Below are 90593 nucleotides of genomic sequence, written 5' to 3'. Positions count from 1 at the left end.
AGATCATAGACACCCGTTGCCTCGAAGACGACCAGCACGTCGCATCGCCAACGCGCCACGATCTGTGTGATGGCCTGCGGCGCGTTGGCGATGCGCTCCGGCACGCCCAAGCCCTCATCGAAGATATCGAGATGTTGTTTGGAGACGTCGATTCCGACGTAACGAAGGGGTATGATCACGGTGCCTGTCCCTGTGATGCGAGGTCTGTTGCTGCAGCCTCGTGCAACTGTTCAGGTTGATAGATGGAACGGGCGGGAGACCGGGCCGGATCACGGCGTCAAGCGCCAAGGACCCAACGGCTTCCCGCCCACTCCATCATGACAGGCTTCCAAGACACAGGGACCCATAACCACAGGGAGTAGTTTGGCGAAGACTCGGTGTGGGAACTGTGCCCCGCACTACTCCCTGGGGTTATGGGTCCCCGCCCCCGTGCGCAATTGCGCACTAGGCGGGGACGACACCGAGGATGTGGCGCCGCTTTCAGCTCAACCATAACATCGGCGCGGACGCGTCACCCGCCCGCGCCGATCTTCGTCCTCACGTAATCGCGATCGGACATCCGTTGCTTCCCGTCGCGCCCTTGATGGGCGCCGGGGTGAAGGAATAGACGAACTGATACTTCTTCTCGGCGATCAGATCGTCGAAGATCAGATTCTCGTGGTTGTGGATGCCGTGCTTGGTCTGCAGCTCGGCGTGGACCACGAAAGCGAGCGACTTGTCGGGATTGGGCACCACCTCGACCGCCCAGGTGTCGGCGCCGGTCAGCGCAAGATCCTTTTCGACCACCCACTTCGCAGCATCGAGGCCGATGCCCGGCTCGCCGCTGTTGAAGCGATCATTGTTCTTCATCCACAGCGAGCCCCAGCCGGTGTGGAACATGATCGCGTCGCCAGGCTTGATGTCGCTCTCGGGGATGTTCTGCTTCGCCAGCGCCGCCTTGATGTCAGCCGAGGTGATCTCCTGCCCTGCATCCATCATGCCGCCCTTGAGCGCGACCATGTCGAGCAGATGCGCGCGGGTGAAGATCGGCTTAAGCTTCTCGATGCCAAGCTTCTTGAGCCCGTATGCGTCGCTAATTTCTGCAGCTGTGAAGCCATTGTAGAATCGCATCTCGCTCTTGTCGCCGTCCTTGCCGAGCTGGACTCCAATATGGCCGAGGCCGTCGAACTGCGTACCGGTCTGGCCGATCTCGGTGGCCAGGAATTCGTCGTGATAGACCATCTTATTGTCACCGAACGGGCCGCCGGTCGGGCTGCCGGGAATGCGCAGTGCGAATATACGCGCACCAAACAGCGGCATGGCGGCTTCGTAGACGCGGCCGATCTTGTAGATCTTGCCGTCCTTGATCCATTTCGCCGCGTCGAGGACCTTCGCCGGGGTGATGTGGTTGGATGCGCCGGACTCGTCATCCTTACCCCATTTCGATGGCCACCAGGGCTTGTCGGTGCCCTTGGGCATGGAGGTTGCAGTCTGCGCCTGGGCCTCACTGATCGGTGCAAGCGCGAACTTGCCGTGCATCGAGCCGGCGAGCGCGGCTCCAGCAACGCCGGCGATGCCCGCGGTGCGGAGCAGGGTCCGGCGATCCGTCGTGGAGCCGCCGCCGTCTTGATCTACGTTATTGATCTCGTTAGACATTCCACCCTCCCAGGTTGTGGTCAGAACAATGTCTGACTCTAAAATTGTTTCCGCTAGCCTCCTCCTCCGCTACGCTGTTGTCCAGCGACAAAAATAAGACGGCCGACGCGAGAGCTTCCCATGGGCCTGTTCGAAAGCGATAAATCCGCGCAGCGACTTCCGGTCTCGCTGATCACCGGCTTTCTCGGCAGCGGCAAGACCACGCTGCTCAATCGCTTGCTGCGCCACGACGGCATGAAGGACAGCGCCGTCATCATCAACGAGTACGGCGAAGTCAGCCTCGACCATCTCCTGGTCGAACGCGTCGACGGCGAAGTCGCCGTGCTTGCGAGCGGATGCATCTGCTGCACCATCCGCAGCGACCTGGAGCAGACGCTGCGAGACCTTCTGGTGAAGCGGGACCGCGGCGAGATTCCGCCGTTCCGCCGTATCCTGGTCGAGACCACCGGGCTCGCCGACCCCGCGCCGATCGTGCAGCTTCTGCTCAACAATCCGCTCGTCTCGCACTTCCTGCGGCTCGACACGGTCGTGACCACGGTCGATGCGGTCAACGCGCCGCATCAGCTGGATCGGCAGTATGAGGCGGTGAAACAGGTGGCGTTGGCCGACCGGCTGTTGATAACCAAGAGCGACCTGGTCGAGGACATCGCCGCGCTTGAGCTGCGCCTGCGGCGGCTCAATCCCGGCGCCAGAATCGAAAACGTCAGTCACGGCGAGATCGATCCCGCGCAGCTATTCGGCGCCGGCCTGATCGATCCCGAGCTGAAAAGGATAGACGTTGAGCGCTGGCTCAACGAGCGGGCCTTCGCGGAACCAGATGCGCACGCCGGCCATGCGCATCACGATCATCACGCGCACCATGATCATGACCATCATGATCACGATGCGTCGATCGCGAGCTTCATGCTGGCGTTCGACGAGCCGCTCGACTGGATGGCCGTGACGCACTGGCTTGCGCATTTACGCAACGCGCGCGGCCAGGACCTGCTGCGGGTGAAGGGGATCCTCAATCTCCGTGACGAACCGGCGCCGATCGTGATCCATGGCGTGCATCACGTCTTCCATCCGCCGGTCGCGCTTGGTGGCTGGCCCGACAGCGATCGCCGCTCGCGCATCGTGTTCATCACACGCGGCATCGCGCGTGCGGACGTGTTGGATCTCTGGCAGGCGGTTCGCGCGGCAGCGTGAGGCGCGTCGAAATGAGCGACGCTGCTCTTACCCTCCCCTGGAGGGGGAGGGTCGATCGCGCGAAGCGCGAGCGGGGTGGGGTGATCTCTCCGCGCAGGCACTGTTCGTCGCGGAAGGACCGTCACCCCACCCCGCTACGCATTCCGCTTCGCTTCATGCGTAGCGACCCTCCCCCTCCAGGGGAGGGTGGCCGATACCGTGAGACTTCAGCTCAACCAGAACTTCGGCGTCGCCGGCTCCAGCCGGCCGCCGACGCGCACCGGTGCAATCTTTAGCGCAAGGCCCGTGGCATCATCCGTCTCGACCGCAACGCCGCTGAGCGTTGCAACACCAGCCGCCGGCTCGAACCGGCCTGACGGAATCCCCGACGTGAAGCGCCGCAGCGGTTCTTCCTTCTGCATGCCGATGATGGAATCGTAATCGCCGGTCATGCCGGCGTCGGTCATGTAGGCGGTGCCGCCTGACAGAATCTGGTGGTCGGCGGTCGGCACATGGGTGTGGGTGCCGACGACGAGGCTGGCACGGCCGTCACAGAAGAAGCCGATGCCCTGCTTCTCGCTGGTCGCCTCGCAATGGAAGTCGACGACGATGGCGTCGGCGGCAACGCCGAGCGGGCAGGCGCCAAGCTCGCGCTCGAGCGCGGCGAAGGGATCGTCGAACGGCGTCATGAAGACACGGCCGAGCGCGTTGACGACGAGCGCATGCTTGCCGTTCTTGGTCTCCACCAGCGCGGCGCCGCGGCCGGGCGTGCCGCGCGGGTAGTTCGTCGGCCGCACCAGGCGCTCGGCGCGCTCGATGAACACCAGGGCTTCACGCTGGTCCCAGGAGTGATTGCCGAGCGTCACCGCGTCGGCCCCGGCATCGAGAAACTCCTGATAGATCGCTTCCGTGATGCCGAAGCCACCGGCGGAATTCTCGCCGTTGACGACGACGAAATCGAGCGACCAGTCCTTGACCATGCCGGGCAGATATTCGGCGATGGCGTTGCGGCCGCTACGGCCGACGACATCACCCACGAAGAGAATGCGCAACTTCAGAACTCCGGAAATCGAACACGTCCGATTCCGTTAGCACATAATCCAGCGCGACGTCGTGCGATAGTGCCGGAACCGCCTTGATCTCCTGGGCAGCAAAAGCAAGCCCGATGCCGACGATCTGCTTGGTCTTGCGCAGATGCGCGAAGGTGTGGTCGTAGTGCCCCGCGCCATAGCCGATGCGATGGCCGAGACGGTCGAAGGCCGCGAGCGGCGTCAGCATGATGTCGGGGATGACTTCGGCCGCGGCCGGCGACGGCTCGGGAATGCCGAGCGGGCCGAGCATCAGGCGGTCGTTCGGATGGAAGATGCGGAAGATCAGCGACTGGCCGCGGGCGCTGACGCAGGGCAGCGCGAGCTTTGCGCCTGCCTCGGCGAGTGCCTTCATCAGCGGCAGCGGATCGATCTCGCTGCGGATCGGGGAATAGCCGGACACGATGCTGCCGGGCAAAAGCGGGAACGGCAGCCCGCGCTTGGCGAGCTTTGCGGCGGCGGCGGTGCGCTTCTTCTCGCTCAGCGCATCGCGCGCCGCGAGGGCTTTGGCACGGAGTTCGGCTTTCGAATTGGACATGCGCTTTGGTCCCCCACGTCATCACCCACCTTGTGCGCCCTTGCGCACCGGGACGGGTGATCCAGCATTCCAGAGGCGGTGGTGATTCACACAGAGGCCGCGGCGTACTGAATGCCCCGGGCGAGCCGGAGCATGACATCTACCGAACTGGCCGCAGTTGTTTCGACAAGCACAAACCAAGCAAACAAAAGTGCGAAGCCGCGAACGCCGTTGAAGCACTCGATCCCGGAGTTCCCTACGAAAGTAGGTGGGCACCATATGTCCGAGCCCACGGGCCCGGCCAGGGACAGTTCCCTAAAGGATCGATAAGGCCCCGGGGATATATGGCTCCTGACGCACGTCGCAGCCTCGCCCGCGCAATGTAACAACGATACTGACGAACCGCCAGCCCAACGGGCGGTCCGCCCAAAATCAGCCGATCGCGATCCCGTTGCCCACCGTCCGGTTCAGGACCTGGGTCGACTTCTCGATGCGCTCGGCGGCGGCGTTGAGCGCATTCACCACGGCGGTCTGGGTCATCCGGGCGCGCTCGACGGCGGCGTTGCGGAAATCCCTGAGCTCAGTCAGCTCCTGCTCCATGGTGCGGACGCGGTTGCCAACGTCGACTAGTTCGTCGCAGACGGTCAGCGCCGCCATCACGGTGAGCCTGGCATCACCGATCTCGCCGAATTTTCCGCGCAGCGACTGAATCCGCGTCTCCAAGCTTTCGGCGAGCTTGAGCAGCCGCACCTCCTGGCCCTCCTCGCAGGCCATACGGTATTGCCGGCCGTTGATGGTGACGTTGATGTGGCTCATCCGTCCTCTCCGGTATCGAGCACCGAGCGTATCGTGACGATTGCGGAATCCAGTCGATCGGAGATTTCGCGATTGGTGCGCTCGAGCTTGCGCGCCTTCACCAGCGCGCCGTCGAGCTCATCGGCAAGCCGCGAGCGATCCGCGCCCAGTGCCTGGATTCGCGCCGCGAGCTCGTTCTCGTCGCGATCGGCATCGCGCCGCCGCTCCACCGCGCTTTCGAGCGCGTCGAGCGCCGCCATGAGTCTGCGGGTCGCGATCTCGATCTCGACGGCCGAGGACTCCGTCATGGCAGAGCTGTTTGAAACGCGATCGTTCATGCAGTCAGCGGCGGAACCTGTGGCCTTGCCCGTGGGGCTTGCCGTCCGGCAAAAGACTCGGTTCGGCAAACGGTTAGAAGCAGAAATTTACGTGGCAAGCTAGCGGAGCGCAACGCCGCCGCGAAACTATGCACTGCTAAGCAACTTTTACGGCCAAACCGACGTTTGATTGCCTTGGACTCCCGGAACCGAGGTGCTATCCCAGCCCAACCTTCCGTGGCCGCCAGGCTTCCCCCACGCGGCCCGCACCACTGCCAAGCGCCTCATTTCAGACGGATTTCAGACATGACGCAAGTCGACCACAACCGCATGGCCAACGCGATCCGTGGCCTCTCGATGGACGCTGTCGAGAAGGCGAAATCGGGCCATCCCGGCCTGCCGATGGGCGCCGCCGACGTCGCCACGGTGCTGTTCACGCAATTCCTGAAATTCGACGCCACTGCCACCGACTGGCCCGACCGCGACCGCTTCGTGCTCTCGGCCGGCCACGGTTCGATGCTGCTCTATTCGCTGCTGTATCTGACCGGCAATGCCGACATGACGCTGGATCAGCTCAAGCAGTTCCGCCAGCTCGGCGGCTTGACCCCGGGGCATCCCGAGAACTTCCACACCAAGGGCATCGAGACCACCACCGGTCCGCTCGGCCAGGGCATCTCGACCGCGGTCGGCATGGCGCTCGCCGAGAAGATGCTGGCCGCCGAGTTCGGCAAGAAGATCGTTGACCACCACACCTACKTGCTCGCCTCCGACGGCGACCTGATGGAAGGCGTGTCGCAGGAAGCGATCGCGATGGCCGGACACTGGAAGCTCAACAAGCTGATCGTGCTCTACGACGACAACGGCATCTCGATCGACGGGCCGACCTCGATCTCCGATTCCGTCGACCAGGTGAAGCGCTTCAAGTCCGCGGGCTGGGCCGCCGAAAAGATCGACGGCCATGACCAGGCCGCTATCGCCGCAGCGATCACCCGCGCGCAAAAATCCAACAAGCCGACGCTGATCGCCTGCCGCACCACCATCGGCTTCGGCGCGCCGCACAAGGCCGGCACCGCGAAGGCGCATGGCGAGGCGCTCGGCGCCGACGAGCTCAAGGCCGCCAAGGAAAATCTCGGCATCTCGCTCGAGCCGTTCTCGGTGCCGGATGACGTGCTGAAGGCCTGGCGCGCAGCCGGCAGCCGCGGCGCGGCGGCACGGCAGGAATGGGAAGGACGGCTCGGTGAGCTCGGCAGCCGCAAGCGCGCCGAGTTCGAGCGCCGTCTGCGTCATGAGCGTCCGGCCTCACTCGCGAAGGCCGTGCGCGCGTACAAGAAGGAGCTGCTGGAAAAGCCGATGACCGCGGCGACCCGCAAATCCTCGGAAGCGGTGATCGAAGTCATTGCCGGCGCGATGCCGATGGAATTCCTCGCAGGCTCCGCCGACCTCACCGGCTCCAACAACAACAAGGCGAAGTCGGCCACCGCCTTCTCGGCCAAGACGCCGAAGGGCCGCTTCATTCACTACGGCATCCGCGAGCACGGCATGGCGGCTGCGATGAACGGCATCTTCCTGCATGGCGGCTTCGCGCCGAACGGTGCGACCTTCCTGGTGTTCACCGACTACGCGCGTCCCGCGATGCGCCTTGCCGCGTTGATGGGCGCCGGCGTCGTCTACGTGATGACGCACGATTCCATCGGCCTTGGCGAAGACGGCCCGACCCACCAGCCGGTCGAGCATCTCGCCGCACTTCGCGCTATTCCGAACATGCGCGTGTTCCGCCCCGCTGACTCCATCGAGGTCGCCGAGTGCTGGGAGCTTGCGCTCAATCGTATCGACGGCCCGACCGTGCTGGCGCTGACGCGGCAGAACCTGCCGCAGCTCCGCACCAATGCGCCGAACGACATTCCCTGCGCGGCCGGCGCCTACGAGCTGGTCGCCGCCCAGGGCGAAGCCAAGGCAACGCTGTTCGCTTCCGGCTCCGAGGTCGAGATCGCGGTCGCCGCCCAGAAGCAGCTCGCCGAGCGCGGCATCGCGTCACGGGTGGTCTCGGTGCCCTCGCTCGAGCTTTTGTTAGCGCAACCAGAAGCCAAGCGTGCCGAGATCATCGGCACCGCGCCGGTGAAGGTCGCGATCGAGGCCGCAGTGCGCTGGGGCTGGGATGCCGTGATCGGCCAGGATGGCGAATTTATCGGCATGCATTCGTTCGGCGCGAGCGCGCCGGCGAAGGATCTTTACAAGCATTTCGGCATTACCGCCGAGGCTGCGGTTAACGCTGTGCTGAAGCGCGTTAGCTGAGAGTTGAGCTTGCCAAAAAAAAGGACTACGTAGTCTCTCATATGATCAAGCATCGCCCGGCCGAACCGGGCGTCCGCCCTAAAAAACCCTCGCAGGCGCGCTAAGCGCGTTGTGCGGGATGATCGGGGTTATCGAACACGTCATTGAACGGTCATAAGGAGATGAAACATGGCAGTCCGCGTCGGAATTAACGGTTTTGGCCGCATCGGCCGCAACATCCTGCGGGCTATTGCCGAGTCCGGCCGCAAGGACATCGAGGTCGTCGGCATCAACGACCTCGGCCCGGTCGAGACCAACGCCCATCTCCTTCGCTTCGACAGCGTCCATGGCCGCTTCCCCGGCACCGTCACCGTCGATGGCGACTCCATCAACCTCGGCGGCGGCAAGATCAAGGTTACCGCCGAGCGCGATCCCTCGAAACTGCCCTGGAAGGATCTCGGCGTCGACATCGCGATGGAATGCACCGGCATCTTCACCGCGAAGGACAAGGCGTCCGCGCATCTCACCGCCGGCGCCAAGCGCGTTCTCGTTTCCGCGCCCGCCGACGGCGCCGACGCCACCATCGTCTACGGCGTCAACCACGACACGCTGACCAAGGATCACCTGGTCGTCTCCAACGGCTCCTGCACCACCAACTGCCTCGCGCCGGTCGCCAAGGTGCTGAACGACCTGGTCGGCATCGAGACCGGCTTCATGACCACGATCCACGCCTACACCGGCGACCAGCCGACGCTGGACACGCTACACAAGGATCTCTACCGCGGCCGTGCGGCGGCGATGTCGATGATCCCGACCTCGACCGGCGCGGCGAAGGCAATCGGCCTCGTGCTCCCGGAACTCAAGGGCAAGCTCGACGGCGTCTCGATCCGCGTGCCGTCCCCGAACGTCTCGGTCATCGACCTCAAGATCGTCGCCAAGCGCGCCACCGACGCCAAGGAAATCAACGCGGCGATGAAGCGTGCCTCCGAGCAGCAGCTCAAGGGCATTCTCGGCTATACCAATCAGCCGAACGTCTCGATCGACTTCAACCACGATCCGCACTCCTCGACCTTCCACGAGGACCAGACCAAGGTGCAGAACGGCACGCTGGTGCGCGTGATGTCCTGGTACGACAACGAGTGGGGCTTCTCGAACCGCATGGCGGACACCGCCGTCGCGTTCGCGAAGGTGATCTAACTCCGCTCTCGTGTCCCGGACGCGATGCAGCGTAAAACGCTGCGTCGCAGATCCGGGACCCATGTCCCTCCAGCGCAGGTCCCGGTTCTGCATAGCGGCACTCCGCGCCGCTATGCGCCCGGGACAAGAGAGTGTCCGATGACCAACAAATTCCGCACCCTCGATGACGTCGATGTGAAGGGCAAGCGCGTGCTGCTGCGCGTCGATCTCAACGTGCCCATGGACAACGGGCGCGTCAGCGACGCGACCCGGCTCGAGCGCGTCGCGCCGACCATCACCGAAATTTCGGACAAGGGCGGCAAGGTCATCCTGCTCGCGCATTTCGGCCGGCCGAAGGGACGCGACCCCAAGGAGTCGCTCAAGCCGGTTGCTGAGGCGCTGTCGAAGGTCGTGAACAGGCCCGTCGCCTTCGCCGACGACTGTGTCGGCGAGCCCGCGGCCACGGCCGTGGCGGCGCTGAAAGATGGCGACATCCTGTGCCTGGAAAATACCCGCTTCCACAAGGAAGAGGAAAAGAACGATCCCGCCTTCGTCGCGGAGTTGGCGAAACTCGGCGACATCTGGGTCAATGACGCCTTCTCGGCCGCGCACCGCGCCCATGCCACGACCGAAGGCCTCGGCCACAAGCTGCCGGCCTATGCCGGCCGCACCATGCAGGCCGAGCTCGTCGCGCTGGAGAAGGCGCTGGGCTCGCCGACCAAGCCCGTCATCGCGATCATCGGCGGCGCCAAGGTCTCGACCAAGATCGACCTGCTCGAAAACCTCGTCACCAAGGTCGACGCGCTCGTGATCGGCGGCGGCATGGCCAACACCTTCCTGCACGCCCAGGGCGTCGGGATCGGCAAGTCGCTGGCCGAGAAGGATCTCGCCGCGACGGCGATCCGCATCATGGAGAAGGCGGAAGCCGCCAATTGCGCGATCATCCTGCCGGTCGACGCCACCGTCGCCTATCACTTCGCGGCGAACGCGCCCTCGCATGCCTACGGGCTCGATGCGATCCCGGCCGACGGCATGATCCTCGACGTCGGCCCGCAATCGATCGCGCGCGTCCATGCCGCCATCGATGACGCGGCCACGCTGGTCTGGAACGGACCGCTGGGCGCCTTCGAGATGCAGCCGTTCGACCGCGGAACCGTGGCGGCGGCCAAGCATGCCGCCGAGCGCACCAAGGCGAAGAAGCTGATCTCGATCGCGGGCGGCGGCGACACGGTCGCGGCGCTCAACCAGGCCCATGTGGCCGGTCAATTCACTTATGTCTCGACCGCCGGTGGCGCATTTCTTGAATGGATGGAAGGCAAGCCCCTTCCCGGCGTCGAAGTTCTGCGCACCAAGTAATCAGTCGGCCTTTTAAGTCGGCCTTGCAGGCCCAAACCGGAGAAAAAGACAGATGGCTCGGATCACGTTACGTCAATTGCTCGACCATGCAGCGGAGAACGATTACGGCGTACCGGCCTTCAACATCAACAACATGGAGCAGGCGCTGGCGATCATGGACGCGGCCAACACGGTCGACGCGCCCCTCATCATCCAGGCCTCGCGCGGCGCGCGCTCCTACGCCAACGACATCATGCTCAAGCACATGATGGACGCAGTGACCGAGATCTATCCGCACATTCCGGTCTGCGTGCATCTCGACCACGGCAACGAGGCCGCGACCTGCATGACCGCGATCCAGGCCGGCTTCACCTCGGTGATGATGGACGGCTCGCTCAAGGCCGACGGCAAGAGCCCGGCCGACTGGACCTACAATGTCGGCGTCACCAAGACCGTGACCGACATGGCCCATCTCGGCGGCATCTCGGTCGAGGGTGAGCTCGGCGTGCTCGGCTCGCTCGAAACAGGCATGGGCGACAAGGAAGACGGCCACGGCGCCGAAGGCAAGCTGAGCCACGACCAGCTCCTGRCCAATCCGGACGAGGCCGTGAAGTTCGTCCAGGAGACCAAGGTGGACGCGCTCGCGATCGCGATGGGCACCTCGCATGGCGCCTACAAATTCACCCGCAAGCCCGACGGCGACATCCTGGCCATGAAGGTGATCGAGGAGATCCACCGCAAGCTGCCGAACACGCATCTGGTGATGCACGGCTCCTCGTCGGTGCCGCAGGACCTCCAGGACATCATCAACGAGTTCGGCGRCAAGATGAAGCCGACCTGGGGCGTGCCGGTCGCCGAGATCCAGCGCGGCATCAAGAACGGCGTGCGCAAGATCAACATCGATACCGACAACCGCATGGCCATGACCGGCCAGATCCGCAAGGTGTTCAAGGAGCACCCGGAAGAGTTCGACCCGCGCAAGTACCTGAAGCCCGCCATGGAAGCGATGACCAAGCTGTGTAAGCAGCGGCTCCAGGAGTTCAATACCGCAGGCCAGGCCTCCAAGTTCAAGAAGGTCCTGACCCCCGCCGAGATGGCCAAGCGCTACGCCAAGGGCGAGCTGGATCCGAAGGTGGCGTAAGGCCTTCAGCCACATCCTCCCGTCATTCCGGGACACGCGAAGCGTGGGCCCGGAATCCATAACCACAGCCTGGGGTTATGGATTCCGGGCCTGCGCCTTTCGGCGTATCCCGGAATGACAGAGGGCCCCCTTTACCCTGCGACGAACGTTAACTCGGCAATTGCCCGAGAACGGTCTATTTTCACAGGCAAGGGCAGAATCGTTTTGGGAGGACCTCTCGATGAATCTGACTGAGCTCAACAGGATCGCGACCGCCATGGTCGCGCCCGGCAAGGGCATCCTTGCCGCCGACGAATCCTCCGGCACCATCAAGAAGCGTTTCGACGCGATCGGGGTGGAATCGACGGAAGCCAACCGCCGCGATTATCGCGAGATGCTGTTCCGCTCCAGGGAGGCCATGAGCCAGTGCATCTCCGGCGTGATCCTCTATGACGAGACGATCTGGCAGGATGCGAAGGACGGCACGCCACTGGTCAAGCTGATCGAGCAGAGCGGCGCCATCCCCGGCATCAAGGTCGACGAGGGCACGCAAGCCCTGCCGATGTGCCCGGGCGAGCTCGTCACCGYCGGGCTCGACAAGCTCGCCGAGCGCCTGAAGAAATATTACGAGCGCGGCGCCCGCTTCGCCAAATGGCGCGCGGTCATCGATATCGGCAGCGGCATTCCCTCCATGACCGCGATCGGCGTCAACGCCCATGCGCTGGCCCGCTACGCAGCGCTGTGCCAGGCCGCGCAGATCGTGCCGATCGTCGAGCCTGAGGTGCTGATGGACGGCGATCACGACATCGACCGCTGCTATGAAGTGACGACCCGCGTGCTCAACAAGACCTTCCAGGAATTGCGCGTGCAGCGCGTCGCGCTCGAAGGCATGGTGCTGAAGCCGAACATGGCGATCTCTGGCAAGAAGTGCGCGAAGCAGGCTCCCGTCGAGGAAGTTGCGGAGAAGACAATTCGGCTGCTGAAGGCCTGCGTGCCCGCGGCCGTGCCCGGCATCGCCTTCCTCTCCGGCGGCCAGTCGGACGAAGAGGCGACGGCGCATCTCAACGCCATGCACAAGCTCGGCCCGCTGCCCTGGGGCCTGACCTTCTCCTACGGCCGCGCGCTGCAGGCCGCGCCGCAGAAGGCCTGGTCCGGCAAGGCCGAGAATGTCGCAGCCGGCCAAAGTGCATTCAGCCATCGCGCCCGGATGAATGGTCTGGCGTCCAAGGGCGAATGGCAAAGCAGCCTGGAAAAGAAAGCAGCCTAGATCTTGTCGAACAAATCGCCTCCGCCGCGCCCGGCGCCGCGTCTCTATCTCGCGACGCCGGCCATCGATGATCCCGCTGCGTTCGTCGCCGAGCTGCCGGGCCTGCTCGCTGCCGCCGACGTCGCGGCCGTGCTGCTGCGGCTGAAGGAGACCGACCAGCGCACCATGATCACACGCATCAAGGCGCTGGCCCCGCCGGTCCAGAAGGCGGGCGCCGCGCTGCTCGTTGAAGGTCATGCCGAACTGGTCGCACGTGGCGGTGCCGACGGCGCGCACCTCCCCGGCATCGCCGCGCTGAAAGAGGCGCTGCCATCGCTCAAGCCCGATCGCATCGCCGGCGTCGGCGGGCTGACGACGCGGCACCATTCCATGGATGCGGGCGAGATAGGCGCGGACTACGTGCTGTTCGGCGAACCTGATGCAAAGGGCCAACGCCCGTCGTCCCAGGCGATCGCCGAGCGGCTGGACTGGTGGGCCGAGCTGTTCGAGCCGCCCTGCGTCGGCTTTGCCACCTCGCTCGAAGAGGCGCACGACTTCGCCGCCAGCGGCGCCGATTTCGTGCTGGTCGGCGATTTCGTCTGGTCCGATCCGCGCGGTCCCAAGGCCGCGCTGATCGAGGTCGACGCTGAGATCAAGAAGGCCCATGCGGCTGCGCTTGCGGGTCAGGAGCACGGCTAGCGCCCGACATGAAGCTCCCGCGCATCACCATCCTGGCCACGCTGCTGCTGACGGCGCCCGCGGCCGCGCAGCTCCAGATCACGCCGCCGGTGGCCGCGCCGAGCGCTGTGCCTGAGAAACAGAAGCCCAAGCCGCCTCCGGCCGCCAAGAAGAAGGAGGCCGCGCCGGCGCCAAAACCTTCGGCCTCGCCCAAGCCGGCCGCCTCGCCCAAGCCGGCGCTGCCCGCAACCGTGATCCCCGCACCGGCAACCGACAATCCCAATGTCGATCTGGTGTTCGGCGCCTATCAGCGCGGCCAGTACAAGACGGCGTTCGATCTCGCCACCGCCCGCGCACAAGCGGGCGATCCCAAGGCGATGACCATGCTCGGCGAGCTCTATTCCAACGCCATGGGCATCCGCCGCGACTACGCCAAGGCGCTGGAATGGTACAAGCGCGCCTCCGATGCCGGCGACCGCGAGGCGATGTTCGCGCTCGCCATGCTGCGAATTTCCGGCCGCGGCGGCTCGGTCGACAAGAGCGAGGCGGTGAAGCTGATGGCTTCCGCCGCCAAGCTCGGCGAGCCCAAGGCGGCCTATAACCTCGCTTTGCTCTATCTCGACGGCCAGACCCTGCCGCAGGACGTCAAGCGGTCCGCCGAGCTGCTGCGTCAGGCCGCCGACGCCGGCCTGCCCGAGGCGCAATACGCGCTGGCGACCTTCTACAAGGAAGGCACCGGCGTGCCGAAGGACCCGGAACGCGCGGTGCGGCTGCTCCAGGCGGCTTCACTGGCGGACAATGTCGATGCCGAGGTCGAATATGCCATCGCCATGTTCAACGGCACCGGCACGGTGAAGAACCAGCCGGCCGCCGTCGCGTTGCTCCGCAAGGCCTCCCGCCAGGGCAGCGCGATCGCGCAGAACCGCCTGGCCTGGGTGCTGATCAACGGCATGGGCACGTCCGTGGACAAGGTCGAGGGCTTTAAATGGCACCTGGTGGCGAAAACCTCCGGCAAGGGCGATCCGGAGCTCGACAAGCAATTGTCCGACCTGCCGGCCGAGGACCGGGGCAAGGCCGAGGCCGCCGCCAGAAAATGGCTCGGGACCAAATGACTTGACGCAAAGGCCCTCGCAGGGCACCCCATCCTTCAAACAGGCGCGGTTTCGCGCCATTTCCCCCGATCAAGACCAGGGCACATGCTGTATTCCGCCACTATCAACGTCATGGTCAAGGCCGCGCGCCGCGCCGGCCGCAGCCTCAAGCGCGACCTCGGCGAGATCGAGCATCTCCAGGTCTCGCTGAAGGGGCCGGCCAATTTCGTCTCGCTGGCCGACAAGCGCGCCGAGGAGATCCTCTACCAGGACCTCGCCAAGGCCCGCCCCGGCTACGGCTTCATCGGCGAGGAAGGCGGCACCCGCGAGGGCAGCGACAAGAGCCACACCTGGATCGTCGATCCGCTCGACGGCACCACCAACTTCCTGCACGGCATCCCGCAATTCGCGATCTCGATCGGCCTCGTGCGCGAGGGCACGATCATTGCGGGCGTAATCTACAACCCCGCCAATGACGAGCTCTACATCGCCGAGCGCGGCAAGGGCGCCTTCCTCAACGACCAGCGCCTGCGCGTGGCCGGCCGCCGCCAGCTCAACGAATGCGTGGTGGCCTGCGGCCTGCCCCATATCGGCCGCGGCGACCACGAGGAATTCCGCCGCGAGATGACCGCGATCCAGGACAGGGTCGCAGGCCTCCGCCGTTTCGGCGCCGCCTCCCTCGACCTCGCCTTCGTCGCCGCTGGCCGCCTCGACGGCTACTGGGAGCGCAACCTGCAATCCTGGGACATCGCTGCCGGCATGATCATGGTGCGCGAGGCAGGCGGCACGGTGAGCGACATCGCAACGCCGGGTGATGCGCTGGTGACCGGGCATGTCGTGTGCGGCAATGAGTTCGTGCACGGGGAGCTGGTGAAGATTTTGCGGAAGTAGGCTTAGGGCGAACCCTACGCTTCACACTCCGCCGTCATCACCCGCCTTGTGCGCACTTGCGCACTGGAGCGGGTGATCCAGTATTCCAGAGACGTTTGTTGGATACGGAAGGGCCGCGGCGTACTGGATGCCTCGCCTGCGCGGGCATGACAAGCTCGCCTTATGGCTTGACCGGCGCCGGCGGCCCATACGCCTCGCCATCCTTCGCGGCCTTCGGCTCCCGATCCCCCGCCAGCACGCGCTGCACCGAGACGAAGAACACCGGCACCATCAGCAGCGCCAGGATCACCACCGCGATCATGCCGCCCATCACGATGCTGCCGAGCGCTTGCTGGCTGGCGCCGCCGGCGCCGTGCGCAATCGCCATCGGCAGCACGCCGCAGATGAAGGCAAGGCCGGTCATCAGGATCGGGCGGAAGCGCAGGCGACAGGCCTCGATGGTGGCTTCTACTAGCGGCTTGCCTTCCTTGCGCAGGTCCTTGGCGAACTCGATGATCAGGATCGCGTCCTTTGCCGCGAGGCCGATGATGGTGATCAGGCCGACGGTGAAATAGACGTCGTTGGGCAGGCCGCGCAGCATCGCCGCGGCCACCGCGCCGACGATGCCGAGCGGCACCGTGAGCAGCACCGCGAGCGGAATGGTCCAGCTCTCGTAGAGCGCGGCAAGACACAGGAACACCACGAACACCGACAGCGCCAGCAGGAACGGCGCCTGCGAACCCGACAGTTTTTCCTGGAGCGACTGTCCGGTCCATTCATAGCCGAAGCCGCGCGGCAATTTGCCGGCAAGCCGCTCCATCTCGGCGATCGCATCGCCCGAGGTGAAGCCGGGTTTCGCCTCGCCGGAGATGCGCACAGCGGGATAATAATTGAAGCCCGCGATCTGCGTCGGGCCGCGTGCCCATTCGACCGTGGCGAAAGAGGAGAACGGCACGAGCTGGCCACGGCTGTTCTTGACGTTGTAGTTGAGGATGTCCTCGGTCCGCATGCGGTCGCGCGCATCGGCCTGCACCACGACGCGCTGCATGCGGCCGCGGTTCGGGAAGTCGTTGATGTAGTTCGAGCCGAGATTGGTCGAGATCGTGTTGTTGATGTCCTCGAAGGTGACGCCGAAGGCGCCGGCCTTCTCGCGGTCGATCACGAGATTGACCACGCCGGCCTCGGGAAGGCCCTCGATATAGACCTTCTGAAGCACCGGGCTCGCATTGGCCTCCGCGATCAGCTGGTCGGCGGCGCGCATCAATGCCGGATAGCCTTTCTGGCCGCGGTCCTGGAGGCGGAACGAGAAGCCCGAGGAGTTGCCGAGATTGTCGATCGGCGGCGGCTGGAGCGCAGAGATCTTTGCATCGCGGATCGACGCCCCCAGATCGCGGTTGATGTCGTTGACGATCGCGGCGGCGGAGTCCTTCGGCCCGCGCTCCGACCAGTCCTTCAGCGTGATGAAGGCCTGCGCGGTGTTCATGCCCTGGCCGGAGAAGCTGAAGCCGGTGAGGAAGGTGACATCCTTCACACCCGGCCGCTCGGCGAGATATTTCTCGACCTTCTCGATGACGGCCTCGGTGCGGGGATACGACGAGTCCGACGGTGTCTGCACGTCGGTGGTGACGAAGCCCTGGTCATCGATCGGCAGGAAGCCGCCGGGCAGGCTGACGAAGGCCCAGGAGAGACCAACCAGCAGCGCGACATAGACCAGCATCAGGCGGCCGGTCCGCTTCAGCGAGAAGCCGACGGTGCGGGAATAGCCCTCCTTGCCGCCCTCGAGCACGCGGTTGAACCAGCCGAACACGCCCCGCTTCGCATGGCCGTGGCCGGCCGCGACGGGCTTCAGAATCGTCGCGCACAGCGCCGGCGTCAGCGACAGCGCGAGGAAGGCGGAGAAGCCGATCGCGGCGACCATGGTCACCGAGAACTGGCGGTAGATGATGCCGACCGAGCCGGGGAAGAACGCCATCGGCACGAATACCGCCATCAGCACCAGCGTGATGCCGATGATGGCGCCCGAGATCTGCGCCATCGCCTTCCGCGTCGCTTCCTTCGGCGGCAGACCTTCCTCGGACATGATGCGTTCGACGTTCTCGACAACGACGATGGCGTCGTCGACGAGGATGCCGACCGCGAGCACCATGCCGAACATCGAGAGCATGTTGATGGAATAGCCGGCGAGCAGCAGCGTGGTGCAGGCGCCCAAGAGCGCCACGGGCACCACGATGGTCGGGATGATGGTGTAGCGGATGTTCTGCAGGAACAGGAACATCACCACGAACACCAGCACCACGGCTTCGACCAGCGTCGTCAGCACCTTCTTGATCGAGGCCTCGACCACGGGCGTGATGTTGTAGGGGATCTCGTAGGAGATGTTGGCCGGGAAGAAGCGCGACAGCTCCTTCATCTTCTCCTCGACCGCGCTCGCGGTCGCCAGCGCGTTGCCGGTCGGCGACATCAGCACGGAGAGGCCCGCGGTCGGCTTGCCGTTCAGGCGCGTGTTGAATTGGTAGCTGAGGCCGCCGACCTCGATGCGCGCGACGTCGCGCAACCGCACGGTCGAACCGTCGGCATTGGCGCGCAGGATGATGGAACCGAATTCGTCCGGGGACGAGAGCTGGCCCTTGACCAGCACCAGCGAGGAGGTGCGCTGGCTCGAGGTCGACGGCTCGGCGCCGATGCTGCCCGAAGCGACCTGTGCGTTCTGCGCGGCGATCGCCTTGTTGACGTCGTCGGCGGTCAGCCCGTAGCCGACCAGCTTTGCCGGATCGACCCAGACGCGCAAGCTGCGTTCGGTCGAGTAGAGCGTGGCGCGACCGACGCCGGGGATGCGGCGGATCTCACCGAGCACGTTGCGGATCATGAAGTCGCCGAGGCCAACTTCGTCGAGGCTGCCGTCGGTCGAATTCAGCGTGATGATCTGGAGCACGGCGCTCGAGGCTTCCTCGATCAGGATGCCCTGCTGGATCACCGCGCGCGGCAGCCGCGCTTCGACGCGCTTGATGCGGTTCTGCACCTCGACGGAGGCGGCGCTGGTATCGGTGCCCGGCTGGAAATTGGCGATGATCTCGACCTGGCCGAGCGAGTCGCTGGTCGATTCGAAATTGAGGATGCCGGAGGCGCCGTTGAGCTCCTCCTCGATCAGCCGGGTGACGCTGTTGTAGAGGTTTTCGGGCGAGGCGCCGGGATAGCTGGTCGAGATCGAGATCGAGGGCGGCGCGATGATCGGATATTGCGCGATCGGCAGCAGCGGGACCGCGATCGCGCCGATCAAGCAGATGAACAGCGCGACCACCCAGGCGAAGATCGGCCTGTCGATGAAGAAACTCGCCATGGCGCGTTACCGCGTCAGCTTCTGGGCGTGCCGATTGTCCGCGGTGGCGTCCGCTTCCGACCAGGATTGCGGCTTCACCTTGTCGCCGGCCGCGAACTTCTGGAAGCCTTCGACCACGACCTTGTCGCCGGCCTTCAGGCCCTCGGTCACGAACCAGAGTCCGTCCTGCACCGACCCCGTGCGGACCGGCTGCACGGCGATGTGGTTGTCGTCCTTGACGACGAACACCTCGCTGCCGCCGCCGCCATTGCGCTGGATCGCCTGCTGCGGCACCGCGATCGCGTCGCTGTCGAGTCCCTGGTCGATGCGGACGCGGACATACATGCCCGGCAGCAGCTCGCGCTTGGGATTACGGAATTCGCCGCGCAAGGTCACCTGGCCGGTATGGGCGTCGACCTTGGCGTCCGAGAACAGCAGCTTGCCGTCGAGCGAATAAAGGGTGTTGTCGTCGAGCACGAGGCGCACCTTGGCGGCATCGGCCGCGATGCGCTCGAGGTCGCCGCTCTCGAAGGCGCGGCGGAGCTGGTTGAGCTCGGTCACCGACTGGGTGAAGTCGGCATAGATCGGATCGAGCTGCTGGATGCTGGCGAGGTTGGTCTCGTTCTGCACCGCGAGCGCACCCTCACTGACCAGCGCCGCACCGACGACGCCGTCGATCGGCGCGCGCACGGTGGCATAGTCGAGATTGAGTTTGGCGCGTGCGAGTTCCGCCTTGCGGCCTTCGACCTCGGCATGGGCCTGACGCTCGGCCGCGATCGCCTTCTCGTTCTCGGCTTCCGGGGCGGCGCGATCCTTGGTGAGGGTGGCGATGCGGTGCGCCTGCTGCCTGGCCTGCATCAACCCGGCCTCGGCCTTGGCGACGGCCGCCTCGGTGGCCATCACCTCGACCTCGAACGGACGCGGATCGATGCGATAGAGCGCATCGCCGGCCTTCACCTCGCTGCCCTGGCGGAACAGGCGCTCGACCACGATGCCGGAGATGCGCGGCCGCACGTCGGAGACGCGCGTCGGCGCGATGCGGCCCGGTAGCTCGCGCACCACGGCGCGCGGCTGCGGCTTGACGATGACGATGCTGACGTCAGGGTCGGCGGGCTGGGCAGCGGACACCGCAGAGACGGATTCGTCGCAGCCCGCGAGCAGCGGCGTAAAGGCCGCGAGCATCATTGCAACGCATGCCGATCGCGCGCGAAGTCCTGACATGAAGTTAAACGCCCCGATGTTGTTGAAACTGAAATCACGCTCCGCGCGAGCCCGTTCTGGGCGATTCCATGCGGCTGATGCCGTCAAAATAGAACGTACTTGCTGCGACGCAACGCATTGCGCGGGCGGCTCAATGCCACATGACCTATCATGCTGAGTTCAGGGCGCTTTTCGGGACTCACCGGATTGTGAGTCGAGTTCCATCACCGCGAGCTGCGACAGAAGATCGCAACGAAACGTTACGAACCTGAAAGACGACCGTCTTTCGGCCCGGCATAGCGCCGGTGCAAAGCGCTGGATTCACCACGTGAGGCGGAAGCCGCCGGTGCCCTTGTAGTTGCGGTTGTCCGAGCTGTTGTTGAGGCTCGCATTGTAGGAGACCTCGCCGAAGACGGCGTACCGGCCGTTGGCCCAGCTGTAGGTGCCACCGCCGCCGATGCTGCCCCACAGCAGATCCTGCGCACTGGCAAAACCGATGCCTGCGACATCGACATTGGTGCCGTTGAGGAACTCGTAACGCAGATTGGCAATGCCGTAGACATCGGATCGCACGATGCCCGTGGCATCGTTCCAGGTCCTCTGGTGGTTGAGGGCAAGGCCGGTGCGGCCGAGCAGGCTGTCACCATCGCGCAACGCTACTTGCGCGCCGAACCGATCGGCAAAGCTGTCGAAGGCGACCTTCGAATAGGAGAGCTGCGCCTGCGGCGTCAGTGACCAACCATTGCCTATGCCGATCCGCTTGCCGGTTTCGGCGCTGAAGGCATAGCCGAACCCTTCATTGCCGTGGGTCAGGCTGTCAGCCAGCACGGACGACAGATCGCTGCGGTAGAACATCGACTGCGCCTGACCGTCGACATAGAAGCCGTTGTCGCCATACCAGGTCAGCGTGCTGCCGACGCCCGTCCCTTCAACACGGATACGGCCATTGCCGAAGAACGACGCGACATTGGCGGTCGTCAGGCCATATTGCGCGGTGAGGCCGACGATCAGCCGGCCCCGATCGTTCTCCAGCACAAGGCCATCGAGTCCTGTCTGCACTTTCAAATGGTCGGCCTTGTAGGTCGAGCCGGTGGTGTTGGAGGGCTGCAAGTCGGAATGGCCACCTTCGATGCGGCCCCAGAACGCCGTGGGCGCAGACGCAGCCACGGCCGTCGCCGGCGCGGCACCGACGCGCGCCATGGCGTCGCTGCCGCCCCAATAGCGGTTGCCGACGCGCTGCTGCAGCGTCGGCAGATCGTTCATGCCGAGCAGCAGCTGCGCGTAGTTCTCGTACAGCGGAACGCCCGGCTGATAGAGCGGACCGGGAGGTCCCGAGACCGGCGGATTGATCAGGCTCGAGCGCAGATACCAATCGCCGTCGCCGGGAGTGGCGATGCCGTTCTTCTGCAACGTATAGGCATAGGCGCCACCGACCACCGCCTGCTCGCCGTGAAGGACATAGCTGCCCAGAAGCGAAAAACTGCCGTTGGACGCGCCGGCCACGTCGATCACCTTGATGCCTTCGGTGGTCTGCGCGCCGGCGCCGCCGACATTGGTGATGCGCAGCGACGACGAGCCCGACGTGCTGCCCTGCACCCGCAACAGATCAGTCGGCGAGTTGTCGCCGCCGAGCCGGGAGTTGAGCTGCACCGTGCCGCCATTGCCCACGTAATTGCCGGCCACGGTCAGCGTGGTTCCCGGCGCGCCGCCGAGGGTGACCGTGCCGGCATTGCCGAGCGAGGTGAGCGTTTGATTGAAGCCGGCGAGGTCGAGTGTGCCGCCGGCAGCCACGTTGAAGGCCGACGCTGCGCTGAATGTGTTCGCGGCTCCCGCGCGCAACGTACCGCCGGTCACGTTTGTCGCCCCGTTGTAGGTATTGGCGCCGATCAGCGTCTGCGCACCGCCAGTGATCGTCAGGCCGCCCGTGCCACCGATCACGCCGGCGAACGTGTCGTTCGCGTTGGTGATCGTCAGGTTCTTCGCGCCGAGGCTGACGCCGCCGCTGCCGGCGAGGCTCTGAATGCTGGTGCCGCCGGCGGTGATGCCGGAAATATCGAACGTCCCGTTGGCGACGACGCGGCTCGAATTGCTGATGGCGCCCGCACCGGTGAGCGCGAGGATACCGGTCTGGATCACGGTCTGGCCGGCATAAGGGCTGCTGGCGGCAAGGTTCAGGGTGCCGTTGCCGATCTTGGTCAGTCCGCCGGCACCCGTGAAGGCAGCGGTGGCATCGGTGCCGACCGTGAACGCGCCGGTGTCGATCGTCAGCCCGCCCGCGAGGATGTTGAGCTTGGTGCCCGAAAATCCGTTGATGAAGGTCGCGTTGCTGGCAGTCGCCCGCAGGATGCCATTGTCGAAATTGGCCTGGCTCGCGCCGGGGCCGCCCCGCAACGATTGAGTTTGCAGCATGCCGCCGCCACTGATGTTGAGCGTGCCGGAAGAGGAGGCGTTGCCACCCAGGATCGTGCCGACTCCTGTGGCGACTGCTCCGCCATTTTGAATGTTGAGCGTGCCGACGCCTAGAAAGCCGACATAAAAGGTTCCGGCGGGTACGTTCCATCGCGATCCCGGTCCGGTGACAGTCACGATTCCGGTGCTTCCGGCCGAAATTCCGATCCGCGATGAGCCGGTACTCGTCAGCGTGCTGCCGTTCTGGATCGTCAGATTGCCGGCCGTTGCACCGCTGTTGCCAATGGACATCGTCCCCACCGAAACGCTGAACGGGCCGCCGACGCCGAGGATCGTCTCCCGTTGCGGCGGCGCGCCCAGGATTCCGATGTTGACGGTTTGACCCGGGATGGGAGGGGCCGCGGTCGTCCAGTTGCCGCCGGCCATCCAATCGTTGCTGGTCAAGCCGGTCCAATTGGCCTGGGCCGAGGCTGATCGTGCGAACAGCGCCGACAGCGCCACAACCAACAGGCTCGCCAGCAGCAAGCGAAGCATGCGAGTCCGGGACGTGCCGGGGGAACAATGCCGAGTCCGGTTCGGACTCCTGCGAAGCAGGTCATCTGATTGTCGTCGGATCGTCGCAGCAGCCCCGATGCATTCGCGCATGCGCTATTCCAATTGCGTCCACACCGTTCGAGGATGCGGATTTTCTTGTCGTGTGGTCCACGAAATACAACCACAACGCTAGGCGAGCAGAAACGATCAGACAACAATCGAAACGTGCTGCTCCGAAGATACACACGGCGTGTGCCGTTTGCGCAACGAAAGACGCTTAACAAGTTCTTTCGGGAATGCGCGCCCTAACCCGCCTTCATCCGGTAGTGGCTGACACCCCATTCGCTGCCATCGGCGTAGCCGAACAGCCCTGATGTCGCGAGGAAAAACCAGCGCCAGCGCCGCATCCACAAAGCGGTCTCCTCGCCATGGACGCTGCGCAGGGACGCTTCGATCGTGTCGCGATGCGCATCGAAATTGGCGAGCCAGTCGTTCGCGGTGCGCTGATAGTGTGTACCGCTCCAGCACCATTCCTTCTCGATCCTGAAGACGTCGCCGAATTGCCTGACGAGGTGATGGCTCGGCATCAATCCATCCATGAAGACATGCTGCGCGATCCAGTCCTCACGATTGGCGCGGTCGAACAGATGAGAGCCGGAGCGATGGGTGACGATGTGCATGAAGAAGCGCCCGTCAGGCGCGAGCCAGGACCGCACGCGCGTCATCAGCTTGCGCCAGTTCATCATCTGCTCGAACATCTCGACCGAGACGATGCGGTCGAACTGCCCATCGGGCGCGAACACGTTCATGTCCGCCGCGACCACGCGCAGGTTCAACAGCCCGCGCAGCCGCGCCTGCTCCTCGACATAGGCGCGCTGGGCCTGCGAGTTCGACACCGCCGTCACCTTCGCATGCGGGAACCGCCGCGCCATCCACAGCGACAGGGAGCCCCAGCCGCAGCCGAGCTCGAGGATGGTCTGGCCGTCGGCGAGACCGGCGTGCTCGACGGTCTGGCGCAGCGCCTCCTCCTCCGCCTCCTGCAGGGTGCTCGCATCGGACTTGTAGAAGCAGGACGAGTAATTGCGGTTGGGGCCGAGCACCTCCGCAAAGAACGCCGCGGGCACCTCGTCGTGCCCGGCGTTGACGGCATCCGCGTCCCCGGCGATCGGCCGCAGGATCATCCGCCCGGCGAAGGCGGCATCGTCGGCCGCGCCCAGCGCGGACATGCGCGTCGCCGTGCGCGAGCACAGGCGCTGGATCGCGGCGCGGATCACGACGTCGGGCAGCGGCACGCGTTCGGCAGTCCCGAAGATCGCGGAAACGACGCTCATGCGATCACTCCGTTGATCAGGTCTCGTTGTGGCGGCGGCGGAAGGAACGGGCAGGTTCGGGCGTTGCCACCCGCCCGGCGGGCTCTGAGGTCCAGACAGGATCGACCGCGCCGCAGATGCTGCCGCGCCACCCAGGCGAGCGCCATCCGGACCGCGAGCAAGAGCGCGATGACGGCCACTCCCCAGGATTCGTCACCATGCAAAAAATCCGACCTAAGCCTGCGGAATGCCGAAGTTTTGCAAATTGCGCCTCTATCAAAGCGTGGTTTCGGCTTTGGGTTCCGAGAGCTGTCCACGAAATCGGCGCATCCGGCGCTTTTTTTGGGCTGCCGCTGTGCCATAGTGCGCCCGCAAGCAAGTTCCTAACGGATGATACCGGCCATGCCGCCAGGCGCCTCGCCCCGCTCCCCCATCGATATCGAATATACCAAGCTATCCTCACCCAGCGTTTTCCTGGTGCGGATGCTGGTCTTTCTGGTGCTGTGCACCCTGGTCGGCGTGGTGCTCTACAAGCAGATCATCCTGGCCTTCTTCGCCAATCCCGGCCTCAATGCCCTGATCGGCGGCGTGCTGTTCATCGGCATCATCCTGGCCTTCCGGCAGGTGATCCGGCTCTACCCCGAAGTCTCCTGGGTCAACAATTTCCGCATCGCCGATCCCGGCCTGGCGCCGTCCCGGCACCCGAAACTGCTGGCGCCGATGGCCATGATCCTCGGCGGCGAGCGCACCGGGCGGATGACGATCACCCAGACCACCATGCGGCACCTGCTCGATTCGATCGCGACCCGCCTCGACGAGGCCCGGGACATCTCCCGCTACATGACCGGCCTGCTGGTCTTCCTCGGCCTGCTCGGCACCTTCTGGGGCCTGATCGAGACGGTCGGCTCGGTCGGCAAGGTGATCGACGGGCTCAAGGTCGGGGGCGATTCCGGCGCCCTGTTCGACACGCTGAAGGAGGGCCTCGCCGCCCCGCTCGGCGGCATGGGCATCTCGTTCTCGAGCTCGCTGTTCGGCCTCGCCGGCTCGCTGATCCTCGGCTTCCTCGATCTGCAATCGAGCCAGGCCCAGAACCGCTTCTACACCGACCTCGAAGACTGGCTCGCCACCACCGTGCGCGAATATGGCCACGGCGAGGTTGCGGTCGCAGCCGCCGGTGGCGGCGGCGGCGTTGCCAGCGGCGAGCTCCAGGCCGCCGTCGAGCGCTTACGCTCCGTGCTCGAGGAAGGCAGCGCCAGCCGCGGCACCACGGCGGCAATGGCGAGCCTTGCCGAAGCCATCCAGGCGCTGGTCTCGCACATGCGGACCGAGCAGCAGATGATCCGCGAATGGGCCGACGGCCAGGGCGAGCAGAACCGCGAGATCCGCCGCCTGCTGGAGCGCATCGCGCGCCAGCCCGAGAAGGGTTGAGGACACGACGAAGGGTTCGTGCCCCGGACGCGATGCAGCACGAAGTGGTGCATCGCCGAGCTGGGGCCCAGAGCCTTCACCGAGACAAATGGGTCCCGGCTCTGCGCAGCAGCGTTGCACGCTGCAGCGCGTCCGGGACACGAGAGAACGGAGACGACAATGGCTCTAGCCCGCGGCCGCCGCAGCGAAGCCGGCTTCAACTACTGGCCCGGATTCGTCGACGCGCTGTCGACGCTGGTGCTGTCGATCGTGTTCCTGCTGTCGGTGTTCCTGGTCGTGCAGTTCTTCCTGTCGCAGGAGGTCACCGGCAAGGACAAGGCGCTGGAGCAGCTCAACGCCAAGATCGCCCAGCTCAACGAGCTCTTGTCGCTGGAGAAGCTCGGCAAGCTCACGCTGGACGACCAGGTCTCGCAATTGAAAGCGGGCCTCGCCTCGGCCGAGACCGAGCGAGATCGCATCAAGGGCCTCTATGACGGCCTCGCCGCTGCCGGCAACGACGCCCAGGGCAAGTCCACCGAGCTCGGCAAGGCGCTGGACTCGGAGAAGTCAGTCTCGGCGCGAGCGCTGGCGCAGATCGAGGTGCTGAACCAGCAGATCAGCGCGCTGCGACGGCAACTGGCCGCGTTGGAGGAGGCGCTCGACGCCAGCGAGAAGCGCGACAAGGAATCGCAGAACCGCATCGCCGATCTCGGGTCTCGCCTGAATGTTGCCTTGGCGCAGCGCGTGCAGGAATTGTCGCGTTATCGCTCGGAGTTCTTCGGCCGCCTGCGCACCATTCTGGGCAATCGCCCTGACATCCGCATCGTCGGCGACCGCTTCGTGTTCCAGTCCGAAGTGTTCTTCGACACCGGCCAGGCGACACTTCTGCCGGAAGGCCGCGCCGAGCTCGACACATTGGCGACCGCGCTGATCGATCTCGACAAGAAGATCCCGAGCGAAATCCCCTGGGTGCTGCGCGTTGACGGCCACACCGACATACGCCCGGTCAGCGGCGCGAATTTCAAGTCCAACTGGGACCTGTCCGCGGCGCGCTCGATCTCGGTGGTGCAATACCTGATCTCGCTCGGCGTGCCCGCCCAGCGCCTCGTCGCCGCCGGCTTCGGCGAATTCCAGCCGCTCGACACCGCCAACACGGAAGAGGCCTTCAAGCGCAACCGCCGCATCGAGCTGAAGCTGACGGAGCGGTAGTGAGCGCCCTCCACCTCCGCCCCTACCGCCCCGAGGACGAAGCCGCCGCGATCGACCTCTGGCATCGCACCTGGCAGCAGGCCTATCCGCAGATCGATTTCGCCGCGCGGCTGGACTGGTGGCGCGAGCGCTGGCGCAAGGATCTGGTGCCGAAAGCCTCGATCGTGGTCGCGGAAGCGGACGGCGTGCTGACCGGCTTCGTCACCATCGACGGCGAAGGCTATCTCGACCAGCTCGTGGTCGATCCCGCGCACTGGGGCTCGGACGCGGCGAGGCTGCTGGTGGATGAGGCCAAGCGCCTGTCACCGTCAGGCGTCACGCTGCTCGTCAACAAGGACAATGCCCGCGCCATCCGCTTCTACGAGCGCAACGGCTTTGCCCATGCCGGCGACGATTTGAACCCGACCTCGGGACGGCCGGTGCTGAAGATGACATGGCGGGCGTGACGAGGTTTGCTGCCGACCCCACCCTCCGCTGGATGCCCCGGCTTGCCGCCTTCGCTGAAGCTTCGGCGTGCCGAGCGCTCGTGTGGGCCTCGGCGTAGCCTTGGCGGAGCCGGGACCGGGGCATCCAGTACGCCGCGACTTCTCCGAATCCCACTACTGTCTGTGGAATACTGGATCACCCGCTTTCGCGGGTGATGACACCGTCAATGAGGCGACAGTCAGGAGCCCCTCACGCGCCCTCGAACTGCAGCCTCGCCAGCCTCGCATAGAGTCCGTTCTTGGCGACGAGCTCGGCATGCGTGCCCTGCTCGACGATCTTGCCCTGGTCCATCACCAGGATGCGGTCGCAGGACAGCACGGTGGCGAGACGATGTGCGATCACCAGCGTGGTGCGGTGACGCATCAGCTCTTCGAGTGCGGTCTGGACCAGCGTCTCGCTTTCGGCATCGAGCGCGGAGGTCGCTTCATCGAGCAGCAAGAGCGGCGCATCGCGCAGGATGGCGCGGGCGATCGCGATGCGCTGGCGCTGGCCGCCGGAGAGCGTGACGCCGCGCTCGCCGAGCGGGGTCTCGAAACCTTCGGGCAGGCGACGGATGAACTCGGCGGCATGCGCGAGCTCGGCGGCACGCTCGACCTCGGCATCGGTCGCATCGGGCCGGCCGAAGCGGATGTTCTCGCGGGCGCTCGCGGCGAACACGTTGGATTCCTGCGGCACCAGTGCGATGCGCAAGCGAAAATCGCGCGGGTCGGCGGATTTGACCGGCACGCCGTCGAGGGAGATCGCGCCGCCCCGCGGGTCGTAGAAGCGCAGCAGAAGATGAAAGATGGTGCTCTTGCCGGCGCCTGAGGGGCCGACGATCGCGACCTTCTCGCCGGGGCGCACGGTGAACGACACGGCATCGAGCACATTGACGTGAGGCCGCGCCGGATAAGCGAAGCTGACCTGGTCGAAGCCGACCTCGCCGCGCGCCGGCACCGGCAACGCGCGCGGGGACGCCGGCGCGGTGATCTCGGGCTGCACATGCAGGATCTCGAACAGGCGCTCGGCGGCGCCGGAGGCGGCCGAGACCTCGCCCCAGACCTCGCTGAGCTGGCCGAGGCCAGCCGCGGCGAAGGCCGCATAGAGCACGAACTGGCCGAGCCGCCCCGGCGAGATCGTACCGATCAGGACGTCATGCGAGCCGATCCAGAGGATCGCGACCACGCTTGCGAACACGATGAAGATGATGATGGCGGTGAGCACGGCGCGGGCCTGCGTGGAGGTGCGCGCGGCTTCATAGGCCTGCTCGACCTCGCCGCCAAAACGCTTCTCGGCTAGCCCTTCGCTGGTATAGGCCTGCACAGTGCGGATGGCGCCGACCAGCTCGCCCGCATAGGCGGAGGCTTCGGCGAGCGTGTCCTGCGCATTGCGCGACAGACGCCGCACCCAGCGCCCGAACGCGACCAGCGGCAGCACGATCAGGGGAATGGCGAGCAGCACGAAGCCGGAGAGGCGCGGGCTGGTGATCACCATCATCGCCGCCGCGCCGAAGAACATCATGAGATTGCGCAGCGCGATCGAGACGGAGGCACCGACCGCGGACTTGATCTGGGTGGTGTCGGCCGTGAGCCGCGACACCAGCTCACCGCTGCGCGCGGAATCGAAGAAGGCCGGCGAGAGCGAGAGCAGATGGGCAAAGACGTCGCGCCGGAGGTCGGCGACGATGCGCTCGCCGATCGTCATCACGAGGTAGTATCGCGAGGCGCTGGCAAGCGCGAGCACGGCGACCACCGCGATCATCACCGAGAAGTAGCTGTTGATCAGCGCGATGCCTTCCGGCGTCAGGCCGAAATCGATCATCCGCCTCACAGCGATGGGCACCAGCAGCGTGGTCAGCGCCGCGACCGTGAGCGCGACGAAGGCGAGCGCCGCGCGGCCGCGATAGCGGGCCACATAGGGCGCGAGTGCCAACAGCGGCCGCAGCTTGGCGCGGCTCTTCGCCGGCGTCTCGATCAACTCGGCTTCGATCGACGGGGCCTCAGGCGCGGCATGCTTGTCGCGGTACTGGTCGTCAAGCCGTTCCACAGCGCTCATGAGATCGGACACCCAAGGAGACAGATTAGCTCCACATAGGCCGCTGCGGGGGGAGTGGCAAATCCGGGATGTCCCTTAGGGGACGGCCCGGTTCTCCTTTGCCCACAATGGCTTGTTTTAAAGGGGCCTGTGGGGTATAGACCCCGCCAAATCCGTCATTCGATAGCCACTCAAGACAGGCGCCGGGCGCCGAGGAATTGCCATGAAAGCCGAAATTCATCCGAATTATCATACGATTAAGGTCGTGATGACCGACGGAACCGAGTACCTGACCCGCTCCACCTGGGGCAAGGAAGGCGACACGCTGAACCTCGACATCGACCCGAAGTCGCACCCGGCCTGGACCGGCGGCAACGCCCAGCTGATGGATCGCGGCGGCCGCGTCTCACGCTTCCAGAAGAAGTTTTCGGGCTTTCTCAAAAAGGATTGATCCCGCCCGCAAGGCTGGACACGAAAAACGCCCCCGGTCAGACCGGGGGCGTTTTTGTTTGTGGCGAGACCTGTAGGGTGGGCAAAGCGAAGCGTGCCCACCATTCCTTCTACGATCCGGAAAGCAAAGTGGTGGGCACGGCGCTTTGCGCCTTTGCCCACCCTACGAGACCTGTGACTACGGCACCTGGGTGCTTACCGCTCGAACGCGGCCTTCAGCGCGTTGAGCTGCGGCACCAGCGGGTTGCCGATCGCCACGTATTCGACCGGCGGGGTGTGGATGGTGGTGTCGAGGCGGCGCACGCGGGTCTGAAGGCTCATCGAGCGATGGATCAGATCCTGGAGCTGCGAGGGCAGCTTCTCGACGGTATCGGACGGGCCGGGATCGGCGGCGCTGAGCTTGACCTTGGTCTTCTCCCGATTGGCCTGGCTCAGCGTCATCTCGCCTTCCTTCACCGCGCGGTGCAGCAGCAGCCACGAGGCCAGCTGCATCAGGCGGGTGGTCAGACGCATGCTCTCGGTCGCATAGGTGAGGCTGACGGCGCGATCGAGCGCCTTGGCCTCGGTGCGGCCGGCGCCATCGAGATAGGCGGCGGTCTCTTCCACCAGGTCCATGCCCTCACGGAACAGGACGCCGAACGCCGCAGAATTGGTGAACCGCTCGCTGAGTTGAACGAGAGCACCTTCGGCTTGCAAACGTTCCATGGTTAACGCCCCTTACGCAACTGTCTGACTGTCCGGCTTTGGCGCCGGCTTATGATGAACAAATCATTGCGCGGGCGGGACGCGGAGTCCAGCGGCAAGCGCGGATATGGTTTCCGCGCGTCTTTCCTCGGAATTCAACCGGAACGAGACCCAAAAAAGGCAAAAAAAGAGCCGCCGGAGACCGGCGGCTTTGAAAGTTGATAACAGGGAGGCGTCAAACAGAGTGGACAGGAGCCACTCGGTGTCCAAACGAGGACAGTCCCAGTCATAAACCCGAAAGCTTAATCGGAAGTAAACGAGCTAATTTTTTGAGAGTTCGTTAGCCATGTCGGTCACTGGCCGAGTGCGCGGCGGAACAAACTCTCCACTCGTCATTCCGGGGCGCGACGAAGTCGCGAGCTTTGATGCGCAATTGCGCATCTGAGAATCCATAGCCACAGGCGGATGCGGTGGCCCGGCTCAGCCTGCCCGTTTCAGCGGCCTGTGGTTATGGATTCCGGGCTCGGCGCTGCGCGCCGCCCCGGAATGACGACACGAGATAGTTTTGCGCGAAGCATGGGTCCCGGCTCTGCGGAGCAGCGCTACGCCCTGCACCGCGTCCGGGACACGAGAGGTGAGCGCTAGGCCCTACTTCTTGAAAAAACTATCCGCCGCATTGCGCGAGGCGCGCTTTTTGGCGGCGGCTTCCTCGAGCCTTGCGATCTCGGTGTTGAGCAGCGCGACGCGCTCGGTCAGTTCCTCCACTGACAGGAGTGAGAGATCCTGTCCGATTTCATGGCTGACCTTCTTGCGCGGCTTGTCGTCGTCCTCGATGGCCATGTGTCCTCCCCGGCAGTCCTGTCCTGAACGACGCCGATCTGGCGTTTTCCGAGCCGAAATGGTACCGCTTCTGCACAAGGAGAATTTGCAGTGACTTTCGCGAGCGCGCAACACCTGACGCGAATGCCCCGGCCCGACCGCAAGGAGGTTGACCGGACGGGATAAGCGCGCGTCCACGCGCGTGAGGCATGAGCCGACCCCAAGCCCTTCCGATCATGCGGGAGGGCTTTTGATTTTTCGTCGGTCGGCATCACCAAACGCGAAAGACCGCAGTCATGACCAAAATTCTCATCACCAGCGCCCTTCCCTACGTGAACGGCGTCAAGCATCTCGGCAATCTCATAGGCTCGCTCCTCCCTGCCGATGTCCATGCCCGCTTCAGGCGGCAGATCGGCGACGACGTGCTCTTCATCTGCGCCACCGACGAGCACGGCACGCCGGCCGAGCTCGGCGCCGTTCGCGCCGGACAGGATGTCCGCACTTTCTGCGACGTGCAGCACGCAATTCAGGCCGACATCTACCGCCGGTTTCGGCCTTTCCTTCGACCATTTCGGGCGAACCAGCTCGCCACAGAACAGCGCTCTGACGCAGCACTTCTATCGCAGGCTCGACGATGCCGGATTGATCGAGGAACGCAAGTTGCCGCAGGTCTGGTCACCCACGGACGGCCGTTTCCTGCCGGACCGCTACGTGCTCGGCACCTGCCCGCACTGTGGCGACCCGTCCRCGCGCGGTGATCAATGTGACCAGTGTGGCGCGCTGCTCGATCCGCCCGAACTGATCGACCCGCGATCTGCGCTGTCGGGCGACCGGGCGCTGGAGGTCCGCGAAAGCCGCCATCTGTTCCTGCGCCAGTCGCAGCTTGTGTCCGCGTTGAGTGCCTGGATCGACAGCCGCTCCGGCTGGCCTTCCTTCGTGGTGTCGACCGCGAAAGGCTGGCTGACAGCCGATCTGCGCGATCGCTGTATCACCCGCGATCTGGCCTGGGGCATCCCGGTTCCGCGACAGGGATTCGCCGACAAGGTCTTCTATGTCTGGTTTGACGCGCCGATCGGTTACATCGCCGCCACCCAGGAATGGGCCGCCGCCGCACCTAGCCGCGACTGGCGAAAATGGTGGTGGCAGGCCGATGACGTCCGCTACGTCCAGTTCCTCGGCAAGGACAACATCCCATTCCACACCGTGAGCTTCCCGGCGACGCTGATCGGCTCGAACGAGCCCTGGAAGAGCGTGGACGTGATCAAGGGATTCCACTGGCTCAACTACGAGGGCGGCAAGTTCTCGACCAGCCGCAATCGGGGCATCTTTACCGACCAGGCCCTGGAGGAATTGCCCGCCGATCTCTGGCGCTGGTGGCTGATCGCCAACGCGCCCGAAAGCGCCGACACCGATTTCAGCGTTGCCAGGTTCGTCGCCGACGTGAACAAGGATCTCGCCGACATCTTCGGCAACCTCGTCAATCGCATTGTCAGCTTCGCCCATCGGGCCTTCGACGGCCGGATTCCGGAAGGCGGCGCTCCTGACGAGGCCGAGCACCTGCTCGCACGGGAACTGGAGCAGCGTATCGCGACGCTGCGACGCCACCACGAGGCGCTCGAGTTTCGCGCCGCGGCCGCCGCGACGCGCGCGATCTGGGATGTTGCGAACGCTTACCTGCAACATGCGGCGCCGTGGACAGCCATCAAGTCCGATCGGCTTCGCGCGGCGATCGTGACGCGAACAGGCCTCAATCTGGTCCGCACCTGCGCGGTGCTGGCGTGGAGCATCGTACCCAGCCTGTCGGAAAATGTGCTGCACGCCTTCGGTGGCGAAGATGCCGCGCCACGCTGGCCCCGTGGCCCAATCGCGGACCTGCTCGACGGCGGCGCCGGCACAGCGATCGCGCCGATCGGTCCACTGGTCGAAAAAATCTCTCCCGAAAGAGCAAGCCATCTGGCGGCGCGGTTCGGGCCTTAATGTCGTTTCACTTCGGCGGAAAAAGGCGATATGCCATCCGCGGAATTCATTCATCCAAGGACACATCATGGACAAGCTGCCCGCGCAAATGACCGTGGTCGCCATCTCCAAGCCCGGTGGACCGGAGGTGCTGGTGCCGGAACAACGTGCCGTTCCGCAGCCCGGTCCCGACGAGATCCTGGTCAAGGTGCAGGCCGCGGGCGTCAACCGGCCCGACGTGGCGCAGCGCTCCGGCGCCTATCCGCCGCCGCCCGGCGCCAGCGACCTGCCGGGGCTCGAGATCGCCGGCGAGGTGGTGGCGGTCGGCAGCAACGCCAAGCGGCACAAGATCGGCGACAAGGTGATGTCGCTGGTCGCCGGTGGCGGCTATGCGCAGTACTGCATCGCGCAGGACGCCCAGGCGATGAGCGTGCCGCCGGCGCTGTCGATCAAGGAAGCCGGCGCGCTGCCGGAAACCCTGATGACGGTCTGGCACAACGTGTTCGAGCGCGGCGGCCTGAAGGCCGGCGAGACGCTGCTGATCCATGGCGGCTCCTCCGGCATCGGCACCATGGCGATCCAGCTTGCGAAAGCGTTCGGCGCGAAAGTGTTCGTCACCGTGGGATCGCAGGACAAGATCGATGCCTGCCTCAAGCTCGGGGCCGACCGCGCCATCAACTACAAGACCGAGGACTTCGTCGCCGTGGTCAAGGAAGAGACCGACAAGGCCGGCGCCAACCTGATCCTCGACATGGTCGCCGGCGAGTACGTCGACCGCAACTATGATGCCGCGGCGGTCGACGGCCGCATCGTGCAGATCGCAACCCTCAACGGCCCCAAGGTCAGCGTCAACATCGCCAAGGTGATGGTGAAGCGCCTGACCCATACCGGCTCGACCCTGCGCCCCCGTAGTAATGCGGACAAGGCGGCCATGGTGGCCGCAATCGAGGCGAAAGTGATGCCGCTGTTGCGCGAAGGCCGCGTCAAGCCGCTGATGGACAGCAGTTTCCCGCTGGAAAAGGCATCCGATGCGCACCGGCGCATGGAGACCTCGGCACATATTGGCAAAATTGTGTTGGAGGTCTAGGCCAACGGCCCATCAGGCAAGGCGGAAACCCTTTGATTTTCCTCGCTTTCGTGGCATCTATCGCGACGCGCCGAACCATCTTGTTCCGTTCGGAAAACGCCTTGCACTGACCATCTTGCACTGAAGAGTTTGCGTCGAACGCGGAGAACCGACCTTGCGTCTGATCAGGTGCCTCGCGCCCATAGCGCTGGGCCTCATGATTCTCGTCGCCGCATCCCAGGCGCGCGCGCTGGATGCCGTCAGCGTCCGCGGCGACGCGCCCGCGATCGACCTCACCGGCGTGCTCGAGCATCAGCGCAGTGACGCCGATCGCATCCAGGTCTCCACCGCACCCGGCACCGACGGCATCGTCCGCCGCATCGAGGTGCGCGCCCGCGAGGGCGGCCAGAACTGGGTGGTGTTCGCACTCGCCAACAACACCGACGACCAGCTCGACCGCCTGATCGTCGCCCCGCATTACCGCATCGTCTCGTCGGGCCTGCTGTGGCCCGACCTCGGGCTGTCGCGCATCGCGACCATCACGCCCTCGATCGGCGACCGCCCGGAGCGCCAGGAGAGCGCGACGGCCGACGTGTTCCGCATCACGCTCGATCCCGGCGCCGTCGTCACCTTTGTCGCGGAACTGCGCACCGACAAGCTGCCGCAGCTCTATCTGTGGGAGCCCGAGTCCTACAAGGACAAGGTCAATTCCTTCACGCTCTACCAGGGCATCGTGATCGGCATCTCCGGGCTTTTGGCGCTCGTGCTCACCATTCTGTTCGTGGTGAAGGGCAGCATCATGTTCCCGGCCGCCGCGGCGCTGGCCTGGGCGGTGCTGGTCTATATCGGCGTCGATTTCGGCTTCTGGGGCAAGGTGCTCGATATGTCGAACAACGCCGAGCGCATCTGGCGCGCGGCGGGTGAAGCGATATTGGCGGCGACGCTGCTGGTGTTCCTGTTCGCCTATCTCAACCTCAGTCGATGGCACGTGCGCTATTCGCACATTACGGTGCTCTGGCTTGCCTTCCTGGGTTCGCTGGTGGCGCTCGCCTTGTTCGACCCGGCGGTGGCTTCCGGCATCGCCCGCATGTCGCTGGTGCTGATCGCCTTCGCGGGCTTCGCGCTGATCGTCTACCTCTCCACCCACGGCTTCGACCGCGCGGTGCTGCTGATCCCGACCTGGTTCCTGCTGGTGGTCTGGGTGGTCGCGGCCGGCATGACGGTCGCGGGCTCCGTCACCAACGACATCGTCGGCCCGGCTCTGCTCGGCGGCCTCGTGCTGATCGTGATGCTGATCGGCTTTACGGTGATGCAGCACGCCTTTGCCGGCGGCAGCGCCACCACCGGCGTCGTCTCCGACATCGAGCGGCGCGCGCTGGCGCTGGCCGGCTCCGGCGATCTGATCTGGGACTGGGACGTCTCCGCCGACAAGGTGTTCACCAGCCCGGAGACCGAAGCCCTGCTCGGCCTCAAGCGCGGCACGCTGGAAGGCCCGGCGGCGTCGTGGCTTGAGGTGCTGCATCCGCTCGACCAGGACCGTTTCCGCGCAGCGCTCGACAGCGTGCTCGACCAGCGCCGCGGCCGCCTGGTGCAGGATTTCCGGCTGCGCACGCCGGACGGTCATTTCATGTGGTTCGCGCTGAAGGCGCGCCCGGTGGTCGGCTCGGACGGCGAGGTCTCGCGCGTGGTCGGCACGCTCACCGACGTCACCGAGCTGCGCAACGCCGAGGAGCGCCTGCTGCACGATTCCGTGCATGACAACCTCACCGGGCTGCCCAACCGGAAACTGTTCATGGACCGGCTCGGCGCGGTCGCGCATTTCGCCAAGACCATGCCGACGCTGCGGCCGACGCTGATGGTGATCGACCTCGACCGCTTCAAGCAGGTCAACGATTCCGTCGGCATCGCGGTCGGCGACTCGATCCTGCTGACGCTGGCCCGCCGCCTCACCCGCATCCTGAAGCCGCAGGACACGCTGGCGCGGCTTGCCGGCGACCAGTTCGGCCTGATCCTGCTCTCGGAGCAGGACCCCGCCCGCATCACCGCCTTCGCCGAGACCATCCGCAAGACCATCCGCGCCCCGATCGCCTTCAACGACCGCGAGATTTTTCTCACCGCCTCGATCGGGCTCGCGCTCTCCGATCCGCAGACCCAGTTGACGGACGAGATCATCAAGGACGCCGAGCTTGCGATGTATCATTCCAAGCGGATCGGCGGCGACCGCATCGACGTCTACAAGCCGGCGATGYGCGCGCGAAAGACCGACCGCCTGACGCTGGAGAGCGAGCTGCGCCGCGCCATCGAGCGGCAGGAGCTCACGATCCTGTACCAGCCGATCGTGCGGCTGGAGGATCGCTCGATCGCCGGCTTCGAGGCGCTGGTGCGCTGGGATCATCCGAAGCTCGGACGCATGGCGCCGTCGGAATTCATCAGCATCGCGGAAGAGACCGGCCTGATCGTCGACCTCGGCATGTTCGTGCTCGACCAGACCGCAAAGCAGCTTTCGGTGTGGCAGCGCGCGATGCGCTCGCGCGAGCCGATCTTCGCCTCCGTCAACGTCTCCTCGCGGCAATTGCTGCGCCACGATCTGATCCACGACATCCGCACGGTGCTGTCGCGCTCCTCGGTGGCGCGCGGCACGCTGAAGCTGGAATTGACGGAATCGCTGGTGATGGAGAACCCGGAGCACGCAGCCCAGATGCTGACGCGGATCCGCGAGCTCGGCACCGGGCTGTCGCTCGACGATTTCGGCACCGGCCATTCGTCGCTGGCCTATCTCCAGCGCTTCCCGTTCGATACCATCAAGATCGACCAGTCGTTCGTGCGCACCACCAACCGCGGCACCCGTCCGGTGATCCTGAAGTCGATCATCGCGCTCGCGCATGATCTCGGCATGGACGTGGTCGCGGAAGGCGCCGAGACCGATTCCGACGCGGTCGAGCTCTACCAGATGGGCTGCGAATAYGCGCAGGGCTTCGCCTTCGGCGAGCCCATGGACGCGGATGCCGCGATGCGGTTGCTGACGGAAGTGCGCCTGGAAGCGGCGAGCTAGCGCTTATCTTCTTCCGCTCTCCTCCCGGAAAGGGTCGCTCGCAAAGCGAGCGGGGTGCCGCACCGGCGCGCTTATGCCGGGCTTGATCCAGATCAATGGGCCCTGCTCGACCACCATGAAAGATGGCACGCAGCATTCGATCCAGAACGGCTTCGTCATCGAGGTCACTGGGCTCGCAGCTGTCGTTCTCAGAATGAGCAGACCACGCGTCTTTCTCAGGAGTCACGGATGACTCGGCACCTTTTCTACGCGATGACCCTCATCGGCACCGGAGTGTTCCTCGCCTCATCGGCCGAAGCAGTGACAGCCGCACGATGCGAGGATCGAGGCGCAAATTGCCTCGGCACATGTGCCGACTACACCGGCGGGGCCGGTGACGTTCGAGGGCGCCAGAACACATGCGTGCGCGTCTGCGACCGGCAGACGACCAGATGCCTGATACGAGCCCATGACGAACGCTGGCCCCATAATCGCCAATGAAGGCCGTGGTTCTACACTTGGGCTAGCGCCCCCCGTCTCGCGCTTGCGGCGCACCGCGTCCAGCTGACCTACCCTGGCTTGCGTCGTAGCCCCGCGACCAAACAAAACCCCACCACCAGCGAGATCGCGGCAAGACCGCCCCAGACCATTCCCGCCTGTTCGAGATAAACATCCTGCGTTACAGGGTCGTAGCAGCGGCCGAGCTCGTTGAAGCAGTCGCGCCAGCGCCAGTAGCGCGCCTCGAAGGCGAGCGCGAACAGCACGCCTGTAGCAATCAGGGCTGCGCCAAAAATCCCCCTTAGCCAGCGCAGAATCATGCAGCGTCAGCTCACCTGCGCTGCTTCTTCTTGGTGAAGCGCACGCTCTGGCCGTCCGGCATCCGCGTCGCGACGAACCCCGCGGCGAGGCAGGCTTCGCGCTGGGGCATCTGGATGTCGGGGCTGCGGAGGCTGTCCCACCATGAGGCGCGATTCGCCGCCCGCGGCAGGGCCGAGCCGATGATCTCCTCGATCTGCTCGAAACTCAGCACGAAYTCCGTTTGCTTCTGCCGCATCAGGTAATCCCGCAGCGCGTCGTAATCGTTCACAATCGTCCTCTCGTCCCAGCTCCGCTGCCCAAAAGCGATGCCCGCGGAAACCAATTCTTAACTCRTTGTGGCAGCGCCGTCCCGGCTTAAACACTACGCAAGATTTCGGGCGCATCCACTAGTGTCGGGAGCACTCGATGCAGTCTGGATGGCGCGACGTCACGACCCGCCGGCCGTGGCGGATTTCGGCGAAGCTGCTGATCATATCGTCCGTCGTGACGGTGATCGGCTTTTCCGCCATTTGCGTCAACGTCATGCTGGACATGCGCCGCGGCGAGGAGGCCCTCGCGCGCCAGACGCTGGACAATCTGGCCACCTCCATCGAAGCAGATATCAGCCGCAACATCGAGATCTACGATCTCTCCCTGAAGGCGGTCGCCAGCAACATGCTGCTGCCGGAGATCAACGCGGTCTCGAAGCCGATCCGTCACCTGATCCTGTTCGATCACGCCACCACGGCGCGGCACTTCGGCGCCATCCAGGTGTTCGATGCCGAGGGCAGGCTGACCATCGACGCCTCCACGCTCGATCCCCTGCCGGAGAACCGGAGCGAGGAGGACTACTTCAGGGTTCATCGCGACGATCCCGACGCCGGCCTCTTCATCAGCCGTCCGATGCTTTTCCGCGGCGCCTATTCCATCGTGCTGAGCCGGCGCATCAGCGATACCGACGGCGGCTTCTTGGGGGTCGTCACCGGCTCGATCCGTTTCAGCTATTTCCACGAATTGTTCGAGCGCCTGAACCTCGATCCCGACGATACCATCACCGTGCTGACGCGCGACCGCACCATCATGATGCGGCGGCCGTTCGATCTCGACGTCATCGGCAAGAATCTCGGGACGCAGCAGAGCTGGAAGGCCGACAATCTCAAGGCCGGCGGGTCCTATGCGGGCCAGGGCCCGGTGGACGCGACGCCGCGCCTCTATGTCCGCAGCACCGGCCCGGGTCCGCTCTTCGTGGTGGCAGGCAAGCCGCTCGCCGCCGTGTTCGAGCTCTGGCAGAAGGAAGCCTACCGCATCGGCGCCGTGGTCCTGGCGCTCATCCTGTTCATGCTGGCCTCGACGCTGGTGCTCGCCCGCGAGATCGGCCGGCGCGCCGATGCCGAGCGCAAGCTCGAGGAGATGGCGACGACGGATGCGCTCACCGGCCTGAAGAACCGCCGCAAGTTCGACCAGGTCATCGACGTCGAATGGCGCCGCGCGATGCGCCAGAAGACGCCGGTCGCACTGCTGATGATCGATGCCGATCACTTCAAGGCCTACAACGACACGTTCGGCCATCAGGCCGGCGACCAGGTGCTGGTCGGCATCGCCATCTGCATTTCCGATTCGGTGCGGCGGTCCGGCGACTGCGCCGCGCGCTATGGCGGCGAGGAATTCGCGGTACTGCTGCCGAACACCTCGGCCGCCGAGGCCTTCAAGGTCGCCGAGACGATCCGCGGCAAGGTACAGGGCTGGTCCGACGACCAGGCGGCGTCGACGGTCTCCTGCGGCATTGCGGGCTTGGTTCCTACCACCGGCCTGGACTGGCCGGTCCTGGTCGCCGCCGCCGACAAGGCGCTCTATGCGGCGAAAGCCGGCGGCCGCAACCAGTCCGTGGTCGCGAGCCTTCCGAAGCTGTCGCTGGTGGCGTGAGGGGCCCCCTCCGTCATTGCGAGCGAAGCGAAGCAATCCAGACTGTCTCCGCGGAGGCAGCCTGGATTGCTTCGTCGCTTCACTCCTCGCAATGACGAGTGGAGCGCTACTGCCCCAGATACTTCTTCATCTCCGCAATGAGCCCATCGCGCAGTTCCGGCCGCTTCAGGCCGTAGGCGATGTTGGCGCGGAGGAAGCCGGGCTTGGAGCCGCAATCATGGCGCTCGCCCTCGAACTCGACGCCGTAGAATTTCTGCGACTTGGCGAGGCCGATCATGGCGTCGGTGAGCTGGATCTCGCCGCCGGCGCCGCGCTCCTGGGTCTCCAGGATCTTGAAGATCTCCGGCTGAAGGATGTAGCGGCCGGTGATGGAGAGGTTGGAGGGCGCGGTGCCCTTGGCCGGCTTCTCGACCATGCCGTCGACCTCGAACATCTTGCCGGTGCGCTTGCCGACGCCGCAGATGCCGTATTGATGGGTAAGATGGTCGGGCACCGCCTCGACCGCGATGACGTTGGATTTTTCGCCGAGCGTTGAAGCCGTCTCGATCATCTGCTTCAGGCAGCCGGTCGTGTTGAGCACGAGCTCATCGGGCAGCACGACCGCGAACGGCTCGTTGCCGACGATGTCGCGCGCACACCAGACCGCGTGGCCGAGACCGAGCGGCGCCTGCTGGCGGGTGAAGCTGACGGCGCCGGCCTCCGGCTGATTCTGCGCCAGGATGTCCTGCTCCGCCTTCTTGCCGCGCGCGGCGAGCGTCGCGTCGAGCTCGAACATCTTGTCGAAATGATCTTCGATGACGTTTTTGTTGCGGCCGGTGACGAAGATGAAATGCTCGATGCCGGCTTCCCTCGCCTCGTCATAGACGTACTGGATCAGCGGCTTGTCGACGATGGTCAGCATTTCCTTCGGCATCGCCTTGGTGGCGGGCAGGACGCGGGTGCCGAGGCCGGCGACGGGGAATACGGCTTTGCGAATTTTCATGGGACAGATCGAATACCTGAGGACGTGAAGGGAGCAATGGTATCTTGCTAGCTTGTTTGCAGCCGCTAACAAAGGCGGATGTGGGGCCTCGCGCTCACAGAGTTGAGAAAAAGGCCGACACCAAAATTTCACCTTTGTTAAGCTATTGGCAACCGGTACCGGGCCTCCTGAAGGCGGATTTTCGGGCGGACAGGTAGGGTATGATGCAATCAGTGGCAGCGCTGGCGAAACGTGCTGGATTTGTGACCGGCGCAATGATGCTTGCGGCCGCCGTGCTGCTGCCTGTCAGCGCGCGCGCCCAGGCGCAGAACGGCTTGTCGCACCTGTTCGGCGGTATTTTCTCCGGCCCGAATCCAGCGCCCTCGCAAGCCCCGCCCGGCCCCGGCGGCGCCTTGCCATGGACCGGCGAGGACGGCGCCTCCGGCCACCCGCTGATGACGGCCGCCGCGATCCGCGAGGCCGCCTCCAACTTCAACAATTGCGTCGCGGGGATGTGGCCCGATGCCGCACGGCGCAACATCACGCAGGAGAATTTCCAGCGCTTCACGGCCGGGCTGTCGCCCGATCTGCGCATCATGGACCTGATGGATTCGCAGCCGGAGTTCACCAAGTCGATCTGGGACTATCTCGACATCCTCGTGAACGACAACCGCCTCGCCAAGGGCCGCGAGGTCCTCGCCAAATACAAGGCGCAGTTCGACGCCACCGAAAAAGCCACCGGCGTCGACCGCTACATCATCGCCTCGATCTGGGGCATCGAGTCCAATTACTCGACGCAGATGGGCGACCGCAGCGTGCTGCAATCGACCGCGACGCTCGCCTGCATCGGCCGCCGCCAAGCCTATTTCAAGGACGAGTTTCTCTCCGCGCTGGAGATCCTCAACCGCGGCGATCTCAGGCCTGAGCAGATGCGCGGCTCCTGGGCCGGTGCCTTCGGCCCGACCCAGTTCATGCCGACCGCGTTCAAGCGCTTTGCCGTGGATGGTGATGGCGACGGACGGCGCGACGTCGTCCACAATCCCACCGATCTGATCGCCTCGACCGCCAACAATCTGAAGAAGGACGGCTGGCAGGCCGGCCAGACCTGGGGCTACGAGGTCGTGGTGCCCCAGGGTTTCAACTACATGCTGGCCGATCGCGCCAAGGCGATGACGATGGCGCAGTGGGAGAAGCTCGGGCTCAAGCGCCCGGCCAACCAGCCCTTCCCGCATCCGGCCGAGAAAGCCTATCTGCTGGCGCCCGCCGGGGCGCAGGGCCCGGGCTTCCTGATGCTGCAGAATTACCGCGTCATCATGAAGTACAACCCGGCCGAGGCTTATGCGCTGGCGATCGGCCATTTCGCCGACCGCCTGCGCGGCGGCCAGCCCTTCGTGCAGCCCTGGCCGCGGCAGGAGCGCGAGCTGTCCCGTACCGAACGGCTGGAACTCCAGCAGCTGCTGGCCCAGCGCGGCTTCTACAAGGGCACCCCGGACGGCCAGTTCGGCGGCCAGACCCGGGAGGCCCTGCGCAACTTCCAGGCCTCGATCGGGGTGCCTGCGGACGGGTTTGCCTCCTCCGACGCCCTGGAGCGGCTGCGCGGGCGGTAAACACCGCCCGCCACAGCCGATCATTCAGGAATCGACGTAGTTCACGACATCGGAGAGCTCGAACCTCGTCTTGGGGTCCGACATATCCTTGACGGTGGGCCGCCAATCCGGGAACTGGACCAGGTAAGATTGACTGTCGGCGAAGACCAGGCCGATCAGGACCTCGGCGACGATGCGTCCGCCGACGTCGCCCAGCCTGCTGCCGCCAAGCACCTGCGATGTCGGCTTTTCGTCCTCATCCTCGAAGTCGGTCTTGACCGCGTCGGCCAGCTCCGCCTCGCGCAGGATATAGTACCAGAGCGGTGCGTTCTCGTGCAGCTGCGCAGCGTTTTCCGTGAACATGTCGCGGCGTGCCTTCGCGGCGTCGTCGTCCAGATTGCCTTGATCGATCCAGAGCTGCTCGTCCGTCAGGGGCTTGAGACCCATGCGCCGTGCCACCGCCTGCCCGCTCGGCAGGCCCAGCGCGATGCCGCGCTGCAGGTTCAGGCTTGGCAACGACTTGCGATCAGGCCTCTTCTCGTTGCGCAGGTCCGGCAACATCGAGAGCGGATCGACCAGCATGGTGTCGATCCGATACGCCGGCTGCGGCCGCACGAACTGGTCGAACGGGAGCTCCGCCGTCGGCTCCGGCAGATCGCTTGCCACGTCCGGCAGGAAGAAGCTCCAGTCGATGCCCCATCCCGGGGGCAACGGACGGAAGCCGTTCAGGCTGCGCACGTCGTCGCAGCTGAAGTCCGGCTTGAAGATCGGCAATCGGTCCAGCTTGTTCTTCGGCGCCCTCTGATGCGGTATCTCCGCGCTCAGCGAATAGCTCGGCCGGACCATGGAGTGGCCGAACCGATAGGCCGCGACCGAAAATTCGACCGGCATGAACGGATATTACGCGTCCTCCGGCTTGTAGAAGTGGAGCTTCGGCTTGCCGCCGTTGTAGACCGCGTGGAACATCTTGTCGCCGACGATGCGCCGCACGAAGTCGTGCAAGACGACCCATTGATAGTGCCAGCGTACCTTGCGCTGGGCCGTATTGAAGGCTGCGAGGCCCGTGATCCCCGGCCGCTCGTTTCCCGGCTCGGTCGACGGCCGCGCCAGGTCGAGCATGATCTTGTTGTGGAAGCGCTGCCACAGCTGGTGAATCTGCACGACGATGTTGTTCTCGTCGTTGCGCTTGTCGCCGATGATGGCGCGTGGGCAATCCTGATGCTCATCGTCGACTTCACCGCTCTCGTCACGCGGCGCGCGTTGCACGTCGAAGAGCTTCTTCTTGCCCTTCAGATAGGCCGGCGTCTTGTCGAAGCCGAGCTTGATGGTGAGATCGGGATTGTAGAGGTAGGGCTGATCCGCCGGCCCCCGGCCGTAGATGCTGTCGAGATCCAGCCGCGCCGTGCGGAAATCCTGGGTCGCGTTGGGATCATTGTCACGGTCGAGATCGGAGGCGGGATCGAAGGTGATGTCGTGATCGATGAACTGGCCGAAATAGGTGTAGCCTGCCTTGATCTTCGGATTCTCGTCGGCCGGTTCCTCCTCGGTAATCGGCGCACCGGTATCCCCCCGCTTGATCATGGTGTCGGCGATCGCATTCATGATCGCCTGTTCCTGCGGTAGGGTATCGCCGAAGCGGGCCCGGGCCAGCTCCGGGAACATGCGGCCGAACCGGCCAAAGCCTTCCGGCTGGTAAGCCACGGCGTCCAGGCCACGTTCGGATCGGCCATGGCCTTGCGGTCGCTTCGCTTTGGACTGCTCGGCCTGCGCGTCGAGCAATTTCTCGGCTTGCGCACGCGACTCGGCAACATCTTGCTTGGTGATGTCCTGCATGAGTTCACTCCCGAAATTGGAATTGGTCATCAATATTGAGAGAGCGCTATTTCAGCGTGAAAATACCGTTAGACCGCCATTGAAGTTGTGAGATGGATCGCAATTGGGGGTGGATCACACCGTCGCACCGGATGATCCGGCCCTCTGTTAACGGTTCCGGCCTGTTTCGGACCAATCGGCCTTGACCTCAGGACCCATCGGGCGATTTATGACGATAGAATTTGCCCGTTTGGCGCCCGATTCCGTTATTATATCGAGCCTATCCCGACCCCCATTGCGCGTGCCCGAGATCGCATGTCGAAGCCCAGGCCCCAGTTCAAGTCCTTCTTCAAGGCGCTGACCGAGACCGGCCCGCTGATCGCGCTGGGGACGGCGCTTGCGATTCTGGTCTCCGTCGCGGGACCCGCCTCGGCGCAGTTCTTCAACTTCCCCGGCTTCGGCGGCCCGCCGCAGCGGCAGGCCCCGCCACCGCGGAACGGTGGAGGCGGCGGCTGGTTCGGCGGCGACTTCTTCGCGCCATTCCAGCAGCAGCAGCAGCAGCAGGCGCCGCGCCAGGATTTTTCGCGCGCGCCGGCACCAGCCAAGCGCGACACCACGCCCGACAAGAACGTGCTGGTGATCGGCGACGCCATGGCCGACTGGCTCGCCTACGGCCTCGAAGACGCCTACACCGAGCAGCCCGACATGGGCGTGATCCGCAAGCACAAGACCACGTCCGGCCTGATCAAGTACCAGCCGAAGGGTGAGCCCGCGGACTGGGCGGCGGCAGCGAAGGGCATCCTCGAGACCGAGAAGCCTGATGTGATCGTCGTCATGCTCGGCCTCAACGACCGCATCTCGATCCGCGAGGCCGCGCCCGACAAGGCGACGGACAAGGACAAGAAGAACGACAAGGGCGCGCGCGCCAAGCCGCAAGGAAAGCCAGGCGACAAGCCCGGCGACGCCAAACCTGATTCCGCCGCCAAGCCGGACGACAAGCCCGCCGACACCGACCTGCCGCAGGACGATGCCGACAACGCCGACACGCCGGCGGTCACAGCGCCGGACAAGACCGCGCGCAATCCGAACGGCCTCTACGAATTCCGCGACGAGCGCTGGGTCGAGCTCTACGGCAAGAAGATCGAGGAGCTGGCCAACGTCCTCAAGTCCAAGGGCGTTCCGGTGCTCTGGGTCGGCCTGCCCGCGATCCGCGGCCCCAAGGGCACCGCGGACATGCTGTTCCTGGATTCGCTCTATCGCGAAGGCGCCGCCAAGGCCGGCATCACCTATGTCGATGTCTGGGACGGCTTTGTCGACGAAGCCGGCCGCTTCCTCCAGAAGGGCCCGGACTTCGAAGGCCAGATCCGCCAGCTCCGCAGCTATGACGGCGTCTATTTCACGAAACCCGGCGCACGCAAGCTCGCCCACTATGTCGAGCGCGAGATCACGCGCCTGCTCGCCGGACGCTCCGGCCCGATTGCGCTGCCGAGCGAGCCTGCGACCCCCGACACCAGCGCCGAGCCCGGTAAGCCCGCGCCGCGGCCGCTGGCGGGACCGATCGTGCCGCTGGTTGCGGCCTCGATCTCGGCCGATCAATTGCTGGGCGGACCGGGCTCGCGTCCCGCTGCCGTCGATGCGCTCGCCGCGAAGACGATGGTGAAGGGTGAGCCGCTGGCCGCGCCCGCCGGCCGTGCCGATGATTATGCCTGGCCGCGCCGCGAAGTCGGCCGCGAGCAGGCCAAGGGCGATACGCCGATGGCGGCGACGACGCCGGATGGTGCTGCTGCTGCTCCCGGTACGCCAAGCGCTGCCGCCGCGATCGCGCCGCCCAGACTCGCGCCGAAGAGGCCGCCGGTGCAGCAGCCGCAGCAGCCGGCCCAGGCAACGCCGGCATTCCGCGATTTCTTCGGCTTCGGCTCTCCGCAACCACCGCCGCGTCAATTCGCGCCGGCGCCGCGTAATCCCAATCCCGCGATCCCGCGCCCGCCTGGTAACGTCGGGCGATCGGCGGAGATGTTCCGGTAAGCGAAGGTCTCGCGTCCCGGACGCGGCGCAGCACCTCTTGGTGATGCGACGCAGAGCCGGGACCTAGCCCACTCACGAATTTCACAAAAGAATGGGCCCCGGCTCTGCAAAGCGACGTTGCCGGACGATGCTAAGCATCGCCTAGGCCGCATTGCGTCCGGGGCACGAAAAATTCGGGCGGTGGCGACTAACCGTAATAGCGCCAGCGCGGCGGCGGGCGACGGGCGGGACGCGACATCAGGAGCGCGAGTGCGAAGCCGATTCCGCCGGCGATCAGCAGCGCACCGAGCGGATTGTCCTGCACCTTCTTGGCAATCGCCTGCGAACCGTCGCGCAAGGTCTCGGCCGGCTTGTCGTAGGCGTCCTTGGCGTAGCCGGCCGCAGTCTCACCGGCGTCGCGCACGGCATCCTTGGCCTGGCCGTAGAGATTCTGCACGGTGCCGGCGGCTTCCCGCGCCTTGCCTGACGCCTGTGTCTGCGCATCGCCAGCGAGATCACCGACGGCGCCTTCTGCGCGCCCAGCGAATTCCTTGGCCGATCCGACGATCCGATCCTTGTCCATGTTGCTCCTCCTCGGGGGTCAGCCCAAGTAACCGATCAGGAGCAGCGCAGTTCCAAGCTTCTGCGAAAGTGTGTAGGCCGCGGATTACGCTCCCGCCTGCGCTCTTCGGGCCACGGCGGGCCAGTCGCTCCATCCGGGCTACAGGATGAGCCCGCCATCGACGACCAGCGTCTGGCCAATGATGTAGGACGACAGCGGCGAGGCCAGGAACAGCGCCGCGCCCGCCATGTCAGCCGGCGTGCCCAATCGGCGCAGCGGAATGCGCGACAACGCGCCTTCGAGCCGCTTGGGATTGTCGGTTGTCACCTTCGTCATCTTGGTGTCGACGAGGCCGGGCGCGATACCGTTGACGCGGATGCCATCCTCGGCCCAGGCCTCGCCCAGCGTCCGCGTCAATCCGACTGCGCCGGTCTTCGAGGCGTTGTAGGCGGGATTGCCCATGGTGGAATGATAGGCTGCGGTCGAGGACACCATGATCAGCGCGCCCTTGCTATCGCGCAGCATGGAGTGAAACCGCGTCGCGCAGGCCATCAGGCTCATCAGATTGACCTCGACGACCTTGCGGAAGCCAGCCATCTCGAACTCGCCGCGGCGATAGAGCACCGCGCCCTGCGCGAGCACGAGCACATCGAGACGGTCGAAGGACGGCTTGAACGCTTCCACCGCGCCGGTGTTGCCGACGTCGAGCTGCGCATAGGAAAGACCCGTGAGATCGGAGCCTTCTTGCGCCGAATATTCCGCAGGATGAGCACGCGTGCCGCAGACTGCAACTTGCGCGCCCCTGGCGCGAAAGGCTTGCGCGATGCCGTTGCCGATACCGCTGGAACCGCCGACCACCAGCACCTGCTTGCCTGAGAAATCGAGCTCGTTCGCCATCGTGGCCTCCCCTTTTATCTTGCTTGTTTGACCTGTCTGCGGATCGATGCCAGCCTTGTCCATCTCATAACAAGAAACAAGGGACGCGAGGAAACGGCATGTCCGAATTCAAGGAGCTCAGCCGGTCGGTGAAAGGCCTGACCGTTCTCGTCACGGGTGCGGCGAGCGGCATGGGGCGCGCGACCGCGCGCGTGTTCGCCGCTGAAGGCGCGAACGTTGCCGTCACCGACTTTGACGAGCAGGGCGCGCTGTCCGTTGCCAAGGAGATTGCCGCGAACGCCGGATCCGCGAAGGCGTGGAAGCTCGATGTCGCCGATGGCGGCGAGATCAAGCGCGTGGTTGGCGACGTCGCGGCGCATTTCGGCGGGCTCGACATCATCGTCAACAATGCCGGCATCTCCGTGCGCGTCGCGATCGACGACGAGGCTTACGAAGACGCCTGGGCCAAGGGCATCGCCGTGATGCTGACGGCGCATCCGCGCATCATCCGCGCCGCGCTGCCGCACCTGCGCAAGTCGAAGAGCCCGCGCATCGTCAACATCGCCTCGACCGAGGCGCTCGGCGCCACCGCATTGCACAGCCCCTATTCGGCGGCGAAGGGCGGCGTGGCGAGCCTCACGCGCTCGCTCGCCGTCGAGCTCGGCCGCGAAGGCATCACCGTCAACTGCATCTGCCCGGGCCCGATCCGCACCGCCATCACCGACCGGATCTCCGAAGAGCACAAGACCATCTACGCCAAGCGCCGCACTGCACTGGGCCGTTACGGCGACCCCGAGGAGGTCGCGCATATGACGCTGAGCCTGTGCCTGCCGGCTGCGTCTTTCCTCACCGGCGCGGTGATCCCTGTCGACGGAGGCCTGATGGCGCGCAACGCGTGAGAGCCATGACGCTTAAGAGATATGCGCGCCGAGCGTTGACAACGCCGGTCGCGGGAGTAGCTTTTTTATCGGCAGAGCGGGACCAACCGCTCGCGGTTCGCGGGAGAAACACCATGACGATCGCCATCCGGCGGCTTCAGAAACATTTTGTCGGCGAGGTTTCCGGCCTCGACCTGCGAAAGCCTCTCACCGAGGCCGAGGCGCGCGAGGTCGAGGCCGCCATGGACAAATATGCGGTGCTGGTCTTCCACGACCAGGACATCACCGACGAGCAGCAGATGGCGTTCGCGCTGAATTTCGGCCAGCGCGAGGACGCGCGCGGCGGCACCGTGACCAAGGAAAAGGACTACCGGCTCCAATCGGGCCTCAACGACGTCTCCAATCTCGGCAAGGAWGGCAAGCCGCTGGCGAAGGACAGCCGCGCGCATCTGTTCAACCTCGGCAACTGCCTGTGGCATTCCGACAGCTCGTTTCGCCCGATCCCCGCAAAATTCTCGCTGCTGTCGGCGCGCGTGGTGAACCCGAAGGGCGGCAATACCGAGTTCGCCGACATGCGCGCGGCCTATGACGCGCTCGATGACGACACCAAGGCCGAGATCGAGGATCTCATCTGCGAGCACTCGCTGATGTATTCGCGCGGATCGCTCGGCTTCACCGAGTACACCGACGACGAAAAGCAGATGTTCAAGCCGGTGCTGCAGCGCCTGGTGCGCACCCATCCGGTGCATCGCCGCAAGTCGCTGTACCTCTCATCGCATGCCGGCAAGATCGTCAGCATGAGCGTCCCCGAAGGTCGGCTGCTGCTGCGCGATCTGAACGAGCATGCGACGCAAGGCGAGTTCGTCTACGTCCACAAATGGAAGCTGCATGATCTCGTGATGTGGGACAACCGCCAGACCATGCATCGCGTCCGCCGCTACGACCAGTCCCAGCCCCGCGACATGCGCCGCGCGACGGTGGCGGGGACAGAGCCGACGGTACAGCAGCAGGCGGCGGAGTAGGCGGCACACCCCGCTGGACGTGGTCATCGCCCGGCTTGACCGGGCGATCCATTACTCCGAGACGGTTGTGATGGAATCGATAGGCCGCGGCGTACTGGATGCCCCGGTCAAGCCGGGGCACGACAGCGGAGGGTGGCGCAGGACACCGCAAACCGTCGCAGCAGCTGCTACACAGCTACGCGTGTCCCGCATCGTTCGAGAGCATGCCGGGATCGATGCCGATCTTGCGCAGCGCGCGTCCGTACTTCTCGTCGACATCGTCGCCGAAGATCAAATCCGAATCCGCATCGCAATGCAGCCAGCCATTGCTCTGGATTTCGGTCTCGAGCTGGCCCGGCGCCCAGCCGGCATAACCAAGCGCGAGGATGGCGTGCTTCGGGCCGGAGCCGTTGGCGATCGCCCGCAGGATGTCGACGGTCGCGGTGAGGCAGACGCCGTCGTCGATCCGGAGCGTCGCGTTCTCGATGTAGAAATCGCTGGAATGCAGCACGAAGCCGCGGCCGGTATCGACCGGCCCGCCACGCAGCACCTTCATGCTTTCGGCGTTCTCCGGCAGCTTGATGTGCTCGCCCTTCTTGATGATGCCGAGCTGCTGCAACAGCTCGGGGAAGTCGATGCTGCCGGCGGGATGATTGACGATGATGCCCATCGCGCCCTCGGCGGAATGCGCACAGAGATAGATCACCGAGCGCTCGAAGCGCTCATCGCCCATCACGGGCATCGCGATCAGGAGCTGGCCGTCGAGATAGCCGGCCGAGCTGGGAAGCGCGGGGGCCGCGCTGCGGGTGCTTTCGCCCGTCCTTTTGCCTGTGGGAGCCATCGGTGAAGCACTCCGGTTTCGATTCCTATCCTGATGTCGGGCCGGGCTGCTGTCAAATCAAGGCTTGCATAGACTTGATTCAGGTGCATCCATCACAAGCAATTCAATGGTTTGCCCAGGGGCGACCCTGTAAAGACGTGCCATGCTGACAAGAGTTCCCCTGCATGCGGCGTTTGGCGTCGCAACAACCCTGCTTGCGTCGTCGGTGACGCTTGCAGCCCGCGCCGACGACGCTTCGCCCTGGCAGCGCGACGGCCATTCCGCAGTGCGATTGCTGGCGGGATCGCGCAGCGGCGCCGTCCTGCTCGGCGGTATCGCCTTCCAGCTCCAGCAGGGATGGAAGACCTACTGGCGCATCCCCGGCGATTCCGGCGTTCCGCCGCGGTTCGATTTCTCCAAATCGGACAATGTCGAAGCGGTGACGGTGATGTGGCCGGCGCCGCTGAAATTCGATGACGGCGCGGGCGGGCATTCGATCGGCTATCACGGCCAGATCGTGCTACCTCTGCGCATCGTGCCCAAGGCGCCCGACAAGCCGGTGACGCTGCGCGCCGAGATCAACTACGCCGTGTGCGAGAAGCTCTGCGTTCCCGTCGAGGCCAATGTCGAGCTCGGCTTCAACAACGTCGCCTCGACCGAGGACGCTAATCTGCGTGCTGCGCTCGACACCGTGCCGAAGCCTGCCACGATCGGTGATCCCAATCCGCTGACCATCCGCGACGTCAAACGTGACGGTCCCAAGAATGTGGTGGTCGACGTGGTCGTGCCTGACAGCCGCGGCGTCAATTTGTTCGTGGAAGGGCCAACGCTCGATTGGGCGTTGCCGATTCCGGCGCCGGTCGAGCGCAGCCCACCCGGCGTGCAGCGATTTTCCTTCGAGCTCGACGGACTGCCGCCGGGCGCCAAGCCCGACGGAGCGGCGCTGAAGTTCACGCTCGTCGCGCCCGAGAAATCGTACGAGTTCAATACGAATTTGGAGTGAGCCGAAGCTGTCGTTCCGGGGCGCGCGCAGCGCGAGCCCGGGACCCATAGCCACAGGGAGTGGTTTGGCGAAGACTCGGAGTTACCAGCCAGCGCAACGATTTCTCGCTGGGGTTATGGGTCCCCGCCCCCCGTGCGCAATTGCGCACTAGGCGGGGACGACGCCGGTGGCTGGAGCGGCAGCATGCCTCACCCAACCCAATCTTAACGAATGGTTGCTAATCCCCAAGGGCTAACGCATCAGGCCTGCCGCAGCATGCGGGACGCCTGATACGGACGCCCTGGGGATCTCGAATTGGCCGTGATGGATGCAGAACCCGCAACGACCGGACCTGCCGGCCTCATCGCGCGGCTGCGCGCGAAGCTGACGGGCGGGTCGAACGAAGCGTCGCTGACGCGGCGGTTGGCCGGCACCATCTTCATCATCCGGGTGATCAGCGCGGGCCTTGCCTATTTCTCGCAGGTTCTGCTCGCGCGCTGGATGGGGACGTCCGACTACGGCATCTATGTCTACGTCTGGACCTGGGTGCTGCTGCTCGGCAGCATGATGGACTTCGGCATCTCGGCCTCCGCGCAAAAGATCATTCCCGAGTATCGCACCAGCGGCGAGCATGCACTGCTGCGCGGCTTTCTCTCCGGCAGCCGCTGGCTGACCTTTGCCGCGTCCACGCTGGTGTCGCTGGGGCTCGCCGGTATCGTCAAGCTGCTCTCGCCCTGGATCGATCCGGCCGAGGTGCTGCCGCTCTATATCGGCTGCATGACGCTGCCCGCCTTCGTCGTCGCCAACACCCAGGACGGCATCGCGCGCTCGCATGACTGGATGCAGCTCGGCCTGATGCCGCAATTCATCATCCGCCAGGCGCTGATCATCGGCATCACGGCCGCTGCCTTCCTGCTCGGCTATCACCTCGGCGCGGTCGCCGCGATGGTCGCGAGCGCCGGCGCGGTGTGGATCGCGATGACCGGGCAGATGGTAGTGCTGAACCGCAAGCTCGCCGATCACATCGAGCCAGGCCCCAAGACCTACGACATCGGCGGCTGGCTCGCCGTCTCGCTGCCGATCCTGCTGGTCGAGAGCTTCTACCTGCTGCTGTCCTATACCGACGTGCTGGTGCTTCAGCAGTTCCGCCCATCGGACGAGGTCGGTGTCTATTTCGCGGTGGTGAAGACGCTCGCCTTGGTCTCGTTCATCCACTACGCGATGTCGGCGACCACAGCGCATCGCTTCGCCGAGTACAACGCGCTCGGCGACAAGGCGCGCCTGTCGGCCTATGTCGCGCATGCCATCAACTGGACGTTCTGGCCGTCGCTGGCAGCGACCATCGTGCTGCTTGCGCTCGGCAAGCCGCTGCTCTGGCTGTTCGGCCCGCAATTCACGGTCGGCTACGACATCATGTTCGTCGCCGCGATCGGCCTCGTGGTGCGCGCCGCGATTGGACCGGTCGAGCGCCTGCTCAACATGCTCGGCCAGCAGAAGATCTGTGCGCTGGCCTACGCGCTGGCCTTCGTGATGAACCTCGTGCTCTGCATCGCGCTGGTGCCGCGCTTCGGCGGTCACGGCGCCGCGGCCGCGACCTCGATCTCGCTGACATTCGAGACGGTGCTGCTGTTCTGGATCGTGCGCCGGCGGCTCGGCCTGCACGTACTGGCGTTTGGCAAATAGGCGCTGCCACTCGGGTTGCCGGCCTGGAGAATGGCTGTTTCGCGCCTTGCGCGGCGGCGACTGAAACCCCCTACCCGCCCACCGTCTCTAGCAAGATTTTTCTTATTCAACCGAAGCGATTGCGCTTCAGGGAAATTTTATTCTACGTCATATTGCTCAACCGACGAGATAAACCTAAGATTCCCCAGACATGATTGATCCGCTCTATGTCGCCTCCGGATTTGGCGTCGGCCTGCTTGTCGGGATGACCGGCGTGGGTGGCGGCTCGCTGATGACGCCGCTGCTGATCCTGCTGTTCGGCATCCACCCCTCCACCGCCGTCGGCACCGACCTGCTCTATGCCGCCGCCACCAAGACCGGCGGCAGCGTGGTGCATGGCTGGTCGCGGAGCGTGCACTGGCCAGCGGTACTGCGGCTCGCCTGCGGCAGCATCCCGGCGAGCGCGCTGACGCTGCTCGTGCTGTGGAAGCTCGACCTCAGGAGCGATTCCGAGCGCAGCCTGGTCAATCTGGTGCTGTGCTTTGCACTGCTGCTGACCGCGACCTCGCTGATCTTCCGCAAGGCCCTCATGGAGCGCTATCGGAAGCGCCTCGAGCAAGTCAATGCGCGCACCACCGCGATCGCGACCGTCGTCACCGGCATCGTGCTCGGCGTGCTGGTGTCGATCTCATCCGTCGGTGCCGGCGCGGTCGGCGTCACCGTGCTGCTGCTGCTCTATCCGCGCCTGCCGATGGCGACCATCGTCGGCTCGGACATCGCGCATGCGGTGCCGCTGACGCTGGTCGCGGGCATCGGACATTGGGCGCTTGGCGACGTGGATTGGGCCCTGATGGGCGTGCTGCTGCTGGGCTCGCTGCCCGGCATCATCGTCGGCAGTCTCAGTGCAACGCGCGTCCCCGAGACGGTGCTGCGCCTGACGCTTGCCTGCGTGCTGTTCGTGGTCGCCGGCAAGATCATGTTCGCGGAACTGAACCTGTCGTCCGCGATCGTGACGGCGCTGGCCTGGACGCATTGAACGAAGACTAAGCGCAGCTTTCGTAGGGTGGGCAAAGCGAAGCGTGCCCACCGCTTTTCATCAATCGGAGAGGAATGGTGGGCACGGCGCTGACGCGCCTTTGCCCACCCTACGGCATCGCGTGATTACTCCGCGGTCCAGCCGCCGTCGATCGACAGGTTGGTACCGGTGATCTGCGCGGCATCGTCGCCGCACAGGAACAGCGCGAGGGCTGCGACCTGCTCGGAGGTGACGAACTCCTTGGTCGGCTGCGCGTCGAGCAGCACGTCGTTGATGACCTGCTCGCGCGTGAGGTTGCGCGCCTTCATCGTGTCGGGGATCTGCTTCTCCACCAGCGGCGTCCAGACATAGCCGGGGCTGATGCAGTTGCAGGTGATCTTGTGGGTCGCGACCTCGAGCGCCACGGTCTTGGTCAGTCCGGCGATGCCGTGCTTGGCCGACACATAGGCGGACTTGAAGGGCGAGGCGACCAGCGAGTGCGCCGACGCCGTGTTGATGATACGGCCCCAGCCCTTCTTCTTCATGCCGGGCACCGCGGCGCGGATGGCGTGGAAAGCCGAGGACAGGTTGATCGCGATGATCTGGTCCCACTTCTCGACCGGGAATTCCTCGATCGGCGAGACGAACTGGATGCCGGCATTGTTGACGAGGATGTCGACCGAGCCGAACGACTTCTCGCCGAGCGCGATCATCCCGGCGATCTCGGCGGGCTTGGTCATGTCGGCCGGCGAATACACCGCCTTCACGCCGAAGTCGGACTCGATCTTGGCGCGCTCCTTCTCGATGTCTTCCGGCGAGCCGAAGCCGTTGATGACGACATTGGCGCCGGCGGCGGCGAAGGCGCGCGCATAGGCGAGCCCGATGCCGCTGGTCGAACCGGTCACGACGGCGTTCTTGCCTGACAGACTACCCATGTTATTCGCTCCTTTTTGGCGGGGGCGCGGTGACGTCCCCCGTGAGATCGTAGGTCACCATGGTCTCGCCGGACTGCGGCCGTTCGAGCCAGTCCTTATGGCGCATCGACAGATGCACGTCGCGCACGCCGGCTTCCCAATGTTCGACCATGGCGACATGCGAGAAGTCGTAATCCTTCGACGAGGATTCGTAGTTCTTGCTGCGGTAGATCAGGTGCACCACGGTGACGGTGCTTTCACGCGATACCTTCGCGAGGAATTCCACGGAAGGATCATTCTTCAGATAATCGGGCAATTTGGAAATCAGATCGCGCACGGCCCGGCGCGCATTATGGATCTGCTTGTTCTTGTCGGTGTTCATCCGCGTGCGGCTGGAGAAGCGGATGTCCTTCTCGCGCTCGGTCGCCTCGAGCAGCGAATTCGGCAGATCGCCGCGGGCGCTGAACAGATCGACCTGGAAGATCAGCATGTCGCGAGCGACCTCGGCATCGAGCACATAGTCGAGCGGCGTGTTGGAGGCGATGCCGCCGTCCCAATAGTGCTCGCCTTCGATCACGACGGACGGAAATCCCGGCGGCAGCGCGCCGGAGGCCATGATGTGCTCGGGGCCGATGGTCTTGCCGAGCTTCTTGAACTCGTAATTGTCGAAATACTTGAAGTTGCCCGAGGTGACGCCGACGGCGCCGACCGACAGGCGCGTCTTCAGATCGTTGATGCGATCGAAATCGACCAGGCGCTCCAGCGTCTTCTTCAGCGGCGCGGTGTCGTAATAACTCTCGGCCTGCTTGGTGCCGGGCGGCCAGAGCGGCGCGGGCGGAATGCGCGGCGTGAAGAAACCGGGCACGCCGAAGGTCGCGATCAATGCGGCACTGGTCGAATTGAACAGCTCGCGGCTGTGATCGCTCTTGCCGATCGGCTTCCACGGCACCGGCGCCGACACCATCTCCCAGAATTCCTTGAGCCGCTTGACGCGGGTCTGTCCCTCGTTGCCGGCGATGATGGCGGCGTTGACCGCGCCGATCGAGATGCCGGCGACCCATTCCGGCTCGAAGTCGAAATGGCACAGCGACTGGTAGGCGCCGGCCTGATAGGAGCCGAGCGCACCGCCGCCCTGGAGGACCAGGACGCGCTGCGCGTTCGCGGGGACTGTTGCGACTTCCGGGCTATGATCTGTCATCTGGGAACAATAGCAAAAGGCGAGCCACCGTGGCGACAGTCCGCCGCGGCGTCAATGCATCCCGGGATCAAGTCTGGCTTATCGGGGGTCGGTCGAGGCCAGGATCATGGTCCAGAACACCTTGTATTTGGTGCCGGGAGCATAGCCCGCCGCGATGCCCAGTTTTGTGACACCGCTCTTGAGCATGTTGGCCCGGTGCGGAGGCGAGTCGCGCCAGCCGGAAAACGCTTCCGCCAGCGTATGATAGCCCGCCGAAACGTTCTCGACCGCCACCGTCGCCGGATAGCCGCCCGCGCTGAGGCGCTTGGCCAGCGGGGCGCGGACGTCATGGTCCATCTTGTTGGCCGCCGCCATGGCCTGGGACTGGGATTCGGCGAGCCGCATCAGATCGGGGTCGATCACGACGGTGCCGAGGGCGTTATTCTGGCGGTATTGCGAGATCATGATCGCTGCCGCCTGCGCATCGAGCTTGGTGCCCGGGACCGACATGTCGGCATACATCGACGGCTGCTGGACCGGTGCTTCGTTGCCGGCGCAGCCGGCGAGAAGCAAAGTGATGAGTATTGCGGCCGCAGCGCGCATGTTCAGGGGCCCCCAAATGAGGGGCCGTTGTTGCATACCAACCGTGGCTGAAAGGTGAATATTGAGGAAGATTTGAGCTTTCGGCCGAGGCGCCTACTAGGCCGCGAATATCCGGTAGCGGCGCGGTTCGAGGCCGATCGTGTCGCCGGCGCGCAGTTCCCTGTCGCGGGGGGCGTCGATCTCGATGGTCTCGCCACCGGATAGCGCCACCTCGGCCCGCTGCACCGGGCCGAAATTCCGGACGTGCTGCACGGCGCCCTCGAAGGCACCGCTTCCGGGCGGGCCGACCAGCATATCATGTCGCCGCACGAACAGTTTTGACGCGCCAGACACCAAGCCGTCTGCTGCAAGATTGAGTGGGCGGTCGCCGAGCCTGATGACGCCGCCTTCGACCTGGACCGGCAGCTCGATGGATTCGCCGATGAAGCCGTGGACGAACGCGGTCGCCGGGCTTTCATAGACGTCGTCAGGCGAGCCGATCTGTTCGATCCTGCCCTTGTCCATCACCACGACGCGGTTGGCGACTTCGAGCGCCTCCTCCTGGTCGTGGGTGACGAAGATCGAGGTGACGTTGATCTCCTGGTGCAGCGAGCGCAGCCATCGGCGCAGCTCCTTGCGCACCTTGGCATCGAGCGCGCCGAAGGGCTCGTCGAGCAGGAGGATGCGCGGCTCGATCGCGAGCGCGCGGGCGAGTGCGATGCGCTGGCGCTGGCCACCGGAGAGCTGGCTCGGATAGCGGTCGGCAAGCCAGTCGAGCTGTACGAGATCGAGCAGCTCCTTGACGCGCGCACGAATGGTGGACTCATCCTTGCGGCTGGCGCGCGGCTGCACGCGCAGGCCGAAGGCGACGTTCTCGAACACCGTCATGTGGCGGAACAGCGCGTAGTGCTGGAACACGAAGCCGACGTTCCGTTCGCGCGCGCCCCGCGCCAACGCATCCTCGCCATTGAAGGAAACCTCGCCGGAATCGGGCCAGTCGAGGCCGGCGATGATGCGCAGCAGCGTGGTCTTGCCGGAGCCGGACGGACCGAGCAGCGCCAGCAGCTCGCCATTGTCGACCTTGAGATCGACGCCATCGAGGGCTTTGAAGCTACCGAACTGCTTGACGAGATTCCTGACTTCAATGGTCACTTGCGTCGTGTCCTTCGTCGAGGTGACGTTCGAGAACGGTCTTGGCGATCAACGTGATCAGGGCCAGCATCGCCAGCAGCGAGGCGATCGCAAACGCAGCGACGAACTGGTACTCGTTGTAGAGAATCTCGACCAGCAGCGGCATGGTGTTGGTCTCGCCGCGGATGTGTCCGGATACCACCGACACGGCGCCGAATTCGCCCATCGCGCGCGCGTTGCAGAGCAGGACGCCGTAGAGCACGCCCCATTTGATGTTGGGCAGGGTGACGCGGAAGAAGGTTTGCAGGCCGGAGGCGCCGAGCGAGATCGCGGCCTCCTCCTCCTGCGTGCCCTGCTCCTGCATCAGTGGGATCAGCGCGCGCGCCACGAACGGGAAGGTCACGAAGGTGGTGGCGAGCGCGATGCCGGGCACCGCGAACAGGATCTGGATATCGTGATCCCTAAGCCAGCTGCCAAAATAGCCCTGCGCGCCGAACAGCAGCACGAAGACGAGGCCCGAGATCACCGGGCTCACCGAGAACGGCAGGTCGATCAGCGTGATCAGGAAGGTCTTGCCGCGAAACTCGAACTTGGCGATGGCCCATGCCGCGACGAGGCCGAATACGAGGTTGAGGCCGACCGAGATCGCCGCCACGATCAACGTCAGCTTGATTGCAGCCAGCGCTTCCGGCTCGGCAAGCGCAGAGAAATAGGCGAGAACGCCTCTCGAAAAGGCCTGCGCGAACACCAGAACCAGCGGCAGCACGACGAAGACGCTGAGGAAGGTCACCGCCAGCGCGATGATGGCGATACGTATTGCCGGCGGTTCGGTGCGGATGCTGTCGCGTGCCGCAGCGGCGTGCGCACGTGCGCGCGCATCGGTCGAAGGCAGCGAGACGGAATCTGCGATCTGCATCGTCATGATCTGCCCTCAGCGCGCCGGGATCCGGCTCTGCGCCCAGCGCTGGAGCCGGTTGACGGCGAAGATGATGACGAAGGAGACGACGAGCATGACCACGGCGATGGCGGTCGCGTCGGCATAGCGGAATTCGGACAGCCGGATCACGATCAGGAGCGGCGCGATCTCGGAGACATTAGGCAGATTGCCGGCGATGAAGATCACCGAGCCGTATTCGCCGACCGCGCGGGCGAAGGCGAGGGCGAGGCCGGTGAGCAGCGCCGGTCCGAGCGAGGGCAGGATCACGCGGATGATGGTCTGCCAGCGGCTGGCGCCGAGGCTGCCCGCGGCCTCCTCGATCTCGGGATCGAGGTCCTGGAGCACCGGCTGCACGGTGCGCACCACGAAGGGGATGCCGATGAAGATCATGGCGACGAAGATGCCGATCGGCGTGAATGCCACCTTGATACCGAGCGCTGCGAGCGGCGCACCCAGCCAGCCCGTCTCGGCAAACAGCGCCGTCAGCGCCACGCCGGCGACCGCCGTCGGCAGCGCGAACGGCACGTCGACGATGGCGTCGAACAGCCGGCGCCCGGGGAAGCGGTAACGCACCAGCGCCCAGACGATGATGCTGCCCATGACGAGATTGACGCAGGCCGCCGCAAAGGCGAGGCCGAAGGAGACGCGCAAGGCGTTGAGGGTGCGGCGGCTGGACAGGATGTTCCAGAATTGCTCGGGGCTAAGCTCCAGCGATTTCAGGAACAGCCCGGCGAGCGGAATCAGGATGATGATGGAGAGCCAGGAAAGCGTCAGTCCCATCGTGAGACCGAAGCCCGGCAATGTCCGTCGTCGTGCTGCAACTGCGCTCACCAGGCCCCCTGCTACTCCTAAGACGGCGCCCGATCAGTTCTTGTAGATCTGATCAAAGACGCCGCCGTCGGCAAAATGTTCCTTCTGCGCCTTGGTCCAGCCGCCGAAAACGTCGTCGATCGTGAACAGTTCGACCTTGGCGAAGGAGTTTTCGTACTTCTTGGCGATCTCGGCGTCGCGCGGACGGTAGAAATTGCGCGCGGCGATTTCTTGACCTTCCTTGGTATACCAATACTGGAGGTAGGCATCGGCCGCGTTGCGGGTGCCTTTTTTATCGGCAACCTTGTCGACGATCGCGACCGGCGGCTCGGCGAGGATCGATTGCGGCGGCGCCACGATCTCGAACTTCTGCGCACCAAACTCCTTCAGGGCGAGATAGGCCTCGTTCTCCCAGGCCAGCAGCACGTCGCCGACGCCGCGCTCGACGAACGTCACGGTGGCGCCGCGCGCACCGGTGTCGAGCACCGGCACCTGCTGGTAGAGCTTTCCGATGAAATCCTTGGCCTTGTCGGCCGAGCCGTATTTCTTTTGGGCAAAGCCCCAGGCAGCGAGATAATTCCAGCGCGCCCCGCCGGAGGTCTTCGGGTTCGGCGTGATCACCGAGACACCGGTCTTGAGCAGATCGTCCCAGTCCTTGATGCCCTTCGGATTGCCCTTGCGCACCAGAAACACGATGGTCGAGGTATAGGGCGATGAATTCTGCGGCAGACGCTTCTGCCAGTCGGTCGCGGTGAGGCCCTTGTTCGCGACGGCGTCGATGTCATAGGCAAGCGCGAGCGTCACCACATCGGCCTGCAATCCGTCGATCACGGCACGCGCCTGCGAACCGCTGCCGCCATGCGACTGCTTGATCTCGACGCTCTTGCCGGTTTCCTTCTGATAGGCATTCGCGAACGCCTTGTTGAACTCGGCATAGAGCTCACGCGTCGGATCGTACGACACGTTCAAGAGATTGATGTCAGCGGCGAGAGCCGAGCTTGCCAACAATCCAGTCAAGAGCAGCCCTGCCGCGAGCGGAACGATACGGCGCATCATGTCCATCTCCATTTACCTCGACGACGTCATCGTCATCGATGGCACGCGGGCATAACTCGGGGCGAAACGCTCTCAAGTCAACGGAACCGGATTTTCTTGTTCGTAGCCGGACAGCTCGACTGTGCTACGAAGTCTTCATCGTGTGGATGCCGCATTCTGTCTTGGCTCGGCCGCGCCAGCGACCGGCGCGTGCATCCTCGCCCTCGGCCGTTCTGCTGGTGCAAGGCATACACCCAACCGACAGGAAACCGGACTCCACCAGCGGATGACGCGGCAATTTGGCGCGGACGAAAATGGCTTCGAGTTCCTCGCGCGAGACATTGGCGAAGGGGTTGAACTTCAACCGCGCGCCATCATCCTCGACCACCGGAATGTCGGTGCGCGCATTACCCTGAAAGCGCTTGCGGCCATTGAGCCAGGCATCGAACGGCTTCAGCGCACGCGCCAACGGCTCGACCTTGCGGATGCGGCAGCAGGCGTCTGGATCGGAGAACCAGAGGTCGCGGTCGGGATCTTCGCGCGACAGCGTCTCCTCGGCAGGCTTGATCGAGCGGACGTCCTTCAAGCCAAGTTCCGCGATCAGCGTGTCGCGATAGGCCAGCGTCTCCTCGAACAGCCAGCCGGTATCGAGGAAGATCACGGGGATAGCCGGATCGACGTCGGCCATGACCTTCAGCAGCGTCGCCGATTCCGTGCCGAAGGACGACACCAGCGCAAGCTTCTCGCGCCCGACCGCCTTCAACGCCGCGGCGATGACTTCCGCAGGCGAAGCATCGCGCAGCGCGCGATCGAGCTCCTCCGCCGAGGGCAGTGCAGACGCGGACACCGAAGCGACCTGGGGCGCGATTGCGTTCACGTGCCGACACCTTCGGAGTGACGCAGCTGCATGCGCCGGTGCAGCGCGGTGATGCGGCCGTCGCCGGTCGGCTGATAGAACACCGAATAGCGCTTCGCGGTCTGCATGAAGGCTTCCGCGTCGGCCTGCTTCTTGACCTCGAAGGAATCGAAGCCGGCACGCAGCATGAACACGAACTGATCGCGCAGCACCTGGCCGGTGGCACGCAAATCGCCGCGATAATTATAGCGCTCGCGCAGCAGGCGCGCCTGGCTGTAGGCGCGGCCATCGCGGAAGCTCGGGAACACCAATGCGACGACGGCGATCTTGCCGAGATAGGGCACGAGCTCGGCGATATCGCGATTGTTCGGCCAGATCACGCCGACCTTGCCGCCGCGCTTGAGCAGCGCGTCCGCATCACTGAGGAAGCGCTCGGCCGGCACCAGGATGTCGCCGCCCTCGGGCAGCGGCGTGTCGACGGCAAGCTTGACGAAGCTGTCGTCGGCGATTTTTCCGCCGTTAACGAGTGGCATAGACGCGCTCCTTGAAGGGTTCGACGCCGAGGCGCTTCACGGTGTCGACGAACAGCTCCTCCGGCCGCTCGCGCAGCGCCAGATAGGCTTCCACGATGTCCTCGACGACGTCAGCGACCTCGTCAAACTTGACGCCGGGGCCGATCAGATTGCCAAGCGCGGCGCTCTCGTCGGCACGGCCGCCGATGGTGATCTGGTAGACCTCCTCGCCGTTCTTCTCGACACCGAGAATGCCGATATGGCCAACATGATGATGGCCGCAGGCATTGATGCAGCCGGAGATGTTGATATGCAGCCGCCCGATCAGATTGGCGAGCTCATGGTTGGCAAAGCGCCGCGTCAGCTCCTGCGCGATCGGGATCGAGCGCGCATTGGCCAACGAGCAATAGTCGAGCCCCGGGCAGGCGATGATGTCGGTGATCAGGTTGACGTTCGGCGTCGCCAGCCCAAGCTTGTCGAGCGCCTTCCACAGCGCCGGCAGGTCGCGCTTGGCAACATGCGGCAGCGCCAAATTCTGCTCATGACCGACGCGGATCTCGCCGAAGGAATATTTGTCGGCGAGATCGGCCAGCGCATCCATCTGCTCGGCCGTGGCATCGCCCGGAGGCGCGCCGATCGGCTTCAGCGAGATCGTGACGATGGAGTAGCCCGGGTTCTTGTGCGCGGCGACCGAGTTCTTGCGCCACGCCTCGAAATCGGGATCGGCCGCGGCCTGGCGCAGCTCGTCCGGCATGTGCGGCAGCTTCTCATAAGCCGGATAGATGAAGCGCGAGCGGATGTCCTCGATCACCTCGTCGTCGATCTGAAGCGAGGAGTTGCGGATATGCTGCCACTCCTCCTCGACCTCGCGGGAGAACTTTTCGATGCCGAGCTCGTGCACCAGGATCTTGATGCGCGCCTTGTAGATATTGTCGCGGCGTCCGTACTGGTTGTAGACGCGCAGGATCGCCTCGATATAGCTCAGGAGATCGCGGCCGTGGACGAAGTGCTTGATGGTCTTGCCGATGAACGGCGTGCGGCCGAGACCGCCGCCGACCAGCACCTCGAAGCCGGTTTCGCCCTTCTCGTTCTTGATCAGCCGCAGGCCGATGTCGTGGACCTTGATCGCAGCGCGGTCGTGATCCGACGCGGTGATCGCGATCTTGAACTTGCGCGGCAGGAACGAGAATTCCGGATGCAGCGTAGTGTGCTGGCGGATCAGCTCCGACCAGATGCGGGGATCCTCGATCTCGCCCGGCGCGACGCCGGCCCACTGATCCGAGGTGACGTTGCGCATGTTGTTGCCGGAGGTCTGCATCGCGTGGATGCCGACCTCGGCAAGATCGGCCAGCGCATCCGGCAGGTCCGAAAGCTTGATCCAGTTGAACTGGATGTTCTGGCGCGTGGTGAAATGGCCGTAGCCGCGGTCATATTTGCGCGCGACATGGGCAAGCTGCCGCAACTGGTTCGACGCCAGCGTTCCGTAGGGAATCGCGACGCGGAACATGTAGGCGTGCAGTTGCAGATAGACGCCGTTCTGCAAGCGCAGCATCTTGAATTCGTCCTCGGTCAACTCGCCCGAGAGACGGCGTTGCACCTGGTCGCGGAATTCCGAGACGCGCTCGTTGACCAGCGTGCGATCGATTTCGTCGTAAGCGTACATGATTAAAGTGCCTTACAGCCCGACCTGCGATTAAACCGGCAAATCGATGGTCACGCCATCGCGGCGGATCTGCTCGCGCAGATTTCCGGGCACGATCTTGCCGTCCTCGCCGATCTGGACCGGAGCGATATAGGGACCAATCGCGCCGACGTCATCGGCCACGGCCTCGGCGAGCAACGCTTTCGCCTCATCGGAGTTTCGCACGATCGCGGCGTCTGCGAGGTCAGCCGACCAGCCCTTGGCAGCGGTGCGGTAGACGACGACGCCATCCCAGGTACGGTTAGCGGTCACGACGGAGGAATCGCTGATTTTAAGTTTCTTTTGCAAGGGAGAGGTCATTCGGCAGCATCCAGGAGGTCAGAGATGATTTGTTTGGGTGTTTCGCGGCGAAGTGAACCGGCATGCCGGACCACGTCGCCGATGATGAGGATGGCGGGACCGCCATGGGTCCGCCGCACGAGCTCGGGCAGGTCGCGCAACGTGCCGATCGCGCCTTGTGCGTCCGGCCGCGTGACGCGGGAGAACACGCCGACCGGCGTCTCCGGCGAACGGCCGGCCGCGAACAGGCCTTCGCGGATTGCGGGGGCAGCGGTCATGCCCATGTAGACCACGACGGTCATTTTGGTGTCGGTCAGCGTCGACCAGTCCACGTTCTCGGCATCGCGCGCCTTGTGCGCGGTGAGGAAGGTGATGCGGGTCGCCTCATGACGATAGGTGAGCGGCACCTCGAAATCGGCGGCGCCGCCGAGCCCAGCGGTGATGCCGGGAATGATCGAATAGGCGACGCCGGCCGCGCGCAGCGCTTCGACCTCTTCGCCGCCGCGGCCGAACACGAAGGGGTCGCCGCCCTTCAGCCGCACCACGCGCTGGCCGGATTGCGCGGCCTCGATCATGCGCTTGTTGATGGCGTCCTGGCCGATGCCCGGCTTGCCGACGCGGCGGCCGACCGGAACGCGCGTGGTGTCGCGGCGGATGCGGTCGAGAATTTCACCCGAGACCAGTTCGTCATGGAAGACGATGTCGGCATCCTGGAGCGCGCGCAGCGCCTTGATGGTGAGAAGGTCGGGATCGCCGGGCCCGGCGCCGACCAGCGCGACGGAGCCTTCCGGCTTGTCGGCACGCGCGAACGCGGACGGATCGGAGATCGCCTTGATCGCGGCGTCGGCCTCGCCCTTGCGGCCCGCGAGCACGGACGCGCCGATCGGACCGTCGATGACGCGCTCCCAGAAGCGGCGGCGCAGCGGAAACTCGGCGATGCGCTCGTTGATGGATTTGCGGAAGTCGCCGATGAACTCGGCAAGCTCGCCGATGCGGGCCGGCAGCAGCGCCTCGATCTTCTCGCGCACGCGCCGCGCCACCACCGGCGAGGTTCCGCCGGTGCCGACCGCGACCACGACATCGCCGCGATCGACGATCGCCGGGAAGATGAAGCTGGAATGTTCGAGATCGTCCATGACGTTGACGGGCAGGCCGAGCGCCTTGGCGCGGACCGACATGGCAACGCCGACATCGCCCGCGCCTGCGCAAACGATGGCAATGACGCCCGAGAGATCGGCGGTGAGCGGATCGCCAGTGGCGATTTCAATCCGCGCAGCGTCGTCGGAGCTGAGGCTCAGGTCCTGATTGCCGTCGATCGCATGCACGCGGATGCGCGCACCGGCAGCAGCGAGCACGCGCAGTTTGGCGCGCAAAAGCTCACCCGCGCCGATGAGGACCACCGGACCGGCCTTGAGATCGAGGAACACCGGCAAGAACCGCATGCGATACTCGCTTCCCCCACATCCGGGGTTGACTGGAATTATTTTCTATATATGTGTCGTTTCGAGCGCGCAAAGAGAAAATTTTTTCTTCTCTTCTGCACCGCAACTATAGAAAATTCGCCTCCAAACGCAAAGTGGCAGAGATGCATCTTCTCAGGACCGATTCCGGTGCAGATGGACGGGACGTCCGGGCTCCCGTTTCCGAGCAAATTCCCGTCGGGCTGACCGCCCCCAGCATGGACCATTTGGACCAGCTCGAGGCGCAGAGCATCTACATTTTTCGCGAGGCCTTTGGCCGCCTGAAGAAGATCGCCCTGCTGTGGTCGCTCGGCAAGGACTCCAACGTCATGATCTGGCTGGCGCGCAAGGCGTTCTTCGGCCGGCTGCCGTTCCCCGCCCTCCACGTCGATACCGGCAAGAAGTTTCCGGAGATGTACCGCTTCCGCGATCATTACGGAAAGGAGTGGGATCTCGATTTGCGCGTCGAGCCCTGCCCACCGATCGATGCCGTCGACCCAACGCTGCCGCCGGCGGCCCGTTCCGCTGCGCGCAAGACCGAAGGTCTGAAGATGGCGCTCGGCAAATTCGGCTTTGACGGCCTGATCGCCGGCATCCGCCGCGACGAAGAGGCGACGCGCGCCAAGGAGCGCGTGTTCTCGCCGCGCGGGCTCGAAGGCAATTGGGACGTGCGCGATCAGCCGCCGGAGTTCTGGGATCATTTCAATGCGTCGCCGCCGCAAGGCGCGCATTTGCGCATCCATCCGATCCTGCATTGGACCGAGGCCGACATCTGGGCCTACACCAAGCGCGAGAACATTCCGATCATCCCGCTGTATCTCGCCAAGGACGGCAAGCGTTACCGCTCGCTGGGCGATCAGGACATCACCAATCCGGTCGCGTCTACCGCGTCGACCATCGATGAGATCCTGGTCGAGCTCGAGCAGACCAAGGTGCCGGAGCGCGCCGGCCGCGCGCTCGACCACGAGACCGAAGACGCCTTCGAGCGTCTGCGCGTCGCCGGCTATCTCTGATTCAAGGACGCAACGCGGCTATGAACATGATCGTCACCCCCGCTTCGCCCGCCACTCCGAACGGCACCACGCGTCCGCAAGTCCGCATCGTCATCGTCGGTCATGTCGACCACGGCAAGTCGACGCTGGTCGGCCGCCTCCTGCACGAGACCGGCAGCCTGCCCGACGGCAAGCTCGAGATGCTGAAAGCCGTCAGCGCGCGACGCGGCATGCCGTTCGAATGGTCGTTCCTGCTCGACGCGCTCCAGACCGAGCGCGATCAGGGCATCACCATCGACACCACGCAGATCCGCTTCCGCACCAATTCGCGCGACATCGTGCTGATCGACGCGCCCGGCCATGCCGAATTCCTGCGCAACATGATCACCGGCGCCTCGCAGGCCGACGGCGCGGTGCTGATCATCGACGCGCTCGAAGGCGTGCGTGACCAGACCCGGCGGCACGGCTATCTGCTGCACCTGCTTGGCGTGAAGCAGGTCGCGATCGTCGTCAACAAGATGGACCGCGTCGATTTCAGCGCGGATCGCTTCAAGGAAATCAGCGACGAGATCTCGGCGCATTTGCAGGGCCTCGGCGTGACGCCGACGGCGGTGATCCCGATCTCGGCCCGCGATGGCGACGGCGTCGCGGAGCGCACCGACCGCGTCGGCTGGTACAAGGGTCCGACCGTGGTCGAGGCGCTGGATCGGCTCGAGCCGGCGCGTCCGCTGGAAGCCCTCGCCCTGCGCCTGCCGGTGCAGGCGATCTACAAGTTCGACGACCGCCGCATCGTGGCCGGCCGCATCGAATCCGGCAGCCTCATTGCCGGCGACGAGATCGTGATCATGCCGGCCGGCAAGATCGCCAGGATCAAGACGGTTGAAAGCTGGCCGGTAACGCCGGTCGCGGGACGGCAGGGCGCGGGGCGCTCGGTCGGCATCACGCTCGACCGCGAATTGTTCATCGAGCGCGGCGACATCGTCGCGCATGTCGGCTCCGCGCCGCGCGAGACGCGCCGTCTGCGAGCGCGGATCTTCTGGCTGCACGACAAGCCGCTCGCCAAGGGCGACCAGCTCCTGGTCCGCTGCGGCCCCAAGGAAAGCCGCGCCACCGTCGTCGCCATCGAGAAGGCGGTCGATCCCGGCGAGCTGTCGAGCGTCGAGAACAAGGCGATCGGCCGCAACCATGTCGGCGAGATCGACATTTCCCTTTCGAGCCCGATTGCCGCCGATCCCTACACCGAGAATCCGCGCACTGGCCGTCTCGTGATCGAGGTTTCGGGGCGCATCGCCGGCGGTGGTCTCGTGCTGTCGGTCGATGCCGGCCAGCGCGCCGTGCCGGTCGACATCGTGCCGGTGGAATCGGCGCTGCGGCCCGACGAACGCTCCGCGCGCTACCGCCACAACGGCGCCGTGGTCTGGCTCACCGGCCTGCCGGCGTCCGGCAAGTCGACGCTGGCGAAGGCGCTGGAACGTCGGCTGTTCACTAATGGCGGCTCGCCGATCCTGCTCGACGGCGACACGTTGCGCGCTGGGCTCAACAACGATCTCGGCTTCTCCGCCGCCGACCGCAGCGAGAACATCCGCCGCCTCGCCGAGGTCGCGACCCATCTCGCCCGCAACGGCCACATCGCGATCGTCGCCRCCGTCTCGCCGGCCCGCGAGGACCGCGCGACCGCGCGCCGCATCGCCGACACCGCGTTCCGCGAGATCCACGTCGCGACGCCGGCAGACGTCTGCGAGGATCGCGATCCCAAGGGCCATTACAAGAAGGCCCGCGCCGGCGCGCTGGCGTCGTTCACCGGCATCGGCAACGACTACGAGCGACCCGAGGCTGCCGAGCTCGTGATCGACACGTCGGCCCGCACGGTTGCGGATGCTGCGGACGAGATCGAACGGATGCTGAAGACCACCGGCGTGCTGTTCGACGAACTCGTGGACCTCGCCGCGAATATTTGAGGCCGTCCGATTTTCCCCGGCTGTCGTCGCCCGGCTTGACCGGGCGACCCAGTATTCCAGAGACAGCATTGGGTCACGGGGAAGCCGCGGCGTACTGGATTCCCCGCCTTCGCGGGGAATGACACCGGTGCGTCGGGCTGCACACCTCGCCTTGACATTTTGACAACTTTTGGAGGCCTTCTCACGGCCCCGATTTTGGGGCTAATAGGCCCTGAAAGCCGCCCCTTATGGGCGCATTTTGCTGCTGTCGGGTCAAAAGCAGCCAAAAAACAGCCATTTCCAACAAGAAAGCCCATCATGAAACGCGTCGACGCCCACGGATTGAAGATCGCTCCCGTCCTGTTTGACTTCATCGCCAAGGAAGCGGCCCCGAAAACGGGGATCGCGCCGGATGCGTTCTGGGCCGGGGTCGCCGCCATCATCAAGGATCTGGGGCCGAAGAACCGCGCGCTGCTCGCCGTGCGCGACACGCTGCAGGCCAAGATCGACGACTGGCACCGTGCGAACAAGGGCAAGGCGTTCGACCTCGATGCCTATAGCGCGTTCCTGAAGGAGATCGGCTATCTCGTCCCCGAGCCGGCGACGCAGAAGGTCGAGACCGCCAATGTGGACGAAGAGATCGGCAAGATCTGCGGCCCGCAGCTCGTCGTGCCCCTCACCAACGCGCGCTATGCGCTGAACGCGGCGAACGCGCGCTGGGGCTCGCTCTACGATGCCTTCTACGGCACCGACGCGATCCCGCACGATCCTTCCGAGAGCGGCAAGGGTTACAACAAGGCGCGCGGCGACAAGGTGATCGCCAAGGCGAAAGCGTTCCTCGATGCCGCCGTACCGCTCGCGACCGGCAGCCACACCGACGTCACCGCCTATAGTGTGGTCGCGGGCCAGCTCGCCGTCAAACTCAAGAGCGGCAATGCCACCGCGCTGAAGAACGCCGCGCAATTCGCGGGCTTCCAGGGTGATGCCGCCGCGCCGTCCGCGGTGCTGCTCGCCAACAACGGCCTGCACGTCGAGGTCAAGATCGACCGCAGCAGCGTGATCGGCAAGGACGATCCCGCCGGCGTCGCCGATATGATCATGGAGTCCGCGGTCTCGACCATCCTCGACATGGAAGACTCGGTCGCCGCGGTCGATGCCGAGGACAAGGTGCTGGTCTATCGCAACACGCTTGGCCTGATGAACGGCACGCTCTCGGCCGATTTCGAGAAGGGCGGCAAGACGCTGACCCGTTCGCTCAACAGTGACCGCAGCTACAAGACGCCGGACGGCAAGGGCGAAGTGAAGCTGCATGGCCGCAGCCTGCTGCTGATGCGAAATTGCGGTCACCACATGTTCACCGACGCGGTGCTGGACGACAAGGGCGAGGAGATTCCGGAAGGCCTGCTCGACGCGGCCGTCTCCGGCCTGCTCGCGATCCACGACCTCAAGGGCAACTCCAAGGTCAAGAACAGCCGCACGGGATCTGCCTATATCGTCAAGCCGAAGATGCACGGCCCGGACGAGGTGTCGCTGACCTGCGAGATCTTCGACCATGTCGAGAAGATGCTCTCGCTGCCCGAGAACACGCTCAAGGTCGGCATCATGGACGAGGAGCGGCGCACCACCGTCAACCTCAAGGCCTGCATCCAGCGCGCCTCCAAGCGCATCATGTTCATCAACACCGGCTTCCTCGACCGCACCGGCGACGAGATCCACACCTCGATGGAAGCGGGCCCGATGATCCGCAAGAACGAGATGAAGGCGCAGGCCTGGATCAAGGCCTATGAGGACTGGAACGTCGACATGGGCCTGATCGACGGCCTGCCCGGCCACGCCCAGATCGGCAAGGGCATGTGGGCGGCGCCCGACAAGATGGCGGACATGCTGCAACAGAAGCTCGCGCATCCGCAGGCCGGCGCCACCACCGCCTGGGTGCCCTCGCCGACCGCAGCGACGCTGCACGCCCTGCACTATCACCAGGTCAACGTCACCGCGCGCCAGCAGGAGCTCACCAAGGGCGGTCCGCGCGCGAAGCTCTCCGACATCCTCACCATCCCGGTGTCGAAGTCGAACTGGGCGCCCGACGACGTCAAGCAGGAGATCGACAACAACTGCCAGGGCATTCTCGGTTACGTCGTGCGCTGGATCGACCAGGGCGTCGGCTGCTCCAAGGTGCCTGATATCCACGATGTCGGCCTGATGGAAGACCGCGCCACCTTGCGCATCTCCAGCCAGCATCTCGCCAACTGGCTGCACCAGGGCGTCATCTCCGAGGCGCAGGTGATGGAATCGCTCAAGCGCATGGCCGTCGTGGTCGATAAGCAGAACGCCGGCGACACAATCTACAAGCCGATGGCACCCGCCTTCGACGGTGTCGCGTTCAAGGCGGCCTGCGACCTGATCTTCAAGGGGCGCGAGCAGCCGAACGGCTACACCGAGTATATCCTCACCGCCCGCCGCCGCGAGGCCAAGGCGGCTGGCTGACAAGGCGAAGTCCGCCGGGCGATAGCCACGCGACTGGAAACACCGAAAGCCCCGGCTCGCGCCGGGGCTTTTTGTTTGAGGCTACACGCCCCACCCCGCTAAAACACCGTCAGATATTTCAGCAGCGACACCACGCCGATGATGATGACGACCACGCGCGCGATCTGCTTGGCGCGACCGTCCATGGGCAGCATGTTGATGAGATAGAGCACGAGAATGACGACGAGAAAGGTGACGAGTACGCCGACCAGCATCGCAAGGACCCCCCTTCAGGCAAATTGTCTGACGGTGTTCTAACGCCTATCTCCCGCGCAGGTTCCATCACGGCAACCCACTGCAACTTCTAGTAAATACGTACTTCTACGATCAGGCGGCCTGCCTAAAACTTTACCCTTTTCGTTTCAGATGCAGAAACCGTTTGGGTGATGCGCCGCAAACGGCATGCGATTGCCGATCTGCGTGCCCCTCCGTTTTGATGTTGCCGGGGCGTCTCGACGAAGTTTGCAATGGGAATTTAGGGGGGCTTCGATGCTGAATCGTCTGACCGTGTCCGCGCTGCTGAAGGCGGTGATCGCCATCACCTCGGTCTGTGTGGTGATTGCGCTCTCGCTCACCGCCTACGCCTCCTGGGACCGCCTCAAGACCGCCAACCGCATCTCGCAGATCGCCGACGCCTCCGCCGATCTGTTCAAGGCGATGCACAATCTGCGCACCGACCGCTCGACCACGTCGCGGCTGCTGAACGCGACCGAGCCGATGGATTCCGAGATCGAGAGATATCTGCGTGCGCTGCGCGATGCGCAGATGCCGGCGATGGCCCGCGCGCTCGAGCTGCTGCCGAGCATCGACTTCCCGCAATCGGGCGCGCTGGTGCCGGAGCTCGCGCGGCTCTACAAACTGCTAGGCGAAGAGCAGAAGCAGTTCTGGGAGGATGTTGCCAAACCGAAGGACCAGCGCCGCGCCGGCCTGACCAAGGAATACATGGAGACGACGCAGGGGCTGCTCGACGTGCTCGACAAACTCTCGGGTGTCCTCGCCGCCACCGTCAACCACCAGGATGCCGTGATCGACCAGCTGCTGTCGATCAAGCAGAGCGCCTGGCTGCTCCGCAACACCGCGGGCGAGGCCTCACTGATCGTCTCGACCGGACTTGCGGCCGGCAAGATCACGCCGGAGGGCCGCTACAACTATACCCAATTTGTCGGCGGTACGGCCGCGATGTGGAAAGCGCTGGAATTGTCGACCTCGGGCATGCAATTGCCGCCCGCGCTCGCCTCGGCCATGACCACGGCCAAGACCGCTTATTTCGAGCCGCAATATCTCACCTTGCGCGACCGTCTCGCGGACACCCTGGTCAAGGGTGAGAAGGCCGAGCTGACGGCCAACCAGTGGAGCCCGCTCACGGTCGGCCGTATGGCCAGTGCGGTCGCGGTGGYCGAAGCCGCGCTCGACGCCGCCCGGACCTACACGCAGGAGCAGCGCAGTACCGCGCAGCGCGCGCTGATCGTGCAGCTTGCACTCCTGGCGCTTGCCATCGGCCTCGCCGTCGGCGCGGTCATGCTGGTCAGCCGCCGCGTCATCCATCCCCTCAACACCATCCGCGACGCCATGCTCAAGGTCGCCGGCGGCGACCTTGCCGTCGACAGCGGCTATCTCGACCGCCAGGACGAGATCGGCGCGCTTGCCGGCGCGCTGGAAACCTTCAAGCAGCAGGCGACCGAGAAGCTCAAGATCGAAGAGCATGAGCGCGAGCGCAATGTCGGCGCGGCCGCGCGCCAGCGCGCCGTCGAGACCTATGTCGGCGAGTTCGAGGGCGCGGTGCGCAAGACGCTCGGCGAACTGAGCGAAGCGTCCGGCGAGATGCGCAAGACCTCGGGCGACCTGTCCGCGGTGTCGCGTCAGACCAACGACCGCGTCCAGGTCGCCGGCAAGGCCTCCAACGACGCCTCCATGAGCGTCGACAGCGTCGCCGCCGCCGCCGAGGAGCTCTCTGCCTCGATCAACGACATCAGCCAGCAGGCGGCGCACGCCGCAGGCATTGCCAGCCGCGCCGTCAACCAGGCCCGCGAGACCGACGGCACGGTGCAAGGGCTGGCGCAGTCCGCAGGACGCATCGGCGAGGTCGTCGGCCTGATCAACACCATCGCGGCGCAGACCAATCTGCTCGCGCTCAACGCGACGATCGAGGCCGCACGTGCGGGCGAAGCCGGGCGCGGTTTCGCGGTCGTCGCCTCCGAGGTGAAATCGCTGGCCAGCCAAACCGCAAAAGCCACCGAGGAAATCTCCGGGCAGATCGCCGACATCCAGAGGGTGGCGAGCGACGCCATCAACGCGATCCAGACCATCGGCGGCATCATCGGCGAAGTGAACGAGGTCGCCACCGCGATCGCCGCCGCCGTACAGGAGCAGGGCGCGGCGACCCAGGAGATCACCCGCAGCACGCAATTTGCGGCGCAGGGCACCAGGAACGTCTCGGACAACATCACCGGCGTGAAGGCCGACGCCGATGCTGCCGCCGGTGCGGCGGACAACGTCAAGCAGGCCTCGGAAACGCTGGAAACCCAGAGCCGCCAGCTCGGCCAGCAGGTCAGCGACTTCCTTGGGAAGATCCGCGCGGCGTAGGACTTGCGGATTGGATAGAAAGCTGCCGCTACACCTTCAGTGTCGTCCCGGCGAACGCCGGGACCCATAACCACAGGGAGAAGTTGTCGCGCGAGCTGCTAACCACGTGCCTTCGTCAAACCGCTTCCTGTGGTTATGGATCCCGGATCTGCGCGCCGCTTGTCCGGGACGGCAGTGGAGATCGAGGCGCTAGCGCCGCAACCTACTTGAGGCCGCACCGCCCCTACTCCTTCGCGACCACCGGCACCTGGCGGAATCTGGCGCGCACCGACTCCGGCAGCGGCGAAAAATTCATCGCGACGCCGCGGCGGTCGTTGGCGTTGCGGCTGGCGACCACCAGGCCATCGCTGCCCGCAACGATGTCACCCTTGCGCAAGGTCGGATCGTCCTCGACCTTGACCTGGGCGAGTCCGACCGGGTCCTTGCCGTTGCAGGTGCAGCCCGCGACGATCTCGTTGCGGAAGCGGAACGCGTTGGGCAGGTCGGAATAGGATTTTCCCTTGTCCGTCGTGGCGTCGTCGATGTTGCTGCCATAGACCAGCGAGGTTTCGGACGTCGGGCAGAAGCTCTTGCAGGATTTCGCCTTGCTTTCGGCGTCGTTTCCTTGCGCCGGGAAGTAGCGGCCATCGCAACTGCGCACGCAATAAGCGATGCCGCCGCCATAAGAGGCCCGCTGGCGCGGCGTGTCGTAGCGCGGCATGTCATCGGTCGGGAACGGCATGCGGATCTCCGGCGCGGAGCGCGCGCGGAAGCCGCCGAACAGCGCCGAGAAGAAGTCTTCCGCATGCGCCGACGGCGTCAACGCGAGGCCGAACGAGGCGACGGCGAAGCACGCCGCCACGCCACCGGCGAGTTTGCCGATCGAACGTCTCTTCATATGACCTCGCTCAACTCTCAGTTCACTGCCGACGTCGTGATGTTCAGCGCCTGCCGTCCCGAAGGCAGCGTCGTCACCGGCGGGCGCTTGCGTATGGGGTCGCCGCCCTTGTCGTATCCCTTGGCCATCAGCGGGGCGTTCTTCGGCAGCACCACCACCTTGGCGCCGACATTGACGCGGCTGAACAGGTCCGTGACGTCCTCGTTGGTCATGCGAATGCAACCGGAGGACACGAACTTACCGATCGTGGTGGGATCGTTGGTGCCATGGATGCGGTATTCGCTCGAGCCGAGATACATCGCGCGAGCGCCGAGCGGATTGCCGGGACCGCCGGCGACGAAGCGCGGCAGATAAGGCTGACGCGCGATCATCTCGGCCGGCGGATGCCAGTCCGGCCACTCGGCCTTGCGACTGACGCTCTGCACGCCGGCCCAGGTGAAACCTTGTCGGCCGACGCCGACGCCGTAACGGATCGCGCGGCCATTGCCGAGCACGTAATAGAGGTAAGTGTTGCCGGTATCGATGACGATGGTCCCGGCCGGCTCGTTCCGATCGAAGCTGACGATCTGCTTGCGCAGCCGGTCGGGCAGCGCGGCATCCTCGTCGGCGGCCTGYGGCGCCGCGTTGACATAACCCCGCGAATAGCTCGGGTCCTGCGGATATCCCTGCGGCTGCATCGGCGCGTAGCCGAGCGTCTGGGCCTGTGCCGCGAAGGGCACGGTCAGCAATGCTGTCGCGAAGGCAATGGCGGTGGTGGCGCGCAGCGAGAAGCGGCGACGGACTGGAGAGAACCTTGTCATGTGCTGCCCCGTTGGATGTGCATCAGGTGATGCGGCTCCCAACAAACGCAGCTGGACCGACTCAAGTTCCACCGCTCGTTGCGGCAGCGAGGTCACAGTCAAGCGAGCAAAACTTCACGAAACCGCGATGGAACCGGAACGTCCGCCCGGACGTTCTACTGCCAACAATGGGCGCGCGGAGGCTTCCGTGCGGAGGAGATATTGTGCGCGTCCTTCCCACTGAACGTCTGATTTCCGGCAACAACGAGGGCGCCCCGCTTCCCGACAGCCATGTCGAGCTGCCGCCGGTGATCCGCCGCACCGAGTTTGTCGCCTTTGCGCTCGCCGGTCTGTTCCTGATTGCCGTGGTCGCCGTGCTCTACGTCGCCAGGGCATTCTTCCTCCCGGTCATGATGGCGGTTGTCGCCGGCACCATGTTGTCGCCGGCCGCCAGCTTTCTCGAGCGGCGGCATGTGCCGCGCGCCCTCGGCGCCGTGCTGATCGTGATCGCGGTGACGACGGTGGTCGCCTTCGTCGTCGCGCTGATCGCCGTGCCAGCCATGGAGTGGAGCTCGCGCCTGCCGGAATTGGGCGCGCAGTTGAAGGAGAAGATGCACGTCTTCGACCGGCCGCTGGCGCTGTGGAAGGAATTGCAGACGATGGTGGGCGGCTCCGAGGGGCTGCCAGGCCTTCCGCTGCCGAAAGCCGAATGGGTGCAACCGACGCTGGAATTCCTGTCGCCGACCTTCGCCGAATTCCTGCTGTTCTTCGCCACTCTGATCCTGTTCATCGCGAGCTGGCGCGACCTGCGGCGGGCGCTGATCATGAATTTCGGCGATCGCGATGCGCGGCTGCGCACGCTGCGGATCCTCAACGAGATCGAGGTCCATCTCGGCAACTATCTTTTGACGGTGACACTGATCAACGTCGGCGTGGGCATCGCAACCGGTCTCATCTGCGCCATCACCGGCATGCCCAATCCGGCCGGGCTCGGCGCGCTTGCGGCGGCGCTCAACTTCATCCCGATCATCGGACCGGTCGCGACGTTCGTCATTCTGGTCGTGGTGGGGCTCGTCGCCTTCCCGACCATCGGCGGCGGACTGATGGCGGGGCTCGCGTTCGGCGGCATCACCTTCCTGGAAGGGCACTTCGTCACACCGACCATCATCGGGCGCAGGCTTTCCCTGAACGCGCTTGCCGTCTTCATCGCGCTGGCCTTCTGGACCTGGCTGTGGGGACCGATGGGCGCATTCCTGTCGTCGCCGCTCCTGATCGTCGGACTGATCCTGAAGGAGCATCTGCTGCCGGAGAATTCGCCGCAGCTGCCGCAGGCATGACCGGTTTCCCCGAACGGAACTTACCCGGGCACGAAACGTTTTCCGGCTATCTCAGCCGCCAACAGCTTTGGAGCTCCTGATGTCAACCAATGGCGAAACCGGGATGAGAGACTGGACCGACAAAGCCACCAGAGAACGCCTCGAGAAGGATGTAGCAGCCGTGAAAAGCGATATCGCCGCCCTCACCGATCAGATCACCGACGCGCTCAACACCTTTGCCAATTCCACCAGCAAGCAGGCCCGCCGCGGCTATCGCCAGGCCCGCGAGAGCGTGGATTCCGCGGTCGACGACATGTCGGATCGCGGCAGCGCCATGATGGAAGCTGCGCAAGACGCCTACGGCTCGATCGAGGAAACGCTGGAAGACGCCATCACGCAGCGGCCGCTCGCGACCGTCGGACTCGCGCTCGGCATCGGCTTCCTGATCGGTGTCGCCTGGCGCCGGTAGCGTGGGCGCAGGACCTTGACGTTGTTACGGCGGCGCTGTCGCGCCGTCGCTGCCGGCTTGCGGGGATCTGAGGAGCAAGGCCATGTTACAGCGCATCATCGACGGCATCAGCGCATCGACGGGCGCGACCGTCCGCCTGACATCGCTCGCCGCGGGCGCGGCACTCGCGCTCTTCATCACCACGGGCTTTCTCTGCGCGGCCGCCTTCATCTCGGTCCTTCAGACCTACGGACCGGTGCAGGCCTGCCTCGCCGGCGCCGGCATCTTCTTCCTGCTGACGCTTGCCGCGGCGGGGAGCTATTGGGGCTACAAGCGGGAGATGCGGAAGCGCGCCCGGATCGCCGCCGAGCGCGCCGCGAAGTCGGCCGCTTCGAGCATGCTCGCCGACCCCATGCTGCTCGCGACGGGCCTCCAGATCGTTCGCGCCATCGGAATCAAGCGGCTGCTGCCGATCCTGGCGATCGGCGGCGTCGCCCTCGGAATCATGGCGAGCCGTGCCGGCGCATCCGACGAAGCCTCGGCTGAACCGGCCGAATAACGGTCGAAGCGCTAAGATAATTTCGTCGCCGGCAGAACGAGCGAGCTTGCGGGAATTCCATCCGGCGATCATGCGCAATTTTGCGCCAGATTGGACAATTCCAGCCCCCTCACGCAAACGCTACTCGGATAGGCGGGCGGTTGCCGCTAAAAGCAGCGCCCGTGATTCCAAAAGTCATTTTCCGCGATGAAACCGTCCGTCAAGGCGAACCTCGCCGCATTCCATCACGATGCCAGATTGTATTTGACGCTCGGCATTGCCAACTGGTCGGTGTTCGTCGACCACATCCCGAACAACGTCGTTAATCTCCTGACGCTCCGAAATTTCGGCTTCAGCGGCGCCGCTGACCTGTTCGTGTTCGTGGTGGGTTATGGCGTCGCCATCATTCACGGCAGGATGGCGCTGGAGCGCGGCTACGTCGTCGCGGCGACGCGCATCTTCCGCCGCGTCTGGCGGCTCTACGCTGCCTATGTCGTGCTCTTCGTGATCTATATCGACACCATCGCCTATGTCGCCTCGCAATCGATGGCGCCGGAGATCATCCACGAATACAACATCTCGGGCATTCTCGATCATCCGCTGCGCATCCTGGTCCGCGGCCTCGTGCTCCAGGAAGAGCCGCTGAACCTCGACCTCCTGCAACTGATGATCCCGCTGATGGCGTTCTTTCCGTTTGCGCTATGGGGTTTGTTGCGGCGGCCGAACCTGACGCTGGCGGCATCGGTCGCGCTATACGTTGCGGCGCGCTGGTTCGACTGGAATTTCCGGGTCTATCCGGACCAGGACTGGACCTTCAATCCGCTGTGCTGGCAGATGCTGATGGTCCTGGGCGGCTGGTTCGCCGTAACAGGCGCCTCCGGACGCGCGTTGCACGGCATGTCCTGGCTGCGGATCCTCGCGGGTGCCTATCTCATCTTCGCGATGGCCGTCACCTTAATGCGGCATTCGCCCGCGCTGGCCGTCTATTTGCCGGACTTCGTCGTCAACAGCATCGCGCCGACAGACAAGGAAAACCTCGCGCCCTATCGCGTGATCCATTTCCTCGCGCTCGCCTTCCTCGCGACCCATCTCATTCCGGCCGACCACCCCGGCCTGAAGTTGCGGCCGCTTCAGGCGGTGATCACATGCGGCGAGGAATGGCTCGCGGTGTTCTGCGTTGCCGTGTTCCTGTCCTTCGCCGGCCATCTCATCCTGATCACCGGACCGAACCTCGTGGTGATGCAGATCGCGGTAAGCCTCGTTGGCTTCGCGGCGATGACGGCCGTGGCCTATTACATCTCGTGGTCGAGGCGGCAGGACCTTCCGGCCGCCCTGAGGCAGCAGGCCTAGAGCTCCGTTCCGATCTAATCGGAACGGGGCTCTAGATTCCTGTCTTGACGTGTTTTCTTCACGCGGATCGGTATCCACTTCGCTCGAAAACGCTCTAGCCAAATAATCGTGCGATTCTGCTAGGCCGAGACCTGTGGCTGCGCTATGCGGGGAGCCTCTGCGTGAGGGGACCGGGCGTGGCGATGGCAAAGGGCGGGGGTGATGAGGCTGACAGCGCGCCCCGGCGCGGCCGGCCGCGATCGATCGAGACCACCAACGCCATTCTCGAAAGCGCCTATGCGCTGATGGCCGCCACCGGCCTTGCCGCCACCTCCATCGACGCCGTCGCACGCCACTCCAGCGTCTCCAAGATGACGATCTATAAATGGTGGCCGTCGCGGGAAGCGCTGCTGATCGACGCCTTCCTTCATCATGCCGCGCAGATGCTGCCGTTGCCGCCTGCGAGCTCCGGCAGCCCCGCGGCGCGCGCACGCCGCCATGCCGCGGCCTATGCCGAGGCGCTCCAGGGCGAGTTCGGCAAGGTGCAGCTCGCCGTCGTCTCCGAATGCATTTCCAAGACCGGCTCGGCGGAGCTGTTCTATGCCCGCTACCTGCAATTCCGCCGCGACGCACTGGTCGAGATGATCGCCGCGGGCCAGACGGATGGCAGCATCCTGGCGGAGGGAGCGCCCGAGGATCTCTACGACGCCATCTATGGCAGCCTGTTCTACCGCTACGTCTTCGGCATTGCACCGATCACGCCGGCCTACGCGCGCAATCTGGTCGACCTGGTGCTGAGGCCGAAGGGTTAGAGCATGATCCGGAAAAGTGCGAAGCGGTTTGCCGAAAAGATCATGCTCAAAGCAACGATCTGAAGCGCGATCTCTATCGCACCGGCCTGACCGGCGCCGAGATCTTGTCCGTGCGGTCGCGTTCGGACATGTCGACCACCGTCTCCATCGGCGCCGTCAATTCATAGACGTAGGAGGCGTCGGTGAAGTAGCGCTTGGCGGTGCCGCCGAGCGCTTCGGGCGCGACACGGTCGAGCAGGATCAGACCGAAATCGGAATCCGGGCGGCGCGTCGCCTCGCTGGTGTTGAACTCCTCCCAGCGGAAATGGAAGACCTCATCGGTCCCCTCGCCCGTCACCGTCCAATTCGCGGTGATGTGCGGATGCTTTCCGACCAGCGACAGACCTTCGTCGGAGTGCGAGGCGAGCTCGAAGAACAGGAGCGACAGGCTCTGCGCGGCGCGCGCGCTGACCGCGATGTCGGGGCCGGTGACGGCGATGCGGTCGGCATGCGGGATGGCGCGCGCCTCGAACAGGCCCTTCAGCTTGACGCCCTGCCACTGGCTCTCGCTGAGCAGCGAGACCACGTTGGACATGGCGTGGATGCGGCCGATCAGCAGTTCACGCGCAACGTCGATGTCCGAACCGTGGCGGAGCGTGCGCGTCACGATCGACTGGATCACCGCCAGGATGTTCTTGACCCGGTGGTTGAGCTCGTCGATGACGGCGGTCAGCCGGCGCTCGAAGCCGATCCGCACCTGGATTTCCCGGCTGAGCCGCAGATTGTTGTAGGCGACATAGCCGAACAGGCCGCACACCATCGCGGTGATGGCAAAACCGATCGCCGCCACGATGATCGCCGTCTGCTCGGCGCGCCGCGCCGAATTGGTCTTGGCGTAGTAGCCGAGATGCCAGTCGCGCCCGCCAAAGCTCACCGTGCGCGTCGCCGACGGCGCCGGCCCGTCCGCGGCCGTCATGCGTGACGAGACCACGCCCTGGTCGTTGGCAACGAGCTCGCCACCTTCCCTGCGCGGATCCTTCAGCGCGACCGAGAACAACGACATGTCGTCATTGGTCAGCATCAGGGAGGCGAGCTCGTAGGAGAATGTGACGAAGCCCGCCGGCTCGGTCGCGCCCTCGGGAATGACGGGCGCGGCCACGATGATGCCGATGGGCCCGCCGCCCCGCAGCAACTGAACCGGGTCTGAGGCGACCGACCTCTTCTCGACACGCGCGCGCGTCAGCATGGCGCTGCGCACCTGATCCTGCTCGTAGCTGCGGCCGGGCAGCGCCTTGGTCTCGTTGCTGCGCGGTTCGAGGTCCATCAGCACGTCGATCGGCTGGGTGACCTTCGCAAGATCGATCGGCTTGTCGTCATACGTGCGAATCTGCGGATTGGGGAAGCCGGCGCTCGCGATCGCGTCCTCCGCCGGCAGAAGCTCGTTCGGCTTCAGCCGGGCGACCCACCCGGCGACCACGAAATCGGTCTTGAAGGCGTAGATGGCCGAGCGCAGCGGCTCCAGCATGTTCGGCTTGATGACCGACGGCGCACGGAACAAGCCTGAGGCGACACGCGCAAGCAGCTCGCGCTCAGTCAGCCGGTCCTGGACCAGGCTCGCGTGGACGTCGATCGCGCGCGCCAGCGCGATCCGGTCCAGTGCCAGCTCCTGGTCGTGGACGCGATAGGCCGCGAGCCCGGAGAGCAGGGCTCCGAGCAGGGCGATGAAACCGATGATAAAACCCAGCCGGACCACTTCGACTACTCAGGCGAAAACAGCAGGTCGGCAATAAACACGGAGCATATCAACGCCGCTCGAACGGCCATGTGCCGAAACAGAGTGGACCCCAGTAATGGAGATAATGAAGGAGGAGGCATCAGTACGCAACTTCGGTCGCCTGAAAAGCTTAATTCGCCCGGCCGATGGTCTGGCCATGAAGGCTTTGCTCCGGGCACCGGAGGTAGTTAATCGCCGTGTCCGAAATTTGTTCCGCGGATGCGGCTTTTGCCCCAGACGTTAACGGCGAAAAACGCCCTGCGCCACGTCGTCGCGCCGTCAGCCTGCCCGTTTCAGGCCGCCTTTGGCCTCGATGAAGCCGACGATCTGGTCGAGCCCCTCGCTCTTTTTCAGGTTGGTCATGACGAAGGGGCGCGCGCCGCGCATGCGCCTGGCGTCCGTCTCCATCTTCTCCAGGGAGGCGCCGACATGGGGCGCGAGGTCGATCTTGTTGATGACCAGGAGGTCGGAGCGGGTGATGCCGGGGCCGCCCTTGGACGGGATCTTGTCGCCGGCCGCCACGTCGATGACGTAGATGGTGAGGTCGGCGAGCTCCGGGGAAAAAGTGGCAGCCAGATTGTCGCCGCCGGACTCGATCAGCACGAGGTCGAGCCCGGGGAATTTTGCGCGCATGTCCGCGACCGCGGCCAGGTTCATCGAAGCGTCCTCGCGGATCGCGGTGTGCGGGCAGCCGCCGGTCTCGACGCCGGCGATGCGGTCCGGCGTCAGCGAGCCCGAGCGCACGAGGAATTCCGCATCCCATTTGGTGTAGATGTCGTTGGTGATCGCCGCGATGTCATAGCGCTCGCGCATGGTCTTGCAGAGCAGGTCCATCAGCGCGGTCTTGCCCGATCCGACCGGGCCGCCTATTCCGACGCGCAAGGGGCCGTGAGATTTCGACATGTCACTCGCTCTCTCTCGATGGATTAAAGGCCGCACCGCTCACGAGCGAAACAGCCGCGTATATTGCGTCTCGTGCCGCAGACTGGCGAGATCGGCGCGGAAGGTCGCGCTGCCGAGGTCGTCCAATGTCGCATTCAACGCACGATTGGCGGTCGCGGCAACGGCGGCTTCCAGCTTCACCAGCACCCGCTGGCAGTCGGTCTGACCGAGCGGAATGAGGCGGCTCGCCGCCGAAATCCAGTTCGAGACCAGCGCGTGCAGGAAGGCGTGCAGCGTCGGCGCCAGCGGCACGCCGTGCACCGCGGCGACCACGCCGACGGCGACAGGATAGACCAGTGCCGTGCGACATGCCGCCACCATGGCATCCAGCCCGTCGGCATCCCACGCGGCGCGGGAAATATCAATGAAGGCGCGGCCCTGCGAGCTCGTCTCGAGCTGCCGCTCGCGCGACGGCACGAAGGCGGCGGCGAGCTCCGCGATATCGTTCAAGGTGGTGTCCTCGCCCAATTCAGCGGCGCGATAGGCGTGGACCAGGAACGTCGCATCGCAAAAGCCGGAGCCGTCACCCAGCATAGCGTCGAGCCAGTCGGCCAGGGTCGCGGTGTCGGTGATGTCGCCCGCCTCGACCGCCCATTCGATGCCGCTGGAATAGGAGAAGCCGCCGACCGGAAAGGCTGGCGACAGCCACGTCATCAGCCGGTACAGCGCCGCCGCCTCGCGCTCGGCGAGGTCACCGGCACTCACCGGCTCATTTGTGGTCATGAGCATGCTTGTGGCCGTGATGGTGGTCGGGGTGGTCGCAATGCTCGTCATGGTGATGGTCGTGGCCATGGTCATGCGCGGCATGATCATGGTGGTCGTGGTGATCGTGACCATGATCATGGTGATGATGGTCGTGATCGTGATGCCCGTGATCATCGTGACCATGCGCGTGGCTGGCGTCGGCGTAAGCACCGCCTTCGGGATCGAATGGCGCCTCGATCTCGATCACGCGCGCACCGAGGCCCTTCACCATGGCCTCGATGACATGGTCGCGGCGGATGCGCAGGCTCTTGGCCATGATCTGCGTCGGCAAATGACGATTGCCGAGATGCCAGCCGACGCGAATGAGGTGGTGCGGATCGCGGCCGCGGATCTCCAGCAGCGGCTCGGGCGCCGCGACCACTTCGACCAGCCGGCCGTCCTCCAGCACCAACGCATCACCGCCGCGCAGTGCGACGGCATTCTCCAGGTCGAGCAGGAATTCGAGGCCCCGCGTCCCCGTCATCGCCATGCGGCGGCGGTGCCGGTCGTCGAAATCGAGCACCACCGTATCCGCCGGCGTCTCCGTGAAGCCGTGCTGTCCCTTAACCTGCGTCGCCCGGATCATGCTTTTACCCCGTTACCGTGTCTCGACCTTCTCGGGCGTGATCACTTCAATCTTCGGTGGCGCCGTAAAACACTTCACCGCGACGCGGCCGAACGTCTTCATGTGCTCCATGGCGCGATGCGGCACCAGCGCCTCGGCGCTCTCCCACTGCTCGACGAACACCATCTTGGCGGGATCGGTGACGCTCTCGTGCAAATCATAGGCGATGTTGCCGGGCTCCTTCCGCGTCTCCTTGATGCAGGCGGTGGCGGCCGCAATGAATTCGGCGCGCGTCTCGGGCTTGATGGTCAAGGTGGCAACGACGTAAATCACGAGAAATCCTCCCGGCTTTTCTTCTAAGGTAAGATACCGGGCGGGACCTTAGACCAGGCGGGGTCGAACGCAAAACCGGAAAAGCCGCCCCAGGACATGCAACAAGACATGCAACAGGACATGCAATCGGGACATGCGCCGGGGACATGCGTCCAGGCGCTATTTCAGTACATGAAATATCGCTGCGCCATCGGCAGCACCTCGGCGGGCGCGCAGGTCAGCAGTTCGCCGTCGGCGCGCACCTCGTAGGTCTCGGGATCGACCTCGATATTGGGCGTGGCGTCGTTGTGGATCATGCTCTTCTTCGAGATTTTTCCGCGGGTGTTCTGCACCGCATAGAGCTTCTTGTCGATGCCGAGCTTTCGCGCGAGGCCGCCGGTGACCGCCGCCTTCGAGGTGAACACCACGGACGACGCGGTGCGCGCCTTGCCGAAGGCACCGAACATCGGCTGATAGTGCACCGGCTGCGGCGTCGGGATCGAGGCGTTGGGATCGCCCATCGGGGCGGCGACGATCGAGCCGCCCTTGATGATACAGTCCGGCTTGACGCCGAAGAAGGCCGGCGACCACAGCACGAGATCGGCGAGCTTGCCCTTCTCGACCGATCCGATCAGCTTCGACACACCGTGCGCGATCGCGGGATTGATCGTGTACTTGGCGATGTAGCGCTTGACGCGGAAATTGTCGTTGTCCTTGCCTTTGTCCTGGTCGAGCGACCCGCGCTGCTTCTTCATCTTGTCCGCGGTCTGCCACGTCCGGATGATGACCTCGCCGAGTCGGCCCATGGCCTGCGAGTCCGAGGACATCATCGAGAGCGCGCCGAGATCGTGCAGGATATCCTCGGCCGCGATGGTCTCCTTGCGGATGCGGCTCTCCGCAAACGCGAGGTCTTCCGCGATCGAGGGATCGAGATGGTGGCACACCATCAGCATGTCCAGATGCTCGTCGATGGTGTTGCGGGTGAAGGGCCGCGTCGGGTTGGTCGAGGACGGCAGTACGTTCTTCAGCCCTGCGACCTTGATGATATCAGGCGCATGCCCGCCGCCGGCGCCCTCGGTGTGGAAGGCGTGGATGGTGCGGCCCTTGAATGCCTTGACCGTGTCCTCGACGAAGCCGGACTCGTTCAGCGTGTCGGTGTGGATCATGACCTGAATGTCGTAGTCGTCAGCCACCGACAGGCAGGTATCGATCGCAGCCGGCGTCGTGCCCCAGTCCTCGTGCAGCTTCAGCGCGCAGGCGCCGGCCTTGATCATCTCGACCAGCGCGGCGGGGCGCGACGCGTTGCCCTTGCCGGAGATGCCGAGATTGACCGGGAACGCATCGAACGACTGGATCATCCGCCCCATGTGCCACGGCCCCGGCGTGCAGGTGGTGGCGAAAGTGCCGTGCGAGGGACCGGTGCCGCCGCCGAGCATCGAGGTGACCCCGGACATCAGCGCGTGCTCGATCTGCTGCGGACAGATGAAATGGATGTGGCTGTCGAAGCCGCCGGCTGTCAGGATTTTTCCTTCGCCCGCGATCACGTCGGTGCCGGGGCCGACGATGATGGTGACGCCCGGCTGGATGTCCGGATTGCCGGCCTTGCCGATCGCGGAGATCATGCCGTCCTTGATCGCGACGTCGGCCTTCACGATGCCCCAGTGGTCGACGATCAGCGCATTGGTGATGACGGTGTCGGCCGCGCCCTGCTTGTTGGTGACCTGCGACTGGCCCATGCCGTCGCGGATCACCTTGCCGCCACCGAACTTCACCTCCTCGCCGTAAGTTGTGAAATCCTTCTCGACCTCGATGATGAGATCGGTATCGGCGAGCCTGACCTTGTCGCCGGTGGTCGGGCCGAACATGTCGGCATAGACGGAACGCTTTATTTTGACGGACATCACAAGCCCCGTTTGCGTTTGAATTTTTGGTTGTTCACAGCGAAGCCCTCGCTGCGCTTACGGCATCGTCGAATTTTGCATCGAGCCACGAATTGCCGCCACGGCATCCGGCRACGACCTGCTCAGCCCAGCCCTTGTAGTCGGCGAGATCGTCGCGCTCTTCGGCGGACGGGTCGGAATGAATGCGCGCGCCGATGTTGCTGATCTTGTCGGCGATCTTAATGAGTTTTGCTCCGGCAGATTTCTTCGGCGCATCGACGATCTGCCGGCGTCGCCGCTCTGGTTTGGGCAGGCTCATGTCGTCGGTGCATTCAACGACGAGAGAGGCGACGCGATCAGAGAATTTCTGTGCGAGCTCCTCGCGAGTGGTGTCTGTGTCCTCGATCACGTCGTGCAGCCACCCGGCCGCGACCAGCTCGGCATCCGCGCCATCGGTCGCCGTCGCCAGCAGGTTCGCGACCTCCGCGAGATGATTGATGTAAGGCTCGTTCCCCCGCCCCTTGCGCGCCATGCCGTTGTGCCGGCGCGCGGCCAGCTCAGCAGCTTCGGAGATGAGGCGGACGGCGGGGAGCATGCCTCACAGCTTCCCCATCACGTCGCCACGGAAACCGTAGATCGTTTTCTTCCCCGCCACGGCGACGAGCTGGACGTCGCGGGTCTGGCCGGGTTCGAAGCGGACGGCGGTGCCGGCGGCGATGTCGAGGCGCATGCCGCGGGCTTTCTTGCGATCGAATTTCAGCGCGGGGTTGGTCTCGAAGAAGTGGTAGTGCGAGCCGACCTGGATCGGGCGGTCGCCGGTGTTGGCCACCGTCAGCGTCACGGTCTTGCGGCCGGCATTGAGCTCGATCTCGCCGTCCTGGATGAAGAGTTCGCCGGGGATCATGCTCTCGCTCCTACCTGATCGGCTCATGCACGGTGACGAGCTTGGTGCCGTCCGGAAAGGTCGCCTCGACCTGGATGTCGTGGATCATTTCGGGAATGCCCGGCATCACCTGGTCGCGGGTGAGGACCTGCGCGCCGGATTGCATCAGCTCGGCGACGGTGCGGCCGTCGCGCGCGCCTTCGAGGATGAAGTCGGAGATGATCGCGATCGCCTCGGGATGGTTGAGCTTGACACCGCGATCCAGCCGGCGGCGGGCGACGATGGCCGCCATCGAGATCAGGAGCTTGTCCTTTTCGCGGGGAGACAGGTTCATGCAGCATCTCTTCCGTTCAATGCATCAATTCAGCAGCCGTCAACGCAGCCACAGCCGCGGCAGCGCCGCGCCGGTCCGCGCCAGCACCGCCATCATGTCGGCGCGCAAGCGCGCCGCATCTTGGGCACAGAACCGAGCCATTGCAAAGCCATTCCAGGCGGAGATTCCGACCTCGCCGGCGAATGACTCCGAGGCCTCGCGGATACGCTCGATCAGCGGCTCGTCGCCCGGAACGATCAGCGCCGTACCGATCGCGGCACCGCCCTTGGCCACTGCCGATCGCCCAAGTTTTGCACCGATATTGCCGTCGAGCCTGACGGTTTCGGCGAACACCAGCTTGCCACCACGACGCAGCCGCCAGCGATCAATGAACTCGCCCTGCTCCATCCGCTCGCCCATGGCGGTGCGGCCGAACACGACGATCTCGCAAAGCAGAAGCGAGGCGGCCTCGTCGAGCTCAATGTCGAAGCGACGATGGACCCGGGCACGATCGAACAGGATCGTCTCCTGGGGCAACCAGCCGAGGTGCGCGCCGGCGGCGACCTTCAAGGCGATATTGAGCTGCGCCGCCGCCCCCGGCGCGCGATAGACCTTCTCGGCCGCGGCCGTGGTCAATGTCAGGCGTGCCCCCTGGCCTGCCGCGATCTCGATGTCAAAACTGTCTCCGCCGGCAACGCCACCAGCCGTGTTGACGAACACGCCGGAGAGCCCCTCGCCCTCCGGCGAGGGAAAGCGCACGCGCAGGGAGCCGGACTCATGCAAGACGCCACGCCGCGTCACGCCATCGCGGGCATGGACGTCGAAGCGCACCGCGCCGCGGGCGCGGTTCGCCTCGAAAACCGAAGATGTCGTTAAAGCGTCGCTGCGCATCCGTCTCCCCAGCCGGCCGCGGCAGAAATATTCGGATTACAGCGCCATCTGGCGGCTGATTTCGGCCGGATCGAGATTGGATCGGTCGCAGGAGAACTTCACCGCGCCGCGATCCATCACGGCGAAACTGTCGCCGAGTTCGCAGGCAAAGTCGAGATATTGTTCGACCAGCACGATGGCGATGTTGCCGAGGTTACGCAGGTAGGAGATGGCACGGCCGATGTCCTTGATGATCGACGGCTGGATGCCCTCGGTCGGCTCGTCGAGCAGGAGCAGCTTTGGCCGCATCACCAGCGCACGCCCGATCGCGAGCTGCTGCTGCTGGCCGCCGGAGAGGTCGCCGCCGCGCCGGCCGAGCATCGATTGCAGCACCGGGAACAGCGAGAACACGTCGTCCGGGATGTGCCTGTCCTCGCGCTTGAGCGGACCGAAGCCGGTCTTGAGGTTCTCCTCGACCGTCAGCAAAGGAAATATCTCGCGGCCCTGCGGCACGAAGCCGATGCCCTTGCGCGCTCGCTCGTAGGGCTTGAGCCCGGTGATGTCGCTGCCGTCGAGCACGATCGCGCCCGAGGAGATCGGATACTGGCCGACCATGGCGCGCAACAGCGAGGTCTTGCCGACGCCGTTGCGTCCGAGCACGTAGGTGACCTTGCCGGGCTCTGCGGCGATGGAGACGCCGCGCAGCGCCTGCGCCGCGCCGTAGAACAGGTTGATGTCCTTGACCTCAAGCATTGCTCAGCGCCCCAGATAGACTTCGATGACCCGCTCGTTGGACGAGACCTGGTCGATGGTTCCTTCCGCGAGCACGGTGCCTTCATGCAGGCAGGTGACCTTGACGCCGAGCTCGCGCACGAACGTCATGTCGTGCTCGACGACCATCACGGTGTGGGTCTTGTTGATCTCTTTCAGCAGCTCGGCGGTAAGATGCGTCTCGACGTCGGTCATGCCCGCGACGGGCTCGTCGACGAGCAGCAGCTTCGGATCCTGCGCCAGCAGCATGCCGATCTCGAGCCACTGCTTCTGACCGTGGCTGAGGCTGCCGGCGAGCCGGTTGCGGGCGTCGGTGAGGCGGATCGTCTCGAGCACCTTGTCGATGCGCTCGGACTCCGCCCTGCTGCCGCGCCAGAACAGCGTGCCCTTGACGCTGTGGTCGACATTGAGCGCGAGCAGGAGGTTGTCCTGCACGGTCTGGCTCTCGAACACGGTCGGCTTCTGGAATTTGCGGCCGATGCCGAGCTCGGCGATGCGGGTCTCGTCCAGACGCGTCAAATCAGTGACGCCGTCGAACAGCACCGTGCCCTCGTCGGGCTTGGTCTTGCCGGTGATGATGTCCATCATCGTGGTCTTGCCCGCGCCGTTCGGGCCGATGATGGCGCGCATCTCGCCGGGCGCGAGCGTCAGCGACAAATTGTTGATGGCGTGGAAGCCGTCGAACGAGACGTGCACGCCGTCGAGATAGAGCATCGCGGAGGTCGCGCGTGTATCCATGACGTTCATTGCGCCTACTCCGCCATCTTGGGTTCGGTGACGCCATCTTCGGCCGCGGCGCTCGCGCTGGTCGCCGCGGTGCGTTTTTCTTTGGACGACTCCCACCAGGCATTGAAGGTGCCGACGATGCCCTTCGGCAGCAGCAGCGTCACCAGGATGAACAGCGCGCCCAGCATGAACAGCCAGTAGGGCGCGAGCATGCCCGAGGTGAAGAACGTTTTTGCGTAGTTGACGACGACGGCGCCGAGTGCAGCGCCGATCAGCGTACCGCGACCACCGACCGCGACCCAGATCACCGCCTCGATCGAATTGCCGGGTGCGAACTCGCTCGGGTTGATGATGCCGACCTGGGGCACGTAGAGCGCACCGGCAACGCCGGCCATGCAGGCCGACAACGTGAACACGAACAGCTTGTAGGATTCGACGCGGTACCCGAGGAACCGGCTGCGCGATTCCGCGTCGCGGATTGCGATCAGAACCTTGCCGAGCTTGGAGGACACGACGGAGCGGCAGATCAGGAAGCTCAGGATCAGCGCCAGGCAGCTCAGCGCAAACAGCGCGGCACGGGTGCCCTCGGCCTGCACGTTGAAGCCGAGGATGTCCTTGAAGTCGGTCAGGCCGTTGTTGCCGCCGAAGCCGAAATCATTGCGGAAGAAGGCGAGCAGCAGCGCGTAGGTCATCGCCTGCGTGATGATCGACAAATACACGCCGGTGACGCGGGAGCGGAAGGCGAGCCAGCCGAAGCAGAACGCAAGCAGGCCGGGCACGACCAGCACCATCAGCGCCGCGAACCAGAACATGTCGAATCCGTACCAGTACCAGGGCAGCTTCGAATAGTTCAGGAAGACCATGAAGTCGGGCAGGATCGGGTTGCCGTAGACGCCGCGGGTGCCGATCTGCCGCATCAGGTACATGCCCATCGCGTAGCCGCCGAGCGCGAAGAAGGCGCCGTGGCCGAGCGAGAGGATGCCGCAATAGCCCCAGATCAGGTCGATCGAGAGCGCGAGGATCGCGTAGCAGACATATTTGCCCCAGAGCGCGACCAGATAGGTCGGCACCTGCAGGACCGAGCCCGCGGGCAGCAGCAGGTTGGAGAGCGGGATGAGGATGCCGCAGGCCGCGACGATGGCGAGAAAGATCGTCGCGCCGCGGTCCAGCGACCTGGTCAGCATGTGGGGGGTCATGCTTCCACCGCACGGCCCTTGAGGGCCCTTGAG

Annotated in this window: 82 protein-coding genes, 1 other RNA gene and 1 pseudogene; 35 read left to right on the top strand and 49 right to left on the bottom strand. The window is 64.9% G+C overall.

Features of this window, described 5'->3' with window-relative positions:
• Positions 1–537: 537 nt before the first annotated feature.
• Entirely contained in the window at positions 538–1635 is a 1098-nt protein-coding gene (locus tag AB4Z51_RS17760; RefSeq protein WP_063981030.1) for a cyclase family protein, read from the bottom strand.
• Positions 1636–1755: 120 nt separating this feature from the next.
• On the opposite strand from AB4Z51_RS17760, the gene AB4Z51_RS17755 reads away from it, so the two are divergent.
• Positions 1756–2823 (top strand): CobW family GTP-binding protein, encoded by a 1068-nt coding sequence (locus tag AB4Z51_RS17755; RefSeq protein WP_135214712.1) that lies wholly within the window; start codon positions 1756–1758, stop codon positions 2821–2823.
• A 206-nt stretch (positions 2824–3029) separates the two neighbouring features.
• Here the strand turns inward: AB4Z51_RS17755 and AB4Z51_RS17750 are convergent, their stop codons facing one another.
• The 5 genes from AB4Z51_RS17750 to AB4Z51_RS17730 form a co-directional block, all read right to left on the bottom strand.
• Positions 3030–3854 carry a TIGR00282 family metallophosphoesterase gene (locus tag AB4Z51_RS17750; protein WP_028150900.1) on the bottom strand — a complete coding sequence of 275 codons (825 nt, stop codon included), beginning with the start codon at positions 3852–3854 and terminating at the stop codon, positions 3030–3032.
• Positions 3832–4428: a 5-formyltetrahydrofolate cyclo-ligase gene (locus tag AB4Z51_RS17745; RefSeq protein ID WP_135214710.1), complete on the bottom strand. Its 597-nt coding sequence runs from the start codon at positions 4426–4428 to the stop codon at positions 3832–3834. Before AB4Z51_RS17745 ends, AB4Z51_RS17750 begins: the two co-directional genes overlap by 23 nt.
• A 191-nt stretch (positions 4429–4619) precedes the next feature.
• A non-coding RNA gene (ssrS, locus tag AB4Z51_RS17740) (6S RNA) lies at positions 4620–4780 on the bottom strand.
• 59 nt (positions 4781–4839) lie between these two features.
• Complete coding sequence (locus AB4Z51_RS17735; RefSeq protein WP_028150902.1) at positions 4840–5223, bottom strand: cell division protein ZapA; 384 nt, start codon at positions 5221–5223, stop codon at positions 4840–4842.
• The gene (locus AB4Z51_RS17730) at positions 5220–5540 is read right to left on the bottom strand and encodes a DUF4164 domain-containing protein (RefSeq protein ID WP_020608063.1); all 321 of its coding nucleotides are present in this window, start codon (positions 5538–5540) and stop codon (positions 5220–5222) included. The genes AB4Z51_RS17735 and AB4Z51_RS17730 overlap by 4 nt, the downstream gene beginning before the upstream one ends.
• On the opposite strand from AB4Z51_RS17730, the gene AB4Z51_RS17725 reads away from it, so the two are divergent.
• The 9 genes from AB4Z51_RS17725 (at position 5509) to AB4Z51_RS17685 (ending at position 15327) form a co-directional block, all read left to right on the top strand.
• A complete protein-coding gene (locus AB4Z51_RS17725; protein ID WP_256376459.1) occupies positions 5509–5643 on the top strand; it encodes a hypothetical protein in 135 nt (44 codons plus the stop codon). The two genes, AB4Z51_RS17730 and AB4Z51_RS17725, sit on opposite strands and share 32 nt — an antisense overlap.
• A 182-nt stretch (positions 5644–5825) precedes the next feature.
• Positions 5826–7811: a transketolase gene (tkt, locus tag AB4Z51_RS17720; protein ID WP_441497698.1), complete on the top strand. Its 1986-nt coding sequence runs from the start codon at positions 5826–5828 to the stop codon at positions 7809–7811.
• A gap of 168 nt (positions 7812–7979) precedes the next feature.
• A complete protein-coding gene (gene gap, locus AB4Z51_RS17715; RefSeq protein ID WP_085401784.1) occupies positions 7980–8987 on the top strand; it encodes a type I glyceraldehyde-3-phosphate dehydrogenase in 1008 nt (335 codons plus the stop codon).
• A 138-nt stretch (positions 8988–9125) separates the two neighbouring features.
• Complete coding sequence (locus AB4Z51_RS17710) at positions 9126–10322, top strand: phosphoglycerate kinase (RefSeq protein ID WP_071916653.1); 1197 nt, start codon at positions 9126–9128, stop codon at positions 10320–10322.
• A 52-nt stretch (positions 10323–10374) separates the two neighbouring features.
• Positions 10375–11442 carry a class II fructose-bisphosphate aldolase gene (fba, locus tag AB4Z51_RS17705; RefSeq protein WP_441497697.1) on the top strand — a complete coding sequence of 356 codons (1068 nt, stop codon included), beginning with the start codon at positions 10375–10377 and terminating at the stop codon, positions 11440–11442.
• 220 nt (positions 11443–11662) lie between these two features.
• Positions 11663–12688 carry a class I fructose-bisphosphate aldolase gene (locus AB4Z51_RS17700; protein ID WP_441497696.1) on the top strand — a complete coding sequence of 342 codons (1026 nt, stop codon included), beginning with the start codon at positions 11663–11665 and terminating at the stop codon, positions 12686–12688.
• 3 nt (positions 12689–12691) lie between these two features.
• The gene (locus tag AB4Z51_RS17695) at positions 12692–13366 is read left to right on the top strand and encodes a thiamine phosphate synthase (RefSeq protein WP_135214706.1); all 675 of its coding nucleotides are present in this window, start codon (positions 12692–12694) and stop codon (positions 13364–13366) included.
• Positions 13367–13374: 8 nt separating this feature from the next.
• Positions 13375–14457 (top strand): tetratricopeptide repeat protein, encoded by a 1083-nt coding sequence (locus AB4Z51_RS17690; protein WP_135214705.1) that lies wholly within the window; start codon positions 13375–13377, stop codon positions 14455–14457.
• A gap of 84 nt (positions 14458–14541) precedes the next feature.
• Entirely contained in the window at positions 14542–15327 is a 786-nt protein-coding gene (locus AB4Z51_RS17685) for an inositol monophosphatase family protein (RefSeq protein ID WP_028150910.1), read from the top strand.
• Between the two features lie 160 nt (positions 15328–15487).
• Here AB4Z51_RS17685 and AB4Z51_RS17680 read toward each other — a convergent pair whose 3' ends face one another.
• The 4 genes from AB4Z51_RS17680 to AB4Z51_RS17665 all read right to left on the bottom strand — a co-directional run bounded on the left by AB4Z51_RS17680 (position 15488) and on the right by AB4Z51_RS17665 (position 24096).
• Positions 15488–18643: a multidrug efflux RND transporter permease subunit gene (locus AB4Z51_RS17680; protein WP_135214704.1), complete on the bottom strand. Its 3156-nt coding sequence runs from the start codon at positions 18641–18643 to the stop codon at positions 15488–15490.
• Positions 18644–18649: 6 nt separating this feature from the next.
• Positions 18650–19843, bottom strand: coding sequence for an efflux RND transporter periplasmic adaptor subunit (locus AB4Z51_RS17675; protein ID WP_135214703.1), 1194 nt, complete (start codon positions 19841–19843; stop codon positions 18650–18652).
• A 300-nt stretch (positions 19844–20143) separates the two neighbouring features.
• On the bottom strand, positions 20144–22765 hold the full coding sequence (locus AB4Z51_RS17670; RefSeq protein ID WP_441497695.1) for an autotransporter family protein: 2622 nt from the start codon (positions 22763–22765) through the stop codon (positions 20144–20146).
• 305 nt (positions 22766–23070) lie between these two features.
• The gene (locus AB4Z51_RS17665) at positions 23071–24096 is read right to left on the bottom strand and encodes an SAM-dependent methyltransferase (protein WP_135214700.1); all 1026 of its coding nucleotides are present in this window, start codon (positions 24094–24096) and stop codon (positions 23071–23073) included.
• Positions 24097–24477: 381 nt separating this feature from the next.
• Here AB4Z51_RS17665 and AB4Z51_RS17660 point away from each other — a divergent pair, with 381 nt between their 5' ends.
• From AB4Z51_RS17660 to AB4Z51_RS17650, 3 genes are all read left to right on the top strand, one after another.
• Positions 24478–25503: a flagellar motor protein MotA gene (locus tag AB4Z51_RS17660; protein WP_028150916.1), complete on the top strand. Its 1026-nt coding sequence runs from the start codon at positions 24478–24480 to the stop codon at positions 25501–25503.
• 159 nt (positions 25504–25662) lie between these two features.
• A complete protein-coding gene (locus AB4Z51_RS17655) occupies positions 25663–26691 on the top strand; it encodes a peptidoglycan -binding protein (protein ID WP_135214699.1) in 1029 nt (342 codons plus the stop codon).
• Positions 26691–27137 carry a GNAT family N-acetyltransferase gene (locus AB4Z51_RS17650; protein ID WP_135214698.1) on the top strand — a complete coding sequence of 149 codons (447 nt, stop codon included), beginning with the start codon at positions 26691–26693 and terminating at the stop codon, positions 27135–27137. The genes AB4Z51_RS17655 and AB4Z51_RS17650 overlap by 1 nt, the downstream gene beginning before the upstream one ends.
• A 229-nt stretch (positions 27138–27366) precedes the next feature.
• Here AB4Z51_RS17650 and AB4Z51_RS17645 read toward each other — a convergent pair whose 3' ends face one another.
• Positions 27367–29211, bottom strand: coding sequence for an ABC transporter ATP-binding protein/permease (locus AB4Z51_RS17645; protein WP_135214697.1), 1845 nt, complete (start codon positions 29209–29211; stop codon positions 27367–27369).
• Between the two features lie 202 nt (positions 29212–29413).
• On the opposite strand from AB4Z51_RS17645, the gene rpmE reads away from it, so the two are divergent.
• Entirely contained in the window at positions 29414–29641 is a 228-nt protein-coding gene (gene rpmE / locus AB4Z51_RS17640) for a 50S ribosomal protein L31 (protein WP_007599895.1), read from the top strand.
• Positions 29642–29835: 194 nt separating this feature from the next.
• On the opposite strand, the gene rcdA is transcribed toward rpmE, so the two are convergent.
• Together rcdA and AB4Z51_RS17630 are read right to left on the bottom strand one after the other, a co-directional pair.
• On the bottom strand, positions 29836–30345 hold the full coding sequence (rcdA, locus tag AB4Z51_RS17635; RefSeq protein ID WP_028148425.1) for a protease adaptor protein RcdA: 510 nt from the start codon (positions 30343–30345) through the stop codon (positions 29836–29838).
• A 627-nt stretch (positions 30346–30972) separates the two neighbouring features.
• The gene (locus AB4Z51_RS17630; RefSeq protein ID WP_441497694.1) at positions 30973–31164 is read right to left on the bottom strand and encodes a DUF1192 domain-containing protein; all 192 of its coding nucleotides are present in this window, start codon (positions 31162–31164) and stop codon (positions 30973–30975) included.
• Positions 31165–31439: 275 nt separating this feature from the next.
• Here AB4Z51_RS17630 and AB4Z51_RS17625 point away from each other — a divergent pair.
• The 4 genes and pseudogenes from AB4Z51_RS17625 to AB4Z51_RS17610 all read left to right on the top strand — a co-directional run.
• Positions 31440–31637 (top strand): annotated as a pseudogene (locus tag AB4Z51_RS17625) (class I tRNA ligase family protein); the annotation flags it as partial.
• The gene (gene metG / locus AB4Z51_RS17620; protein ID WP_441497693.1) at positions 31636–33120 is read left to right on the top strand and encodes a methionine--tRNA ligase; all 1485 of its coding nucleotides are present in this window, start codon (positions 31636–31638) and stop codon (positions 33118–33120) included. The pseudogene AB4Z51_RS17625 and the gene metG, both read left to right, overlap by 2 nt.
• Before the next feature lie 67 nt (positions 33121–33187).
• Positions 33188–34186 carry an NAD(P)H-quinone oxidoreductase gene (locus AB4Z51_RS17615; RefSeq protein ID WP_441497692.1) on the top strand — a complete coding sequence of 333 codons (999 nt, stop codon included), beginning with the start codon at positions 33188–33190 and terminating at the stop codon, positions 34184–34186.
• 154 nt (positions 34187–34340) lie between these two features.
• Positions 34341–37217: an EAL domain-containing protein gene (locus AB4Z51_RS17610; protein WP_441497691.1), complete on the top strand. Its 2877-nt coding sequence runs from the start codon at positions 34341–34343 to the stop codon at positions 37215–37217.
• Positions 37218–37765: 548 nt separating this feature from the next.
• On the opposite strand, the gene AB4Z51_RS17605 is transcribed toward AB4Z51_RS17610, so the two are convergent.
• Positions 37766–38014 (bottom strand): hypothetical protein, encoded by a 249-nt coding sequence (locus AB4Z51_RS17605; RefSeq protein ID WP_063981010.1) that lies wholly within the window; start codon positions 38012–38014, stop codon positions 37766–37768.
• Between the two features lie 11 nt (positions 38015–38025).
• Positions 38026–38283, bottom strand: a complete 258-nt coding sequence (locus AB4Z51_RS17600; RefSeq protein WP_028148420.1) for a DUF7662 domain-containing protein — start codon at positions 38281–38283, stop codon at positions 38026–38028.
• Positions 38284–38420: 137 nt separating this feature from the next.
• On the opposite strand from AB4Z51_RS17600, the gene AB4Z51_RS17595 reads away from it, so the two are divergent.
• The gene (locus AB4Z51_RS17595; protein WP_441497690.1) at positions 38421–39917 is read left to right on the top strand and encodes a sensor domain-containing diguanylate cyclase; all 1497 of its coding nucleotides are present in this window, start codon (positions 38421–38423) and stop codon (positions 39915–39917) included.
• Positions 39918–40023: 106 nt separating this feature from the next.
• Here the strand turns inward: AB4Z51_RS17595 and galU are convergent, their stop codons facing one another.
• On the bottom strand, positions 40024–40899 hold the full coding sequence (gene galU / locus AB4Z51_RS17590; protein ID WP_014498169.1) for a UTP--glucose-1-phosphate uridylyltransferase GalU: 876 nt from the start codon (positions 40897–40899) through the stop codon (positions 40024–40026).
• 200 nt (positions 40900–41099) lie between these two features.
• Here galU and AB4Z51_RS17585 point away from each other — a divergent pair, with 200 nt between their 5' ends.
• Positions 41100–42485, top strand: a complete 1386-nt coding sequence (locus tag AB4Z51_RS17585) for a lytic murein transglycosylase (RefSeq protein ID WP_441497689.1) — start codon at positions 41100–41102, stop codon at positions 42483–42485.
• Positions 42486–42509: 24 nt separating this feature from the next.
• Here AB4Z51_RS17585 and AB4Z51_RS17580 read toward each other — a convergent pair whose 3' ends face one another.
• A complete protein-coding gene (locus tag AB4Z51_RS17580) occupies positions 42510–43355 on the bottom strand; it encodes a hypothetical protein (protein ID WP_441497688.1) in 846 nt (281 codons plus the stop codon).
• A gap of 9 nt (positions 43356–43364) precedes the next feature.
• The gene (locus AB4Z51_RS17575; protein WP_441497687.1) at positions 43365–44297 is read right to left on the bottom strand and encodes a peroxidase family protein; all 933 of its coding nucleotides are present in this window, start codon (positions 44295–44297) and stop codon (positions 43365–43367) included.
• Between the two features lie 294 nt (positions 44298–44591).
• Between AB4Z51_RS17575 and AB4Z51_RS17570 the strand changes: the two genes are divergently transcribed.
• The gene (locus tag AB4Z51_RS17570; RefSeq protein WP_441497686.1) at positions 44592–46301 is read left to right on the top strand and encodes a DUF459 domain-containing protein; all 1710 of its coding nucleotides are present in this window, start codon (positions 44592–44594) and stop codon (positions 46299–46301) included.
• Positions 46302–46488: 187 nt separating this feature from the next.
• On the opposite strand, the gene AB4Z51_RS17565 is transcribed toward AB4Z51_RS17570, so the two are convergent.
• The gene (locus AB4Z51_RS17565; RefSeq protein ID WP_063981006.1) at positions 46489–46863 is read right to left on the bottom strand and encodes a CsbD family protein; all 375 of its coding nucleotides are present in this window, start codon (positions 46861–46863) and stop codon (positions 46489–46491) included.
• A 138-nt stretch (positions 46864–47001) separates the two neighbouring features.
• Entirely contained in the window at positions 47002–47739 is a 738-nt protein-coding gene (locus AB4Z51_RS17560) for an SDR family NAD(P)-dependent oxidoreductase (protein ID WP_441497685.1), read from the bottom strand.
• A 98-nt stretch (positions 47740–47837) separates the two neighbouring features.
• Between AB4Z51_RS17560 and AB4Z51_RS17555 the strand changes: the two genes are divergently transcribed.
• Together AB4Z51_RS17555 and AB4Z51_RS17550 are read left to right on the top strand one after the other, a co-directional pair.
• Positions 47838–48617: an SDR family NAD(P)-dependent oxidoreductase gene (locus tag AB4Z51_RS17555; protein WP_063981005.1), complete on the top strand. Its 780-nt coding sequence runs from the start codon at positions 47838–47840 to the stop codon at positions 48615–48617.
• Positions 48618–48730: 113 nt separating this feature from the next.
• Positions 48731–49618, top strand: a complete 888-nt coding sequence (locus AB4Z51_RS17550) for a TauD/TfdA dioxygenase family protein (RefSeq protein ID WP_441497684.1) — start codon at positions 48731–48733, stop codon at positions 49616–49618.
• A 175-nt stretch (positions 49619–49793) separates the two neighbouring features.
• Here the strand turns inward: AB4Z51_RS17550 and AB4Z51_RS17545 are convergent, their stop codons facing one another.
• Positions 49794–50438, bottom strand: coding sequence for a YqgE/AlgH family protein (locus AB4Z51_RS17545; protein WP_063981003.1), 645 nt, complete (start codon positions 50436–50438; stop codon positions 49794–49796).
• A gap of 142 nt (positions 50439–50580) precedes the next feature.
• Between AB4Z51_RS17545 and AB4Z51_RS17540 the strand changes: the two genes are divergently transcribed.
• The 3 genes from AB4Z51_RS17540 to AB4Z51_RS17530 all read left to right on the top strand — a co-directional run bounded on the left by AB4Z51_RS17540 (position 50581) and on the right by AB4Z51_RS17530 (position 54097).
• Positions 50581–51420 (top strand): protein-disulfide reductase DsbD domain-containing protein, encoded by an 840-nt coding sequence (locus tag AB4Z51_RS17540; protein ID WP_208088814.1) that lies wholly within the window; start codon positions 50581–50583, stop codon positions 51418–51420.
• A 294-nt stretch (positions 51421–51714) separates the two neighbouring features.
• Positions 51715–53082: a flippase gene (locus AB4Z51_RS17535; protein ID WP_441497683.1), complete on the top strand. Its 1368-nt coding sequence runs from the start codon at positions 51715–51717 to the stop codon at positions 53080–53082.
• 190 nt (positions 53083–53272) lie between these two features.
• Positions 53273–54097: a sulfite exporter TauE/SafE family protein gene (locus AB4Z51_RS17530; RefSeq protein ID WP_247302250.1), complete on the top strand. Its 825-nt coding sequence runs from the start codon at positions 53273–53275 to the stop codon at positions 54095–54097.
• 125 nt (positions 54098–54222) lie between these two features.
• On the opposite strand, the gene AB4Z51_RS17525 is transcribed toward AB4Z51_RS17530, so the two are convergent.
• The 12 genes from AB4Z51_RS17525 to cysG form a co-directional block, all read right to left on the bottom strand.
• Positions 54223–55011 carry a 3-hydroxybutyrate dehydrogenase gene (locus tag AB4Z51_RS17525; RefSeq protein ID WP_028157423.1) on the bottom strand — a complete coding sequence of 263 codons (789 nt, stop codon included), beginning with the start codon at positions 55009–55011 and terminating at the stop codon, positions 54223–54225.
• Between the two features lies 1 nt (position 55012).
• A complete protein-coding gene (locus AB4Z51_RS17520; protein ID WP_441497682.1) occupies positions 55013–56188 on the bottom strand; it encodes a DUF3734 domain-containing protein in 1176 nt (391 codons plus the stop codon).
• A 78-nt stretch (positions 56189–56266) separates the two neighbouring features.
• A complete protein-coding gene (locus tag AB4Z51_RS17515; RefSeq protein ID WP_063980998.1) occupies positions 56267–56770 on the bottom strand; it encodes a CAP domain-containing protein in 504 nt (167 codons plus the stop codon).
• 96 nt (positions 56771–56866) lie between these two features.
• Complete coding sequence (locus tag AB4Z51_RS17510) at positions 56867–57901, bottom strand: sulfate/molybdate ABC transporter ATP-binding protein (RefSeq protein WP_441497681.1); 1035 nt, start codon at positions 57899–57901, stop codon at positions 56867–56869.
• A complete protein-coding gene (cysW, locus tag AB4Z51_RS17505) occupies positions 57891–58802 on the bottom strand; it encodes a sulfate ABC transporter permease subunit CysW (RefSeq protein WP_441497680.1) in 912 nt (303 codons plus the stop codon). Before cysW ends, AB4Z51_RS17510 begins: the two co-directional genes overlap by 11 nt.
• 9 nt (positions 58803–58811) lie before the next feature.
• Positions 58812–59648 (bottom strand): sulfate ABC transporter permease subunit CysT, encoded by an 837-nt coding sequence (gene cysT / locus AB4Z51_RS17500; protein ID WP_071916676.1) that lies wholly within the window; start codon positions 59646–59648, stop codon positions 58812–58814.
• Positions 59649–59681: 33 nt separating this feature from the next.
• Positions 59682–60683 carry a sulfate ABC transporter substrate-binding protein gene (locus tag AB4Z51_RS17495; RefSeq protein ID WP_028148402.1) on the bottom strand — a complete coding sequence of 334 codons (1002 nt, stop codon included), beginning with the start codon at positions 60681–60683 and terminating at the stop codon, positions 59682–59684.
• A gap of 124 nt (positions 60684–60807) precedes the next feature.
• A complete protein-coding gene (locus AB4Z51_RS17490) occupies positions 60808–61539 on the bottom strand; it encodes a phosphoadenylyl-sulfate reductase (RefSeq protein ID WP_259259146.1) in 732 nt (243 codons plus the stop codon).
• Entirely contained in the window at positions 61536–62051 is a 516-nt protein-coding gene (locus AB4Z51_RS17485; RefSeq protein ID WP_063980994.1) for a DUF934 domain-containing protein, read from the bottom strand. Before AB4Z51_RS17485 ends, AB4Z51_RS17490 begins: the two co-directional genes overlap by 4 nt.
• Positions 62038–63693, bottom strand: a complete 1656-nt coding sequence (locus tag AB4Z51_RS17480) for a nitrite/sulfite reductase (RefSeq protein ID WP_063980993.1) — start codon at positions 63691–63693, stop codon at positions 62038–62040. Before AB4Z51_RS17480 ends, AB4Z51_RS17485 begins: the two co-directional genes overlap by 14 nt.
• Positions 63694–63723: 30 nt before the next feature.
• Positions 63724–64032 (bottom strand): DUF2849 domain-containing protein, encoded by a 309-nt coding sequence (locus tag AB4Z51_RS17475; RefSeq protein WP_071916679.1) that lies wholly within the window; start codon positions 64030–64032, stop codon positions 63724–63726.
• A complete protein-coding gene (cysG, locus tag AB4Z51_RS17470; RefSeq protein ID WP_441497679.1) occupies positions 64029–65453 on the bottom strand; it encodes a siroheme synthase CysG in 1425 nt (474 codons plus the stop codon). The genes AB4Z51_RS17475 and cysG overlap by 4 nt, the downstream gene beginning before the upstream one ends.
• Before the next feature lie 236 nt (positions 65454–65689).
• On the opposite strand from cysG, the gene cysD reads away from it, so the two are divergent.
• The 3 genes from cysD (at position 65690) to AB4Z51_RS17455 (ending at position 70884) form a co-directional block, all read left to right on the top strand.
• Positions 65690–66484, top strand: a complete 795-nt coding sequence (gene cysD / locus AB4Z51_RS17465; protein ID WP_441497678.1) for a sulfate adenylyltransferase subunit CysD — start codon at positions 65690–65692, stop codon at positions 66482–66484.
• A gap of 20 nt (positions 66485–66504) precedes the next feature.
• The gene (cysC, locus tag AB4Z51_RS17460) at positions 66505–68421 is read left to right on the top strand and encodes an adenylyl-sulfate kinase (RefSeq protein ID WP_441497677.1); all 1917 of its coding nucleotides are present in this window, start codon (positions 66505–66507) and stop codon (positions 68419–68421) included.
• Positions 68422–68718: 297 nt separating this feature from the next.
• The gene (locus AB4Z51_RS17455) at positions 68719–70884 is read left to right on the top strand and encodes a malate synthase G (RefSeq protein ID WP_441497676.1); all 2166 of its coding nucleotides are present in this window, start codon (positions 68719–68721) and stop codon (positions 70882–70884) included.
• A gap of 98 nt (positions 70885–70982) precedes the next feature.
• On the opposite strand, the gene AB4Z51_RS17450 is transcribed toward AB4Z51_RS17455, so the two are convergent.
• On the bottom strand, positions 70983–71138 hold the full coding sequence (locus AB4Z51_RS17450) for a Thivi_2564 family membrane protein (RefSeq protein ID WP_011084288.1): 156 nt from the start codon (positions 71136–71138) through the stop codon (positions 70983–70985).
• 274 nt (positions 71139–71412) lie between these two features.
• Between AB4Z51_RS17450 and AB4Z51_RS17445 the strand changes: the two genes are divergently transcribed.
• Positions 71413–73506 (top strand): methyl-accepting chemotaxis protein, encoded by a 2094-nt coding sequence (locus AB4Z51_RS17445; protein ID WP_441497675.1) that lies wholly within the window; start codon positions 71413–71415, stop codon positions 73504–73506.
• Positions 73507–73729: 223 nt separating this feature from the next.
• Here the strand turns inward: AB4Z51_RS17445 and AB4Z51_RS17440 are convergent, their stop codons facing one another.
• Together AB4Z51_RS17440 and AB4Z51_RS17435 are read right to left on the bottom strand one after the other, a co-directional pair.
• Positions 73730–74383, bottom strand: a complete 654-nt coding sequence (locus AB4Z51_RS17440) for a DUF2865 domain-containing protein (protein ID WP_441497674.1) — start codon at positions 74381–74383, stop codon at positions 73730–73732.
• Between the two features lie 17 nt (positions 74384–74400).
• Positions 74401–75183, bottom strand: coding sequence for a L,D-transpeptidase (locus AB4Z51_RS17435; RefSeq protein ID WP_071916686.1), 783 nt, complete (start codon positions 75181–75183; stop codon positions 74401–74403).
• 203 nt (positions 75184–75386) lie between these two features.
• On the opposite strand from AB4Z51_RS17435, the gene AB4Z51_RS17430 reads away from it, so the two are divergent.
• The 5 genes from AB4Z51_RS17430 to AB4Z51_RS17410 all read left to right on the top strand — a co-directional run bounded on the left by AB4Z51_RS17430 (position 75387) and on the right by AB4Z51_RS17410 (position 79605).
• A complete protein-coding gene (locus AB4Z51_RS17430; protein ID WP_441497673.1) occupies positions 75387–76499 on the top strand; it encodes an AI-2E family transporter in 1113 nt (370 codons plus the stop codon).
• A gap of 76 nt (positions 76500–76575) precedes the next feature.
• Positions 76576–76947, top strand: coding sequence for a DUF883 family protein (locus AB4Z51_RS17425; RefSeq protein WP_028148389.1), 372 nt, complete (start codon positions 76576–76578; stop codon positions 76945–76947).
• 82 nt (positions 76948–77029) lie between these two features.
• Positions 77030–77485 (top strand): hypothetical protein, encoded by a 456-nt coding sequence (locus tag AB4Z51_RS17420; protein WP_028148388.1) that lies wholly within the window; start codon positions 77030–77032, stop codon positions 77483–77485.
• Positions 77486–77671: 186 nt separating this feature from the next.
• Positions 77672–78814: an OpgC domain-containing protein gene (locus tag AB4Z51_RS17415; RefSeq protein WP_231143909.1), complete on the top strand. Its 1143-nt coding sequence runs from the start codon at positions 77672–77674 to the stop codon at positions 78812–78814.
• Between the two features lie 182 nt (positions 78815–78996).
• On the top strand, positions 78997–79605 hold the full coding sequence (locus AB4Z51_RS17410) for a TetR/AcrR family transcriptional regulator (protein ID WP_038959396.1): 609 nt from the start codon (positions 78997–78999) through the stop codon (positions 79603–79605).
• Between the two features lie 73 nt (positions 79606–79678).
• On the opposite strand, the gene AB4Z51_RS17405 is transcribed toward AB4Z51_RS17410, so the two are convergent.
• From AB4Z51_RS17405 to urtC, 13 genes are all read right to left on the bottom strand, one after another.
• Complete coding sequence (locus tag AB4Z51_RS17405; protein ID WP_063980982.1) at positions 79679–81337, bottom strand: CHASE domain-containing protein; 1659 nt, start codon at positions 81335–81337, stop codon at positions 79679–79681.
• 300 nt (positions 81338–81637) lie between these two features.
• Entirely contained in the window at positions 81638–82261 is a 624-nt protein-coding gene (ureG, locus tag AB4Z51_RS17400) for an urease accessory protein UreG (RefSeq protein WP_063980981.1), read from the bottom strand.
• Between the two features lie 39 nt (positions 82262–82300).
• Positions 82301–83029, bottom strand: a complete 729-nt coding sequence (locus AB4Z51_RS17395; RefSeq protein ID WP_441497699.1) for an urease accessory protein UreF — start codon at positions 83027–83029, stop codon at positions 82301–82303.
• Positions 83010–83630 (bottom strand): urease accessory protein UreE, encoded by a 621-nt coding sequence (ureE, locus tag AB4Z51_RS17390; RefSeq protein ID WP_354242140.1) that lies wholly within the window; start codon positions 83628–83630, stop codon positions 83010–83012. Before ureE ends, AB4Z51_RS17395 begins: the two co-directional genes overlap by 20 nt.
• A 12-nt stretch (positions 83631–83642) precedes the next feature.
• Positions 83643–83942, bottom strand: a complete 300-nt coding sequence (locus AB4Z51_RS17385; RefSeq protein WP_014498210.1) for a putative quinol monooxygenase — start codon at positions 83940–83942, stop codon at positions 83643–83645.
• Between the two features lie 164 nt (positions 83943–84106).
• Positions 84107–85822: an urease subunit alpha gene (gene ureC, locus AB4Z51_RS17380; RefSeq protein ID WP_441497672.1), complete on the bottom strand. Its 1716-nt coding sequence runs from the start codon at positions 85820–85822 to the stop codon at positions 84107–84109.
• 34 nt (positions 85823–85856) lie between these two features.
• Positions 85857–86396: an HD domain-containing protein gene (locus AB4Z51_RS17375; RefSeq protein ID WP_441497671.1), complete on the bottom strand. Its 540-nt coding sequence runs from the start codon at positions 86394–86396 to the stop codon at positions 85857–85859.
• 3 nt (positions 86397–86399) lie between these two features.
• A complete protein-coding gene (locus tag AB4Z51_RS17370; RefSeq protein ID WP_007599812.1) occupies positions 86400–86705 on the bottom strand; it encodes an urease subunit beta in 306 nt (101 codons plus the stop codon).
• Between the two features lie 10 nt (positions 86706–86715).
• On the bottom strand, positions 86716–87018 hold the full coding sequence (locus tag AB4Z51_RS17365; RefSeq protein WP_007605424.1) for an urease subunit gamma: 303 nt from the start codon (positions 87016–87018) through the stop codon (positions 86716–86718).
• Positions 87019–87057: 39 nt separating this feature from the next.
• Positions 87058–87888: an urease accessory protein UreD gene (locus AB4Z51_RS17360; RefSeq protein ID WP_441497670.1), complete on the bottom strand. Its 831-nt coding sequence runs from the start codon at positions 87886–87888 to the stop codon at positions 87058–87060.
• A gap of 36 nt (positions 87889–87924) precedes the next feature.
• Positions 87925–88620 carry an urea ABC transporter ATP-binding subunit UrtE gene (urtE, locus tag AB4Z51_RS17355; protein ID WP_441497669.1) on the bottom strand — a complete coding sequence of 232 codons (696 nt, stop codon included), beginning with the start codon at positions 88618–88620 and terminating at the stop codon, positions 87925–87927.
• A 3-nt stretch (positions 88621–88623) separates the two neighbouring features.
• Positions 88624–89385 carry an urea ABC transporter ATP-binding protein UrtD gene (gene urtD / locus AB4Z51_RS17350; protein ID WP_014498216.1) on the bottom strand — a complete coding sequence of 254 codons (762 nt, stop codon included), beginning with the start codon at positions 89383–89385 and terminating at the stop codon, positions 88624–88626.
• Between the two features lie 5 nt (positions 89386–89390).
• The gene (urtC, locus tag AB4Z51_RS17345; RefSeq protein WP_028157400.1) at positions 89391–90560 is read right to left on the bottom strand and encodes an urea ABC transporter permease subunit UrtC; all 1170 of its coding nucleotides are present in this window, start codon (positions 90558–90560) and stop codon (positions 89391–89393) included.
• Positions 90561–90593 lie beyond the last annotated feature (33 nt).

Source organism: Bradyrhizobium sp. 2TAF36 (assembly GCF_052114925.1).
GTDB lineage: Bacteria > Pseudomonadota > Alphaproteobacteria > Rhizobiales > Xanthobacteraceae > Bradyrhizobium > Bradyrhizobium barranii.
Note: the sequence above shows the minus strand (reverse complement) of the source record. Positions and strands in the feature narration are given on the sequence as shown.

Coding starts and splice junctions, on each gene's coding strand:
- AB4Z51_RS17395 (WP_441497699.1), bottom strand. CDS start 83,029: ATGCTCATGACCACAAATGAGCCGGTGAGTGCCGGTGACCTCGCCGAG.
- urtE (WP_441497669.1), bottom strand. CDS start 88,620: ATGCTTGAGGTCAAGGACATCAACCTGTTCTACGGCGCGGCGCAGGCG.
- ureE (WP_354242140.1), bottom strand. CDS start 83,630: ATGATCCGGGCGACGCAGGTTAAGGGACAGCACGGCTTCACGGAGACG.
- AB4Z51_RS17760 (WP_063981030.1), bottom strand. CDS start 1,635: ATGTCTAACGAGATCAATAACGTAGATCAAGACGGCGGCGGCTCCACG.
- AB4Z51_RS17615 (WP_441497692.1), top strand. CDS start 33,188: ATGGACAAGCTGCCCGCGCAAATGACCGTGGTCGCCATCTCCAAGCCC.
- AB4Z51_RS17545 (WP_063981003.1), bottom strand. CDS start 50,438: ATGGCTCCCACAGGCAAAAGGACGGGCGAAAGCACCCGCAGCGCGGCC.
- AB4Z51_RS17675 (WP_135214703.1), bottom strand. CDS start 19,843: ATGTCAGGACTTCGCGCGCGATCGGCATGCGTTGCAATGATGCTCGCG.
- AB4Z51_RS17660 (WP_028150916.1), top strand. CDS start 24,478: ATGCCGCCAGGCGCCTCGCCCCGCTCCCCCATCGATATCGAATATACC.
- AB4Z51_RS17530 (WP_247302250.1), top strand. CDS start 53,273: ATGATTGATCCGCTCTATGTCGCCTCCGGATTTGGCGTCGGCCTGCTT.
- AB4Z51_RS17680 (WP_135214704.1), bottom strand. CDS start 18,643: ATGGCGAGTTTCTTCATCGACAGGCCGATCTTCGCCTGGGTGGTCGCG.
- AB4Z51_RS17475 (WP_071916679.1), bottom strand. CDS start 64,032: ATGACCTCTCCCTTGCAAAAGAAACTTAAAATCAGCGATTCCTCCGTC.
- AB4Z51_RS17525 (WP_028157423.1), bottom strand. CDS start 55,011: ATGGGTAGTCTGTCAGGCAAGAACGCCGTCGTGACCGGTTCGACCAGC.
- AB4Z51_RS17605 (WP_063981010.1), bottom strand. CDS start 38,014: ATGATTCTGCGCTGGCTAAGGGGGATTTTTGGCGCAGCCCTGATTGCT.
- AB4Z51_RS17540 (WP_208088814.1), top strand. CDS start 50,581: ATGCTGACAAGAGTTCCCCTGCATGCGGCGTTTGGCGTCGCAACAACC.
- AB4Z51_RS17745 (WP_135214710.1), bottom strand. CDS start 4,428: ATGTCCAATTCGAAAGCCGAACTCCGTGCCAAAGCCCTCGCGGCGCGC.
- AB4Z51_RS17555 (WP_063981005.1), top strand. CDS start 47,838: ATGTCCGAATTCAAGGAGCTCAGCCGGTCGGTGAAAGGCCTGACCGTT.
- AB4Z51_RS17560 (WP_441497685.1), bottom strand. CDS start 47,739: ATGGCGAACGAGCTCGATTTCTCAGGCAAGCAGGTGCTGGTGGTCGGC.
- AB4Z51_RS17755 (WP_135214712.1), top strand. CDS start 1,756: ATGGGCCTGTTCGAAAGCGATAAATCCGCGCAGCGACTTCCGGTCTCG.
- AB4Z51_RS17690 (WP_135214705.1), top strand. CDS start 13,375: ATGAAGCTCCCGCGCATCACCATCCTGGCCACGCTGCTGCTGACGGCG.
- AB4Z51_RS17450 (WP_011084288.1), bottom strand. CDS start 71,138: ATGCTGGTCGGCGTACTCGTCACCTTTCTCGTCGTCATTCTCGTGCTC.
- AB4Z51_RS17735 (WP_028150902.1), bottom strand. CDS start 5,223: ATGAGCCACATCAACGTCACCATCAACGGCCGGCAATACCGTATGGCC.
- rpmE (WP_007599895.1), top strand. CDS start 29,414: ATGAAAGCCGAAATTCATCCGAATTATCATACGATTAAGGTCGTGATG.
- AB4Z51_RS17585 (WP_441497689.1), top strand. CDS start 41,100: ATGATGCAATCAGTGGCAGCGCTGGCGAAACGTGCTGGATTTGTGACC.
- AB4Z51_RS17710 (WP_071916653.1), top strand. CDS start 9,126: ATGACCAACAAATTCCGCACCCTCGATGACGTCGATGTGAAGGGCAAG.
- AB4Z51_RS17410 (WP_038959396.1), top strand. CDS start 78,997: ATGGCAAAGGGCGGGGGTGATGAGGCTGACAGCGCGCCCCGGCGCGGC.
- galU (WP_014498169.1), bottom strand. CDS start 40,899: ATGAAAATTCGCAAAGCCGTATTCCCCGTCGCCGGCCTCGGCACCCGC.
- cysG (WP_441497679.1), bottom strand. CDS start 65,453: ATGCGGTTCTTGCCGGTGTTCCTCGATCTCAAGGCCGGTCCGGTGGTC.
- AB4Z51_RS17685 (WP_028150910.1), top strand. CDS start 14,542: ATGCTGTATTCCGCCACTATCAACGTCATGGTCAAGGCCGCGCGCCGC.
- AB4Z51_RS17370 (WP_007599812.1), bottom strand. CDS start 86,705: ATGATCCCCGGCGAACTCTTCATCCAGGACGGCGAGATCGAGCTCAAT.
- gap (WP_085401784.1), top strand. CDS start 7,980: ATGGCAGTCCGCGTCGGAATTAACGGTTTTGGCCGCATCGGCCGCAAC.
- AB4Z51_RS17645 (WP_135214697.1), bottom strand. CDS start 29,211: ATGAGCGCTGTGGAACGGCTTGACGACCAGTACCGCGACAAGCATGCC.
- AB4Z51_RS17665 (WP_135214700.1), bottom strand. CDS start 24,096: ATGAGCGTCGTTTCCGCGATCTTCGGGACTGCCGAACGCGTGCCGCTG.
- cysD (WP_441497678.1), top strand. CDS start 65,690: ATGGACCATTTGGACCAGCTCGAGGCGCAGAGCATCTACATTTTTCGC.
- AB4Z51_RS17565 (WP_063981006.1), bottom strand. CDS start 46,863: ATGGACAAGGATCGGATCGTCGGATCGGCCAAGGAATTCGCTGGGCGC.
- AB4Z51_RS17485 (WP_063980994.1), bottom strand. CDS start 62,051: ATGCCACTCGTTAACGGCGGAAAAATCGCCGACGACAGCTTCGTCAAG.
- AB4Z51_RS17630 (WP_441497694.1), bottom strand. CDS start 31,164: ATGGCCATCGAGGACGACGACAAGCCGCGCAAGAAGGTCAGCCATGAA.
- AB4Z51_RS17515 (WP_063980998.1), bottom strand. CDS start 56,770: ATGCGCGCTGCGGCCGCAATACTCATCACTTTGCTTCTCGCCGGCTGC.
- AB4Z51_RS17570 (WP_441497686.1), top strand. CDS start 44,592: ATGTCGAAGCCCAGGCCCCAGTTCAAGTCCTTCTTCAAGGCGCTGACC.
- AB4Z51_RS17495 (WP_028148402.1), bottom strand. CDS start 60,683: ATGATGCGCCGTATCGTTCCGCTCGCGGCAGGGCTGCTCTTGACTGGA.
- rcdA (WP_028148425.1), bottom strand. CDS start 30,345: ATGGAACGTTTGCAAGCCGAAGGTGCTCTCGTTCAACTCAGCGAGCGG.
- AB4Z51_RS17360 (WP_441497670.1), bottom strand. CDS start 87,888: ATGCGCAGCGACGCTTTAACGACATCTTCGGTTTTCGAGGCGAACCGC.
- AB4Z51_RS17520 (WP_441497682.1), bottom strand. CDS start 56,188: ATGACAGATCATAGCCCGGAAGTCGCAACAGTCCCCGCGAACGCGCAG.
- urtC (WP_028157400.1), bottom strand. CDS start 90,560: ATGACCCCCCACATGCTGACCAGGTCGCTGGACCGCGGCGCGACGATC.
- ureG (WP_063980981.1), bottom strand. CDS start 82,261: ATGTCGAAATCTCACGGCCCCTTGCGCGTCGGAATAGGCGGCCCGGTC.
- AB4Z51_RS17365 (WP_007605424.1), bottom strand. CDS start 87,018: ATGAACCTGTCTCCCCGCGAAAAGGACAAGCTCCTGATCTCGATGGCG.
- AB4Z51_RS17420 (WP_028148388.1), top strand. CDS start 77,030: ATGTTACAGCGCATCATCGACGGCATCAGCGCATCGACGGGCGCGACC.
- AB4Z51_RS17670 (WP_441497695.1), bottom strand. CDS start 22,765: ATGCTTCGCTTGCTGCTGGCGAGCCTGTTGGTTGTGGCGCTGTCGGCG.
- AB4Z51_RS17580 (WP_441497688.1), bottom strand. CDS start 43,355: ATGCCGGTCGAATTTTCGGTCGCGGCCTATCGGTTCGGCCACTCCATG.
- AB4Z51_RS17480 (WP_063980993.1), bottom strand. CDS start 63,693: ATGTACGCTTACGACGAAATCGATCGCACGCTGGTCAACGAGCGCGTC.
- AB4Z51_RS17455 (WP_441497676.1), top strand. CDS start 68,719: ATGAAACGCGTCGACGCCCACGGATTGAAGATCGCTCCCGTCCTGTTT.
- AB4Z51_RS17655 (WP_135214699.1), top strand. CDS start 25,663: ATGGCTCTAGCCCGCGGCCGCCGCAGCGAAGCCGGCTTCAACTACTGG.
- AB4Z51_RS17415 (WP_231143909.1), top strand. CDS start 77,672: ATGAAACCGTCCGTCAAGGCGAACCTCGCCGCATTCCATCACGATGCC.
- ureC (WP_441497672.1), bottom strand. CDS start 85,822: ATGTCCGTCAAAATAAAGCGTTCCGTCTATGCCGACATGTTCGGCCCG.
- AB4Z51_RS17440 (WP_441497674.1), bottom strand. CDS start 74,383: ATGAAGAGACGTTCGATCGGCAAACTCGCCGGTGGCGTGGCGGCGTGC.
- cysW (WP_441497680.1), bottom strand. CDS start 58,802: ATGACGATGCAGATCGCAGATTCCGTCTCGCTGCCTTCGACCGATGCG.
- AB4Z51_RS17730 (WP_020608063.1), bottom strand. CDS start 5,540: ATGAACGATCGCGTTTCAAACAGCTCTGCCATGACGGAGTCCTCGGCC.
- AB4Z51_RS17595 (WP_441497690.1), top strand. CDS start 38,421: ATGCAGTCTGGATGGCGCGACGTCACGACCCGCCGGCCGTGGCGGATT.
- AB4Z51_RS17575 (WP_441497687.1), bottom strand. CDS start 44,297: ATGCAGGACATCACCAAGCAAGATGTTGCCGAGTCGCGTGCGCAAGCC.
- AB4Z51_RS17725 (WP_256376459.1), top strand. CDS start 5,509: ATGGCAGAGCTGTTTGAAACGCGATCGTTCATGCAGTCAGCGGCGGAA.
- urtD (WP_014498216.1), bottom strand. CDS start 89,385: ATGAACGTCATGGATACACGCGCGACCTCCGCGATGCTCTATCTCGAC.